General features: G+C 61.4%; 103 protein-coding genes and 3 pseudogenes (2 of these 106 only partly in view). 50 read left to right on the top strand and 56 right to left on the bottom strand.

What is annotated here, in order from left to right; translation table 11 throughout:
• The 5 genes in view from U5A08_RS13525 to U5A08_RS13505 are tightly spaced (at most 12 nt apart) and all read right to left on the bottom strand, a layout consistent with a single transcriptional unit that may run on beyond the window.
• A protein-coding gene (locus tag U5A08_RS13525; RefSeq protein ID WP_321851932.1) for a PAS domain-containing sensor histidine kinase crosses the window boundary here: on the bottom strand, positions 1–1291 show its 5' portion. Its footprint begins 35 nt before the window's first position; 1291 of the gene's 1326 nt are visible here — the first part of the coding sequence; its start codon is at positions 1289–1291; its stop codon lies beyond the left edge, outside the window.
• Between the two features lie 5 nt (positions 1292–1296).
• Positions 1297–1752, bottom strand: a complete 456-nt coding sequence (gene nikR, locus U5A08_RS13520) for a nickel-responsive transcriptional regulator NikR (protein ID WP_253395556.1) — start codon at positions 1750–1752, stop codon at positions 1297–1299.
• Positions 1753–1764: 12 nt separating this feature from the next.
• Positions 1765–3222 (bottom strand): nickel-dependent hydrogenase large subunit, encoded by a 1458-nt coding sequence (locus U5A08_RS13515; protein WP_321851929.1) that lies wholly within the window; start codon positions 3220–3222, stop codon positions 1765–1767.
• 8 nt (positions 3223–3230) lie between these two features.
• A complete protein-coding gene (locus U5A08_RS13510; protein ID WP_253395552.1) occupies positions 3231–4235 on the bottom strand; it encodes an NADH-quinone oxidoreductase subunit B family protein in 1005 nt (334 codons plus the stop codon).
• Entirely contained in the window at positions 4232–5698 is a 1467-nt protein-coding gene (locus U5A08_RS13505) for a sigma-54-dependent transcriptional regulator (protein ID WP_253395550.1), read from the bottom strand. The genes U5A08_RS13510 and U5A08_RS13505 overlap by 4 nt, the downstream gene beginning before the upstream one ends.
• A 224-nt stretch (positions 5699–5922) precedes the next feature.
• Between U5A08_RS13505 and U5A08_RS13500 the strand changes: the two are divergent.
• Positions 5923–6400 (top strand): annotated as a pseudogene (locus U5A08_RS13500) (MCP four helix bundle domain-containing protein); the annotation flags it as partial.
• 14 nt (positions 6401–6414) lie between these two features.
• Here the strand turns inward: U5A08_RS13500 and U5A08_RS13495 are convergent.
• The gene (locus U5A08_RS13495; protein WP_253395546.1) at positions 6415–7893 is read right to left on the bottom strand and encodes an APC family permease; all 1479 of its coding nucleotides are present in this window, start codon (positions 7891–7893) and stop codon (positions 6415–6417) included.
• 87 nt (positions 7894–7980) lie between these two features.
• A complete protein-coding gene (locus U5A08_RS13490; protein WP_253395544.1) occupies positions 7981–9474 on the bottom strand; it encodes an aldehyde dehydrogenase in 1494 nt (497 codons plus the stop codon).
• Positions 9475–9752: 278 nt separating this feature from the next.
• Here U5A08_RS13490 and U5A08_RS13485 point away from each other — a divergent pair, with 278 nt between their 5' ends.
• Together U5A08_RS13485 and U5A08_RS13480 are read left to right on the top strand one after the other, a co-directional pair.
• Positions 9753–10487 carry a FadR/GntR family transcriptional regulator gene (locus tag U5A08_RS13485; RefSeq protein ID WP_253400386.1) on the top strand — a complete coding sequence of 245 codons (735 nt, stop codon included), beginning with the start codon at positions 9753–9755 and terminating at the stop codon, positions 10485–10487.
• A 104-nt stretch (positions 10488–10591) separates the two neighbouring features.
• Entirely contained in the window at positions 10592–11335 is a 744-nt protein-coding gene (locus U5A08_RS13480) for a PDC sensor domain-containing protein (RefSeq protein WP_253395541.1), read from the top strand.
• An 89-nt stretch (positions 11336–11424) separates the two neighbouring features.
• Here the strand turns inward: U5A08_RS13480 and U5A08_RS13475 are convergent, their stop codons facing one another.
• From U5A08_RS13475 to U5A08_RS13460, 4 genes are all read right to left on the bottom strand, one after another.
• Entirely contained in the window at positions 11425–11973 is a 549-nt protein-coding gene (locus tag U5A08_RS13475; protein WP_010563061.1) for a cupin domain-containing protein, read from the bottom strand.
• Positions 11974–12233: 260 nt separating this feature from the next.
• A complete protein-coding gene (locus U5A08_RS13470; protein ID WP_253395539.1) occupies positions 12234–13514 on the bottom strand; it encodes an NAD(P)/FAD-dependent oxidoreductase in 1281 nt (426 codons plus the stop codon).
• A gap of 59 nt (positions 13515–13573) precedes the next feature.
• Positions 13574–15064 carry an aldehyde dehydrogenase gene (locus U5A08_RS13465; protein WP_321851921.1) on the bottom strand — a complete coding sequence of 497 codons (1491 nt, stop codon included), beginning with the start codon at positions 15062–15064 and terminating at the stop codon, positions 13574–13576.
• Positions 15065–15097: 33 nt separating this feature from the next.
• Positions 15098–16474 (bottom strand): glutamine synthetase family protein, encoded by a 1377-nt coding sequence (locus tag U5A08_RS13460; RefSeq protein WP_253395535.1) that lies wholly within the window; start codon positions 16472–16474, stop codon positions 15098–15100.
• Positions 16475–16740: 266 nt separating this feature from the next.
• Between U5A08_RS13460 and U5A08_RS13455 the strand changes: the two genes are divergently transcribed.
• From U5A08_RS13455 to U5A08_RS13430, 6 genes are all read left to right on the top strand, one after another.
• Positions 16741–17502 carry a gamma-glutamyl-gamma-aminobutyrate hydrolase family protein gene (locus U5A08_RS13455; protein WP_253395533.1) on the top strand — a complete coding sequence of 254 codons (762 nt, stop codon included), beginning with the start codon at positions 16741–16743 and terminating at the stop codon, positions 17500–17502.
• Positions 17503–17747: 245 nt separating this feature from the next.
• Positions 17748–18890, top strand: coding sequence for an ABC transporter ATP-binding protein (locus U5A08_RS13450; RefSeq protein WP_253395531.1), 1143 nt, complete (start codon positions 17748–17750; stop codon positions 18888–18890).
• Positions 18891–18934: 44 nt separating this feature from the next.
• Positions 18935–19816 carry an ABC transporter permease subunit gene (locus tag U5A08_RS13445; protein WP_247398319.1) on the top strand — a complete coding sequence of 294 codons (882 nt, stop codon included), beginning with the start codon at positions 18935–18937 and terminating at the stop codon, positions 19814–19816.
• On the top strand, positions 19813–20682 hold the full coding sequence (locus tag U5A08_RS13440; protein ID WP_253395529.1) for an ABC transporter permease subunit: 870 nt from the start codon (positions 19813–19815) through the stop codon (positions 20680–20682). The genes U5A08_RS13445 and U5A08_RS13440 overlap by 4 nt, the downstream gene beginning before the upstream one ends.
• A 63-nt stretch (positions 20683–20745) precedes the next feature.
• Positions 20746–21843, top strand: coding sequence for a polyamine ABC transporter substrate-binding protein (locus U5A08_RS13435; protein ID WP_321851918.1), 1098 nt, complete (start codon positions 20746–20748; stop codon positions 21841–21843).
• Between the two features lie 337 nt (positions 21844–22180).
• Positions 22181–22705: a DUF2867 domain-containing protein gene (locus U5A08_RS13430; RefSeq protein WP_321851917.1), complete on the top strand. Its 525-nt coding sequence runs from the start codon at positions 22181–22183 to the stop codon at positions 22703–22705.
• A gap of 699 nt (positions 22706–23404) precedes the next feature.
• Here the strand turns inward: U5A08_RS13430 and U5A08_RS13425 are convergent.
• The 8 genes from U5A08_RS13425 to U5A08_RS13390 all read right to left on the bottom strand — a co-directional run bounded on the left by U5A08_RS13425 (position 23405) and on the right by U5A08_RS13390 (position 31979).
• A complete protein-coding gene (locus U5A08_RS13425; protein ID WP_321851916.1) occupies positions 23405–23986 on the bottom strand; it encodes a putative natural product biosynthesis protein in 582 nt (193 codons plus the stop codon).
• A 208-nt stretch (positions 23987–24194) separates the two neighbouring features.
• On the bottom strand, positions 24195–24584 hold the full coding sequence (locus U5A08_RS13420; protein ID WP_321851914.1) for a DUF2946 domain-containing protein: 390 nt from the start codon (positions 24582–24584) through the stop codon (positions 24195–24197).
• A gap of 348 nt (positions 24585–24932) precedes the next feature.
• Positions 24933–26057, bottom strand: coding sequence for an NAD(P)/FAD-dependent oxidoreductase (locus U5A08_RS13415; RefSeq protein ID WP_321851912.1), 1125 nt, complete (start codon positions 26055–26057; stop codon positions 24933–24935).
• Positions 26050–27672 carry a methionine--tRNA ligase gene (locus U5A08_RS13410; protein WP_321851910.1) on the bottom strand — a complete coding sequence of 541 codons (1623 nt, stop codon included), beginning with the start codon at positions 27670–27672 and terminating at the stop codon, positions 26050–26052. The genes U5A08_RS13415 and U5A08_RS13410 overlap by 8 nt, the downstream gene beginning before the upstream one ends.
• Positions 27673–27676: 4 nt before the next feature.
• A complete protein-coding gene (locus tag U5A08_RS13405) occupies positions 27677–28801 on the bottom strand; it encodes an NAD(P)/FAD-dependent oxidoreductase (RefSeq protein ID WP_321851908.1) in 1125 nt (374 codons plus the stop codon).
• A complete protein-coding gene (locus U5A08_RS13400) occupies positions 28798–29151 on the bottom strand; it encodes a cupin domain-containing protein (RefSeq protein ID WP_321851906.1) in 354 nt (117 codons plus the stop codon). The genes U5A08_RS13405 and U5A08_RS13400 overlap by 4 nt, the downstream gene beginning before the upstream one ends.
• Positions 29152–29167: 16 nt before the next feature.
• A complete protein-coding gene (locus U5A08_RS13395; RefSeq protein ID WP_321851904.1) occupies positions 29168–30508 on the bottom strand; it encodes a lysine N(6)-hydroxylase/L-ornithine N(5)-oxygenase family protein in 1341 nt (446 codons plus the stop codon).
• A gap of 97 nt (positions 30509–30605) precedes the next feature.
• Positions 30606–31979 carry an MFS transporter gene (locus tag U5A08_RS13390; RefSeq protein ID WP_321851902.1) on the bottom strand — a complete coding sequence of 458 codons (1374 nt, stop codon included), beginning with the start codon at positions 31977–31979 and terminating at the stop codon, positions 30606–30608.
• Positions 31980–32118: 139 nt separating this feature from the next.
• Here U5A08_RS13390 and U5A08_RS13385 point away from each other — a divergent pair, with 139 nt between their 5' ends.
• Complete coding sequence (locus tag U5A08_RS13385; protein ID WP_253395507.1) at positions 32119–32880, top strand: ArsR/SmtB family transcription factor; 762 nt, start codon at positions 32119–32121, stop codon at positions 32878–32880.
• Here the strand turns inward: U5A08_RS13385 and U5A08_RS13380 are convergent.
• The 5 genes from U5A08_RS13380 to U5A08_RS13360 form a co-directional block, all read right to left on the bottom strand.
• Entirely contained in the window at positions 32855–33520 is a 666-nt protein-coding gene (locus U5A08_RS13380; RefSeq protein ID WP_321851901.1) for a glutathione S-transferase family protein, read from the bottom strand. The genes U5A08_RS13385 and U5A08_RS13380 overlap by 26 nt on opposite strands.
• Positions 33517–34986, bottom strand: coding sequence for an FAD/NAD(P)-binding protein (locus U5A08_RS13375; protein ID WP_321851899.1), 1470 nt, complete (start codon positions 34984–34986; stop codon positions 33517–33519). The genes U5A08_RS13380 and U5A08_RS13375 overlap by 4 nt, the downstream gene beginning before the upstream one ends.
• Positions 34983–35417 (bottom strand): nuclear transport factor 2 family protein, encoded by a 435-nt coding sequence (locus U5A08_RS13370; RefSeq protein ID WP_247408599.1) that lies wholly within the window; start codon positions 35415–35417, stop codon positions 34983–34985. The genes U5A08_RS13375 and U5A08_RS13370 overlap by 4 nt, the downstream gene beginning before the upstream one ends.
• A gap of 112 nt (positions 35418–35529) precedes the next feature.
• The gene (locus U5A08_RS13365; protein ID WP_321851896.1) at positions 35530–36072 is read right to left on the bottom strand and encodes an ester cyclase; all 543 of its coding nucleotides are present in this window, start codon (positions 36070–36072) and stop codon (positions 35530–35532) included.
• A gap of 25 nt (positions 36073–36097) precedes the next feature.
• A complete protein-coding gene (locus tag U5A08_RS13360; RefSeq protein WP_253395499.1) occupies positions 36098–37108 on the bottom strand; it encodes a polysaccharide deacetylase family protein in 1011 nt (336 codons plus the stop codon).
• 101 nt (positions 37109–37209) lie between these two features.
• Here U5A08_RS13360 and U5A08_RS13355 point away from each other — a divergent pair, with 101 nt between their 5' ends.
• The 4 genes from U5A08_RS13355 (at position 37210) to U5A08_RS13340 (ending at position 44159) form a co-directional block, all read left to right on the top strand.
• Positions 37210–38106, top strand: a complete 897-nt coding sequence (locus U5A08_RS13355) for a LysR family transcriptional regulator (protein WP_321851894.1) — start codon at positions 37210–37212, stop codon at positions 38104–38106.
• Positions 38107–38310: 204 nt separating this feature from the next.
• Entirely contained in the window at positions 38311–39552 is a 1242-nt protein-coding gene (gene mexE, locus U5A08_RS13350) for a multidrug efflux RND transporter periplasmic adaptor subunit MexE (protein WP_253395495.1), read from the top strand.
• A 15-nt stretch (positions 39553–39567) separates the two neighbouring features.
• On the top strand, positions 39568–42747 hold the full coding sequence (locus tag U5A08_RS13345) for an efflux RND transporter permease subunit (RefSeq protein ID WP_253395493.1): 3180 nt from the start codon (positions 39568–39570) through the stop codon (positions 42745–42747).
• On the top strand, positions 42744–44159 hold the full coding sequence (locus tag U5A08_RS13340) for an efflux transporter outer membrane subunit (protein ID WP_253395491.1): 1416 nt from the start codon (positions 42744–42746) through the stop codon (positions 44157–44159). Before U5A08_RS13345 ends, U5A08_RS13340 begins: the two co-directional genes overlap by 4 nt.
• Before the next feature lie 86 nt (positions 44160–44245).
• Here the strand turns inward: U5A08_RS13340 and U5A08_RS13335 are convergent, their stop codons facing one another.
• The 6 genes from U5A08_RS13335 to U5A08_RS13310 form a co-directional block, all read right to left on the bottom strand.
• Complete coding sequence (locus U5A08_RS13335; RefSeq protein ID WP_253395488.1) at positions 44246–44635, bottom strand: hypothetical protein; 390 nt, start codon at positions 44633–44635, stop codon at positions 44246–44248.
• Between the two features lie 166 nt (positions 44636–44801).
• A complete protein-coding gene (locus U5A08_RS13330) occupies positions 44802–45191 on the bottom strand; it encodes a hypothetical protein (RefSeq protein ID WP_232591700.1) in 390 nt (129 codons plus the stop codon).
• Positions 45181–46128 carry a hypothetical protein gene (locus tag U5A08_RS13325; RefSeq protein ID WP_321851891.1) on the bottom strand — a complete coding sequence of 316 codons (948 nt, stop codon included), beginning with the start codon at positions 46126–46128 and terminating at the stop codon, positions 45181–45183. The genes U5A08_RS13330 and U5A08_RS13325 overlap by 11 nt, the downstream gene beginning before the upstream one ends.
• Positions 46129–46539: 411 nt before the next feature.
• Entirely contained in the window at positions 46540–46884 is a 345-nt protein-coding gene (locus U5A08_RS13320) for a hypothetical protein (RefSeq protein ID WP_321851889.1), read from the bottom strand.
• A gap of 35 nt (positions 46885–46919) precedes the next feature.
• A complete protein-coding gene (locus tag U5A08_RS13315) occupies positions 46920–47297 on the bottom strand; it encodes a hypothetical protein (RefSeq protein ID WP_321851887.1) in 378 nt (125 codons plus the stop codon).
• Positions 47298–47345: 48 nt separating this feature from the next.
• Entirely contained in the window at positions 47346–48233 is an 888-nt protein-coding gene (locus U5A08_RS13310) for a hypothetical protein (RefSeq protein ID WP_321851886.1), read from the bottom strand.
• 430 nt (positions 48234–48663) lie between these two features.
• Between U5A08_RS13310 and U5A08_RS13305 the strand changes: the two genes are divergently transcribed.
• Positions 48664–49191: a hypothetical protein gene (locus tag U5A08_RS13305; RefSeq protein ID WP_253395482.1), complete on the top strand. Its 528-nt coding sequence runs from the start codon at positions 48664–48666 to the stop codon at positions 49189–49191.
• A gap of 31 nt (positions 49192–49222) precedes the next feature.
• On the opposite strand, the gene U5A08_RS13300 is transcribed toward U5A08_RS13305, so the two are convergent.
• Complete coding sequence (locus U5A08_RS13300) at positions 49223–50245, bottom strand: AraC family transcriptional regulator (RefSeq protein ID WP_253395480.1); 1023 nt, start codon at positions 50243–50245, stop codon at positions 49223–49225.
• A gap of 167 nt (positions 50246–50412) precedes the next feature.
• Between U5A08_RS13300 and efeU the strand changes: the two genes are divergently transcribed.
• From efeU to efeO (U5A08_RS13280), 4 genes are read left to right on the top strand one after another with little or no spacing between them, the layout of a single operon-like run.
• The gene (gene efeU, locus U5A08_RS13295) at positions 50413–51258 is read left to right on the top strand and encodes an iron uptake transporter permease EfeU (RefSeq protein ID WP_321851885.1); all 846 of its coding nucleotides are present in this window, start codon (positions 50413–50415) and stop codon (positions 51256–51258) included.
• Between the two features lie 10 nt (positions 51259–51268).
• A complete protein-coding gene (gene efeO, locus U5A08_RS13290) occupies positions 51269–52471 on the top strand; it encodes an iron uptake system protein EfeO (RefSeq protein ID WP_321851884.1) in 1203 nt (400 codons plus the stop codon).
• A gap of 14 nt (positions 52472–52485) precedes the next feature.
• Entirely contained in the window at positions 52486–53790 is a 1305-nt protein-coding gene (gene efeB / locus U5A08_RS13285; RefSeq protein ID WP_253395474.1) for an iron uptake transporter deferrochelatase/peroxidase subunit, read from the top strand.
• Positions 53791–53805: 15 nt separating this feature from the next.
• The gene (gene efeO, locus U5A08_RS13280) at positions 53806–54624 is read left to right on the top strand and encodes an iron uptake system protein EfeO (RefSeq protein ID WP_321851882.1); all 819 of its coding nucleotides are present in this window, start codon (positions 53806–53808) and stop codon (positions 54622–54624) included.
• 5 nt (positions 54625–54629) lie between these two features.
• On the opposite strand, the gene U5A08_RS13275 is transcribed toward efeO (U5A08_RS13280), so the two are convergent.
• Entirely contained in the window at positions 54630–58070 is a 3441-nt protein-coding gene (locus U5A08_RS13275; RefSeq protein WP_321851881.1) for a hypothetical protein, read from the bottom strand.
• Positions 58071–58217: 147 nt separating this feature from the next.
• Positions 58218–59561: a CDP-diacylglycerol--serine O-phosphatidyltransferase gene (gene pssA, locus U5A08_RS13270; RefSeq protein WP_253395470.1), complete on the bottom strand. Its 1344-nt coding sequence runs from the start codon at positions 59559–59561 to the stop codon at positions 58218–58220.
• Positions 59562–59685: 124 nt separating this feature from the next.
• On the opposite strand from pssA, the gene U5A08_RS13265 reads away from it, so the two are divergent.
• Together U5A08_RS13265 and U5A08_RS13260 are read left to right on the top strand one after the other, a co-directional pair.
• A complete protein-coding gene (locus tag U5A08_RS13265) occupies positions 59686–60237 on the top strand; it encodes a TetR/AcrR family transcriptional regulator (protein ID WP_321851878.1) in 552 nt (183 codons plus the stop codon).
• Between the two features lie 53 nt (positions 60238–60290).
• Positions 60291–60770 (top strand): nuclear transport factor 2 family protein, encoded by a 480-nt coding sequence (locus U5A08_RS13260; RefSeq protein ID WP_321851876.1) that lies wholly within the window; start codon positions 60291–60293, stop codon positions 60768–60770.
• A gap of 36 nt (positions 60771–60806) precedes the next feature.
• On the opposite strand, the gene U5A08_RS13255 is transcribed toward U5A08_RS13260, so the two are convergent.
• Complete coding sequence (locus U5A08_RS13255) at positions 60807–61964, bottom strand: PQQ-dependent sugar dehydrogenase (RefSeq protein WP_253395465.1); 1158 nt, start codon at positions 61962–61964, stop codon at positions 60807–60809.
• A 22-nt stretch (positions 61965–61986) separates the two neighbouring features.
• Positions 61987–62304 carry a hypothetical protein gene (locus U5A08_RS13250; protein ID WP_321851874.1) on the bottom strand — a complete coding sequence of 106 codons (318 nt, stop codon included), beginning with the start codon at positions 62302–62304 and terminating at the stop codon, positions 61987–61989.
• 270 nt (positions 62305–62574) lie between these two features.
• On the opposite strand from U5A08_RS13250, the pseudogene ligD reads away from it, so the two are divergent.
• A pseudogene (gene ligD / locus U5A08_RS13245) lies at positions 62575–63585 on the top strand (DNA ligase D); the annotation flags it as partial.
• An 18-nt stretch (positions 63586–63603) separates the two neighbouring features.
• On the opposite strand, the gene lpxO reads toward ligD, so the two are convergent.
• Complete coding sequence (gene lpxO, locus U5A08_RS13240; RefSeq protein ID WP_253395461.1) at positions 63604–64503, bottom strand: lipid A hydroxylase LpxO; 900 nt, start codon at positions 64501–64503, stop codon at positions 63604–63606.
• Positions 64504–64763: 260 nt separating this feature from the next.
• Entirely contained in the window at positions 64764–66107 is a 1344-nt protein-coding gene (locus U5A08_RS13235; protein ID WP_253395458.1) for an LPS O-antigen chain length determinant protein WzzB, read from the bottom strand.
• 375 nt (positions 66108–66482) lie between these two features.
• On the opposite strand from U5A08_RS13235, the gene U5A08_RS13230 reads away from it, so the two are divergent.
• On the top strand, positions 66483–66869 hold the full coding sequence (locus U5A08_RS13230) for a TIGR03067 domain-containing protein (protein WP_321851870.1): 387 nt from the start codon (positions 66483–66485) through the stop codon (positions 66867–66869).
• A gap of 134 nt (positions 66870–67003) precedes the next feature.
• On the opposite strand, the gene U5A08_RS13225 is transcribed toward U5A08_RS13230, so the two are convergent.
• Positions 67004–67816, bottom strand: coding sequence for a class I SAM-dependent methyltransferase (locus U5A08_RS13225; protein WP_253395454.1), 813 nt, complete (start codon positions 67814–67816; stop codon positions 67004–67006).
• Between the two features lie 3 nt (positions 67817–67819).
• Here U5A08_RS13225 and U5A08_RS13220 point away from each other — a divergent pair, with 3 nt between their 5' ends.
• From U5A08_RS13220 to U5A08_RS13205, 4 genes and pseudogenes are all read left to right on the top strand, one after another.
• Positions 67820–68275: an NAD(P)H-dependent oxidoreductase gene (locus U5A08_RS13220; protein WP_321852219.1), complete on the top strand. Its 456-nt coding sequence runs from the start codon at positions 67820–67822 to the stop codon at positions 68273–68275.
• Positions 68276–68304: 29 nt separating this feature from the next.
• Positions 68305–68556: pseudogene (locus tag U5A08_RS13215) on the top strand (site-specific integrase); the annotation flags it as partial.
• Between the two features lie 20 nt (positions 68557–68576).
• Entirely contained in the window at positions 68577–70163 is a 1587-nt protein-coding gene (locus U5A08_RS13210; protein WP_253395450.1) for an ABC-F family ATPase, read from the top strand.
• 163 nt (positions 70164–70326) lie between these two features.
• On the top strand, positions 70327–71502 hold the full coding sequence (locus tag U5A08_RS13205; RefSeq protein WP_321851867.1) for an MFS transporter: 1176 nt from the start codon (positions 70327–70329) through the stop codon (positions 71500–71502).
• On the opposite strand, the gene U5A08_RS13200 is transcribed toward U5A08_RS13205, so the two are convergent.
• On the bottom strand, positions 71496–72533 hold the full coding sequence (locus U5A08_RS13200; protein ID WP_253395446.1) for an alpha/beta hydrolase family protein: 1038 nt from the start codon (positions 72531–72533) through the stop codon (positions 71496–71498). The two genes, U5A08_RS13205 and U5A08_RS13200, sit on opposite strands and share 7 nt — an antisense overlap.
• Positions 72534–72762: 229 nt before the next feature.
• Positions 72763–73374: an FMN-dependent NADH-azoreductase gene (locus U5A08_RS13195; protein WP_321851866.1), complete on the bottom strand. Its 612-nt coding sequence runs from the start codon at positions 73372–73374 to the stop codon at positions 72763–72765.
• A 124-nt stretch (positions 73375–73498) separates the two neighbouring features.
• Between U5A08_RS13195 and U5A08_RS13190 the strand changes: the two genes are divergently transcribed.
• The gene (locus tag U5A08_RS13190) at positions 73499–74407 is read left to right on the top strand and encodes a LysR substrate-binding domain-containing protein (RefSeq protein ID WP_321851865.1); all 909 of its coding nucleotides are present in this window, start codon (positions 73499–73501) and stop codon (positions 74405–74407) included.
• A complete protein-coding gene (locus U5A08_RS13185) occupies positions 74404–74760 on the top strand; it encodes an MmcQ/YjbR family DNA-binding protein (RefSeq protein ID WP_253395440.1) in 357 nt (118 codons plus the stop codon). The genes U5A08_RS13190 and U5A08_RS13185 overlap by 4 nt, the downstream gene beginning before the upstream one ends.
• On the opposite strand, the gene U5A08_RS13180 is transcribed toward U5A08_RS13185, so the two are convergent.
• Both U5A08_RS13180 and U5A08_RS13175 read right to left on the bottom strand, forming a co-directional pair.
• Positions 74749–75132: a DUF1294 domain-containing protein gene (locus U5A08_RS13180; protein ID WP_321851863.1), complete on the bottom strand. Its 384-nt coding sequence runs from the start codon at positions 75130–75132 to the stop codon at positions 74749–74751. The two genes, U5A08_RS13185 and U5A08_RS13180, sit on opposite strands and share 12 nt — an antisense overlap.
• A complete protein-coding gene (locus tag U5A08_RS13175; protein ID WP_321851861.1) occupies positions 75129–75959 on the bottom strand; it encodes an undecaprenyl-diphosphate phosphatase in 831 nt (276 codons plus the stop codon). The genes U5A08_RS13180 and U5A08_RS13175 overlap by 4 nt, the downstream gene beginning before the upstream one ends.
• A 229-nt stretch (positions 75960–76188) precedes the next feature.
• Between U5A08_RS13175 and U5A08_RS13170 the strand changes: the two genes are divergently transcribed.
• From U5A08_RS13170 to U5A08_RS13160, 3 genes are all read left to right on the top strand, one after another.
• Positions 76189–77823, top strand: coding sequence for a methyl-accepting chemotaxis protein (locus U5A08_RS13170; protein WP_253395434.1), 1635 nt, complete (start codon positions 76189–76191; stop codon positions 77821–77823).
• Positions 77824–77991: 168 nt separating this feature from the next.
• A complete protein-coding gene (pnuC, locus tag U5A08_RS13165; protein WP_253395432.1) occupies positions 77992–78558 on the top strand; it encodes a nicotinamide riboside transporter PnuC in 567 nt (188 codons plus the stop codon).
• Positions 78555–79073, top strand: coding sequence for an AAA family ATPase (locus U5A08_RS13160; RefSeq protein ID WP_247396943.1), 519 nt, complete (start codon positions 78555–78557; stop codon positions 79071–79073). Before pnuC ends, U5A08_RS13160 begins: the two co-directional genes overlap by 4 nt.
• A 109-nt stretch (positions 79074–79182) precedes the next feature.
• Here U5A08_RS13160 and ggt read toward each other — a convergent pair whose 3' ends face one another.
• Entirely contained in the window at positions 79183–80913 is a 1731-nt protein-coding gene (ggt, locus tag U5A08_RS13155; RefSeq protein ID WP_321851857.1) for a gamma-glutamyltransferase, read from the bottom strand.
• Between the two features lie 180 nt (positions 80914–81093).
• Here ggt and U5A08_RS13150 point away from each other — a divergent pair, with 180 nt between their 5' ends.
• Entirely contained in the window at positions 81094–82239 is a 1146-nt protein-coding gene (locus U5A08_RS13150; protein WP_321851855.1) for a MalY/PatB family protein, read from the top strand.
• A 54-nt stretch (positions 82240–82293) separates the two neighbouring features.
• On the opposite strand, the gene U5A08_RS13145 is transcribed toward U5A08_RS13150, so the two are convergent.
• The 3 genes from U5A08_RS13145 to U5A08_RS13135 form a co-directional block, all read right to left on the bottom strand.
• Complete coding sequence (locus U5A08_RS13145) at positions 82294–82509, bottom strand: TOBE domain-containing protein (protein ID WP_003173733.1); 216 nt, start codon at positions 82507–82509, stop codon at positions 82294–82296.
• A gap of 168 nt (positions 82510–82677) precedes the next feature.
• A complete protein-coding gene (locus U5A08_RS13140; protein ID WP_321851853.1) occupies positions 82678–83598 on the bottom strand; it encodes a FecR domain-containing protein in 921 nt (306 codons plus the stop codon).
• Positions 83595–84113, bottom strand: a complete 519-nt coding sequence (locus U5A08_RS13135; RefSeq protein ID WP_017847246.1) for a sigma-70 family RNA polymerase sigma factor — start codon at positions 84111–84113, stop codon at positions 83595–83597. Before U5A08_RS13135 ends, U5A08_RS13140 begins: the two co-directional genes overlap by 4 nt.
• A 359-nt stretch (positions 84114–84472) precedes the next feature.
• Here U5A08_RS13135 and U5A08_RS13130 point away from each other — a divergent pair, with 359 nt between their 5' ends.
• The 5 genes from U5A08_RS13130 (at position 84473) to U5A08_RS13110 (ending at position 89560) form a co-directional block, all read left to right on the top strand.
• A complete protein-coding gene (locus U5A08_RS13130; protein WP_253395427.1) occupies positions 84473–85723 on the top strand; it encodes a ribonucleotide-diphosphate reductase subunit beta in 1251 nt (416 codons plus the stop codon).
• Positions 85724–85777: 54 nt separating this feature from the next.
• Entirely contained in the window at positions 85778–86266 is a 489-nt protein-coding gene (locus U5A08_RS13125) for a DUF1289 domain-containing protein (protein ID WP_321851851.1), read from the top strand.
• Between the two features lie 603 nt (positions 86267–86869).
• A complete protein-coding gene (locus U5A08_RS13120) occupies positions 86870–87796 on the top strand; it encodes a class I SAM-dependent methyltransferase (protein ID WP_253395425.1) in 927 nt (308 codons plus the stop codon).
• A gap of 148 nt (positions 87797–87944) precedes the next feature.
• Positions 87945–88661 (top strand): phosphatidylcholine synthase, encoded by a 717-nt coding sequence (gene pcsA / locus U5A08_RS13115; protein ID WP_247406854.1) that lies wholly within the window; start codon positions 87945–87947, stop codon positions 88659–88661.
• A gap of 119 nt (positions 88662–88780) precedes the next feature.
• Positions 88781–89560 (top strand): TSUP family transporter, encoded by a 780-nt coding sequence (locus U5A08_RS13110; protein WP_253395424.1) that lies wholly within the window; start codon positions 88781–88783, stop codon positions 89558–89560.
• Here U5A08_RS13110 and nudC read toward each other — a convergent pair.
• Positions 89528–90361 (bottom strand): NAD(+) diphosphatase, encoded by an 834-nt coding sequence (gene nudC, locus U5A08_RS13105; RefSeq protein ID WP_321851847.1) that lies wholly within the window; start codon positions 90359–90361, stop codon positions 89528–89530. The genes U5A08_RS13110 and nudC overlap by 33 nt on opposite strands.
• Positions 90362–90366: 5 nt before the next feature.
• Positions 90367–91179, bottom strand: coding sequence for a crotonase/enoyl-CoA hydratase family protein (locus U5A08_RS13100; protein ID WP_253395420.1), 813 nt, complete (start codon positions 91177–91179; stop codon positions 90367–90369).
• 204 nt (positions 91180–91383) lie between these two features.
• On the opposite strand from U5A08_RS13100, the gene U5A08_RS13095 reads away from it, so the two are divergent.
• The 3 genes from U5A08_RS13095 (at position 91384) to U5A08_RS13085 (ending at position 93705) form a co-directional block, all read left to right on the top strand.
• Complete coding sequence (locus tag U5A08_RS13095; RefSeq protein WP_253395418.1) at positions 91384–91938, top strand: UPF0149 family protein; 555 nt, start codon at positions 91384–91386, stop codon at positions 91936–91938.
• A gap of 91 nt (positions 91939–92029) precedes the next feature.
• Positions 92030–93286 carry a 3-phosphoshikimate 1-carboxyvinyltransferase gene (aroA, locus tag U5A08_RS13090; protein ID WP_253395416.1) on the top strand — a complete coding sequence of 419 codons (1257 nt, stop codon included), beginning with the start codon at positions 92030–92032 and terminating at the stop codon, positions 93284–93286.
• Between the two features lie 32 nt (positions 93287–93318).
• Entirely contained in the window at positions 93319–93705 is a 387-nt protein-coding gene (locus U5A08_RS13085) for a hypothetical protein (RefSeq protein WP_253395414.1), read from the top strand.
• Between the two features lie 67 nt (positions 93706–93772).
• On the opposite strand, the gene U5A08_RS13080 is transcribed toward U5A08_RS13085, so the two are convergent.
• Positions 93773–94036, bottom strand: coding sequence for a hypothetical protein (locus U5A08_RS13080; protein WP_253395412.1), 264 nt, complete (start codon positions 94034–94036; stop codon positions 93773–93775).
• A 73-nt stretch (positions 94037–94109) separates the two neighbouring features.
• Positions 94110–94709 carry an NAD(P)H-dependent oxidoreductase gene (locus U5A08_RS13075; protein WP_253395410.1) on the bottom strand — a complete coding sequence of 200 codons (600 nt, stop codon included), beginning with the start codon at positions 94707–94709 and terminating at the stop codon, positions 94110–94112.
• A gap of 69 nt (positions 94710–94778) precedes the next feature.
• Between U5A08_RS13075 and U5A08_RS13070 the strand changes: the two genes are divergently transcribed.
• Positions 94779–95390 carry a TetR/AcrR family transcriptional regulator gene (locus tag U5A08_RS13070; protein ID WP_321851843.1) on the top strand — a complete coding sequence of 204 codons (612 nt, stop codon included), beginning with the start codon at positions 94779–94781 and terminating at the stop codon, positions 95388–95390.
• A gap of 10 nt (positions 95391–95400) precedes the next feature.
• Here the strand turns inward: U5A08_RS13070 and U5A08_RS13065 are convergent, their stop codons facing one another.
• Together U5A08_RS13065 and U5A08_RS13060 are read right to left on the bottom strand one after the other, a co-directional pair.
• Complete coding sequence (locus U5A08_RS13065) at positions 95401–96078, bottom strand: GNAT family N-acetyltransferase (protein ID WP_253395406.1); 678 nt, start codon at positions 96076–96078, stop codon at positions 95401–95403.
• Positions 96079–96195: 117 nt separating this feature from the next.
• On the bottom strand, positions 96196–97077 hold the full coding sequence (locus U5A08_RS13060; protein ID WP_321851841.1) for a LysR family transcriptional regulator: 882 nt from the start codon (positions 97075–97077) through the stop codon (positions 96196–96198).
• Between the two features lie 112 nt (positions 97078–97189).
• Here U5A08_RS13060 and U5A08_RS13055 point away from each other — a divergent pair, with 112 nt between their 5' ends.
• From U5A08_RS13055 to U5A08_RS13045, 3 genes are all read left to right on the top strand, one after another.
• Positions 97190–98392: an MFS transporter gene (locus tag U5A08_RS13055; protein ID WP_321851840.1), complete on the top strand. Its 1203-nt coding sequence runs from the start codon at positions 97190–97192 to the stop codon at positions 98390–98392.
• Positions 98393–98585: 193 nt separating this feature from the next.
• Positions 98586–99440 carry a CAP domain-containing protein gene (locus U5A08_RS13050; protein ID WP_253395400.1) on the top strand — a complete coding sequence of 285 codons (855 nt, stop codon included), beginning with the start codon at positions 98586–98588 and terminating at the stop codon, positions 99438–99440.
• A 160-nt stretch (positions 99441–99600) separates the two neighbouring features.
• Positions 99601–101787 (top strand): ATP-binding protein, encoded by a 2187-nt coding sequence (locus tag U5A08_RS13045; protein WP_321851838.1) that lies wholly within the window; start codon positions 99601–99603, stop codon positions 101785–101787.
• 3 nt (positions 101788–101790) lie between these two features.
• Here the strand turns inward: U5A08_RS13045 and U5A08_RS13040 are convergent, their stop codons facing one another.
• From U5A08_RS13040 to U5A08_RS13025, 4 genes are all read right to left on the bottom strand, one after another.
• Positions 101791–102957: a GGDEF domain-containing protein gene (locus tag U5A08_RS13040; protein ID WP_321851837.1), complete on the bottom strand. Its 1167-nt coding sequence runs from the start codon at positions 102955–102957 to the stop codon at positions 101791–101793.
• Positions 102958–103008: 51 nt separating this feature from the next.
• Complete coding sequence (gene glgB, locus U5A08_RS13035) at positions 103009–105246, bottom strand: 1,4-alpha-glucan branching protein GlgB (RefSeq protein WP_321851836.1); 2238 nt, start codon at positions 105244–105246, stop codon at positions 103009–103011.
• Positions 105243–108590 carry a maltose alpha-D-glucosyltransferase gene (treS, locus tag U5A08_RS13030; protein WP_321851835.1) on the bottom strand — a complete coding sequence of 1116 codons (3348 nt, stop codon included), beginning with the start codon at positions 108588–108590 and terminating at the stop codon, positions 105243–105245. The genes glgB and treS overlap by 4 nt, the downstream gene beginning before the upstream one ends.
• Positions 108591–108660: 70 nt before the next feature.
• Positions 108661–110649 (bottom strand): alpha-1,4-glucan--maltose-1-phosphate maltosyltransferase, encoded by a 1989-nt coding sequence (locus U5A08_RS13025; RefSeq protein WP_321851834.1) that lies wholly within the window; start codon positions 110647–110649, stop codon positions 108661–108663.
• A gap of 205 nt (positions 110650–110854) precedes the next feature.
• On the opposite strand from U5A08_RS13025, the gene U5A08_RS13020 reads away from it, so the two are divergent.
• The 5 genes from U5A08_RS13020 to U5A08_RS13000 form a co-directional block, all read left to right on the top strand.
• Positions 110855–111028, top strand: a complete 174-nt coding sequence (locus U5A08_RS13020) for a hypothetical protein (RefSeq protein ID WP_253395386.1) — start codon at positions 110855–110857, stop codon at positions 111026–111028.
• Between the two features lie 13 nt (positions 111029–111041).
• Positions 111042–111281, top strand: coding sequence for a DUF3203 family protein (locus U5A08_RS13015; RefSeq protein WP_253395384.1), 240 nt, complete (start codon positions 111042–111044; stop codon positions 111279–111281).
• Between the two features lie 184 nt (positions 111282–111465).
• Entirely contained in the window at positions 111466–112881 is a 1416-nt protein-coding gene (gene ccoG / locus U5A08_RS13010; RefSeq protein ID WP_321851831.1) for a cytochrome c oxidase accessory protein CcoG, read from the top strand.
• A gap of 94 nt (positions 112882–112975) precedes the next feature.
• Positions 112976–114385, top strand: coding sequence for a GntR family transcriptional regulator MpaR (gene mapR, locus U5A08_RS13005; RefSeq protein WP_253400385.1), 1410 nt, complete (start codon positions 112976–112978; stop codon positions 114383–114385).
• A gap of 154 nt (positions 114386–114539) precedes the next feature.
• A protein-coding gene (locus tag U5A08_RS13000) for a hypothetical protein (protein WP_321851830.1) crosses the window boundary here: on the top strand, positions 114540–114878 show its 5' portion. It continues 39 nt past the right edge of the window; only the first 339 of its 378 coding nucleotides appear in the window; its start codon is at positions 114540–114542; the stop codon falls past the right edge of the window.

The following is a 114878-nucleotide window of genomic DNA, read 5'->3' as shown; positions in this document are numbered from 1 at the left end:
ACTGCGCACCGCCCTCGGGGTGATTGGCAGCCGACATCCGACCGCCGCAGCGCTCGATGATGCCGTAGCTGATCGATAGCCCCAGGCCCGTGCCCTTACCCACGGGCTTGGTGCTGAAGAACGGATCGAACACCTGGCTCAGGTGCTTTTCTGCGATGCCCGCCCCATTGTCGCGTAAACGCAGCGTTACCCACCCCGGCTCCTGGGTCACATCGATCCAGACTGTCGGCAAGGCCTGGTTGGCCGCTTGCGCGGCATCGTAGGCGTTCTGCATCAGGTTCATCAGCACTTGCAGCAGTTGCCCGGCATTACCGCGCACCGGCGGTGTATCAACGGCCTGCCAATGCACCTGCAGATCAGGCGCGACGCCGCGACAAACCCAGTGGATGGCGCGCTCAATGACGTCATTGAGGTCGACCTCGCCCAGCGCTTCACGGTCCACGGCCGAGAAGCGCTTCAGGGCGCTGACGATGTCGGCGGTGCGTTGCGCGCCTTCCATACTGCCCTCGATCAACGACGGCAAATCGCTCAGCAGAGGATCGATGCGCAGCTGTCGGCGCAAGGCTTGAAGGCTGGCTTGCGACTCGCCGTCGTGGACCGCTTGTAAATACTGCTGCAGGCGCTTGCCATAGCTGTCGAGCACATGTGCGTTGGCCAGCACAAAGCTGATCGGGTTGTTCAGTTCGTGGGCGACACCGGCCACCAGGCGCCCCAGCGAGGCCATTTTTTCCGCGTGCAACAGTTGTTGTTGGGTGCGCTTGAGCGCTTCGTGGGCCTCGTGCAGTTGGCGATACGCGTGCTTGAGTTCGCCCAGCGGTCGCCCCACCAGCACATGCCCGATAAAGCGCCCGTTGCCAGCGCTGCGCACGGTGCAACTGACATCCACGGGCACCGGCGCGCCGCTGGCGTCCCTGAAGTTGACCTCCAGCGAGGCGCTGGCGTTGGGATGGCGCAGGCTGGCGAGGGCCTGGCGCAATTGGGTTTCACTGTGCGGGTCGGCCAACAATGCATAGGCCGGGCTGCCGGACAATGACTGCTCATCACAGCCAACCAGCGTGCGCAGCGCGCTGTTGCTCTCTTCAATGCGCCCTTCGGGGTCGCAGGCCAGCAACACGTCAGACATCGACGACAGCAGCCCGGCGATGAACTGTTGCGATTGCTCCAGCTCGACGTTCTTCTCTTCCAGGGCGATTTCGTCTTGCACCAGCTTGGAATAGACCTCGTCCATCCTGGCGATGACTTCGATCCAGGCGTCTTCGTCGAGGCTGCCGGGTGGCGGTTTACGGGCCATGGTCGTCAGCTTTTAGGGTGCAGATGCAGGTGACTGTGGGCCTGCTCGTGGGTCGCATGCGGCTCCACCGGGATCAGGTTCAGCGAGCCATGACGCACGCCGCGTTCGGCGCACACGCGATGGGCGAACTCGCGCACTTCATCGGACGAGCCCTTGAGCATCAGGCTTTCCAGGCAGTTGTCGTGATCCAGATGCACATGCTGACTGGCAATGGTCAGGTGATGATGCGCGTGCTGCAGGTCCATCACCCGTTCGGTCAGGGTGCGCGAATGGTGATCGTAAACGAAGCTCAGGTTGGCCACGCAATGCGGCGCCTGGCCTTGTTCCAGGCGCGCCTGTTCGATATGCCGCCGCAAAATGTCGCGCATGGCCTCGGAACGGTTGTGGTAACCCTGGTCGCGAATCAGTGCGTCCAGCTCCTCAGCGAGGCCACGGTCCAGGGAAATGGTCAGGCGTTCCATGGGATTTCCTTTTCAATGCACCGTGCAAACCATGCACGGGTCAAAAGAGCGAACAATATGTTGCACCGCTACCGGGCTTTTTTCGCCGGGTAACACGGGAGCACCCTGCAAGGCTTGTTCCAATGCACCGGGTTGGCCTTGGGTATCGCGTGGCGAGAAGTTCCAAGTGGTCGGGGCGATGATCTGGTAGCGCGAGATTTTCCCGTGTTCCACCTCCAGCCAATGCCCCAGCGCCCCACGGGCCGCCTCGGTCAGGCCGACTGCACGGCCTTTGTCGGGCAATGCGGCGGCACGGTAATACGGCTCGCCGGGGCGCAGGGCGATCAACCAGCTTTCCATCAGCGGCACCACTTGCGCCAGTTCCAGCAAACGTGCGAGCAGGCGCGTATAAACCGTTGCCGAGCAACGTGCCACGGCATCGCGCAGCAGCGGTTGGCCGGCGATCAACTGACGCGCAATGGCGCCGGTTTCCAGCACCGCGCCGGCCAGGCGCGGGGCTTTGTTCCAGGTATACGCGTCGGTTTTTTCCATCAGCGGCTGGGTTTGCCCATCGGCCGGGTGGCGCGGGCCGCCAGCGTCATCGAGCCAGGCATGCGCGCTGTCTTCGCGGATATCGTCCAGGTTCAGCGGCTGCGCACACTGGGTGACGCCATTCCACAGGCCGCGCGGGAACACGCTCGAGCCATCGGCCCGCGGATACGCCCCGTAGGACAGATACAGCCCCGGCCCCGGCCCCAGATGCTCAAGCCCGGTGTCCAGGGCGATGTGCAGAAATTGGCGGAAATCGCCCTGCCCCGGCGCTTCGGCGTGCCAGGCCCAGAGCTGGTTTTCGCTGGTGAAACCATTGATGCGCTCCAGCGGCGCGGCGAACAGCTCGGTTTCAAGAAACTGCCGAAACTCGCGAACGCGGGTCAGCAGGCGCAGGCGCTCGGCGGCATCAATGGCGCGAGTCGAGCCACCCGGTTGGATCGAGCCGGTGTGCGGCCACTTGCCGCCCAGTGTGCCGATCAAATCCAGCCAGCGTTTGCGCGCGGAAATCGCCAGGCGCTGCTGGCTGCCCTGCAGCGGGGTAAAGCGCGCCACCGCGTCTGGATACCAAGGTCGGTCGGCGTACACCGGGCGCACGAAATCCGGCATGAAAAACAAGTAGAAATGGCTCAAGTGATCGGCGAGGTTTTCGGTGGCGGCCATCAGGTTGAGTGCCAACAGACCGTTGTCCGGCGGCTGTACGCCGGCCAGCCCGGCCAAGGCGCGGGCGGCGGCGATCGATTGCGACACCGAGCAGATGCCGCAGATGCGTGGCGCGTAGGTCAGGGCATCGAGCGGTGCGTGTTGCAGCAGAATTTGCTCGAAGCCACGGTACATGGTGGCGTTGACCCGCGCCGAACGCACGCGGCCCTCTTCCACTTCCAGTTGTACTTCCAGATCGCCTTCAACCCGATTGAACGGGCCGACCACCAAACGTGACATGCAAACTCCTAACGGCGTGGGGTGCGTACCGACGGCGCGATCAGCGGGTGATCGGAAGTCGCATTCTGCTTGACGCGCTTGGGGGTGGCTGATTTGGACAGCGCCGACAGGGCGACGAACCATGCCTTGGGCATGTCGATGGGCAGCCCGATGGGAATGCCCGCCAGTTTCGGCGTGCGCTGAAAGGCGTGCCCCGGTTCTTCGAAGCCCGGGGCGGTGCAGTTGATGCAGGCAAATCCACCACGGGTGCAAGAGCCTTCGCCATTCCATAGGCGGGTATTGCAGTCGCCGTGAGCCTGGGTGCCTTTGCAGCCGAGGTTTTCCATCATGCAGCCCAGGTCCGAGGGTTTTTCCGCACTGGCTTTGTATTCGTAGAACTCATTGCGCGTGCAGCCCTGATGCACCAGTTGATCGGCATAGAAACGCGGACGCCCGAGGATGTCCAGATCGGCCTCCTCGAACAACCCGGCGGCCAGCGCCATCAAGGTATCGGTCACCCAGCCAGGGTGCGTGGGGCAACCGGCCACGTTGATCACCGGCAAGCCGCGCAACGAACGATAGTCGGCGCCCAGCAGACCGCCGCGATGCTCACCGTCAAATTGCAGGCCGCAGGCATCGGTCGGGTTGCTGCCCGCAGCGGTGATGCCGCCGTAGGCCGCACAGGTGCCGATACCCAAGGTGTATTGGGCCACCGCCGCAAGTTTGCGCACCCAGTCGATCATCGGCGCATCGGTCCCGGCCAGCATGTGAAAGCGCCCGGTGCCGTTCGGGCCGCGCAGCAATGAGCCTTCTATGCACAAGGCATCGAGCCGGGTGCGACCTTGCAGGCAGTCATTCAGGATATCCAGCACCTGATCACCGCTTTCAAGGGACAGCGATGGATGCCAGAGCAACTCGATCCCCGCACTGCGCCACATCGCGGAAAAGTCCTGGGTGTCGGCGCACAGCAAGGACATGTTGCAGCCGCCGCAACCGCCCGATTGCAACCACAGCACTCTGAATGGGGTATTCATCGGGCCTCCTCCAGGCCAAGACGGCGCAATTTCTGGCGCAGGCCCACGCGCGACAAGCCCAGTTCACGGGCAGCGTGGGTTTTGTTCCAGCGGTGACGCAGCAGCGATTCCTTGAGTATGGTCGCTTCGATAGCGTCCAGTTGTTCTTGCAACGTGCCCGTGGGTGGCGAGAGACGTATGTCGTTGGTGTTGCGCCCCTGGCCCTGGCCTTGCATGACGCGCCAGGAAAACGAATGCGCACCGATTTGCGCGCCTTCCGACAACGCGGCGGCGCGGTAGATTTCGTTGCGCAACTCGCGAATATTACCGGGCCACGGGTAACCGATCAGGCTCGCCAAGGCGTCGTCGGCAAAGTGCAGGTCTGGCAGGTCCAGCTCCAGGCGGGCATCGTCGAGCAGCTTTTTGGCGATGGGCATCAGGTCGGCGGTGCGCTCGCGCAACGGCGGCAAGCCCAGGCTGACCGTGGACAGCCGGTAATACAGGTCGCTGCGAAAACGTCCGGTGGCGACATCCTGTTCCAGATCGCGATGAGTCGCCGCGATCACCCGCACATCGACCCGTACCGTGCTGGAGGCGCCGACCGGGCGCAGCTCGCCTTCTTGCAAGACGCGCAACAACTTGACCTGAAAGGCCGGCGAGGTGTCGCCGATTTCGTCGAGCAGCAAAGTGCCGCCATTGGCACGCTGGAACAGCCCGATGTGATCCTGATGCGCGCCGGTGAAGGCACCGCGCTTGTGCCCGAACAGCTCGGACTCCAGCAAGGTATCCGGCAGCGCCGCGCAGTTCTCCATGACGAAGGCATTGCTCGCGCGCGGGCTGGCGTAATGGATGGCGCGGGCCAGCAACTCTTTGCCCGTGCCCGATTCGCCCAACAGCAGCACCGACAAATCATAGCGAGCGACCCGTGCGGCCAACTCACAGACGGCATCCAGCGGACCACCGGGGCTGCGCACGATGCGCGAGAAATCGAAGGTGTCGCGCACCCGCTCCAGCGTTTCCCGGCTGCGGCGGCGCAGCGCTGGCGTGCCGGCGCGCAGTTCCAGGTCCAGTCGCTGCATATGGTTTTGCAACGATTGGCTCTCGACCGCATTGCGCACGGTGTTGAGCAGGTTTTCAGGCAGCCAGGGCTTGAGCAGGTACTGATAGATACCGGCCTGATTGACGCCCGCGATGATGTCTTCCGAGTCGGTGTAGCCCGACAGCACGATGCGCACCACCCCCGGCCAGCGCTCGCGCACTTCCTTGAGAAATTCGATACCACTGACATGGGGCATGCGCTGGTCGCAGAGGATCACCGCCACCACATGCTGTTCAAGAAGTTCACGTGCTTGCGCGGCCGACTCGGCCAGCAGCACCTGGAATTCCTGATCGAGTACCCGGCGCAACGATTCGCGCGAACGCAGCTCATCGTCCACTACCAGGATCATGGGCAAGTCGGATTGCGAGTCGAATGGGGAGGTCATTGAGTCAGCGAAAGGCAGATTATTGGTGTTCACTGCAACATTTTGTTGCAGTGAGTCAGGGCGTCGATGGTAGCACGGTGCCAAAAAGCCACGAGGCTTTTCCTATTTGGGAGGCCGCTGCGGGAGCTTTTTGGGGCGCCGTGGCTAGAGGGGCGTCACTGGATCAAATAGACGCATCCATGCGTTCACGGACTACGCGAGTACCGTCGGGACGACGTTACGGAATTGTTAGCAACAACATTGTCTCTATTTACAACACGGCTAATACCGGCGCAAATGCGTTGGCGTATTCCAGAAGCCTGCATGCTGCCCTGCTATATAAGTACGCTAACGCAGATTCGGCTAAATTTGAAGCTGCAGTGCAATCCATGTCCGAGAGCCAGAAGGAAGTTGAGCGACTCTTCAAGGAATATCGCCAAACGCCTCTTGCCAATGACGAGCGCGTGGCGGGTGATCAGTTCGAAAAAGACTGGCCAGCCTACCTGCAGGTGTCAAATAAAGTAATCGCATTGGCGACGGCGGGCAGTGTGCTGCTGAGTGCGCTGGATAAAATGCAGCAAAACCTGCGGACCACGGTAACAGAGATTGGCAGTGCTGCTGACCAATTGGCCTCTGCATCTGAAGATGCTGAACGCTGTCACGGAGGAAAGCTCACGCGGCCTGACGCGGCAGAATGATGAGATTCAGCAAGCGGCAACGGCAGGCCTTGCTGTCAATCAGCGCTTTTTCCAGGCATCAGAAGCTGGGGCCCTGCCCTTTTCATAGGGACGAAACAGGGTCATGTAGAGGGCACCGACGAGGATGACGATGGCACCGACCAGTACGATGCCGTAGTTCACGTACCAAGGCGCATCCGGGGTACGTGGCCAGGACATATTAACGATCGCGAACATGCCGTAGCAGAGGGCCGCGATGTTAACGACCCAACCCCAATGCCCCATGGTGAACTGGCCCTGGGGCCTCCAGCCACGGATACGAGCGTACAGCGCACCGCCGACTATCATCTGGAACGCCAGGTAGATACCGATGGCGGCAAAGCTCACCACCAGCGCAATCGCGTTCTGAAGGTAGAAGCCGACACAGACAATGATCGCCGGCAGCACGCCGCAGACAATCAGGGCTGCGGTCGGGACGTGCGTCGTAGGCGAGAGCTTTTTCAACACATGACTGCCCATCAGCATTTCGTCCCGAGCATAGGCATAGAGCAGACGACTGGCGGATGCCTGCAAACTCAGCACGCAGGAAACGAACGAGACCGTAATCACCGCCATGACTACCCGAGAGCCAACAGGACCGAACGCCGCGCCGAATATCGTCGACATAGGGTCCTTGTCTTGTCCGGAAATAACTGCGGCCATGTCAGGCACCGCCAGGATCAATGCCAACGCCGCAAAGATCGAGGCAGCGCCGCCGATCCAGATAGTCATCCGCATGGCTTTTGGAACCTGGCGGCTAGGATTTGGGGTTTCCTCGGCGACATCGCCGCAGGCTTCAAAACCGTAGTAGAGGAACATCCCCGCCAACGAGGCTGCAAGGAAGGCTGGCCAATAGGCCCCATCGATGGAAATGTCAAACGTGTCGAACAATACGCTCAAGGGCTGATGGCGCTCGAAGATCAGTAGGTATCCACCGATCAACAAAGCCCCGACCAATTCGCAAAGAAAACCAAACATCGCCACCCGAGCCAACAGCTTGGTGCCACTGAGATTCAGGACCGTCGCCGTGGCCGTCAGAAATAGCGCGACCAACGTGTTAGTCACCGGCGATGACTCGAAACCCAGGAGATTGGCGATGTAGGGGCCAGCACCCAGCGCGACCGCGGCAATGGTGACGCAAAGAGAGATGGCATAGATCCACCCGACCATCCACGCCCACTTCTTGCCGACCAGACGACGGGCCCAAGGATAGACGCCACCGGAAATCGGGTATTGAGAGACCACTTCGCAAAAAATCAGACACACCAGCATCTGGCCGAACCCCACCAGCAGGTAGGACCAAAACATCGGTGGCCCGCCGGCGGCCAAGCACAAGCCGAACAAGGTGTAGACCCCGACCACCGGGGACAGATAGGTGAACCCAAGGGCAAAGTTCTGCCACAGACTCATACTACGTTCGAAATTCGAGGTGTACCCAAGCGCACGGAGTTGCTCCGCATCCTGGTCCACAGCCACATTAGGACTGATTGAGCTGTTCATTCCAGCATCCTTCAAAAAGGAATTTGTTTTAGTCGGCGCTTAGCGGACGGCGCAATCCCGCCCGTAGCGCAGTTAACGAGCGTTGCTTCAGAGTTGTATCCAGGTGGCCTTGATCTCGGTGTACTTATCAAAGGCATGCAGGGATTTGTCACGGCCATTACCGGACTGTTTATAGCCGCCGAACGGCGCCATCATGTCGCCGCCATCGTAGAGATTGACCCAAACACTCCCGGCACGAAGTGCGCGGGCCATGTTGTGGGCTCGAGACAGGTCAGCCGTCCAGACGGCTGCTGCCAGCCCGTAAGGGGTATCGTTGGCGATGCGTATCGCATCCTCGGCGTCGTCGAATTCGATGACGGACAGTACGGGACCGAAGATCTCTTCGCGGGCGATTTTCATCGAGTTGCTGACGTTGTCGAACACGGTTGGCTCGACATAACTGCCGCCGCTTTCTACCCGTGCCGCGCGCCCTCCCAGCAGTAGCCGCGCCCCCTCTACCTGACCCTCGTGGATGTACCGCAACACCCCGTCCAGATGACGGCCGTCCACCAGCGCACCAACGTTGGTATCAGGGTCGAGTGGGTGTCCTGGCTTCCAGCCCTTCATGGCCTCGACCACCATTGGCACAAAACGCTCCTTGATTGACGCCTGCACCAGCAAACGTGAACCGGCGGTGCACACCTCGCCCTGGTTGAAGGCGATGGCGGCCGCTGCAGCTTCGGCCGCCACCTGCAGATCGGGGGCATCGGCAAATACAATGTTGGGACTCTTGCCGCCAGCCTCGAGCCAGACCCGCTTCATGTTTGACTCACCCGCGTAAACCAGTAATTGCTTGGCCACTTGGGTAGACCCGGTAAACGCCAAGGTATCAACGTCACCGTGCAAGGCCAACGCCTTGCCCACGGTGTTGCCATAGCCCGGCAGAACATTGAGCACACCCGCAGGCAAACCCGCCTCCAGCGCTAGCTGTGCGATGCGGATAGCCGTCAACGGAGAACGCTCCGAGGGTTTGAGGATCACCGAGTTACCGCTCGCCAGCGCCGGCCCCAACTTCCAGGACGCCATCATCAGGGGAAAATTCCACGGCACGATCGTAACGACCACTCCAACCGGCTCGCGGGTAACCAGCCCGAGCTGATCGACCGAGGTCGCTGCCACCTCATCGTAGATCTTGTCGATTGCCTCACCACACCAGCGAATACTGTCAATCGTCCCCGGCAGGTCAACGGACAGCGCATCGGAAATCGGCTTGCCCATGTCCAACGTTTCCAACAGCGCCAGCTCTTCGGCATGGGCCTGCAGCAATTCGGAAAAACGCACCATCACGGCCTTGCGCATGGCCGGCGCCTGGCGTGACCAGACGCCGGACTCAAACGCCAACCGGGCGCTGGCTACCGCCAAATCGGCATCCACCGCATCGCAACTCGCCACCAGGGCAAGCACACGCCCGTCGATAGGGCTTATGCACTCGAAGGTCGCACCTGAATGGGCTGACACATATTCGCCATTGATAAAGGCTCGCCCTTCGATGCTCAGCGCCCTGGCTCTGGCGTCCCACTCTGATCGGGTCAACTGACTCATGGTTAAAAGTGCTCCTGGGTTCGGATGGATGCGATCTCAACTCGCTTAAACATATGGAACCATATCTTTTAATCCGTGAGAACCCCGGAAAAGCCAATTTAACGGGATTTTTTTGACTTTTTATGCGTTTCAATTCTATGATTCACGCCATAAACGCGCACAAAAACATATTAAATATGAAATAGAATTTTTAAAGAAACACACCTCCGGGTGCGCTTGATGCCACCTCGGACTATTGCCACAGGCGTAAAACGGCGCCGCCCATGAATGAATCAGCCATGAGCCCTACTGCAAGCCTCATACGCCTCAACCAGGAAGGTAAAACGGAGTCTGTTACCCGTCGCCTGATCGAAATGATCGATCTGGGCTTGTTCACAGAAGGCGAACAGCTCCCCAATGAAAGCGTCCTGGCCACACAGCTCGGCGTTGCCACGGTCACACTGCGGGACGCGCTGGCGGTCTTGCGAACACGCGGGGTTATCGAAACCCGGCGCGGACGCAGCGGCGGGAGCTTCATCTGCGCTGCGCCGCAAACCTCAGATCAGTCCCTGTTCGATCAGCTTGGTGAAATCAGCACGCTTGAACTGCGCGACCTCGCCGACGAACACGCGGCCATTTCAGGCGCGGCCGCCCGACTGGCCGCTCAGCGCGCCGGGCCTGAGCAACATGCAAGACTGAGCAGCTTTATCGACGCGCTGACCAACGCTCAAGAGCGACGAGAGCGCCGACGAGCCGACGCCAGGTTCCATATCGAAATAGCCGTGGCAGCGCAGTCTGTGCGTCTGACTCACAGCGAAGCGCGCTTGCAGGCTGAACTTGGAGAGCTGTTATGGCTGCCGTTTGCCGGTCAACCGGATCCACAGACCATCGAACGGGAGCATCGAGCCATCCTGGAAGCCATCATCGCGAACGACGCCAATCTGGCCGGCGCACTGGCAGAAGCACATGTAACACGAGGGCTTCGCCGCCTAAGCAGCCTACGCCTGCAACAAATGGCAGAAGACGGCGCATGAATGGAACGAAACTTGCTGAACTACTCGCTTGCGATGCAGTTCAAGGCCTACACCCCGTCGACTGCAAGCACCGTATTGTCTTCTCTGAGTCATGAGGTAGAGCCATGGCTAACGAAATGTCAGCAAACGAGTTGTCCCAATGCGCCACGTTGATCAACGCTTCCGTTCGTAACGTATTCAAGGGGCTCAACGATATGAGCGCCCAAGTATTGAGCATTTGGGAACGTCTGTGCTGCGAAACGAAGCGCCCCAGCCAAGGCGACCTCGAGCCATTGCTGCCGATAGTCCGGCAAATCCTGCATTCGGAGAGCCTCAAGCTTCATGGTGCCGGTGTTGTCTTCGCGCCTGGTGAGCTGGAAGATCGCGAGATGCATCTGGAGTGGTGGTGCCGCACCCAAAAAGAAGAAATCCAGCCTCTGAGACTGAATTTTAATAGCCGCAGTGACCGCTTTTACGATTACCCGCACATGCCTTGGTACACCCGCCCCCGGCAAACCCGGCAGCCTTCCATAGACGGCCCGTTTGTGGATTTGTACGGCACAGAGCAGTACATCGTTGCCTTCTCGGTGCCTATTTTTTTCGCAGATCGTTTCATTGGTGTAGCGGCTGCCGATATTTCTCTGCATTCCTTGGAACCCTTGCTCGTGCGCAGCCTTATGCGGGTGAGCAACGAGGCGTTGTTACTCAACGCCGAAGGTCGAGTGCTGGCGGCTAACACACCGAGTTGGCTTGCAGGTGACTTGATCCGAGGCAGCCTCAGCCAAGACAACGAACAGGGTCGCGTCCTGAGCCTTATCGACACATCGTCATACTGGAGCGTCGTGGAGCGGCCTATCCCAAGGTTTTGATCAACCCTTCGAAATCGCCTCGGCCAGGGGATTTCGGTTTCCGGATTGTTCGCGCTATTTGCGCGCGGCTCAGGCGTCCAGGCAGCGGCCTAAAAGTTCGCTGGCGTATTCGCGCTGATGATTTCGGCCTCATCCTGCCCGATATTGCGGAACCTGTGGGGCAAGGTGGTGGGGAAGTAATACCCATCCCCTGGGTTCAATATGCTGACCTGGCCATCGACGGTGAGTTCGACGGTGCCACGGGTGACGAGGCCGCACTCCTCCCCTTCGACATGCACGATCGGCTCTTCGCCCGAGCTGGCGCCGGGGGCGTATTGCTCGCGCAGAAAGCGCATCTGCCGGCTGGGGATCGGTGCGCCAACCAGCAGCAGGCGCAGGCCGTCGCGGCCTAGATCGGGCTGTTCGTTGGCGCGGAAGACGTATTGGTGTTCCCGTGGCGGCTGGTCAAAGGTGAAGAAGTCCGCCAGGGACATAGGGATGCTTTCCAGCAGCTTTTTCAGGGAGCTGACGGAGGGACTGACGCGATTCTGTTCGATCAGGGAAATGGTGGCGTTGGTCACGCCGCTACGCCGGGCCAGCTCGCGCTGGGAGAGTTTGTAGCTTTCGCGAACGAGTTTGAGTCGGGTGCCCGTGTCCATAGCTGCCTTATGTAAGGGTGACTGAAGCGGCGTTTATCGGTTGCGATAGCTCTGCAGGAGCCGAGGCGGGTGCGGGCAGGCAATGTTGCGAAGTTCGCCGACTGCCTGGCCCGGATACCTGAAAGGCGGCTATTAAATCACGTTTGTGGGTAGAGCTGTAGCCGCGCTGAATACGCCCGCGCGCAAGAAAAAAAGCAAGCCCGCAGCCACTGCCTAAGACGGCGTGGACTGGGGCTCGCGGCGCTTAAGTACCTGACCGGTCAAATACCGAATCGGTCGCGCAGGGCGTAGTAGGCGGCGCCCATCGCGGTCAGCGGGGCCTGGAAGGTGCGGCCGCCGAACATCGGCATGTGTGGCAGGGAGGCAAAGGCGTCGAAGCGTTCGGCGTCACCGCGGATCACTTCGCTGATCAGCTTGCCCGCCAAATGCGAACAGGTGACGCCGTGGCCGCTATAACCCTGCATGTAGTAAGCGTTCTTTTCGATACGGCCAAATTGCGGCATACGCGACATGGTCAGTAGGAAGTTGCCGGTCCAGCGGTAGTCGATCTTGACGTCTTTCAACTGCGGGAAGGTCTTGAGGATCTTCGGTCGGATCAGTTGTTCGATGTCATCCGGCTCGCGGGCGCCATAGACCACGCCACCGCCGTATAGCAGGCGGTTGTCAGCGGTCAGGCGGTAATAGTCGAGCAGGTAGTTGCAGTCTTCGACGCAGTAATTGTGGGTAATCAGGCTGCGCGCGAGTTTCTCCGACAGCGGCTCAGTGACCACGATCTGCGAGCCGCAGGGCATGCTTTTGCGGGTCACCCTGGGGTCGAGATCTTGCTGCAGGTAGGCGTTGCCGGCGATCAGCAGGTACTTGGCGCGAACCACACCCTTGGCCGTGCGCACCACATTGGGTTCGCCGTAGGTGATTTCCTCGGCCGCCGATTGTTCGAAGATCTTGCCGCCCAGGCCAATAATCGCGCTGGCTTCGCCCAGGGCCAGGTTCAGCGGATGGACGTGACCACCCTGCTTGTCCAGCAGGCCGCCGATGTAATTTTCACAGCCCACTTCGCTGGCCATGTCCTTGGCGTCGAGCAGTTGCAGATTGCGGTTGCCGTAGCGCTCCCAACTGCTTTTCTGTTCGACCAGGCCTTTAAGTTGCTTTTTGTTCAGCGCGGCGAAGATCCCGCCCGGGCGGTAGTCGCATTGGATGTCATAGTGCTGGATGCGCTGGCGAATGATCTCGGCGCCTTCGAACATCATGCTGCCGAGGATTTCGGCGCTCTTTTCGCCGTAGCGCTGCTCGATGACATCCACGTCACGGCTGTAGGAGTTGACCAGTTGCCCGCCGTTGCGCCCGCTGGCACCAAAGCCGACCTTGGCCGCTTCGAGCACGGTGACGCTGTAGCCGGCTTCAGCCAGGAACAGCGCCGACGACAGGCCGGTGTAGCCGGCGCCTATGACACAGACATCGCACTCGACCAACTCTTCAAGCACAGGGAAGTCGCCGGTGTGGTTGCGGGTTGCGGCGTAGTAGCTGTTTACATGGGGTTGCATGGTTAGGACTCCCTGGCGATTGGCCGGCGCGGGCCGGCAATCGCCGTTGTTATTTGGGCTTAGAGCTTGATCCAGGTGGCTTTGAGCTCGGTGTACTTGTCAAAGGCGTGCAGCGACTTGTCGCGACCATTGCCCGACTGTTTAAACCCGCCGAACGGCGCGGTCATGTCGCCACCGTCGTACTGGTTGACCCACACGCTGCCGGCGCGCAGGCCCCGGGCAAAGCGGTGGGCGCGGCTGAGGTTGGCGGTCCACACCGCAGCCGCCAGGCCGAAGATGCTGTCATTGGCGATCGCCAGCGCTTCTTCTTCGGTGTCGAAGCTGATCAGCGACAACACCGGGCCGAAGATTTCTTCGCGGGCGATGGTCATGGCATTGGTCACGCCGTCGAAAATCGTCGGCTCCACGTACTGGCCACCGGTGTCTTGCAGGGCGCGCTGGCCGCCAACCAAGAGTTGGGCGCCCTGCTCCTTGCCGATCTCGATGTAGCGCAGCACATTGTCCAGTTGCCGCTGATCGACCACCGCGCCGACCTTGGTCGCCGGGTCCAGGGGGTGCCCCGGTTTCCAGGCCTGGAGCGCCTCCAGCAGCAGCGCAATGAAGGGCTCGCGGATCGAACGCTGCACCAGCAGCCGCGAACCGGCCACGCAGACTTCGCCCTGGTTGAAGGCAATCCCGGCCGCTGCCGCTACGGCTGCAGCGCGCAGGTCCGGGGCATCGGCGAATACCACGTTGGGGCTCTTGCCACCCGCCTCCAGCCACACCCGTTTCATATTGCTCTGGCCGGAATACACCAGCAGTTGCTTGGCCACCCCGGTGGAACCGGTAAAGGCCAGCACGTCCACATCCATGTGCAGCGCCAGCGCCTTGCCGACGGTGTGGCCGTAGCCCGGCAGCACGTTGAACACGCCTGCAGGAATGCCGGCTTCGAGTGCCAACTGGGCCAGGCGAATGGCGGTCAGCGGCGACTTTTCCGAAGGTTTGAGGATGAACGAGTTACCCGCCGCCAGGGCCGGCGCGAACTTCCAACTGGCCATGATCATCGGGAAGTTCCACGGCACGATGGCCGCGACCACGCCGCAGGGTTCGCGGGTGATCAGGCCCAACTGGTCGTGGGGCGTGGGCGCCACTTCGTCGTAGAGCTTGTCGATGGCCTCGGCGCTCCAGCGGATCGCGTTGGCCGTGGCAGGCACGTCGATGGCCATGGAGTCGCCGATCGGCTTGCCCATGTCCAGGGTTTCCAGAAGTGCCAGCTCTTCCTGGTGCTCGAGGATCAGATCGGCGAAACGGATCAGCACGCGCTTGCGCGCCGCCGGGGCTTGCAGTCGCCAGGTCCCGGACTCGAACGCCCGGCGCGCAGCGAGCACCGCCGCGTCGGCGTCGGCCTCATCGGTGCTGGCGACCTTGGCCAGAAAACGCCCGTCCACCGGGCTGATGCTGTCAAAGGTCTCGCCGCTGGCGGCCCAACGGTACGCGCCATCGATAAAGGCCCGGCCTTCAAGGTTCAGGGACTGGAAGTACTGCTCCCAGTCATTGCGATGCTTGGTCATAGGGTGTGCTCAACGCAAAAAGTGGGAAGGCCGTCAGACCGTGTGCAGGTACCAGTTGTACTCAAGGTCGGAGATCGAATTCTCGAACTCGGCCAGCTCGCTTTCCTTGCACGCCACAAACACGTCGATGTACAGCGGGTCGATGTACCGGGCCATGACGTCGCTGTCGTCCAGCTCACGCAGGGCGTCGCGCAGGTTGTTGGGCAGGCTCTGTTCGTTCTGCTCGTAGGAGTTGCCTTCGACCGGCGCCCCTGGCTCGATCTTGTTGGTCAGACCGTGGTGGATACCGGCCAGTACCGAGGCCATCAGCAGATAAGGGTTGGCATCGGCGCCAGCCACCCGGTGCTCGATACGCACGGCATCCGCCGAACCGGTCGGCACGCGCACGGCGACGGTACGGTTGTCGATGCCCCAGCTCGGCGAGTTCGGCACATAGAACTGCGCGCCGAAGCGGCGGTAGGAGTTGACGTTCGGGCAGAGGAACGCCATCTGCGCCGGCAGGGTTTCGAGCACGCCGCCGATGGCGTGACGCAGGGCGTCGTTGGTCTCGGGGTCGTCGCTGGCGAAGATGTTAGTGCCCGTTTTGTCGAGGATCGAGATGTGCACGTGCAAGCCATTACCGGCCTGGCCCGGGTAGGGCTTGGCCATAAAGGTGGTGTCCATCTCGTGGTCGTAGGCGATGTTTTTCACCAGGCGCTTGAGCAGCACCGCGTAGTCACAGGCTTTGATCGGGTCGCTGACGTGGTGCAGGTTGACCTCGAACTGCGCCGGGGCACTTTCCTTGACGATGGCGTCGGCGGGGATGCCCTGCTCTTTCGCGCCTTCAAGGATGTCTTGCAGGCAATCGACGTATTCGTCGAGGTCATCGATCAGGTAGACCTGGGTCGAATGCGGGCGCTTGCCCGAGATTGGCGAGCGCGGTGCTTGCGGGCGGCCGTTCACGTTGTCCTGGTCGATCAGGTAGAACTCCAGCTCGAACGCGGCGCAAATGGTCAGGCCCAGTTCGTCGAATTTGCTCACCACCTGGCGCAGCACTTCCCGAGGGTCGGCGAAGAACGGCTGGCCTTCGAGTTCATGCATGGTCATCAACAGTTGCGCGGTGGGGCGCTTCTGCCAGGGCTCGATGCACAGGGTGTCGGGGATCGGGTAGCAGATGCGGTCGGAGTCGCCGATATCCAGGCCCAGGCCGGTGCTTTCCACGGTCGAGCCGTTGATGTCCAGGGCGAACAACGACGCCGGGAGGTTGATGCCTTTTTCATACACCTTGTGCAGCGCCGTGCGTTCGATGCGCTTGCCGCGCACCACGCCATTCATGTCTGCAATCAGCAGATCGACGTACAGGACCTCAGGGTGTTTCTTCAGAAAGGCGTTGGCTTCGTTGAGCTGAACGGTACGCAGTGGGACCGACATGATGCACCTATGTGTTAATTATTATGTTCAAATCTGTTTCGTAGCAGCAGTCAATCCGAAAGATAAAGTGAAGTCAATAGCGAAAAGCGCGGGCTATTCGTTAATTATATTGGCACCAGTGAGGCAAACACAGGCCGCACACCAAGCAAACATGCGGATTAGCACCGCGCGGCGTCTATAATTTTTTACATGAAGGTTGTTAATTAAAATCAACATGGATAAGCTCTGGAAAAACTCGTTCCAGCGTGAATTTCGAGGTGATAAAAATGGCACTCAAGCCATTGATCGGTGTTACTGCATGCGTCAAAGAGATTGGCTTGCACCCCTACCATGTCAGCGGCGACAAGTATTTGCGTGCTGTCAGCGTCGCGGCCCTGGGGCTGCCGGTGGTCATCCCTTCCCTGGCGGACCTCTGCGAGATCAAGGATCTGCTGCACTACGTCGACGGCCTGCTGTTTACCGGCTCGCCGTCCAATGTCGAACCCTTCCACTATCAAGGCGCTCCCAGCGCGCCGGGCACCGCCCATGACCCGCAGCGCGACGCCACCACCCTGCCCCTGTTGCGGGCAGCGGTGGCGGCCGGAGTGCCGGTCCTCGGTATCTGCCGCGGCTTCCAGGAAATGAACGTGGCCTTTGGCGGCAGCCTGCACCAGAAGGTGCATGAACTGCCGGGCTTTATGGACCACCGCGAAGCCGACGACCCACGCCTCGACGTCCAGTACGCCCCGGCGCACCCGGTGGCGATCCAGCCCGGCGGCGTGTTCGAGGCCATGGGCCTGGCCGGCGAGATCCAGGTCAACTCGATCCACAGCCAGGGCATCGACCGCCTGGGTGACGGTCTGCGGATCGAAGCCGTGGCCCCGGATGGCCTGATCGAAGCCGTTTCCGTGGAGCACAGCCAGGCGTTTGCCTTTGGCGTGCAGTGGCACCCGGAATGGCAGGTCCTGTCGAACCCGGCTTACCTGAGTATTTTCCAGGCCTTTGGCGATGCCTGCCGGCAACGCGCCGCGCAGCGTCAGCACCGTTAACACAAGGCGGCCCCCACAGGGCCGCCAGTACTCGATTCACCGATTGACACGCCCTGCCCACGCGGCGCGCGCGCCTGTGTGCGCCCGCCGTGCGGCGTGAACGGCAACACCCGAACAACAACAAGCAAGCCCAGGCAGCCAGGATGGCGGCGCCGAATAAACCTGCACCGCATTGATGACGCAGGTTTGCAATCAACCTTATTAAGTCAGGCCGCATTGGCCCGACGACCTGTTGGGAGTTTCACATGGCAAACGCCTCCAGCATTTATCGCAAGGCTCTGGAAGGTCATCAGCAACCGCAAAAGGTGCTGGTGAAGATCGACCGCGTGACCAAGAAGTTCGATGAAACCGTGGCCGTGGACGATGTGTCCCTGGAAATCCACCAGGGCGAGATCTTCGCCCTACTGGGGGGTTCCGGTTCCGGCAAATCCACCCTGCTGCGCATGCTCGCCGGTTTCGAACGGCCCACCGAAGGCCGCATCCTGCTGGACGGCGTGGACATTACCGATATGCCGCCCTATGAGCGGCCGATCAACATGATGTTCCAGTCCTATGCCCTGTTCCCGCACATGACCGTGGCGCAGAACATCGCCTTCGGCCTCAAGCAGGACCGCCTGCCGGCCAGCGAGATCGAGGCGCGGGTCGAGGAAATGCTCAAGCTGGTGCACATGACCCAGTACGCGCGGCGCAAACCCCACCAGCTCTCCGGCGGCCAGCGCCAGCGCGTCGCCCTCGCCCGCTCCCTGGCCAAGCGCCCGAAACTGCTGCTGCTCGATGAGCCCATGGGCGCCCTGGATAAAAAACTGCGCTCGCAGATGCAACTGGAGCTGGTAGAGATCATCGAGCGCGTGGGCGTGACCTGCGTGATGGTGACCCATGACCAGGAAGAGGCCATGACCATGGCCCAGCGCATCGCGATCATGCACTTGGGCTGGATCGCCCAGATCGGTAGCCCGGTGGACATTTACGAAACCCCGGTGAGCCGCCTGGTCTGCGAGTTCATCGGCAACGTCAATATCTTCGAGACCCAGGTGGTCGACGACGCCGAAGGTCACGCGGTGCTCCAGTGCCCGGACCTGGACCGCGACATCTATGTCGGCTACGGCATCGCCACCTCGGTGGAAGACAAGTCGGTGACCTACGCGATCCGCCCGGAAAAACTGCTGGTCACCACCGTAATGCCGACCGGCGAGCACAACTGGTCGAGCGGCAAGGTCCACGACATCGCCTACCTCGGCGGGCACTCGGTGTTCTACGTGGAGCTGCCGAACGGCAAGATCGTCCAGTCGTTCATGGCCAACGCCGAACGCCGTGGCTCCCGGCCGTCCTGGGGTGACACCGTGTATGTGTGGTGGGAAGACGACAGCGGCGTGGTACTGCGGGCATGAGCACATCGACCATGAGCACTTTCAATCAAGCGTTGATCCGTGTGCTGCCCAGCGGTCGCAAGCTGGTGATCGGCATTCCCTTCCTCTGGCTGTTCCTGTTTTTCATGCTGCCGTTCTTCCTGGTGATGAAAATCAGCTTCTCCGAAGCGGCCGTCTCGATTCCGCCCTACTCGGAAATCTACACCTTCGTCGAGCAGAAACTCCAGGTGCTGCTGAACCTGGGTAACTACAGCCTGCTGGCCGCCGACGATTTGTACATCTCGGCCTACCTGGGCTCGCTGAAGATCGCTCTCCTCAGCACGTTGATGTGCCTGCTGATCGGTTTTCCCATGGCCTATGGGATTTCCAAGACCCGCAAGGAAATGCAAAACGTATTGCTGCTGCTGATCATGATGCCGACCTGGACCGCGATCCTGATCCGCGTCTATGCCTGGATGGGCATCCTCAGCAATAACGGCCTGCTCAACGCCTTCCTGATGTGGACCGGCCTGACCTCAAGCCCGATTGAAATCCTCAACACCAACACGGCGGTCTACATCGGCGTGGTCTACGCCTACCTGCCGTTCATGGTGCTGCCGTTGTACGCCAACCTGGTCAAGCACGACCAGAGCCTGCTGGAAGCCGCTTCGGACCTGGGTTCGAGCAACTTCAACAGCTTCTGGAAAATCACCGTGCCGCTGGCCAAGAACGGCATCATCGCCGGGAGCATGCTGGTGTTCATCCCGGTGGTCGGCGAGTTCGTGATCCCGGAACTGCTGGGCGGCCCGGAGACCCTGATGATCGGCCGCGTGCTGTGGCAGGAGTTCTTCAATAACCGCGACTGGCCGGTGGCGTCCGCCCTGGCGGTGGTGATGCTGGCGATCCTGATTATTCCCATCTTGCTGTTCAACCGCAGCCAGGCCAAAGAAATGGAGGCACGGGCATGAAGCGTTTGAGTTTTTCGACCCTGATGCTGGTGCTCGGCTTGTTGTTCATCTACCTGCCGATGCTGATTCTGGTGATCTATTCGTTCAACGCTTCCAAGCTGGTGACGGTCTGGGGCGGCTGGTCGCTCAAGTGGTACCTGGGGCTGTTGGATAACACCCAATTGATGGGCTCGGTGGCGCGCTCCCTGGAGATTGCCTGCTACACCGCCGTGGCCGCCGTGGCGCTGGGCACCCTGGCCGCCTTCGTGCTGACCCGGGTCACCCGTTTCAAGGGCCGGACCCTGTTCGGTGGCCTGGTGACCGCGCCTCTGGTGATGCCGGAAGTGATCACCGGTCTGTCGCTGTTGCTGCTGTTCGTGGCCATGGCGCAGATGATCGGCTGGCCCATGGAGCGTGGCATCGTCACCATCTGGATCGCTCACACCACCTTCTGCGCGGCCTATGTCGCGGTGGTCGTCTCGGCACGCCTGCGGGAGCTGGACCTGTCCATCGAAGAAGCGGCGATGGACCTCGGTGCGCGGCCACTCAAGGTGTTTTTCCTGATCACCATCCCGATGATCGCGCCGTCGTTGGCGGCGGGCGGCATGATGGCGTTCGCCTTGTCCCTGGATGACCTGGTGCTCGCCAGTTTCGTCTCCGGCCCCGGCTCCACCACCCTGCCGATGGAGGTGTTCTCCGCCGTGCGCCTGGGGGTCAAGCCGGAGATCAACGCCGTGGCCAGCCTGATTCTGCTGGCGGTGTCCCTGGTGACCTTTATGGTCTGGTATTTCAGCCGCAAGGCCGAAGTGAACCGCAAGCGGGCGATCCAGGAAGCCATGGACCAGACCGCCAGCGAAGCCTGGCAGCCGCAACCCCAACAGTCGTAACGAACACCGGCGACGGCCTAGGCCGTCGTGTTTTACCCCACAATAAAAAATGGAGTTGGATGCATGAAAAGGTTTGGCAGGACTCTGCTCACACTGTCCCTGTTGGGCGCCATGGCTGGCGGCGCCCAGGCCTCCGACAAGGTACTGCGCGTGTATAACTGGTCGGACTACATCGCCCCCGACACCCTGAAAAAGTTCGAGGCCGAGACGGGCATACACGTCACCTACGACGTATTCGACAGCAATGAAACCCTCGAAGCGCGGCTGCTGGCCGGCAAGTCGGGCTACGACATCGTGGTCCCGTCCAACAGCTTCCTGGCCAAGCAGATCAAGGCCGGGGTCTACCAGCCCCTGGACAAATCCAAACTGACGAACTGGAAGAACCTGAACCCGGTGCTGCTGAAAAATGCCGCCGCCAGCGACCCCGACAACGCGCATGCCTTCCCGTATATGTGGGGTTCGATCGGCATTGGCTACAACCCGGAAAAAGTCCGCCAGGCACTGGGCACCGACGCGCCACTGAACTCCTGGGACCTGCTGTTCAACCCCGAGAACGCGGCGAAGCTCAAGGCCTGCGGCATCAGCTTCCTCGACTCGCCGACCGAAATGCTGCCAGCAGCCCTGCACTACCTGGGCTTTGCGGTGAACTCCCAGGACAAACAACAGATCGCCCAGGCCCAGGAAGTGTTCATGAAGATCCGCCCTTCGGTGGCGTACTTCCATTCCTCCAAGTACATCTCGGACCTGGCCAACGGCAATATCTGCGTGGCCGTGGGTTACTCCGGCGACGTGCTGCAAGCCCGCGCCCGGGCTGAAGAAGCCAACAACGGGGTGAAGATCGACTACAGCATTCCCAAGGAAGGCGCCGGCAGTTTCTACGACATGGTCGCCATCCCCCGGGACGCGAGCAACGTCGACAACGCCTATGCCTTCATGAACTTTCTGATGCGCCCGGATATCATCGCCGAGGTCACCAACAGCATCGGCTACAGCAACGCCAACGCCGCGGCCACGCCCCTGGTGGACGAGGCGATCCGCAACGACCCGGCGTCCTATCCGCCCCAGGACGTGCTCGCGACCCTGTACGCGATCCCCGACCAGCCCATTCCCGTGCAGCGCCTGATGACCCGTGGCTGGACCAAGGTCAAGCTCGGCAACTAACACCTGCGCGCCACCACTCGGCGCGCCCCGCTTCCGTTCCCGTCGCGCCTTACCACCGCGACCTTTGCTGTGAACGGCTTCACCCGGCTCCCTCGGTTGGGGTGAAACCCTTGGCGCCTTCGGGCGCCTTTTTTGCGTTCAGTCGCCGACAAAGCGTCCTGCCACTCTGGGCCTTTCATTGGTGCGCAGCACTGAGCAATTAAAAAACTTGAGGATGCCCTGCACTTTCTGGCCCACTGGATCGTGCGCTCGCATGAAGTGCTAAAGAGCGCGCGGCACCTCGTGGAACCCGAATAAAAACGCGCTACCTACGATTAATGGCCTTCGGACAAACCTTATGAACTCCAGCGTCAGCCGCTGCTCCCTCCCGCCCGACTCAAGCATTGCCCGCCATGCCACCGGCGCCAGTTTCATCGATTGCCAGAGCACCTTGACCGATGACCACGAGCGCAGCGCCTTACGGCATGGGCTGCGGCTGATGGCCCGGACACCGATTTGGATCGACCGATTGATGGCGCTGCGCAACCGACTGGTGCAGGTGTTTGGCCTCAAGGATCTTGGCAGGCTGACACGCATCGATCTCGAGCGTGCAGACGCCGACTATCGACCCGGCGACCGGGTGGGGATTTTCACCCTGGTCTCGCAAACCCCCGACGAGGTTTTGCTGGTCGACCAGGACCGGCACCTGGATGTGTACCTGGCCATCAACCTTATGCCTCTCGACCCGCAAGGCACGCGCCGGGTGGTGCTCTCCACCGTGGTCCAGCCGCACAACTGGCTGGGCCGCCTGTATATGCTGCCGGTGGCGCCGTTCCATCGTTTTATCGCACCGCGCATGCTGGCCATGCTCAATCAGCGCTAGCGTTGCATTTGGCACGGGGCAGTCTCAGCGAGGCACATCGGTCCAGCCGGGAAATCCCTCTTCCAGGTTGCGACTGGTCACCGTGAAAAAGCCGAAAGGCGTTGGCAGCGGCTCGAACACACATTAAAGGAGCGCCAGGAACCTTGCGATTCCCGGCGCTCAGTAACGCGACCAAAACCCTGCCAAGGGAAAATGTCGCGTCGACGCAGAATCTAGCATGCCAATGCGCGCCACCTGACCTGCGACAAACCACCACAGGCAGCGCTTCATTGCACAATGAAAAACCACGCCTTGGCGCTCTCTCCTCCTGACTGTGGCGGGCTGTCGCACTGGGGCTCCTCGTTCAACGGCAACGAGCGCAGCGCCGAACCCCATGAGCCTGGCTCATGAACGCCAAACCGGCCCGCGGGCGAGTGATGACCGGGTTTATCAGGCAAAAAAAAGCCCTCTGGGAAGAGGGCCTGGCAACCGGCACATGAACGGGTTCAAATGCCGCGCCTCGAGCTACCGTGGAAGTGTCTGCCTCCGCTCAAAGCCTGCACACTTTATGAGCGCAGTCTCAGGGCGACAACTGCGACAATCTGGCACATCGCAGGCGCTAATCGACCCGATCCGCAGTGCTGGCGGCGCGCGCGATCAATGCTGATCAGGTGTGGTGCTTTGTCGCATCTCACTGGCGCCCCCTGGGTCAACACCGCGTCAAGGAATCGGCAGCCAGCGGCGAAATCCCACGCCGCCCTTGCCGGTCAACGGGCACCAGGCAAAGTCCCAGGGCACGGGCGGAAACTCCTCCAGATCCGCTTCAAGCCCGGGCACCGGACGAGGCGCCTGCTTCCAATCGAACACCCTTTCCGGCGCGCCCTGCCAAGCCAACACCAGCCCCCGAGCCTGGCTGTCATCGCTATTGATCCAGCGCGCCGCCGCAGCGCACATAAACGACTCGATGTGCTCTTCGTTGATCCGCGCCTGATACTTGGAGCCCAGGAGCCAGCGGCATACGCTCAGGTAATAGGTCCAGTTCAACGGCGGATGATTGCGATAGGCCCAGGTCATGAAGCCGCGAAATATATTCAAGCCATCGGGCGGATCGAGTTTGAGCAAGCCGGGGCACACATCGAACAAGGTGTGCCAGTAAGGCAGCAGTCGGGCATCCAGGTGGACGAAACTGCGCGCATTACCTGGGTAATCCGGAAACGGCAGCAGAAAGTCCGCTTGATTACGCAGACGCGAGGCTTTGCTGACCAACCGCGAAGCCCCCGATGGAACGGCTAGCGCGCACATGGCGACCTCCGGCCGATTGGCGCAGTCGCGAACGTTGCGTGTTTTTTTGCGTAAACGGCCGCAGCCAATCCTGGCAGTAGCCGACGATTGAGGCGTGCCAATACATGAGCCATTGTGTGCTCCTTCCCGTGTCACCTTTAACCGTGGAGCCCCTGCAACGCCTAGCTGACCGGGGTCGACAGGCACAAAGGGGCTTAGACAAACGCGGTCATGCGCAAAGTGCGGGGGAGGCTCTGGGATTGGCCGAGGGCCAGGAATAGCGCGGGGGCGCCTTGCAGCGCTGTTCGCGGTCAGGCCGGCGTACCGACCCGATCCGCAGCATCCAGCTCAGACAAAACAGCAAGGCAATGCCCAAGGTCACGGTCGAGCAGATCGGACAAGCAAAACTCCCGGCCCAGCCACTGGCGGACAGATCGGCGGGATCCGCTTTCGAGGCCGGCGCGGGACTGCCCACAGACGAGCAGAACTGCCCGCCTACGCCATTGAGCGCCAAGCCCATCGTCTGTCCGTGCGCCAAACCGCAGGCGAACACATTGAACAGGACGCAAAAATACAGCGTCCAGGCAATGAGCGAGCGGTCTGAGCGGGTCAGTTTCATGGCGGCGACTTTACCACCGAACAGCCGGTCGATTGAAGCGCAACCAACGTCGCACAAAACGGTTACGCCGCCGCACCGGGTAGCCGCGACAGCATTGGATCAGGCAACTTTCAGGGCATTTACACGGGTAAATCGCGCAACAAAGGCGTTGTCGGCATAGCGCTTCAACGTGCGTGCCACCAGGCAGGTGAATAGCGGTTCGCAGTTATGGACGACAACGTCATGGTCCATCAGCGCAAAGGCAGCCGACGTGCGGTGGGCGAAGAAGAAGTCGGTCGGCGCAGCGTCCAGGCCGGCCTTGTAGGGTTCGAAGATGCGGTCGGTTTTCCAAAGCCTGAGGGCGGCCCTTCAATCGATAAACCGCTGCAGCGCAAACGGCGCCATCGCCGCCGGCATCTCCCCCGTCAACACCCACTGCGCAATCGCCTGCCCAAACAACGGCGCAAATTTGAAGCCATGCCCGCTCAACCCAGCCGCGACCATCAACCCCGGCACGCGCGGGTCCGGGCCGAGCAGCGGATTACCATCCGGCGTGTCGTCGAAGAACGACACGCGGCGCCCAATGGGCTGCGCACCCAGCAGCCGCGTCAAGCGTTGCGCGGCGCGGTCACGGTAGGCCAACACCTGGGTGTCGCTGAAGGTGCCATCGAAAGCATCCGGGTCGATGGGCGTCCCTTCGACGCCGCTCAACGCGCCGATCACGTAGCTGCCGGGGCGATCCGGGCGCAGGTAGAAGCCGGCGTCGCGGTCGCAGTAGCCCGGCATCGGCTGATCCGCACCGCAGACCTCGACGATGCCCACGCATTGCCGTGTGGCATGGATCGGCAGCCGCGCGCGGCATTCGGCGGCCAGTGCGGCGGCCCACGGCCCGGCGGCGTTGATCACATGGCTGCTGGCGATAAACCCGCAGTCGGTCTGGACGCCGATGACGCGGCCGGCCTGGCGGACAATCCGACGCACCGCCCGGCCCTCTTCGATCACCGCGCCCATGGCACTCGCACCGGCGGCAAAGCTGCGTGCAGTCAGGCGCGGGTCGCAGTAACCGGCGTCCGGTTCGTAGACCGCACCCGCCAGGCCATCGGTGGACAGGTCCGGCACCCGTTCGCGCATCTGCTTGGGGCACAGCCATTCAAACGTAGCACCCGCTGCCTGAAGACGCTCGACATTGGCCTGGGTGGCCGCTTGCGCACGCATGGGAATCCCGGTCAGGAACCCCGTGCGCTGGTAACCGCATGCGCCGGGATAGTGCTGCTGCCACTCGCGATAGGCCCGCACACCTCGCGCCGCCAGGTGGCTCAGCGCGGGGTCGGCATAGTAAGCGCGCACGATCCCCGGCGATGCGCCCGACGACCCGCTGGCAATCGCGCCTTTATCCAGCAACCTGACCGACGCACCGGCGCGCGCCAGGTGCCAGGCCGCGCTGGTGCCGGTGGTCCCGGCGCCGATCACGATAACGTCGGCGTATTCATGCATCGCTGGCGGCCCCGGCAAGCACCACGCTGGCCGGCAGGCACGGCGCCAATGCGGCCGGCGAGAGCGGCGCAAAGCGCGGACGCAGAGAGGCCAGCAGCCGTGGCTGCGAGGCCACATAGAGCGCCTGGACCAGCGGCAACCCGTCATGGCCCAGGCGCTGCCACAGGTACTCGGCCAGGCGCGGCATGATCGGCGCGGCCAGGTACGCCAGGCCTTTGAGCCACAGGTAGGCGTGGCCGGGCTGCGTGACGTCCAGGTCGGGGCGTTGCATCCACTGATGCAGCACCGCCCACGCCTCGCGCACCGACACCGCGTTCAACCGGAAGGCCTGCCCCAACCGGGCGACAGCCACCTCCAGGCCCGGCAACAGCGCAGGCTCGATGGACTGCACCCGAGCGTGATCGAGGCCGCCCAGCGCCAGGTCGATACGGCTGTCGAGCGCCCCGGCCAGGTCCACGTTGACCACCTCGACAAACTCCTCCACGGCGAAATTGGTTTCGCCCTGCTCGGGGCTTTCACGGCTCAGGAAGTAACGCACGGCGTCGCTGGTCGCCGGGGTCTTTTCGACGATATCGGCGGCCCACACCACATGCAGTCGGCTGGTGGAAAACTTCGCGCCTTGCAGGTTGTAGAAGTAGTTGGTCAGCACGTAATCAAACGACTGGTGATCCTGCAGCGCATCCATCACCGCGACACTGCCGGCCAACAACAGCACCGCGTTGTCGATGCCAAAACTGACCAGCGTCGTCACCTCGCTGCTGCGCAACATCGCATGGCCGTGCTCGGGGGCGTTCTCCTGGGACCGATCGGCGCAGGTCAGCGCATATTCCCAGCCGGACTCGAACAGAACGCGCGGGTTGCCAAAGCGATCCGGGCTCCAGGCGACGCCCCATTCGCCCGGTGCAGTCAGCCGCACCAGGCCGTTTTCCCGTTCGAGGAAGCGCGCAATCACCTCGATGATCGACGCCGGCGCACCGGAAGCGGCGATGCGTTGCAGCAACTGCTCGGGGTGGGCGACGCTCAGAAACAGGCTTTCGACCTCCACCCAATGCAACGGGCTGTCGCCCATGCGCGGTTGCGGGTCAAGCATGGCTTGCGGGCGAAACAGTGCGCCGCAGGCTTCGCAAAAATAACCGCCCGCCCCTGCTCGGCAATACGGGCATTGCCCCAGCAGCCAGGCCCCCGCCATATAGCGCCGGGTATCCGGGCAATACAGCACGCGTTCGACCACGCTTTGCGTCACCCCGAGCGCCACCAGGCGCTCCACCGTGCGCTGGGCATTGCGCGCATGCTGCCGCGCATACGGGCCTTGCACCAGGTCGAGGAAGTCATCGACCTCGACATCCAGCGCGCGCAGGTCATGGGCGATTTGCGCGTGGTAGTCGCGCACCACGGCTTCGGGCGCACGTTGCTCTTGCAGCGCCTTCCACAACACATAGGAGTCGAAGCCGTCGACTGCCGAGACCACGTCGACACGATGGCCCTGGCTGCGCAGGTAGCGCCCCAACATGTCCATGCGCAAGTACGGCCCGGCGATATGCCCCAGGTGCAGCCTGCCGTTCGGGGTCGGCGGGATGGGCATCAGGAAGAAGGTTTGCGCGGCGATAGCGGTCATCTTTTCAATCCATCGAAACAGTAGAAAGGGTGGGTTTGGCGGTAGCGGGCGCATCGGGCCAATGGGCGACCATCAATTCAAGGGCTTCGCGGGCGATGCCCGGCGCCAGGCGGAAACCGGCGCCGCTGCCGGCGCCGGCAAACACCAGATTTTGCGAGGCGTCGAAGCTCACCTGCGACTCACCGTCGGGGCTGTAGCTGTCGCAGAACACCCGGCCGCCACGACAGCGTGGCACCAGCTCGGGCAGGTAGTGCGCCAGCGTGCGCGTGGCCACTTGCAGATCGTGGCGGTTGATTTCCAGTGCATGTTTGCGCGGCGCAACGTCCCATTCATCGCACCGAAAGCTGAACAACCACTGGTTACGCGCCGCCAACGGCATCAGGTAAGCGTCGGCTTGCGGCAGGAACAGCGCTGCGGCGTTGGCCGGTGGCACGCCGTCGATATGCAGGGCCACCACCTTCTTCACGCGCAGCCCATGGCGCGCGGCAAGCATGCCGAACGGCGACTCGCCGACCCACGGCCCCGTGGCCACCAGGGTGCGCCGGGCGCGCAGCGTGGCGCCGTCAGCCAGGGTGATGCGCGTGCCGCTGCCCAGCGCATCGATCTGCTGCACGCCCACGCCTTCGATGCAGCGCACATGGGCACTGGCCAGGCTGTGGCTGATCAGCAACCGCGCCACCAACGGCGGCTCGTAGCTTTCGGCGGTACCGCCACGCAGCAGGCTTTCGTTCGCGCCAACGTTGAGCGAAGCGCCCAGGCGTGAGCCCAGGTCAGGCACCGACAGATCGGCAGGCTGAACCGGCGCATCGACCAGGGCCTGCTCGATATGCGCGGTAAAGCTGCGCTCGGCCAGCCAGTACACCGGCGCCTGGGTGGTGCGGATGCCCAGGCGATCACGCAGGGCCCGATACAGCTCGGCGCTCTCCCCGGCCAGGCGCCGTTCGCGGGCAGTGCGGCCGGTGGCCAGCAGCACACCCGCCGAATGGGCGGTGGCGCCGTCGCCGATGCGGTAGCGATCGATCAGCAGAATCTGCCAGTGCGGATAGCGTTGCGTCGCATGATGCAAGGCCCAGGCACCGATAATGCCGCCTCCGACAATCACCAGGTCGAAGTGCTGCTCCATGCTCATGCCCACCACACCGAAAACACCTGGACCTGGGTGGTGCCGTTGTTGCGCGCGAAATGCGGCCGCCAGGGCGCGAAATACAGGCTTTCGCCATTTCTGACCGCGTGCCAGGTGCCGTCGTAAAAGACGTCCAGCTCCCCGCCGCTGACAAACCAGATCTCGTTCACGGCGTGCTTGTCTTCGTCGGTCGCGCTGTGTGGGTCGAGGGTGAAACGCGATGACTGGATCGGCGCGTTGGCCAGTTTGCCGGCAAAGTGATGCAGGTACAGGCGTACGCCTGGCTGCGCCACGGGCTCCTCGGTTTCTCGAATCACCGGGGCATTGCCGTTGGGAGCAAGTGTGATGGGGTCCATGACCGGGCTCCTGGGTCTAGTTGGCAAGGGCGGTCAGGCGATCGAAACGCGCATCGCCGACCTCGTCGAATACAGCGTTGGCGCCCCATTGGACGAACGCCTCGGGCTGATCCAGGTCGTACAGGGCTTGCCCGCTGACGCTGTTGATGATGTTCGCGCAGCGCCAAGGGATCAGGCCCAGGTTCGGGTCGGCGATGCCTTTTTGGCTGCGGGCGGCGTTTTGCACGTAGATGGCCGAGCCCTGCGGGCCGTCCCACGCGACGGAATAGTCATCGTTGAACACGTACTCGCCGTTGCACCGGGTAATCCGTGATTCGAGCGCCTCCAGGCACGCCGGCATCTGGTAGGCATAGCCTGTACACAGCACCGCCATGTCGGCACTCAGTTCCTCCTGGACCTGGCTGTGCCCGTGCGCCATCGACAGGCTCCAGTGATGGGGGCGCTGGTGAATCGCGGTCAGCTCACGCCCGGGCAGCAAGCGAATGTGACAGGGGTGCTGCAAGACGTGCTTGAGCTCGTACAGGCGGCGATAAATCGACTGCAACAACGCTTGGGAAATGCCGTCGCTCGCCAGTTTCTGCTCGGCCAGCAACGGTCGGCGCACGGCCTCGGGCTGGGCGAAAAAGTGCTCGCTGTACTGCGGGGTATAGAGTTCGTTGGTAAACGGCGACTCATCCAACGGCGAGAAATTCCAGCGCCGCGAAACCCAGGTCACGCTGGCGGGCAAGGCGGCGGTGTCGGACAGCAGGTGCTGGATGATTTCGGCCCCGGTCTGGCCACCACCGATCACCACCACGCGCTTGTCTTTGAGGCTGCGCTTGCGGGTCATGTAGTGCGAGGAGTGAAACAGCGTATCGCCCAGATGCGCTTGCGCGCACGTCGGGATCGACGGTTGCTGCCCGGTGCCCAGCACCAGGTGGCGCGCCGGCTGCACCCAGGTGTCACCCTTGAGCAGGAACAGGCCGTTATCGAACGTCACCGAGCGCACTTCGCTATTGAAATGCAGATTCGGCAGTTGGCTGCACGCCCAGCGGTAGTACTGGTTGAACTCGCGGCGCAGCACCTGCTCGAAATGCGCGTTGATAAAACTCAGCAGCTGTTTTTTCTGCGCCAGGTAAGCGAGGAATGACAGCGGGTTGGACGGGTCCACCAGGCTGACCAGGTCCTTGAGGTAATGCACCTGCAGCTTGGCCTCGGGCACCATCATCCCCGCATGCCATTGAAATTCGCTGCTGCGCTCGAAGAACGCGGCGGTAATGCTTGCTTTGGGCTGAGCCAGCGCCGCCAGGCTAAGGTTAGCCGGACCGATGCCGATTCCCGCCATATCGACAACTGCAGGTGCAGAACGCAGATTCATGATCATTATCCCTATTGATGATGTTTTTCAGGTGCAGCGACGCCTCGCGAATGTCACGAAAACGTGCCGGGCAATCGCCTCTACAGGTGCAGGTCCATCAACTTTCCACGGGTTGCGCCGCCGGCGCTTTCAACACCAGGGCGGCCATCAGCATGGCGAGCAACGACAAGCCGATGGCGACGCTGACGGCAACGTCGATGGCCTCGCCCAAGGGCTGAATCGAGGTGAGCAAGGCGCCGAAGATCGCCACACCGAAGGCGGAACCGCTTTGCCGGCTGGCATTGAGCGTGCCGGCCGCCACCCCGGCCTTGGCCCGCTCGACCACGCTCATCAGCACGGAAGTGGCGGCCGGGGTAATGATCCCGGCGCCGAATCCCACGGCCGGGTAACACAGCGCGATACGCCAGTACGGCGCATCAGTGGCCAGGGCAAACAGGCCGATAAACCCCAGGGTGTACAGGCCGAACCCCGCACACAGCACGGCGCGGGCGCCATACGCGCGGGTCAGCCGGCCGCAGGTGAAGCTGCCCAGGGTGACCATGGCGGTCAACGGCAGGAAGGCCAGCCCGGTGTCCAGCGGCGACCAGCCACGGTGGGTCTGGAAATACACGCTGAGCAGGAAAAACAGGCCATAGAACACCAGGGCCGACACCAGCGACAGCAGCGTCGCCCCCGAGAACACCGGGTGGCGGAAATACTGCAGCGGCAGCATCGGGTCCTTGTGGCGGCTTTCGGTCACGAAGAACACGCACCAGGCAATACAGGCCACAAACACGCCGGCGTACACCCATTCGGAGTTCCACCCCAGCTTCGCCCCTTCGATCAGCACCGCCACCGAGGTCGCCAGCGCGATAATCGCGGCGACTTGCCCGGTGATGTCCAAGTGGCGGTCAGGCGCCAACGGTGCTGAAGACGGGATGCGCGAGGTCAGCCACACACCGACCAGCGCGATCGGCACGTTGATCAAGAAGATGCTGCGCCAGCCGAACAGCTCGATCAGCACCCCGCCCACCAGCGGCCCGGCCGCCATGGCGATGCCACCGCAGCCGGCCCATACCCCAATCGCGCTGGCGCGTTGGTGGGTCTGCGGGTAAGCGTTATTGATCAACATCAACGAGCACGGCACCAGCAACGCGGCGCCCAGCCCCTGCAAGACCCGCGCACCGACCAATTCCGGCAGATCGGTGGCCAGGCCGCACAAGGCCGAGGCCAGGGCAAACAGGCCGAGGCCGACCGCGTAGATTTTCTTCGCACCGAAACGATCGCCCAACAGGCCGCCCGTCAGCAGCAGGCTGGCGAAGGTCAGGGTGTATGCGTTGATCACCCACTGCAGCCCGGAGATGCCCGAGCCAAAGGTGCGGGAAATCGATTCCACCGCCACATTGACAATCGAGGTGTCGAGGATCACGACCACATAGCTCAGGCTCGTCGCAAGCAGTACTTGGCGTTGGTAGCGGGTGTTGGGGGTCATGACCGCGTGCGTCCGTTGAAAGGGGGCGGCTCGACTATATGCAGCTTTCCGGGATAAACGCTTCGAGCTGTGTCGAAGTGTTTATGTTTATGTCATCCTGAAAATCGACATGACTTGGCACAGCACGGAGTTCGACGGAATGACCCAGCCAAAAATCTCATCCATCGCCTACCTGATCGCCGAGCCCGTGCGCGCAGTGATTCTGATCACCCTGGCAGATGGCAGTTCGATGTCCGCCAGTGCCTTGGCCAATGCCGCAGGCGTGACCCCGCAGACCGCCAGCTCGCACCTGGCGAAACTGCTCGACGGCGGCTTGCTCACCGTCGAGACCAAGGGCCGCAACCGCTTCTATCAATTGGCCGGTCCCGATGTGTCCCATGTGCTGGAAAGCCTGGCGGCGGTCGCGCCGCAAACCAGTTCGTGGCGTAGCCTGCCCAACCGCTCGGCCCATGAGCTGCGTTTTGCCCGTTGCTGCTACGACCACCTGGCCGGCCAGGTCGGTGTAGCGGTGACCCAGGGCATGCTGCAGCAGGGTTTTCTCCTTGAGCGCAACGAGTGCGAATATGTGCTCACCCCGCGCGGCACCGAATGGTTGCAGTCACTCAACCCGCAGGGCGGCGAGCCATGCTTGCACGACCATATGCAGGCTCGCCGTTGCCTGGATTGGACCGAACGCCAACACCACATCGCCGGGCCGCTCGGCACCCACCTGCTGGAGACTTTCTGCCAGCAGGGTTGGCTGCGTCGAACCGTCGGCTCACGTGCGGTGTATGTGACCAGCCCGGGCTGGCGTGCATTCAAGCTGCATTTGGGGATTGAGCATCTGCGTCATCTCGAAGCGCCGCTGCATGCCGTGACCCCGGCCAGGAAAACCCTTATGCCGGCACCCGTTGCGAGCTGAACAGCCGCTCGATTTCGGCGATCCGGCGCTCCTGGGCCGCCCCGCTCTGCTGCCAGGCGGCAAGCGCATTGATCCGCGCGTACCAGGCCGCCACATGGGGATATTCCAGGAACGGCGCCTGGGTGCGCGGGATATGACTCAGCGGGGCCGCCAGGTCGATGTCCGCCAGGCTCAACGCGTCGCCCACCACAAAGCGCCGGGTGCGCAAGTGCCCGTCGAGCACGGCCGTATAGCGGTGGATCGCCTGCAGCGCGTCGGCCACCAGCGTCGGGTTCTCGGCGCGGCCTTTGAGGCGGTCCATGAACCGCTGCTCGATCAGCACCGTCGGCCCACGGCGAAAGTGCTCGGCGGCCCAGAACATCCACTTGAGCGTTTCGTACTTGGCATTGCCTGCGGGCAGTAATGACGAACCGGCCTGTTCGGCCAGGTAAATCATGATCGCCGAGGCTTCGAACAGCACCACGTCGCCGTCGACCAAGGTCGGGATCGTGCCGTTCGGGTTGAGGGCCAGGTACTCCGGCGTGCGGTTCTCGCCACTGAACAGGTCGAGGAACACGAATTCGACCTCAAGCCCCAGGTAAGCGGCGGTGGTCAGTACTCGCCGGGTATTGCTCGAACCTCTGTCGCCATACACTTTCATGCCACTGCCTCGGTTGCGTGTTTGTCGATGAATGAAGGGGCCTCGGCGAGCAGCATCACCACCTCGCGGGCCTGGCGCACCGATTGGTACACCGAATTGACCATCGGCGCCGCCAGGTACGAGGCCACGCCCAGCAGCCAGATGTTTTCCGGTGCCTCGGCGCCGGGCAGGCTGACCTGCAACTGCGGCGACACATAGGGCGGCGTACACGGCGTTGTCGGTGGCACCTGCAGATCAAGGCCGTCACGGGTGGCATGGAAAAACTGCTTATGAAAACCGGTGGCGCACACCACCGCATCCACCGCCTCGATGTGCCCGCGGGCGTCGTGAACCTGCCATTGGCCTTGCCACTCAAGGGTTGTCGGCACCTGCACGGCCAGTTGCAGGCGCCCTTCGTCGATCAGGCGCAGCAATGTGATCGCGGTCTGCAAGGGCACCGCGAAGAGGTAACGCCCGACCGCCTCCCAACAGTTCTGCAGCGCCGCCATGCGCACTGCCGGCGGTGCCGCGCGCAGTTTCACGTCAGCCAGGTCCATGCACTGCACCAACAGGCTCTGCCAGTCCGTCGCGCCCCGTCGGGCCAAGGCGACTTCGCCGCGCAGGCGCTGGGTGGGCTCCACGCTGCGGTCGACTTGTTCGCGCAGCGAGCGACCACTGATCGCCTTGGCCGCCCGCGCAACGATGCGCAGCAAGTGCCAGTACAGCTTGGGGTTCTCCAGGTCCAGCCTTGCGAATCGCGTTTCATCCAGGGCCACCGCACAACGCCGGGGGGTAGCCGTGCGCACGCCGGGCAAACGCCCGGAAGGCGACGCCATCAGCACCTGATGCCCCGCGCCGCAGAGCAGCAACACGCTGTCGACTGCCGATAGACGACTGCCCAATACCAAGACCCGTGACGGTTTACCCAGGCTGTCCAGCCAGGCCTTGGCCGGGTATGGCGTCGAGAAAATGCCCGGCGCACCGACATGCGGGCTGACCAGCGGCGGGATGAACGGCGCGGCACTGCCGGTGCAGACCAGCACGGCACAGGCGCGCAGGTCGCTGCCATCATCCAGCACCAGGCGATAGTCGCTGCGCGCGACCGGCTGGATACGTCGCACCGTTGCGCGCACGACCCGATGCTCGATGCCCCGCGCCTGCGCCACATCGCGGTACTCGGCGTAGCGTTGCTTGAGGTAGCCCGATACCCAGGCCCGTGGCACAAACGCGTCTTCGCCAGCGTCGAGGCCCTGCGTCTGGAGGTAACGCTGAAAGTCGTGCGGGTCATCGTCCAGCACCGACATGGTCTGCACCGAGGTATTGCACAACAGCGAGGCCTCGCTGGCGCTGAAGGCAATCGAGTGCGCCAGCCCCTCGGGATCGATGATGTCGATACGCTGGGCGTTACCTGTGCGCACCAGTTGGATAAACGCCGCGACGCCGGTCACCGCCCCGCCAATGATCGCAACCATCGCACGCGGGTTCACAGCGCTTGCGCCTTCGCCAGTACCGGCGCGAGCAAGCGCACGCCATACCAGCCCCAATACACGCGGTGGCAGGTGATCAAGCCGTTTTCAATCTCCATCATTTCCATCAGGTCGACCTGCTCCCCCGTCGGCGTCTTGCGCGGGTATTCCCACGTCAGGTTGCGGCCGTTGATGAAGGCCTTGTCGCTGCGATACCACTCAGCCAGGTCATTGGGAAAGCGGCGCTTGCTGTCTTCCATGAACCGCTGGATCACCCCTCGGCCCACCAGCACCCCGCTGCCGTGGTCGGGGTAGATCGCCAGCACCAGCGGCGTTTCGAACACCGCCTGTTCGGCATACAACGCCGCTGTAGCCGCCAGGTCGCCGGCACAGACGGTGGCGTGCCAGGCTTCATAGATAGCCAGCAGACCGGGATCGATGGACGAAGTCATGGCGTTTTCCTCGCGTGGCAGCACAACAGCTAATAGAAGCCGCAATTGTAAAGAATTGCCACCCGGCCATGCTTCGACCTGGCCCGAAGTGTCAGGCACGCGGTGCTCGGGATTACAGAGCGCCCAACTGCTGCATCAGCGTCAGGTTGTCTTCAATGTGCCAGTTGGCGGCGATCTTGCCGTTGTCGATCTGATAGATATCGGTGGCGATAAAGTCCACGGGCTGTCCGCCACCCTTGATCTGGCCGAAGGTGCCGGTGAAGTGCCCGCGAAAATGCAGGTGAACCACGACGCGGTCGCCGGCGATGATCATGTGTTCGATCTCACAACGCAGGTCCGGCACCGCTTCACGAAACGCCCGGGAAGCGAGCAACGGGCCTTCGGGGCCTTGTTTACGCCCGGCTGGCGGAGTTTTGTCGACGAAATCCGCAGACAGCGCCTCGCGGGCCAGGCTTTCGTCACCGCTATCCCAGAAGGTGTCATAACGGCGGGCGGCGGTTTCCATGAGCGCCAGTTGCGCAGGCGGGAGGCTCTTGTCCACCACCAGCACACCCGGCTTGACCAGTTCAGTGTTGGCCGCGAGGACGGCGCCGGAAAAGGTCGAGGTCAAGAGTGTGGCGATGAAGCAAACGCGCGCTATAGGTGAGGGTTTCATTGAAAAATCTCCTTGGGTGATGGGCTCAGAGGGTCTCGTTTTCCCGCAGGCTGAGCGGGCTTTTAAGGGTGTACTGCGCGATAGCGTCCTTGCGCATGAACGCCACGCCGGGGTGGCTGTTGGCATAGCGTAAAAACTCATCCCAGACCCGGACCATTTGCGGCGTGCCGCTGATGCGGTCGTGGGCGCTGATCGACATCATGCGGCGCCGGCTGCCGGCCTCTTCGTACAACTGGTCAAAGTCCAGCTTCACCTGTTCCAGGAACTGCGACGGTGAGTAGTTACGGCCTTCGATCAAGACGATGTCGTTGTTGCGCAAGGTGTACGGAACCACCACGAAGTCCTTGCCGTTGACCTGCTCGATAAACGGCTCGTCGCGACTCACATCGTCGATGTGATAGACGTAGCCAAGCTCTTGCAGCAGCGCCAGGGTATTGGGGCCACGGCGCAACCAATTGCAGTTGTAGCCGCTGACTGGCTGGCCGGTGACCTCCTGCACCATGCTCGCGGCCTGGCGCAGGAACGTGCGTTCTTCATCGCGGCTCATGGCAAATTGCGAACTCCAGCGCGGGCCATGGCCCGCCGCCTCGTGACCGCGCGCGACGATCTCCCGGGCCAACTGCGGATGACGCTTCGCCGCATCGCCGATCATGTGGCTGGTGACCTTCACCCCATGTCGATCCCAGAGGTCGAGCATTCTGGGAATGCCTTCGCGGTAGCCATAGGCGAACCAGGTATTGGTGGCCGGGTCGGCGGGCACGCTGTCCGGGAAGTCCACTTTGGGAAACGGGCTGTCGGTGCCCTTCAGCGGTTGCCCGCCGGCTTCGAACTGCATGGAGATCGAGACGACAAGCCGCGTGTCGCCGGGCCAGAAACCACCCCTCGCCTGACGCGCCGCCGCTGGTGCCGCCCCGCCCTGCCCGGTCTGCGCCGCGCTCGCGTTGGCGGTGCTGAGCAGCGATCCGGCGGTCAACACCGCGGCGCCCGCCCCCGCCTGGGCCAGGAAAGTACGCCGTTGCAGGTTCACAGATGACATGACGATAACTCCGTTGAATAAACACGGATGCAACGCTAATCCTTTAGGTTTATTTTGATAATTGAGCTGAAATCAAAAATCACTTTCGGAAAAACCGAACAATGCTGCTGAAGAACCTTGAGCTGTTTTTATTGATCGTCGAGAAAGGTGGGCTGTCTGCCGCCGGCAGAGAGCTGGGGTTATCGCCGGCCTCCGTGTCGGAACGGCTGGCGCAGCTAGAGAGTTTTTATGGCGCCAGCCTACTCAACCGCACGACCCGTGCGATCAACCTCACCGATGAAGGCCGCCTGCTGGTCGACGGCGCACACCGCCTGCTGGCAGAAGCCGATGAGCTGCACAGCAGCATTCGTCTGGGCACCGACCAAATTTGCGGGCCGATCCGCCTCAGTGCCCCGCAAGACTTCGGCCGTCAATACATCGAGCCGATCCTTGCGCAGTTCATGCTGGAGCACCCGCAGGTCAGCATCGACCTCAACCTCAGCGACGGTTATGTCGATCCCGTCAGCCAGGGGATCGACTTCGCCGTGCGCTTCGGCGCGCTGGCCGACAGCACCCTGCATGCCCGCCTGATTGGCGAGAACCGCCGCGTGGTCTGTGCTTCGCCGCTGTACCTGGCACGCCATGGCACCCCGCAACACCCTGAGGACCTGGCCGCGCACGAGTGCCTGGTGATGCGCTTCGGCATCAATATTTCGCGGGAGTGGACGTTCAAGCAACACGGGCAGACCCAACGGATCATGGTGCGTGGCCGCCGCGTGGCGAACGACGGCGCGCTGATCCGCCAATGGTGCCTGGCCGGCCACGGGATTTGCTTGAAGTCGGTGTGGGACGTGCGCGCCGATCTCGACGCTGGCCGCTTGGTCGAGGTGCTTGAGGATTACGACCTGGGCGGGACCGCGCTGAACATCGTGTACCCGTCCACGCGCATTCAGCCCAAACGGGTGAGAATGTTGATAGAACGCATCGTTGCGCGGTTGGCGACTGACAACACCGCGTAGGCATCGCGGCGTTCCTGGCAGCCTGCGCAATACACCTTTGTCATCAAGGATATTGATAGCTGCCTAATGAAACCCGCAGACTAGAGGGCTAATCCCGCGCATATATCATTCCGAATGATAGTTATCTTTGCTTCATTCGATTCGTGACCTAGCACCTCGCCGCGCATGATCCGCCCATCTCAAATACATTGGCGGATGCACCTCATGGAACAGAAACTCAAACACTTGCGCTTGCCCCTGGCGATTCTGGCCGTGGCGGTAATGAGCGCGTGCGGCAAAACCCCGGACCAAGCGGCCGCCATGCCTCCTGCAAAAATCAGCGTGGCCAAGGTGCTTGAGCAACCGGTCAACGAGTGGGACGAATTCACCGGTCGCCTGGAAGCACCGGAAACCGTGCAAATCCGTCCACGGGTGTCCGGCCAGATCGATCAGGTGGCCTTCATCGAAGGCGCCCTCGTGAAGAAAGGCGACCTGCTGTTCCAGATCGACCCGCGCCCGTTCCAGGCCGAGGTGCGCCGCCTCGAAGCCCAACTGCAACAGACCAAAGCCGCCGCCAGCCGCAGCGATAACGAAGCACAACGCGGCGAACGCCTGCGCCAGAGCAATGCGATCTCCGCCGAACTGGCCGACTCGCGCACCACCGCCGCCCAGGAAGCCCGCGCCGCTGTCGCCGGCATCCAGGCGCAGTTGGACCTGGCCAAGCTGAACCTGAGCTTCACCCGTGTCACCGCGCCGATCAGCGGCCGTGTCAGCCGTGCCGAGATCACCGCCGGCAACCTGGTCACCGCCGACGTCACCGCGCTGACCAGCCTGGTCTCCACCGACAAGGTCTACGCCTACTTCGACGCCGATGAGCGCGTGTACCTCAAGTACACCGAACTCGCCCGCCAGGGTCGCCGTGGCGCGACCACCCCGGTGTACCTGGGCCTGTCGAATGAAACCGGCAACCCGCACCTGGGCCAGATGAACTTCGTCGACAACCAGGTCAACCCGGCCACCGGCACCATCCGTGGCCGTGCGGTGTTCGATAACAGCAAAGGCGAATACACCCCGGGCTTGTACGCCCGCCTGAAACTGGTCGGCAGCGGCACCTACTCCGCCGTACTGATCAACGATGAAGCGGTCGGCACCGACCTGGGCAAGAAGTTCGTGCTGGTGATGGAAGGCGACAAGCCGGCCTACCGCTCGGTGGAACTGGGGCCGAAGATCGAAGGTTTGCGCATCGTGCGCAGCGGCCTGAACAAGGACGACACCATTATCGTCAAGGGCCTGCAGCGTGTGCGCCCGGGTGCGCCGGTCGCCCCGGAAACCATCCCGATGGCCAGCAAGGAAACCCTCGCCGCCTTGGCCCAACAACGACAAGCGCTTGAAGCCAGCAACCTGGAGCAAGTGGCGCCGGAAAAAACCGCGCCCAAGCTCGCAGCCGTCGCGACGCCACGCGGTTAAGGGATACGACTCAAGATGAATTTTTCCAAGTTCTTCATTTCGCGGCCGATCTTCGCAGCGGTGCTCTCGCTGTTGATCCTGATCGCCGGCGCGATCTCGCTGTTCCAACTGCCGATCAGCGAATACCCGGAAGTGGTACCGCCGACCGTGGTGGTGCGCGCCAACTTCCCCGGCGCCAACCCCAAAGTCATCGGCGAAACCGTCGCCGCGCCGCTGGAACAGGCGATCACCGGCGTCGAGAACATGCTGTACATGTCCTCGCAGTCGACCGCCGACGGCAAACTGACCCTGACCATCACCTTCGCCCTGGGCACCGACCTGGACAACGCGCAGGTGCAGGTGCAAAACCGTGTGACACGCACGCAACCCAAGCTGCCCGAGGAAGTGACGCGCATCGGTATCACCGTGGACAAGGCCTCCCCCGACCTGACCATGGTGGTGCACTTGACCTCCCCGGATCAGCGCTACGACATGCTCTACCTGTCCAACTACGCCTTGCTCAATATCAAGGATGAGTTGGCGCGCCTGGGCGGTGTGGGTGATGTGCAGCTGTTCGGCATGGGCGACTACTCCCTGCGCGTCTGGCTGGACCCGAACAAGACCGCGTCGCGTAACCTGACCGCCACCGATGTGGTGACCGCGATTCGCGAGCAGAACCGTCAAGTGGCCGCCGGTGCGCTGGGTGCGCCGCCTGCACCGAATGCCACCAGCTTCCAGTTGTCGGTGAACACCCAGGGTCGCCTGGTCACTGAAGAAGAGTTCGAGAACATCATCATTCGCTCCGGCGATAACGGTGAAATCACGCGGCTCAAAGACATTGCGCGGGTCGAGCTGGGTTCGAGCCAATACGCCCTGCGTTCGTTGCTCAACAACCAGCCGGCCGTGGCGATCCCGATCTTCCAACGCCCGGGTTCCAACGCGATCCAGATCTCCAACGAAGTGCGCGACAAGATGGCGGAGCTGAAGAAGAGCTTCCCCGAAGGCATGGACTTCAGCATCGTCTACGACCCGACCATCTTCGTGCGCGGCTCCATCGAAGCGGTGGTGCATACCCTGTTCGAAGCGCTGATCCTCGTGGTGCTGGTGGTGATCCTGTTCCTGCAGACCTGGCGCGCCTCGATCATTCCGCTGGTGGCGGTGCCGGTCTCGCTGATCGGTACGTTTGCGGTGATGCACCTGTTCGGCTTCTCGCTCAACGCGCTGTCATTGTTCGGCCTGGTACTCGCCATCGGCATCGTGGTCGATGACGCCATCGTGGTGGTGGAGAACGTCGAGCGCAACATCGAGTTGGGCCTGGCGCCGTTCCAGGCGACTGAAAAGGCCATGAGCGAAGTGACCGGGCCGATCATCGCCACGGCCTTGGTGCTGTGTGCGGTGTTCATTCCGGCGGCCTTTATCAGCGGCTTGACCGGGCAGTTCTACAAGCAGTTCGCCTTGACCATTGCGATTTCGACGGTGATCTCGGCCTTCAACTCGCTGACCTTGTCCCCTGCCCTGGCCGCCGTGTTGCTGCGCAGCCATGACGCGCCGAAGGATCGCTTCTCCAAGGTGCTCGACAAGCTGTTGGGGGGCTGGTTGTTCCGGCCGTTCAACCGCTTCTTCGAAAAAGCCAGCCATGGCTACGTCGGCACCGTGCGCCGGGTGATTCGCGGCAGCGGCATCGCGCTGTTCCTGTACGCCGGCCTGATGGTGCTGACGTGGTTCGGGTTTGCCCACACTCCGACCGGTTTCGTACCGGCCCAGGACAAGCAATACCTGGTGGCTTTCGCCCAATTGCCGGACGCCGCGAGCCTGGACCGCACCGAAGACGTGATCAAGCGCATGTCCGACATCGCCCTGAAACAGCCGGGCGTGGAAAGCGCCGTGGCCTTCCCGGGCCTGTCGATCAACGGGTTCACCAACAGCCCGAACAGCGGCATCGTGTTCGTGACCCTCAAACCGTTCGACGAGCGTAAAGACCCGAGCATGTCCGCCGGTGCGATTGCCGGTGCGCTGAACGGCAAGTACAGCGACATCCAGGAAGCCTACATGGCGATCTTCCCACCGCCGCCGGTACAGGGCCTGGGCACCATCGGCGGGTTCCGCCTGCAGATCGAAGACCGTGGCAACCTGGGTTACGAAGAACTGTACAAAGAAGTGCAGAACATCATCACCAAGAGCCGCACCACACCGGAACTGTTCGGCCTGTTCACCAGCTACACGGTCAACGTGCCCCAGGTCGATGCCGCCATCGACCGCGAAAAGGCCAAGACCCACGGCGTGGCGATCAGCGACATTTTCGACACCCTGCAGATCTACCTGGGCTCGTTGTATGCCAACGACTTCAACCGCTTCGGCCGCACCTATCAGGTCAACGTGCAGGCGGAACAACAGTTCCGTCTGGATGAAGACCAGATCGGCCAGTTGAAAGTGCGCAACAACAAAGGCGAGATGATCCCGCTGGCGACCTTCATCAAGGTCAGCGACACCTCGGGCCCGGACCGCGTGATGCACTACAACGGCTTCATCACCGCAGAAATCAACGGCAACGCCGCGCCGGGCTACAGCTCCGGCCAGGCCCAGGCCGCGATTGAAAAACTGTTGAAGGATGAACTGCCCAACGGCATGACCTACGAGTGGACCGACCTGACGTATCAGCAAATCCTCTCGGGCAATACCGCGCTGTTTGTGTTCCCGCTCTGTGTGTTGCTGGCGTTCCTGGTACTGGCCGCCCAATACGAAAGCTGGAGCCTGCCGTTGGCGGTGATCCTGATCGTACCGATGACGCTGCTGTCGGCCATCACCGGGGTGATCATCTCGGGCGGCGACAACAACATCTTCACCCAGATCGGCCTGATCGTGCTGGTGGGCCTGGCCTGTAAGAACGCGATTCTGATCGTCGAGTTCGCCAAGGATAAACAGCAGGAAGGCCTCGACCCGCTCGCCGCGGTGCTGGAAGCCTGCCGTCTGCGGCTGCGGCCGATCCTGATGACCTCGTTCGCCTTCATCATGGGTGTGGTGCCTCTGGTGCTGTCCAGCGGTGCCGGTGCCGAGATGCGGCATGCCATGGGCGTGGCGGTGTTCTCCGGGATGATCGGGGTGACCTTCTTCGGTCTGTTGCTGACGCCAGTGTTCTACGTACTGATCCGTCGCTATGTCGAGCGCCAGGACGCGCGCAAAGCGGCCAAAGCCTTGAAGCTGGAGACACAGCAATGAGTGTGAAAGTCTTTCTGCCGAGCTTGCTGGTCCTGGCGCTGAGCGCCTGTGCCGTAGGCCCGGACTACACAACCCAGACCCCGGAGGCGGCCAATATCACGGCTGCCGCCGATGCCAAAAAATACGACCACGGGAAATTCGAAGGCATCTGGTGGCAGCAGTTCGACGACCCGACTCTGAACCAGTTGGTGACCCAGTCGCTGAGCGGTAACCGCGACCTGCGTGTGGCGTTTGCCCGCCTGCGGGCCGCACGGGCGATCCGCGATGACGCCAGCAACGACGCAATGCCGACCATCACCAGCCGCGCCAGCAGTGACCTGGCCAAGGGGCAAATCCCTGGCCAGACCACCCAGCGCGTCAACAGCGAGCGTTATGACCTGGGCCTGGACATGGCCTGGGAGCTGGACCTGTTCGGCCGCATCCAGCGCAACCTGGAAGCCAGCGACGCCGACCAGCAGGCCGCCGAAGCCGACCTGTACCAACTGCAGGTCACGATGATTGCCGAACTGGTGGACGCCTACGGTCAACTGCGCGGCGCGCAACTGCGTGAGCGCATCGCCCTGGACAACCTGAAGAACCAGCAGGAATCGCGGACCATCACCGTCAGCCTGCGTGATGCCGGCGTGGGTGACCAACTCGACGTGGAGCGTGCCGACGCGCGCCTCGCGGCGGTGGAAGCCAGCGTGCCGCAACTGCAGGCCGAACAAGTGCGCGAGCGCAACCGCATCGCCACCCTCCTCGGCCAGCGCCCCGACAAGCTGAGCGTGGACCTGAGCCCGAAAGACTTGCCGGCGATTGCCAAGGCGCTGCCGATCGGCGATCCGGGGCAACTGCTGCAACGGCGCCCGGACATTCTGAGTGCCGAACGCAAACTGGCATCCGCGACCGCACGCATCGGCGTGGCCAAGGCCGACCTGTTCCCCCGGGTCAGCCTCAGCGGCTTCCTCGGCTTCACCGCCGGGCGCGGTTCGCAGATCGGTTCATCGGCAGCGAATGCCTGGGCCCTTGGCCCGAGCATCACCTGGGCCGCGTTTGACCTGGGCAGCGTGCGCGCGCGCCTGCGCGGCGCCGATGCCGAGGCCGATGGCGCACTGGCCAACTACGAGCAGCAAGTGTTGCTCGCGTTGGAAGAATCCGAGAACGCCTTCAGCGACTACGGCAAGCGTCAGCAACGCCTGGTCTCGCTGATCCGCCAAAGCGAATCCAGCCGCGCCGCCGCCGACCTCGCCGCGATCCGCTACCGCGAAGGCACCGTGGACTTCCTCGTGCTGCTCGACGCCCAACGCGAACGCCTGGCCGCCGAAGACTCCCAGGCCCAGGCCGAGGTCGATCTGTATCGCGGGATTGTTGCGATCTACAAGGCGCTGGGTGGCGGTTGGCAGCCGGATACGGTGGTCGCTACGGCCAAGTGATGTAAAGAGCTCCTTTGGTTGGTCGCATCCAGCCAATTTTTAGCCCCGTGGTCCGTTTGGTCATGGGGCTTTTTTTGTGTCGCTGATCAGCGTGTTAGCCATTTATAAAATATGTTGGATATGGCGAACGTCATAAAAAGTACTTCCCCAAGGATCTTTCCCTGAAGCAAGCGCTTGAGACCGCGAGGAAAATCCTGAACTTGCTGCCGATCCACAGTACCGCGCTTTATGTTCCACCACGGCATAACAACCGCTGAGGTGACGGCACACAGCCGAATCATTCTTCCTCGTATCGAATCGCCCCAGAACTGTTTGTTAGAAGTGACAAGGCTGCATTTATTTAAACGATCCTCCATTTCATCCAATCGTCGATACATCAGGAAAATGCCGACTACATTGATGCTAAGGACTACAAACAGAACGCTCACACTAAACCAGAACTTAAGAGGAAGATTGAGCCAGTAGTCAATATTCATAAATTTTCCGTCCTACGTACTCACCGAGTTCACTCCCATAAACGCCCCCAACCGTGCCTGCGGCTCCCCCCGCCAGTGCCAAATGATGTAAAGAGTTCCTTTGGTTGGTCGCACCCAGCCAATGGTTAGCCGCGTGGTCCGTTTGGTCACGGTTTTTTGGACACAGTTACTGATATAGCCACTTATACAAGATGTCAGCGGTGGCGCTAATTAAAAAAAGCACTCCAACAAGCAGGGTTCCCTGAAACAAGCGCTTGAGACCGCGAGGAAAATCCTGAACTTGCTGTCGATCCACTACACCGCGCTTTATGTTCCACCCCGGCATCGCAACCGCCGCAGTGACGGCACACAGTCGAACCATCCTTCCTCGCGCAGAATTGCCCCAGAACCGTTTGTGAAAAATGATAAGGCTGCATTTATTTAAACGCTCCTCCATTTCATCCAACCGTCGATACATCAGAAAAATGCCGACTACATTGATGCTAAGGGCAACAAACAGAACGCTCGCACTAAACCAAAACTTAATAGGAAGATTGAGCCAGTAGTCAATATTCATAAATTTTCTCCCCTACGTACTCACCGAACTCGCTCCCATGAACGCCCCCAACCGCGCCTAAGGTCCCACCCGCGATCAACAGGCAACTCAATGATGCAGGCCCAGTTGTAGGGACCAGTACGACGACACATAATGCTGTCGCCAGAGCCCCACCTGCCACTCCTCCCAAAATCCCTCCTCCTAGCTTGCTCACTTCCACATATTTCGCCTTCCTGCACTGCTCTTCCCTCCCCGTGGAACAGGCTTCCTTGATCTCCAGCCCAGTGGACGCAGCGCTCAAAGCAATCCCCAACGGCGTCCCAGCCTTGAGCACTTTCGCCACCCTGGAAATCCGCGAAATCCTCTCGGCATATCGACTGATCTCCCCGGTATGCAGATAACTCTTGGTGGAAATACCGAGCATTTTCTTGATCGAGCCTTCATTACGCAAACCCGTGCCGTAACGGGCAAACCCGCGCAGTTGTGCTTCCAATTTGGCGAACAGCGTTTGGCGACGCGCCAAAAACTCATCCCGCGCAGCGCCACCGCCTCGGCGCAACGCCTGTTTGTGCAGGGCCTCGATTTCTTCCAGGGTTTTGACGATCGCCTTCAAGTGGCGATTCCAAGCGTCCCCCGCCGTACCGACCCCAAGCGAGGTGTAGCCCAGCAGTTTCTGCAGCAGGTCATAGTTTTGCAAGGCAAAGGCATCTCCCCCTTCGGCCATCACGCTGTGGCGTATACGCCAGGCGGATTGCATCAGCAGATGCTCTTCCGGCTTGCACAACGCCGTGGAGTCATCACCGATGATGACCAACTGCCCCGGCAGTACCACGACGTTTCGGATATGGGTATTGAGCCTGTCGAACTTGGCTTCGGCGTGCTGGCTCAAGCGCAATCTTGCCTTGAGTTCAACTGAGGTTTGTTGCCAATCATTGATGAACGCATAGGGCTGAGACATTAAAAACCTCTCAGCAGCAGTGGGCGAAGGGAGCCGGTTGATGTGGGCGTATTGCTTGCCATACGTGCATTCCTTATTGCATGAAGATGACGTCGCAATCTAATCAAAGGCCCAAGCGCTGTCGCGGATTTACCCGGTGAATTCGCGCATCGTCGATCAACTTGGGAAATGGACTTCCCCTCGCCTACCAATAGCTGTCAGACACTTCCTAATAGCTATTCCAATGGAATAATTTCGTTAAATAATATGACTGCGGCAACGCAACTGACGCGAAATGCCAGCAGCACCAGATGATGTAAAGAGTTTCTTTGGTTGGTCGCATCCAGCCAGTTTTTTGTCCCGCACCCCATTCGATCACGGGGCTTTTTTTGGCTCCTCAACTGAAGAAAAATAGTCCTACTGAACATTGTTTCATTTATGCAGCCAAAAAACGACGCCGCACATAAAGACAACGACGATCACAAAATAGATACCACGAAACAAGTTTTTCAGACTGCGAGGAAACTCCTGGACTTGCTGCCAGTCAATGACACCGCGTTTCAAATTCCATGTTGGCAGTAATACGGCTACAGCAACCGCAGATAACCGCATCATTCTTCCTCGCGGCGAGTCACCCCAAAACTGAGAGTGGAAGGTAACGAGACTGCATTTGTTCAGGAGGCGCTCCATGTAGTCGAGACGTCGATAGGCCAAAAAAGCGCCTATTAGTAAAACGACGCTGATCGATAGCATTAACGCCGCCAGAAACCAAAACATGACGCGAGAACTTAAAAAACAGTAATTACCTAACACTATTTGTAAAGCCAAAAATAGGTACCAAAGGCAAAGAAAACCACACCAACTAAGAGCATTCCCCTGAACAGGTTTTTAAGGCCACGAGGGAACTCCTGAACTTGCTGCCAGTCAATGACGCCGCGCTTAAAATTCCTCTTTGGCTGTAGTACTGCCACTGTAATTGCAGACAACCGCATCATTCTCCCTCGCGCAGAGTTGCCCCAAAAGCGGGAATGAAATACGACGAGACTGCATTTATTCAAAAGCCGCTCCATGTATTCCAGCCGTCGATAGGCCAGGAAAACACCTATTAGTACGACAACGACGACCGAAACACACAAGGCTAATTCAATCCAAAAAATGATGAGCGGATTTAGGAAGTTGTCAATATTCATAGAGTTTTTCACCCACCATTTCCCCACCTCTGCTACCAATAGCACCTCCTACAACCCCCCAGCCGCGCCACCGATTAATAGACAAGCCAGTGAGCCTGGACCGGTTGTTGGTATCAATACGGCAAGACACAAACTTGATCCTATATAACCTCCTAGAGCGCCTCCTCCAACCCCCATCGTGAACTTCCCCACCTCCACATACTTAGCCTTCGTACACTGCTCCTCCCTCCCCGTGGAACAGGCTTCCTTGATCTCCAGCCCAGAGGACGCAGCGCTCAAAGCAATCCCCAACGGCGTCCCAGCCTTGAGCACTTTCGCCACCCTGGAAATACGCGCAATCCTCTCGGCATATCGACTGATCTCCCCGGTATGCAGATAACTCTTGGTGGAAATACCGAGCATTTTCTTGATCGAACCTTCATTCCGCAAACCCGTGCCATAACGGGCGAACCCGCGCAGTTGTGCTTCCAGTTTTTTGAACAGGGTTTGGCGACGTGCCAAAAACTCCTCACGCGCAGCGCCACCGCCTCGGCGCAACGCCTGTTTGTGCAGGGCCTCGATTTCTTCCAGGGTTTTGACGATCGCCTTCAAGTGGCGATTCCAAGCATCCCCCGCCGTGCCGACACCGAGCGACGCGTAGCCCAGCAGTTTCTGGAGCAAATCGTAGTTTTGCAAGGCAAAGGCATCTCCCCCTTCGGCCATCACGCTGTGGCGTATACGCCAGGCGGATTGCATCAGCAGATGCTCTTCCGGCTTGCACAACGCCGTGGAGTCATCACCGATGATGACCAACTGCCCCGGCAGCACCACAACGTTCCGGATATGGGTATTGAGCCTGTCGAACTTGGCTTCGGCGTGCTGGCTCAAGCGCAATCTTGCCTTGAGTTCAACGGAGGTTTGTTGCCAATCATTGATGAACGCATAGGGCTGAGACATTAAAAACCTCTCAGCCGCAGTGGGCGAAGGGAACCGGTTGATGTGAGCCTGTTGCTTGCCATGCATGCATTCCTGATTGAATGAAGATGGCGTCGTAATCTAATTAACGGCTCAAGCGCTGTCGCGGATTTAGCCGGTGGATTTGCACGCGGTAGATCAATTTGGGAAATGGACTACCCCTCGCAAGCTAATCGCTGTCAGACACTTCCTAACAGCTATTTCAACAGACTGTTTTCGTTAAATAACATGACCGAAGCAATGCAACGGACGCGAAGGCCACCAGCGCCTCCTGATGTAAAGATCTCCTTGGATTGGTCGCATCCAGCCAATTTTTAGCCCCACGGCCCTTTCGGTCACGGCACTTTTTTAAAGTAGGTACACGAGTGGCCCGATATAAAAGTGTACGTTTCGACTAATGGAGGATTTCACTATGGCCGTTTTATTGACTGCGGAACAAATGAGGTACACCAAAGCGTCTAACCCGTTCCAGATAAAGAACCCGGAACAGGTTGTCAATAAATTCACGATAACGGAAGAGTCAAAAGCTTCGGACACGTTGAAGCTTCGAAAACAAGAGTCGATTGATGATCTGAAAACATTTTTGAAAGACTACGACATGACATCGATCACCACCAACGAACTAAAAAAAGTCGGCAGACGGCTTTATGAAAACGACGTAATTGATGGCGAGGCGTTTCATATGTTCATATCTGGCCTGGATGCTTTTGATGCCAACGGCCAGCAAGCTGAAACTGACGTAAAATACAATGCAATCGCCTTATTTAACGAAAAGCTGGAAGATTACCTTTCGTTTCTTGAAAGCCATCCCAACGTGAAGCGGTCACAAGGCATCCCCGAATATGTTCAAGGCATGTTCGCAGCCAATCATGCAATCAATGCACTGGCATTTTTTGTTAATTCTTCCCGCAGCGATCTCTCGATAGAGGAGCGTGCCTGAGTTTGGCTCTTTATCCCGCACACCCACTCCATCACAGACGATTTGTCTCGTTCAAAATCAAACTACGATAATGCCCCGGATTCGACCCGACCCATTTACGAAACGCCTTATAAAACGAACTGGCATCGGCAAATCCCAGTCGCGTAGCGATTTCGGCAAAGCTGATCTGCGGTTCGGCCAGCCAGACAATCGCCAACTCTTTGCGCACGCTGTCCTTGAGCCCCTGATACGTTTGCCCCTCTTCCGCCAGGCGGCGGCGCAGGGTCGAGGCGGAGATGCACAGGCGGGCGGCCAGGCCGTCGGTTTCCGGCCAGGTGTCGGGCGGCATCTGGCGCAGGTCGTGCTTGATGCGCGTGGCCAGGCTGTCGGGGTCGCGGTATTTGACCAGGATGTTGGCCGGCGCATGCCCCAGGAAACGCTTGAGTTCTTCGGCACTGCGCTTGATCGGTAGATCGAGGCAATCGGCGGAGAAAATCATGCGGGTGCGCGGCCGGTCAAAACGCAGGTTGTCGGAGAACATCACCCGGTAATCGTCACAAAAATCCGGCTGTGGGCAGCGTAGTTCGATGGCCAGGATCGGTATACGCCGTCCCGCCAGCCAACAGGCGACGCCGTGGACGATCATCCAGTAAGTGAAATAGCTGAACGCCCGGCGCGGATCGGGCTCGGTTTCGAGCAGCACGATTTCTGCCAGGCTTTGCTGGCGCACCAGTTGGGCAGGCAGATGCTCGAACATCAATGACAGGAACGCCAAACCGGTTTCCAGCCCGGCCGCCACCGTCGGTTGGGCCATGGCCACCCGACACAGAAACGCCAGGCTGCCAGACTTGAGCGGGCGCGGGTCCATGCCAAAAAACTCATCGTCCAGGCGCCGCGCCAACAAGCGCCACAGCCGCGCGTAGGTCGTGGCCGAGACACGTGCGCCGGGCTGCAGCAGCAGCTCGGGGGCAATGCCCACCTTGCTCAACGCCTCAATGGTCGCTGCCCCCGGCGCGCAGCTCTGCAACAGCGCTTCGCGCACGAGATGGATGGAGATGGTGTCTTTTTCCGACATGGCTGTAGGGCAATCCAACGGCACAAAAGGTGGCGTGCATCATAAGGGCGCTTGAGCTTTGCCACCACCGTTCAGCCGCCGTTCAGCAAAGGCTAATGTTTCTTGTTTAGCAATGAGTATCATTATGTTACAAATTCGCTTCCTGTCTAGTTACCCTTCGGTGCCGAATGCTTGTTCCCTTTCTCATTATGTTGCGCGAAGGCATTGAAGCCGCACTGATCGTTGGCATCATTGCCAGTTACTTGCAACAAACCGGCCGTGGCCAGTGGATGCCTGCCATGTGGATCGGTGTCTTCCTTGCCGCCGCCCTGGCCCTGTTGGTCGGCGGCGGCCTGGAACTGATGAGTGCCGAATTCCCGCAAAAACAGCAGGAATTGTTTGAAGGCGTGGTCGGCCTGGTCGCCGTGGGCATTCTCAGTTCCATGGTGTTCTGGATGCGCAAGGTCGCGCGGTCGATCAAGCATTCACTGCACGAATCCCTCGACCATGCCCTGGCCGGCTCGCGGCATCAGGTCGCCGCACTGATCCTGATGGTGTTTTTCGCCGTGGCCCGCGAAGGCCTGGAAACCGTGTTCTTCCTGTTGGCGGTGTTCCAGCAGAGTGAAGGCCCCGGCGCCCCGCTGGGTGCCCTGCTCGGCCTGGTGCTGGCAATCATCGTCGGGTTCCTGATCTACAGCGGCAGCATGCGCCTGAACCTCGGCGCGTTTTTCCGCTGGACCGGCCTGTTCATCCTGGTGGTGGCCGCCGGCATCCTCGCCAATTCCGTGCAGGCCCTGCACGAAGCCGGGGTGTGGAACCACCTGCAAAGCGTGCTGTTCGATGTCAGCGCCACGTTGCCGATGGACGGCCCGGTAGGTTCGGTGCTGGCCGGGATGTTCGGCTATCAGGACGCGCCGACCGTCAGCGCCCTGGGTGCCTACCTGATCTACCTGGTGGTGGCCCTGGTGATGTTCTTCCTGCCCGCAGCGCCCGCCAAGCCGGTCGCCGCGCCCTCTTCCGTTTCTCACCCGTAAGGACTGTCTCTTGTCCAACCCAACTCCTCAACCGGCCTCGCCGCCCCGCGCCTTGCGTTGGGCGGTGGCCGGCTCGGTGGTCGCGATGATCGCCGCCGGTGGCCTGTTCTACTACGCCTCGCAGATGGCCGCAGCCAAGCGCCAGACCCATCACGATGAAATCGTTGTGACCATTCATGGCCACGCCTGCGAACCCAACGCGCTGAGCGTTCCAGCCGGGCGCGCGAGCTTTCGCATCATCAACCGCTCCGAGCGCGCGGTGGAATGGGAAATCCTCGACGGCGTGCTGGTGCTCGAAGAGCGCGAAAACATCGCGCCGGGCCTGAGCCAGGTGATCAATGCCAAGCTGTTGCCCGGCGACTATGCAATCACCTGCGGCCTGTTAAGCAACCCGCGCGGCACCCTGCATGTGACACCCACGGCTGAATCCGATGCCCAAGCCAAGGCCAAGCCGTCGATGGTGGCGTTTATCGGTCCGTTGTCGGAATTTCGCGTGTACCTGAGCAGCCAGGCCAGCGCACTGATCAAGGCCGTGACCGCCTTGCAGCAAGCGATCGACGCCGGTGACCTGGCCCAGGCCCAGGCGCTGTACGTGCCGGCCCGCGAGGCTTACCAGCGTCTCGCCGCAGCGTCGCAACGCCTGGCGGAACTGGATAACGCGATCAACGCCCGCGCCGATTATTTCGAAAAGCGTGAGCAGGACCCAGCCTTCAGCGGCTTCCACCGCCTCGAATACAGCCTGTTCCAGCAACGCAGCCTCGATGGCCTGGCGCCGCTGGCGCAGCGCCTGGTGAACGACGTCAGCAATCTCAAGCAGCAGTTGCTGGCGCAGTCGCTGCCACCGGAGCAACTGGTGAGCATCGTGGTGCGCAACCTCAACAGCCTGGCCGACGTGCGCGCCGCCAGTGGTGAAGAAGAACGCTACAGCCATATCGACCTGAACGGTTTCGCCGCCAACCTGGACGCTGCGCGCAAGGTCGTGGACCTGATGCGTCCGCTGCTGAGCAAGTCCGCCGCCGACCTATTGCCGAACATCGACACGGCCCTTGCAGCGTTCGAGACGCAGCTCAATGGTTTGAAAGTCGACGGCCAATTCAGCCGCTACGACAGCGTTACCGCCGATCAGCGCCAGCAGATCGCCGACAAGGCCAAGGCACTGGCCGCCGCACTCGATGGAATCGACCCCGCCCTTGGCCTCTCCGGCCTGCAGTAAAGACGAGCGCACACATGAGTGATTCACACCCGTTAGACCTTCAACGCCGCCGCGTCCTGCTGGGCATGGCCGCCACCGGCGCCGCGATTGCCGGCAGCACCTTGAGCTGCCCGGCCATGGCCGCTGCCGCCGAGCAAGTGACCACCGCACCGCGCAGCGACAAGACCCAGGACCATCACGATTTTTTCGGCAAGCACCAAAGCGGCATCGTCACCCCGCGTCCGGCCTGCGGCATGCTGGTGGCCTTTGATGTCCTGGCCAGTGATCGCGAGGACTTGGAGCGGTTGTTCCGCACCCTCAACGAACGCATCAGCTTCCTGATGACGGGCGGCAGCGTGCCGCAGGTCGACCCGAAACTGCCGCCCACCGATTCGGGCATCCTCGGCCCGGTGGTCACGCCGGATAACCTGACCATCACTGTATCGGTCGGCGAATCGCTGTTCGATGAGCGTTTCGGTCTCAGCGCCGCCAAGCCCAAGCGCCTGATCCGCATGCTCGGTTTTCCCAACGATGCCTTGGAAGCGGCGCAGTGCCACGGCGACCTGAGCCTGCAATTTTGCTCCAACACCCCGGACACCAATATCCACGCCCTGCGCGACATCGTGAAGAACCTGCCCGACCTGCTGCTGGTGCGCTGGAAGCAGGAAGGCAGCGTGCCGCCGCAGGCGCCCGCCCGCCCCGGCGAGCCTGCGCAGAGTGCGCGCAACTTCCTGGGCTTTCGTGACGGTTCAGCCAACCCGAATTCCAACGACGCCAAGACCATGGACCAGATTGTCTGGGTGCAGCCCGGCAGCGACGAGCCGGCCTGGGCCGCCAATGGCAGCTACCAGGCGGTGCGGATCATTCGCAATTTTGTCGAGCGTTGGGACCGCACGCCGCTGCAGGAACAGCAAAGCATCATCGGCCGCGTCAAGCCCACCGGCGCGCCCATGGGTGGCCAGCACGAAGCCCAAGTCCCCGATTACAGCACAGACCCGCAAGGCAAGCTGACCAAGCTCGATGCCCATATCCGCCTGGCCAACCCGCGCACCCCGCAGACCCAGGCCAACCTGATCCTGCGTCGGCCGTTCAACTACTCCAACGGCGTCAACAAAAACGGTCAGTTGGACATGGGGCTGCTGTTTATCTGCTACCAGGCTGACTTGGAGAAAGGTTTTATCAGCGTACAAACCCGGCTCAACGGTGAGCCCCTGGAGGAGTACCTCAAGCCAGTCGGTGGCGGGTATTTCTTCACCTTGCCGGGGGCGACGGGACCGAAGGATTTCATCGGGCGCACGCTACTTGCTGCAACGCACGTTCAACCTCCTGCCAACACTTAAAGCGGAAACCGTCCCATGAAGAAGTCGACTCTCGCGCTGTCGTTGTTAATCACCCTCTCGCCCCTGGCGGCCTTCGCCGCCACGGCGCCGCTGGACCTGGTAGGCCCGGTGTCGGACTACAAGATCTACGTCACCGAGCAAATCGCTGAGCTGGCGACCCAGACCCAGGCGTTCACCGACGCGGTGAAAAAAGGCGACCTGGCCACCGCCAAGCAGCTGTATGCGCCGACCCGCGTACATTATGAGGCCATCGAGCCGATCGCCGAGCTGTTCAGCGACCTCGATGCGGCCATCGATTCGCGTGTCGACGACCACGAAAAAGGCGTGAAGGCCGATGACTTCACCGGTTTTCACCGCATCGAGTACAGCCTGTTCGCCGAGAACACCACCCACGGCCTCGACACCTTGGCCGACGGCCTGAACAACAACGTCAAGGACCTGCAGACGCGCGTGGCCGGCCTGACCTTCCCGCCGGAAAAAGTCGTGGGCGGCGCCGCAGCCCTGCTCGAAGAAGTCGCCGCCACCAAGATCTCCGGCGAGGAAGACCGCTACAGCCACACTGACCTGTATGACTTCCAGGGCAACATCGACGGCGCGAAGAAAATCGTCGATCTGTTCCGCGGCCAGATCGAGAAACAGGACAAGGCCTTCCTGGCCAAGGTCGACAAGAACTTCGCCAGCGTGGATAAGGTCCTGGCCAAGTACAAGACGGCGGACGGCGGCTTCCAGACCTACGACAAGGTCAAGGAAAACGACCGCAAAGCCCTGGTCGGCCCAGTCAACACCCTGGCCGAAGACCTGTCGACCCTGCGCGGCAAACTGGGCTTGAACTGAGCCCTCTAGGTCTCGTTCAACGGTCGGTACCCATCCAACGGCGTACCGATCGGCAAGCCGCTCTCAGGGTTGACTGCGTACCAACGCCCGCCCACCTGTACCGCTCGAACGGGCACAGCATGGTTGTGTCCATTGTGAGCTGCGGCCTGCTGAGAGCCATCGTGGGTCGCTACCGCGCGATCTATTGCCACCTGTACGCCGAAGAATGCGCGCAACTTTTCCTGCGCCGCGAGCATGTTCGCGAACGCCGACACATTGGGCACCCGGCTCAACACGCGAGGCAAGGCGAGCACGCCTTTTGCACTGTTGACCAACAGATCGGCAGCGCCATCTATCGGATTCAAAAACGCGCTGACCACGCTCACGCCCTTTTCCAGCACACGGAAAGCCTTGGCACCAAAGGGCGCGACAGCCTTTGTGGATTTGACCAACGAACGCACCGCCGCGCCCGCGCCGCCTAGAAATGCACCGACCGTATCGATCAACAGACCCCGCGTGCCCTCGATGATATTGCCCTTGGCCAGGTCCACGATGGCCCCGACAAACGGAATCATGCTCAGCAAAATGCTGTCGTTGCGTTGCGACACTTCCCGCTGTTGCTCAAGAGGCAATTGGCCCTGGGCATACTTGAGCACACTGTCGCGGTGATGAATGAAATTGCCCTGCATGATCCGCTCGACAATCGCTTGGCTGCGGGGCGACGCAAAGCTGTTGGGCACCGCCGCCTGGACGCTGCCATCGGCGGACGGGGCGGCGGCCGGCAAGGTGTCACCCAGCTTTTCGATAATGATGCCGGGGGACGATACGTCTGATCGGGGCAAGGCGTCGGAGGTGTAGGCCGTGAAGTCGAACGGTTCCACTGCGCCATTTTGCAACCGAACCGTCGAAGGCGCCCAACGGCCATAGGTACGCTGCGTCTCTTCGAGGGTGCCGCCCAGTGCCAGTTGGTCCGGTAAATCCGTGCGCTTAACGATCAGCATCTTGGCCGGGAACACTTCAAAGTAGCTGATCATCCCGTTGTAGTCACAGCGGATCAGCGTGCCTTTGCGCCCTCGTCGCGCTTCGACTTGCGCAGATGTCTGGTCCAGCGTAGGCACCCCGTCGAGCTGTTCGCGCAGGGCAAACAGCTCGACGGCGCCATACTCCAAGGCCTGGCGGTCCGCCAGCGGCAAGTTGGCGATCAACCGTTTGGTGGTGGTGCCCAAGCCTTGCTTGAGGTTCTCCAGGTAGCTGTCGACTTCGCTCGCCACTTGCCCCGGCAGACTGGGCAAGCGGCTGATCCTGGCGTTCAAGGCGCGCACGTTCTTTACGATGGCAGCTTGTTCGGCGCGACTTGGGCGTGTGTTTGAAAAGGGCGTTCTTGCGGCGCCAGTGCCGCCGGGCGTGCCAGCCTCCAGCAGCATCCAGCGGTCCTTGACCAGATCCCCTGTCATATAGGTCTCGATCAGCGAACGGGTCTTGGGTTCCGAGACCTTCATGTTGCGGCGCTCGTCCGGGTCCGCAATATAGACCTGCAACGCTTGCAACTGGGCCACGCTGAATTCCGGGAACACCTTCTGCAGGTTCGCGACCGCCTGATCCCGGCGGGTCGGCAGCGGCGCCTTGAACGCCAGCAGAGCCTGCAGGAGTTGCTCGCGCTGGGCCTGAAAGGCTTCACTGGCCTGCTGGTAGTGCTGCGGTGTATAGCGACCGTCTGCGGTCTTGGCGTAGATCCCCTGCATCAAGCCCCAGTCCAGCAACACGTCGACACCGTGGTTATCCAGCACTGCCGCCTCGTCCGCAGTGCGCGCATCCAGCCGGGCCAGCGCCATGATTTCTGGGTAACTCATCGCCCGCGAGCTGCCTGCGCCGCCTTGACGTTCGGCAAAGGTCACGCCCAGGCGCAGATCCGCCCATTCGGCAGACCCCATGCGCAACGTGGAGGGAACATCCCGAATCAGAAACTCAGGGGCGGCAGCGGCCAGAAACAGGTGGGCCAACAGGGGCGCGACCTTGGGGTCCAGTGAAGTTTTTTTCCACAGATGCGTCTCGATATCCGTGCGTACCGAGGCCAGCGTCCGCCCATTGTTGGCAGGTTGGTAGATGTCATAACCGGCAATGGTTCCCGGACGCCCTGGTGCGTCGGGATCGATTTGCAGCATGATGGCCGCCAGCACCCACTGCTTGGCTTCGAGCGTCGAGAGTTGATCGCTGCCGGACGCCCCCTGGAACTGGCGATTACGCGCCACCGCCCTGCCCCAGTCCAACGCCACGGGGCTGTTCAGGACCTGTTCGAGGAAGCGATCAGCCTCGGCGCGCAAGGTGCCTGCGCTGTTAAGAGCAAGCACGCCGCGAACATCCAGGACACGCAGCAGGTTCACCGCAGGCTTGTTGCCAGGAGTATCGTCGTCGCTCAACTCCGCCACGAGGCGTTTGTCGGCGTCGGACAAGACTCCAGGGGCCCACTGACGCGCGATCAGTTGTGCGTAATCCCCCAGCGCCGGCGCCGGCGGCAGCGCGGCGTCGAGCCAGCGCAGAAGGTTGCGCACCTCCCGCGCCGTCTTCGGCACCGGCAACCCATGGGACGCCAGCACCTCGCTGATCGCTGCCTGGTCGGCGCCGTCAATCGCCAGCGACGAGGTATGGCTGATCAGCGTTTGCACGCCGGCCAGCAGCACCTCGTCCTCATCGGATAGGTGGCGCACGAGTTCACTCAAACGGTGCGCCAGATGCACACGCTCATCCATGACGTCGATGGCTTTTCTGGCGGTCAGGGTGCGTTGTTCCAGACGCCCTTTTTCCTGCGCCGACAAGGCTGACCCGTCCGCCGTCGAAAGTGCCTGGCGCACCGCTCCCAGTTCATCGGCAGTGTTCGGCGGGGTGACGCCGTACCACTGCAAGACCGCGTTGCGAGACAAGCCTTCGCCCTCGGGATGCACATACGCAAGCCCGTTGCCGGCCACATCCAGGGCGACAGCGGCGGCGCGCAGCCTGGCGCTGATCTGCCACCAGCCGGAGGTGTCGTTCACGGTGAAGATCTTTTGTGTCGCGACGCCGTTGTCGACGACCCAGCCACTGATCGAGTCGGGTTTGACCACCACGGTATCCATGGCCAGCCCTTTGCTCGCGACCCAGGCCCGTACCTCGTCGGTATTGAAGGCACTGCGCAGGGCCTCGAAGCCTGGACGAATCGCGGCGCCATGGGGAATCTGGACGGTCGAGTCCGGCAGCTGACGCAACGCCGAGGTGCTCAACGCAGTGTGTAACTGACGATCGGCATCCGCCGATGTTGCCGGCGCCGGCTGCAAGGTCCACCGCGGCGCCGCGCCGTCAGGTAGATCGGGCGCCGCCGCGCGCCGTTTGCGCACAACCGTGTCGGGGATGGGGCTGCCAATCGGCGTCGGCGCGGCGCTCAGCGCTGGCGGAATTGGTGGATGGGCATGAAGCATTGGGGAGACGTGCGACATTTCTAGTTCCTCTCTACCAGTGATCGGTAAGAGTTCTTGTCCTTAAGAACTGTCGAGAGAAAACATACCCACATAGGCCCGCGCTGCGTGTAGGCGAACTCTCAGGGCTTTGAAGGCAGCAAGAGAGTTCGTTGCGCGATGCCCGTGTTACAGAATGCGATACAGCAACCGCTCAATCCGCACCCGGCTGACGCGACGCAGGAATTTGCCGACCGCTTGCGGGTAATCCACCAGGGTCTGCAACTGCTGATAACCGTCGATGCGCGTGGTGTGCTGGAAAATCTGCGCCAGCTCCGTGCGCCTGGGCTCCAGCCACTCGCTCTTGGGGTCATCGATCAACAAAGCGTTTTCCAGGTCAAGGCGGAACGCGCGCGGGTTGAGGTTGTTGCCGGTCAGCAAGGTATAACGCTGGTCGACCCACATGCCTTTGAGGTGGTAGGTGTTGTCGCCGTCATGCCACAGATGCAGGTTCAACTGGCCGCTGTCGATCATCCGCTGATGGCGCTTGGCGAAGCGGCGCAGGCTGATTTCGTACAGGTACGGCAGGGCCGCGATCACTTTGAACGGCTCGCTGGGCGGGATGTAGAAGTCGTTGGCGGTCTTGTCGCCGACGATGATGTCGATCTTCACCCCGCGCACCAGGGCGCGGTTGATTTCCCGGGTCACGGGCAGCGGCAGGTTGAAGTACGGCGTGCAAATGGTCAGTTGATGCTGGGCGCTGGCGATCAGTTCGAGGATCACCCGGCTCAAGGGGTTGTTCTTACCGACACCGAGCAAGGGGCTGACCGACAGGTGGCCGTTGGGCAACTGGCCGGTCGTGGTGTCGTAGGCGGCGTGCTTGAGGCGACTGCGCAGGTCGCCGATATCATTGCGCAGGCTGCGGGTGGTCGGCGGGTTGGGCAAGTCGAGGCGATGCACCGCCTTGGATGCCATCAACCCGTGCTCCACCAGGTGTTGCATCGAATCCGCCAGCGGTGCGCTGTGGATCAGGTGGTAACGGTCGAAGCGGTACTTGTCGAACTTGTGCAAATACACGTTATTCAGGCTGGCGCCGCTGTACAACACGCTGTCATCGATCACAAAGCCCTTGAGGTGCAATACGCCGAACAGTTCGCGGGTCTGCACCGGCACGCCGTACACCGGCACCTCAGTGGCATGGCTTTGGGTCATGGCCTGGTACCAGGCGCTGTTGCCCGGCTGTTTGCCGGCACCGATCAACCCGCGCTGAGCGCGCAGCCAATCGACCACCACCACGATGTCCAGCTCCGGGCGTGCCGCCTTGGCCGCGTGCAAGGCGTCGTAGATCTCCTGCCCCGCCTCGTCCTGCTGCAAGTACAGCGCGACGATGTAGATACGCCGGGTGGCCTGGGGAATTTTCTCCAGCAGGCAACGGCGAAACGCAGCGGCGCCGGAAAGCACCTCAATCGCCTCGGTGGAGAGTGGGAAACCGCGCAGTTTGGGCAACAGGGAACGTTTGAAGAACGACGGCATAAGGCTCGCAATGGGTCGAATCCGAAGAGGCCCAGAGCTTACACCATGGGGGTGCTCAGGTCTCGTTGCCAGTCAGTGAAAAACTTCGTTGCGAAAGAAGAACGATCGTTCTACTATCCAATACATGAACGATATTACCCGAGACATTATCCTCGACGTCACCGAGAAGCTGATCTATCGCCACGGCATCGCCGCCACGGGCATGGACTTCCTGGTCAAAACCGCCGGTGTTTCCAGAAAAAGCATCTACCGCTATTTCGCCAATAAGGACGAACTGGTGATCGCTGCCCTGCAACGTCGCGACGCGCGCTGGATGCACTGGCTGCGCACCGAGGTGGAACGCTGTGACGACAGCGGCGAGCGCCTGCTCGCACTGTTCAGCGCGCTCAAGGCTTGGTTCGGTTCGGCGGACTTTCGCGGCTGCGCGTTCATCAATACCAGCGGCGAAACCGGCGACCCGCAAGCCCCGGTACGCCTGCTGGCGAAGGCGCATAAACACACACTCTTCGAGTACCTGCTCGAACTGTGTCAAGCCCACGGCACGCCCGAGCCGCAACAGCAGGCCGCGCAACTGCTGATCCTGATCGATGGCGCGATTACCGTGGCCCTGGTGACGGGCGACGCAACCGCGGCGGATACGGCGCAATCCATGGCACGAACGTTATTGGGACTTTAAACCCACAGGCCTCGCACTTTCGATCAACCTTTATTGCTTTAAGGAGCTGCCCAATGTCATCCCCTGCAGAAACACGCCCGCCCCTGCCGCCGTTTACGCGCGAGTCGGCCATCGAAAAAGTCCGCCTGGCCGAAGACGGCTGGAACTCCCGCGACCCGCATCGGGTGTCCCTGGCCTACACCCTGGACACCAAATGGCGCAACCGTGCCGAATTTGCCTACAGCCGTGAACAAGCCAAAGACTTCCTCAGCCGCAAATGGGCCAAGGAGTTGGATTACCGGTTGATCAAGGAGTTGTGGGCGTTCAGCGATAACCGCATCGCGGTGCGCTATGCCTATGAGTGGCACGACGACTCGGGTAACTGGTTCCGTTCCTACGGCAATGAAAACTGGGAGTTCGACGAGCACGGCTTGATGGCCAACCGCTTTGCCTGCATCAACGACATGCCGATCAAGGACAGCGAGCGCAAGTTCCACTGGCCGCTGGGGCGGCGCCCGGATGATCATCCGGGGCTGTCGGAGTTGGGACTCTAGCCTGTAGCCGCAAGCGTGAAGTTTGCGGCTTATTGCTCAATCCTGGTTCAGGCCCACTCGGTACAACACCCCATCATCCTCATCGGTCAATACATACAAAAAGCCATCCGGCCCCTGCCGCACGTCGCGAATCCGCGCATTCAAACCGCCCAGCAAGCGTTCTTCATGGATCGCCTTGTCGCCATCGAACTGCAGGCGAATCAGCTCCTGGCTGGCCAGTGCGCCAATGAACAGATTGTGCTGCCACGCCTTGAAGCGGTCTGCATCGTAGAACGCCATGCCACTGATAGCCGGGGATTTCTCCCACACGTGGTGTGGCGCCACGGTGCCTTCCACCGCCTCGCCTTTGGCCTCGGGGATCGGCATCAGCGAATAGTTGATACCGTGGGTCGCCAAGGGCCAGCCGTAGTTCTTGCCGCGCTCGATGATGTTGATTTCGTCGCCGCCACGCGGCCCGTGCTCGTTTTCCCAGAGCGTACCGCTCCACGGGTTCAGCGCCAGGCCCTGCGGGTTGCGCTGGCCGTAGGACCAGATTTCGGGGCGCACGCCCGGCTGGCCGACAAAGGGGTTGTCATCCGGCACGCGGCCGTCCGGGTAGATCCGCACAACCTTGCCTTGCAGCTTGTCCAGGTCCTGGGCGGTGGGTCGGTCGTTGTTTTCACCCAGGGTGACGAACAGGTAGCCGTCGCGATCAAAGGCCAGACGCGAGCCGAAATGATTGCCGGTGGAGAGCTTGGGCTCCTGGCGCAGGATCACCTTGAAGTCGCGCAAACCGCTCAGGTCATCCGCCAACCGCCCGCGGCCAACCGCGGTGCCGGCCGTGCCGCCCTGACCGCCACCTTCGGCATACGACAGGTACACCAGGCGGTCCTGCTTGAAGTCCGGCGACAGCGCCACATCGAGCAATCCACCCTGGCCCTTGGCCCAGACCTGCGGCACACCGGTCAGCGGCGCAGACAACTTGCCGTCCGGGCTAACGACCCGCAGGTGGCCGGGACGTTCGGTGACGAGAAAGCCTTGTTTGTCCGGCAAAAACGCCACAGCCCACGGGTGATCCAGGCCTTTGGCGATCGGCGTGGCGCTGATACTGCCTTGTTCACTGGGAAATTGCTGGGCCTCGGCGGCATACACCGTCGTCAGCGACAATAAGGTGCTTGCACAACACGCGGCGAGCAGGGTTTTGCGTAGAAACATAAGACGGGGTCCTTACCGGCACTCAAGGCCGGCGATTGCCGTTGGCGTCAACCGTGGGGGCTTTGGTTTCGGTCGCGGGGCGGCTGGGAACAGCCTCGCGTTGCGGATAGCGATTACCGATGCCGCCGTTTTCCAGGGTCGGCGTGCGCGTGGTCGGCCCGGTCTGGATGCCGCGAACTGCCGGCGCATTGGGCTGGGTGCCCTGCATACTGTTGGGATTGGCCCGGTGGATCGGGCTATTGTTGGCGTCATTGCTGCCGGGCAGGTTTTGCGCCTGGGCACTGGCGCAAAGCGCCAGGCCTAGCGCCAACGCTGCAAGATGTCGCACACAGGTGATCATGACAAAGCCTCTTGGGACGAGGAGTACGTGCTTTCGATACCACGCTACGCTTTGGGTTCGGCTTTGGTAACTAAATAGTTTCTCATCAGGTGTAACAGGTTCTGTCTGCGCATCCGCCCGCCGAAACTTTCGCCGAGCCCTGGGCGTCAACGGAACACCGCCTTTACTCAAGACAACATCAGGGTTCTGGTTATGAAGAAGGCCAAAGCAGGCAAGATCGAAAACGCGGAATCGGAACAGTCGCTGCTGATCAAAGAAAAGGACCGGCACGCCCGCCCGGCCAGCGACTACGACATCACCGAAGCCCAGCCCCAAAGCGTGCTCAGCGGTGCCTGCGTGGGGAACGCCAGGCCTACATCCGCGCCGCAAAAGAGCGCCGCGTGCGTCACGCTAGCCGGTGTGCAGATCACCCACCCCGAGCGCATCATCGATCTGGCCAGCGGCACCCGCAAGCTGCAACTGGCGCAGTTTTACCAGAGCATCAGCGAATGGCTGCTGCCCTTCCTGCGTCACCGCCCCGTGTCCTTGCTGAGAGCGCCAGAGGGCATCGACGGCGAACAGTTCTTCCAGAAACACTCGGAGCACCTGGCGATTCCCCATATCAGGCAACTGGACCAGCGCCTGGACCCGGAGCATGCGTGCCTGATGCAAATCGACAGCCTCGCCGCCCTGATCGGTGCGGTGCAGATGGGCACCGTCGAGCTGCACACCTGGGGCGCCACCTCGGACAAGATCGAAACCCCGGACCTGTTCGTCCTTGACCTCGACCCCGATCCGGCCCTGCCGTGGAATGCCATGCTGGAGGCGGCGCAGTTGACCTTGTCGGAGCTCGACGAGTTGGGCCTGCAAGCCTTCGTCAAGACCAGCGGCGGCAAAGGCCTGCACCTGATCATCCCGCTGGCGCGCCGCGATGATTGGGCCACCGTGAAAGCCTTCGCCAAAGCGATCGCCCAGTGCATGACCCAACGCCTGCCGGAACGCTTCACCGCCACCTCAGGGCCGAAGAATCGACAGGGCAAGATCTTCATCGATTACCTGCGTAACGTGCGCGGTGCCAGTACGGTGGCGGCCTATTCGGTGCGCGCACGCCCCGGCCTGCCGGTGTCGGTGCCGGTCAGTCGCGAGGAGTTGACGGGATTGCGCGGCGCCCAGCAGTGGACGGTCGCCAACCTGCAACAGCGGCTGCAGGGTTTGAAGGACGACCCGTGGGCGGGTTATGCCAATCGGCAGAAGCTCAGCAAAAAGATGTGGAACACGTTGGGCGCGACGCCACCGCAGTGAGTCGCGCCGCCTCGAGGTTCAGATCAGGATGAAGATCAGCGCAAACACCGCGAAAATCGCCCATTTTTCCAGGTAGTAGCGCGTGCGGTTACGCTTCTTGAGTTCCTTGCCGCGCAGGCGGATTTTGTACAAGCGGCTAAACGCACGGTTCAGACCGCCGGTCTTGTCGCCCGCGTCGTTCGGCGCGCCTGCGGCCGCCATCACCGTGCGGCTGAACCAGCGGTTGAACGCGGCCGCCCAGCGGTACTTCATTGGCCGCTCGACGTCACAAAACAAAATGATGCGGTTCTTCTGGGTGGCGTTTTCTGCGTAGTGGATATAGGTCTCGTCGAACATCACCGGCTCGCCGTCGCACCAGGAATAGTTCTCGCCGTCCACATTGATGTAGCACCCCGGATCGTTGGGGGTATCCAGGCCCAAGTGGTAGCGATAGGAGCCGGCGTAAGGGTCACGGTGGCGCACCAGCTTGGAGCCCGGCGGCAACTCGGCGAACATCGCGGCCTTGACCGAGCCGATGCTCTGCAGCAACTCGGTGGTGCGCGGGCACAGCTTCATCGCCGAGGGGTGGCTGTCGCCATACCATTTCAGGTAGAAGCGCTTCCAACCCGACTTGAAGAACGAGTTGAAACCGACGTCGTCGTATTGGTCCGAACGCTTGATCGCGCCCGCTTGCATCAGGGTCTGGGCTTCCTGGCGGATTTCTTCCCAATGCTCCTGCAGCGGGCTCAGGTCTGGGAAATCGCTGGGCGAGAGATACGGTCGGTTGGGTAGCTTGGAGAACAAGTAGAGAAAGCAGTTGATGGGCGCCAGGAACGTAGAGTGATCGCTGAGCTGGCGTCTCAGTTTATGCCGCACCCGGCCACGCAGGTGGACATACGCAATAGAGGCAACGTAGAGGAAAACAATAATGAGTTTCAATGGATTTCGTCACAAGTCAGGAGAAAACAGGCTGCTCCTGCGGGCCCACGACGGCCGAGGTTGGATAGCAGCACATGAAATCACAATTCACATAGAGGCGGCACGACCGGCGGATAACCCTTTGGTTCATTGCCATCGCCCGATATTTAGCCACATTTTGTAACTAAAGGTTAACTAAGAATTGTGAAGAGCTGTCCACTGATTGTAATGGGAGGCCGGCACGCGGGCTTGTCATGGGACAAGCCCTCTCGCGTTAAACGTTACAGCAGCGGCTGATCATCCTTGCGCTCACGCCGGGAAAAGCGCCCGTCTTCCAAGCTCGAATAAGGCACGGTTTCGCGTCGGGTCAGCACAAAATGGCGGACCAGTGCGACGAACAAACCGAGGATTAACCCCGCAACCAGGCTCAAGGCGATCACCAGGGCTTTTTTCGGTTTGATCGGGGCCAGTGGCTCTTGGGCGCGGCGGTCGACGGTGACCAACTTGAGGTCGCTCATGTCGATGTTGAGGTTGCGCAAGCGCGCAACTTCTGCACGAAGCGGTTCAACATCCTGCAGGAAGATATCTTCATTCCCACGCTTGCGCAGCACCTCAACCTCACGGTTGACCTCCAGCAGTTGCAACTCCTTGCCGATCTCGGCGACGCGAGGGTTGGTGAAGTCGTCACTGGTCCGCTGTTGTAACGCAACGCGCTCGGCTTCAAGGGCTTCGGTGCCGAGGAAGTAGAGCGGGATCTTCTGGTTGTTGACTTCGGTACGCATCACCTGGCTCGAGCCGCCGCGCGACGCATCCGCCATGGAAGACGGCGTAGTCGGCGTCTTGATCCCCATGGACTTGGCGATGGCAATGGCTTCCGACAATTCCGCCAGGCGGTTGTTACGCTCCATTTTCATTTGCAGGCGCAGGGCACTGAGTTCATCTTGCAACTGGGCGCGCTTGAGTCGGTCATCTTCCAACAACTTGGCGATCTTCGATTCCTTATCGGTATCATAGTTGGCGCGCGCCGCGTCAATCTTGCCTTTGAGTTCATTCAGGCGGTTATTGACGATCACCTTGAGGTCCGCACCGACTTGTGAGCGCTCTGCCGCAATGGCGTAATCGACAAAGCCGTTAAGAATCGCCACACCGTCCACATCGGCCGGGTACTGCAACTCCAGGCGGATATAACTGCTCAACGAGTCTGCCTTCTTCGGGTCCGGCAGAATCAATTTGACCGAGTTGCGGTTGAAGTCTTCAAAACTCTGCTCCAGGCTTTGCCCTGGCGTCTGGAACGCAGTGAACAATTGCTCATGGGATTTAAAAAAGCCCAGTCTCGCCTCATAAGAGTCCAACTGCGCGCCCACCTTCGACAACGCATCGGCCGGTGGCAGTTTGTAGACTTCGGAACGGTTCAACGCATCCAGTTCGTTGATCGCCGCCGGGCGCAAGACACTGCTGACCTCATATGTCCGCGGCGCCAGGAAGGCATAGCCGACTCCGAGCACGCCCGCCAGAACCGTACACCCCACTACCAGTTTTTTTTGCTGCCAAATCGAGTGAAACAGTTCAAGCAGGTCGATTTCATCTGAAGAGCTAGAAGCCGTATGCGGGGAAGTTCGATTCAAAATGAAAGCACCTTAAAAATGATACTAAACGGCCATCACCGCCAAAGACCTAAACAATCCAAGGAACAACGCCCTGAAGCCCACAGAGCAGGCCAACCAATAGCCATCTGACCTCTTAGCCAGACGAAAAATCCCACGCTATTAAAGTTTGTTTCCCTTCATCAAAGCGATCATTGCCACTGGCGTTCATCAAGTAGGAATATTCTTGTCACAAGAGTAGTCAAAAGTTTGTTAAATAGCTGCTGGTACAGGGAAAATTCGAGATAAAAGACTGATAACACGAAGTATCCTACAGATGAACCTGTGCATACCGGGCTTGTTCTGACCATTCGGTCACCCTATTCAGCCGATGTACCTCAACAAAAAGGAATTTGTATGACAGCCATTTCCGATCCGGACTACCACGACCTCCAAGGCACCTGGGAACAGATCTCGCTCGAAGACAGCGGCGAACTCAACCCCGCTGACGCCCATAGCGCCCCCGGCGCGCTCACCACCATTACGGGTGATCGCTTTGAAGTGCTCACCGTTGACGGCGAGCGCCTATTGGCCGGCCGGTTCTTCCTGGACAGCACCACCCGTCCCAAAAGCATCACCTGGATCGATGCCATGGGTGACGACGCGGGCAAGGCACTGCCGGCCAGCTACCGCCTGGAAGGAGACGAATTTGTGTTCATCGCAGCGGATGAAGGCATGCCGCGACCGCGTACTTTCAGTACCGGCCCCGGGCAGACAATGCGCACATTTGTGCGTAGACCCTGAACCCCGCGCCCATCTGAACTTGCGACGGGATTTTCACAGGGCCTTCACTTTCCGGTCTATAGGGTGAAGCCTACCTACTCCAGTGAATCCCTTAGCCCGCCCCCCAGCGGGCTTTTTTTTACGCGAAAGACTCTTCAGGGAAGGCGTTTGGTCGCCGTCAGGGTAAAACACAGCGGCAACTGGGCCGCCTGCCCCTCATACTGGTCATAGAGTTCTTCGCGATTTGAATGCGGGTACTCTTGCAGATGACCGATCTGCAACCCCGCCGCAATCGCTGCGCTGACCACGCTGCCCAGGGTGTGTACAAACCAGTAGGACGTCGGCCCCTCGACAGCGCCCAGCCCTTCATAGACGATCGACTCTTGCAGCACAAAAGGCTCACGCTGGAAGTACGAACTGGCCGGCAGCAGCGGATTGGCCGCCAGTGGGTCGAACACTTCCAGGAACGGGTGGGTTTCGTACATCACCAGGGTGCCGCCGGGCTTCAGCGTTGTGGCGACCTGGCGCATGAACAGCGCTACATCCGGCATCCAGCCCAATACACCGATGGTGACCAGGGCGATATCGAAGCGTGCATGCAGGCGCTCGGGCAGATGGTGGATATCGGTTTCGATGAACTCCGGGCTGTGGGGTGAGAGCGCCGCCAGTTCCTGAGCCTGATCGAGAAAGGCGCGGGATTGGTCCACGCCGACGACCGTGCGCGCGCCCAGGCCGAATAACGACAAGCATTCGCGGCCGTTGTTACAGCACAATTGCACCACGTCCTTGCCGGCAACGCCGACGTCTCGCAGCAAGACGGTGAGGGTCGGGTCCAGGCACGAAAAACCCGGTTCGGCGACCGAGTCGAGCAGCGTCCTCCAGGTATCCGTGGCTTTGTGCAGCCGGGCGGATTCGTCCCAGGCGTCCTTGTTGCTGGCAATCGCCTGTTGGGCTGAGGGCATGTCCATTGCATCTCCAGAGAGTCAGTTACAGCGAGCTACCCTAGCGGGGCCATCAAAATACGGGATCTCACGGACACCCCGCTTACGTTCGTGACAGCCCCCTGGCTACAGGCTTACTTCACCCCCGAAACCCGACATTCGCCTGAAATGAAAGCGGTGTTACGGCTATCCGATGAGCTTGTGGCCGAGTTGCTGGAAACCGATCACGTGGTTATTTCAACGCCAGTCTACAACTATAACGTCCCAGCAGCGCTCAAGGCCTGGGTCGATCATGTGGTACGTAAAGGCCTGACCCTGGGTTTTCATACGACGGCACAAGCACGTCGCGCCTATTCCAGATTTTCAACACTCAGGTTTCAACCGATCAAGCTCACCGTCAAGGGCGGCGATAAACGTTTCCTGAAAGGGTTACGTTGGTTTGCGCCAATCGCTAGTCCGAATCGGTTTGGCCCGCTCGCTCGGTGAGCAGATAAACCGATTGCCCCCCTCCCGCGCGGCAGTGGGTTCCAACACGGAAAGCATTGAACATCCGTCGTCGACTGCCATACAACTGTCGTCACACCTATGCGACAATATGCATTATGTCTGGCATGAACCCCGCCTTCATTTCCCAGCAGCTCGGCCATAGTGTGCAGATGCTGCTCTCGACTTATGCGCGCTGGATCAACTCAAGCTCGGACTGGAGCGAATCGGAAGCGCTCCAGATTGGCCCAAAATTGGTCACAGCTCAAATAAGCGCACCCTAAGCTATTGATAGGTAAAGTAATTGATCTCCACAGCTAACATCACCATGCAGTTCGGCGCCAAGCCGCTCTTCGAGAATGTCTCGGTCAAATTCGGCGCCGGTAACCGTTATGGTTTGATCGGTGCCAACGGTTGCGGCAAGTCGACCTTCATGAAAATCCTCGGTGGCGACCTTGAACCATCCGGCGGCCAGGTCATGCTGGAGCCGAATGTGCGCCTGGGTAAACTGCGCCAGGACCAGTTCGCCTATGAAGAATTCACCGTGCTCGACACCGTGATCATGGGCCACGAAGAGCTGTGGAGGGTCAAGGCCGAGCGCGACCGTATCTACTCGCTGCCGGAAATGAGCGAAGAAGATGGCATGGCCGTGGCCGAGCTGGAAACCGAGTTCGCCGAGATGGACGGCTACACCGCCGAATCCCGCGCCGGTGAACTGCTGCTGGGCCTGGGTATTCCCCTGGAGCAGCACTTCGGCCCGATGAGCGAAGTCTCCCCAGGCTGGAAACTGCGCGTGTTGCTGGCCCAGGCGCTGTTCTCCGACCCTGAAGTGCTGTTGCTCGACGAACCGACCAACCACCTGGACATCAACACCATCCGCTGGCTGGAAAACATCCTGACCCAGCGCTCCAGCCTGATGATCATCATCTCTCACGACCGTCACTTCCTGAACAGCGTGTGCACCCACATGGCTGACCTGGACTACGGCGAGCTGCGCCTGTTCCCGGGCAACTACGACGAATACATGACCGTGGCGACCCAGTCCCGCGAGCAACTGCTGTCGGACAACGCCAAGAAAAAGGCGCAGATCTCCGAATTGCAATCCTTCGTCAGCCGCTTCTCGGCCAACGCCTCGAAAGCCAAGCAGGCCACTTCCCGTGCCAAGGCGATCGACAAGATCCAGCTGGCCGAGGTCAAGCCTTCGAGCCGTGTGAGCCCGTTCATCCGTTTCGAACAAACCAAAAAGCTGCACCGCCAGGCGGTCATCGTCGATCGCATGGCCAAAGGCTTCGACGGCAAGCCGCTGTTCAAGGACTTCAGCTTCCAGGTTGAAGCCGGCGAGCGTGTGGCGATCATCGGCCCGAACGGTATCGGCAAGACCACCCTGCTGCGCACCCTGGTCAACGAACTGACGCCGGATGCCGGCAGCATCAAGTGGACCGACGCGGCCGAGCTGGGCTACTACGCCCAAGACCACGCCCACGACTTCGAAGACGACATGAGCCTGTTCGACTGGATGGGCCAGTGGACGCAGGGCGAGCAAGTGATCCGCGGCACCCTGGGCCGCATGCTGTTTTCCAACGACGAGATCCTCAAGTCGGTCAAGGTCATCTCCGGTGGTGAGCAAGGTCGCATGCTCTTCGGCAAGCTGATCCTGCAAAAGCCGAACGTGCTGATCATGGACGAACCGACCAACCACTTGGACATGGAATCCATCGAAGCGCTGAACCTGGCGTTGGAAAACTACCCGGGCACGCTGATCTTCGTCAGCCACGACCGTGAGTTCGTATCGTCCCTGGCCACCCGCATCATCGAGTTGAGCGCCAGCGGCGTGATCGACTTCAGCGGCACCTATGACGACTACCTGCGCACCCAAGGCGTGGTGTTTTAAGCACAGCGACTAGCGGTTAGCGCCAAGCGGCAAGAAAAAGCCCCGTCCACTGTGATGGGGCTTTTGTATCTGTACGGGTCAGCCGGCTTAATACTTAGCCTGCTTTCTTTTCTCCCAAGCCCTTGCGATGATGCCCTCACCGCCCTCCCGCGAACGAGTGCTCATGCCTGCCGCCGCCCCCAGCTCAGTGTCGATCACCCTGCAGATCGTCTCCATCGTCTTCTATAGCTTCATCGCCTTTCTCTGCATCGGCCTACCGATCGCGGTGATCCCGGGCTATGTGCATGAGCAACTGGGCTTCAGTGCGGTGGTGGCCGGGATGACCATCGGTTCGCAATACCTGGCCACCCTGCTCAGTCGCCCCATGGCCGGGCGCATGTCCGATACCGTGGGCACCAAACGTGCGATCGTGCTGGGCCTGGCGGGCATCCTGGTCAGCGGCGTATTGACGCTGCTTGCCACACTGCTGCAGAGCCTGCCGCTGTTGAGCCTGGGCATCCTGATCGTCGGTCGTTTGTTGCTTGGCGTGGCCCAGGGCCTGATCGGCGTAGGCACCATCAGTTGGTGCATGGGCCAGGTCGGCGCCGAGCACACGGCGCGCTCGATTTCCTGGAACGGCATCGCGTCCTACGGCGCCATCGCGATTGGCGCGCCGCTGGGGGTGGTGATGGTCGCCGAATATGGCTACAACAGCCTCGGCATCGCCCTGTCGGTGCTGGCGGCGTTGGGCTTGGTGCTGATCCGCAATAAACCATCAGTGCCGGTGGTGCGCGGTGAGCGCTTGCCGTTCTGGGCGGTGTTCGGCCGTATCGCACCGTTTGGCGCCAGCCTGTGCCTGGCATCCATCGGCTACGGCACCCTGACCACCTTTATCACCCTGTACTACCTCAATCGCGGCTGGGCAGGCGCGGCCTATTGCCTGACGGTATTTGGCGTGTGTTTCATCGTTTCGCGCCTGGTGTTTATCTCAGCCATCAGCCGCTTTGGCGGCTTCAGGGCAGCGATTGCCTGCATGGTCATCGAGACCCTGGGCCTAACGCTGTTGTGGCTCGCGCCGTCTACCGGCGTGGCGTTGGTCGGTGCAGGGCTGACAGGCTTTGGTTTATCCCTGGTGTACCCGGCGCTGGGCGTGGAAGCGATCAAGCAAGTGCCCAGCAGCAGCCGTGGCGCGGGGTTGAGCGCATACGCGGTGTTTTTCGACCTGGCCCTGGCGATTGCCGGGCCATTGATGGGCGCGGTGGCGTTGAACCTCGGCTACGGCTGGATCTTCTTCTGCGCGGCGCTGCTGTCGCTCACTGCGTTGGGCGTGACCTTGCTGCTCAAACGTCGCGCTTACTGATCCGCCGTTTGCAAGCCGGCACGGGTGGACCGCCCGAGGGTCTGAGTGAAAAAGCGCCCGGCTTCGGAGCTCAGATCGCGGTGAATGCCTTCGCGGTCGACGCCATCGGCATCGGTGCAGATCGCCGGCATCAGCGCCAGTTGAGCGCTGTCGCAGGGCGCCATGAACACGAAATGCCCGGCCCCGGCCAGCAGTTTGAAGTCCGGCGGCTCGGGCAGCTTGCGCGCCAAAGCGGCGGCGTTCTTGTCCACAGCCACCAGTTTGTCGCCGTCACCGCTATAGAGCAGCACCGGCACATGGACGTCGGCCAGGGTGTGGCGGCCGAACATCAAACTCAGCGGCGCCATCAACATCAACGCGTGAACGCGTGGATCGGCTTGTGGCTGCAGGTCATCACGGTCCACCACCAGCTCGCCGTTGGTGGTGCAGGCGTCGCGATCTTCCGGACGTTCCTGGCAATAGCGGCGCAGGCGCGCGAAATCGGGCTTGGCACCCGCCAGGATCAACGCGGTTTCGCCACCGGCCGAATAGCCGATGACACCTACCTGGTCGACGTTGACGAACGGTGACAGCATCGGGTCGCCCAGGGTCGCAGTGATCGCTTCGGAAATCTGGATCGGCCGCCCATACAAGTTGCTCACCGTACCCAGGCGGCTGTGATCCTTGTAGTTGTCGCCGGGATGCAGCACCGCCACCACCACAAAACCCTTGCGCGCCAGGGAGGTCGCCAGGTCATGCAGGGCCAGCGGCGTACCGGTGTTGCCATGGGACAACATCAGCATCGGGAAACGGCCTATAGCGATCTTCGAATCTTCCGTCGCCGCCACATGATACCCACCCACCTGAGTGGTGTGCTCAGGGTCGGTAGACGGATAGAACGCGACGGCCTTCATCGGTTGTAGATCCAGCGGGTCGAGAAAACTCATGCGGTGAAAGCCCACACTCCAATGCGGGTGCGGCGCAGGGGCGGCATGCACTGAAACCAGGCTGCCAAGCAGGGAAAGAACCAAAACAGCACAAAGACGCATCATGAGGATGTCCACCTTTGCTGCGCGATAACCGGCATGTCTATTTAAGATGTCCATGGTTCTGGGTACTCGCACCGAGTGATAAACCCATGCGTGCATAACCTGGGCCAAAGTAAAGACAGCGGGCCAACGAAAAAACTCCGTACTCCGGTCGCGTTCAGGCGAGCAGAATACAGAGTTTAGGCGCCCGGCTTCAGATTGAAACCGAGCAACAACGAAATTTACACAAGCCTTACGCGGCGGCGAACAATTGTTCGTTGATGACAACGTTGGCGTCGCTCAGGGACTTGCTACGGAACTCATCGCCATACGCCAGGCCGTGGGCGCGGACGAATTCGATGTCGGTGATACCGAGGAAGCCCAGCATCACTTTCAAGTATTCCTCGTGGGCCACGCCCGTTGCCTGGCCAACATGCAAGCCGCCGGACGTGGAGACGATGATGACTTTCTTGTTGCCGCACAGGCCTTCCGGCCCGGCTTCGGTGTAGCGGAAGGTCTGGCCGGCCACTGCAATGCGGTCGATCCAGGCTTTGAGCTGGGACGGGATGGTGAAGTTGTACATCGGCGCGGCCAGCACCACGGCGTCGGCGGCGAGGAATTCAGCCAGGGTCGACGCACTGAGGTCGGCTTCGCGCTGCTGCGCGGCGTCGCGCAATTCGGCTGGCGTGCCCAATGCAGCCAAGGTGGCGCCAGAGAAGTGGTTGATGCCTTCGTTGGCCAGGTCACGGTAAGTCACTTCCACACCCCGCTCGGCCGCTTGCCAGGCCTTGACCACGCCGGCACTGAGCTGGCGCGAGGCCGAGTTGTCGCCGAGGATGCTGGAATCGATATGCAACAGTTTCATGGGGAAGCTCCAAATAGGATCAGCGGTGCGGATTAGATGGTGTTAATCCTACGCATGAAACTAATAGCCGATAAGGTAGTTGAAATGCGATAGTTCGTCCTACTGACAGGACAATAGGCCGACCATGCAAGACCTCAATGACCTCTACTATTTCGCCAAAGTCGTGGAAGCCGGCGGCTTCGCGGCGGCCGGTCGCCTACTGGGGATTCCCAAATCGCGGCTGTCGCGACGGATCGCCGAGCTGGAAGCACGCCTTGGCGCGCGCCTGCTGCAGCGCACCACCCGGCAACTGACCCTGACCGCCGTCGGCGAGCGTTATCTGCGCCATTGCCAGGCGATGCTGCTGGAAGCGGAAATGGCCGATGAGGCGGTCGCCAGCATGTCCAGCGAACCCCGTGGGCGGCTGCGGGTGAGCTGCCCGGTGGGCTTGGCCCAGAACATCCTGCCGGAGCTAGTCGCCGGTTTTCTCGCTGCCCACCCCCTGGTCCAGATGGAAATGACCCTGGTCAACCGTCGGGTCGACCTGGTGGCCGAGGGCATTGACGTGGCGTTGCGCGTGCGCGAGCTCGGCGACGAAGACCCGCTGCTGGTCACCAAGCGCCTGCGCCAGGCCCAGACGCTGCTGGTCGCCAGCCCGGACCTCATGCGTGGCCGACAGGTCGACAACCTCGACGACCTCAAGCAATTGCCGGTGCTCGGCGCCCTGGAAGCCGACCGCATGGTCCACCTGCGCCTGCTCGACCCCCAAGGCAGCGCCGAAGACCTGGTGATGGAAGCCCGCCTGGGCATTGATGACTTCATCGTGCGCAAAGCCAGCGCACTCAAGGGCCTGGGCTTTACCGTGCTGCCGATGATGTATTGCGAAGAAGAACTGGCCAGCGGCCAACTGGTGCAACTGCTGCCGCAATGGTCGCTGCCGGGGGGCTGGTTGCAGGCCGTGTACCCGCATCGCCGTGGCGTGCTGCCGGCGATTCGCGCGTGGATCGATTACCTGGAAGAAGGCTTTAATAGCTGTGGAGACCGCCTGTTATGAACATGACCGAAGAACACGTCGCGCACTTCTGCCTGAGCCTGCCCGGCGCGCGGGAGGACTACAAATGGGGTGGCGTGCGGGTGTTTTCGATTGCCGGCAACAAGATGTTCGCCGTGCAGAATCTACGGGGCGACTCGTTGGCGTTCAAGGTCGACAAGGAACTGTTCCTGGGCCATGTGGACCGCCCGGGCATCCACCCGGCGCCGTACCTGGCGCGCGCGCAGTGGATCATCATGAACACGCCCTACCCGTTGGGCGCCGAGGAATTGCGTGGCCTGTTGCAGCGCTCCCACCAGTTGGTGGTGAGCAAATTGCCCAAGCGCACGCAGATCGGGTTGTTGCTAGAGGACTGACCACAGCGTGCCGCTGAGGAACATCTGGTCAAGCCAGAACACCTGGTGCAACAGCACGATCACCCAGAACAGCACCTGATAAGACACCTTGCGCGTCTTGTGCCGGAACACCTGCTGGGCAATCAGCGCCCCCGGCCATCCGCCCGCCAGCTCGACGGCGTGCAGGATGTTTTCCGGGATGCGCCGAGCATCGGTGCGCGCCTTGCGCTTGTCGCTCCAGTACAGGAAAAACGCGATCACGCTGACCACGCCATAGGCCACCAGCGGCATCACGGTCTCGCCGCGATGCCACACCAATACCGAGCCCAATAATGGCGCCGCGCACAACAGCGCAAAGATCAGCGCCTTCAGGCGTGGGTGCTGAATCATCATGCCTTGGCCGCAGACCAATCGATCCAGCCGAACTGCCAGGTCGCCAGGATCAGCAAGCCGAATGCAATCCGATACCAGGCAAACGCTGCGTAGCTATGGTTGGCGATGAACTTGAGCAGGCCCTTGACCGCAATCATCGCGAAGATGAACGAGGTAACAAACCCGAGGGCGAACACTGGCAGGTCCGCCGGCTGGAACAGGTCGCGGTACTTATAGCCCGAGTACACCGCCGCACCGACCATGGTCGGCATGGCCAGGAAGAACGAAAACTCGGTGGCGGTCTTGCGCGACAGGCCGAACAGCAGGCCGCCGATGATGGTCGAGCCCGAGCGCGAGGTGCCCGGAATCATCGCCAGGCACTGGGCAAAGCCAACCTTGAGCGCGTCCTTCCAGGTGATCTCATCGACGGTTTCGGCATGCACTTCATGCTGGCGACGCTCCGCCCACAACATCACGATGCCGCCCAACACCAATGCAGTGGCGACGGTGATCGGGTTGAACAGATAGTGGTGAATCAGGTCGGCGAAAATCACCCCTAGCACCACGGCCGGCAGGAACGCGATCAGCAGGTTGACGGTAAAGCGCTGCGCATTGCGCTGGGTCGGCAAGCCGGTGACCACGTCGAGGATCTTGCGCCGAAACTCCCAGACCACCGCCAGAATCGCGCCGAGCTGAATGATGATGTTGAACGCCATGGCGCGTTCGCCGCCAAAGTCGAGCAAGTCGGCGACGATAATCTGGTGGCCGGTACTGGAGATCGGCAGAAATTCAGTCAGCCCTTCTACCACGCCGAGTATCAACGCCTGTGCGGCGGTCCACAAATCCATACTTCCCCCAAAGGTCTTGCTCTACGACAAGCCTCGTTAGTCTTTTTAATGGTTCACTGACGATGAGCACGCTAAAGGCCCGGTGTTGATATTCAACGCCGGTCTGCAAAAATTCCGTGAAAAATCAGGCAGCACTCAGGTTTTTCGATTTCAGGCCGAAAGCCTATCAGACAAGGCGTAAAAGTCGATGCAACGCCGAGAATTATAAAAAGCACGGAGTGACAGGACGATGAACAGTTTGCGCAATATGTCGATCAGCCGCCGTCTTTGGTTGATCCTAGTAGTCGCCGTGCTGATGCTGTTGACCCTGGGTTTGCTGATGCTCCAGCAGATCCATGGCGACCTCTATCAAGCCAAACGCCTGCAGACCCAGCACGTCGTAGAGACCGCCAGTGGAATCCTGACGTTTTATCACAGCCTCGAAACCAGCGGCGCCATGACCCGTGAAGCGGCACAGAAACAAGCGCTGAGCGCGGTGCGCGGCCTGCGCTATAACCGTAATGAGTATTTCTGGATCAACGACCTGACGCCGGTGATGATCATGCACCCGGCCAACCCCAAGCTCGATGGTCAGAACCTCTCGTCGATTCGCGACCCGAACGGCTTTGCGATATTCAACGAGTTCGTGAGCCTGGCCAAGGCCAAGGGTGCCGGCAACATCAATTACAGCTGGCCGAAGCCGGGTGCTGAAGCGCCGGTGAAAAAAACCTCGTATATCCAGCTGTTCGAGCCATGGGGCTGGATCATCGGCTCCGGCGTGTATGTGGATGACGTGCAAGCCGAATTCAACGTGCAAGTGTGGAAAGCCTCAGGTATCGGCCTGGGCATCGCCGTGGTCATGGCCCTGCTGGTCTCGTTGATTGTGCGCAGCATCGTGCGCCCGCTGCAGGCGGCCGTGAGCGCCATGGCCAATATCGCCAGCGGCGAGAGCGACCTGACTCGCAGCCTCGACACCCATGGCCGCGACGAAGTCACCCAACTGTCCCAGCACTTCAACAACTTCACCGCCAAGCTGCGCCAGGTCGTCGGTCAGTTGCAGATGTGCGCCAATGCGCTGGGTCAGTCGTCCACGGAGATGGGCAATAACGCCAGCCAGGCCCATGACCGCAGCCAGCAACAATCGCAGCAGATGGAACTGGTGGCCACCGCGATCAATGAAGTCACCTACGGCGTGCAGGACGTGGCCAAGAACGCCGAGCACGCCGCCAGCGAAATGCGCGATGCCCAGGCCCAGGCCGAGCAAGGCCAAGTGAACATCGACAGCAGCTTGCAGCAGATCAACCAACTGTCCACCACCATCAGCCAGGCCGTGGAAGTGATTCGTACCCTGTCGAGCGAAAGCACGCAGATTGGTGGCGTGCTCGAAGTGATCCGCTCCATTGCCGACCAGACCAACCTGCTCGCCCTCAACGCCGCCATCGAAGCCGCGCGTGCCGGTGAGCAAGGGCGCGGGTTTGCGGTGGTGGCGGACGAAGTGCGGCTGCTGGCCCAACGCACGCAGAAATCCACCGCTGAAATCCAGGCCATGATCGAGCGCCTGCAAGGTCACTCGGAAGCGGCGGTCAAGGTCATCAGCGACAGTCACAGCGCTTCGCAACTGACCATCGAACAGGCCGGCCAGGCCGGTGCCAGCCTCACCGCCATCGGCCAGGCCCTGCTCAATCTCAATGGCCTGAACGCCTCGATCGCCAGCGCCACTCTGCAACAGGCCCACGTGGTCGAGGACATCAACCAGAACGTGACCCAGGCCGCCGGGTTATCCCACAGCACCGCAGTCGCGGCGGAACAGTCCAGCGTGGCCAGCGCGCACTTGCGCGGGTTGAGCGAGCAACTCGACGGCCTGCTGCGTCAGTTCAAGATCTAGCGCTGCTCAACATGTGGGAGGGGGCTTGCCCCCGATAACGGTGGGTCAGCTGCAAATATGCTGACTGATACACCGTTATCGGGGGCAAGCCCCCTCCCACATTTGCCTTCCTGCGTTTTGAAGATTGGTTACAATCCCCGCCCTCTCCCTCTCTCCCAAGGAACCGCCATGTCCGGGCTTGAACTGTTCGCCGCCGCGCTGGGGGTGATCGCTGTCTGGCTGACGGTCAAACAAAACCCCTGGTGCTGGCCCATCGGCCTGGTCATGGTGTTGCTCTACACCTGGGTGTTCTACGACGTGAAACTCTATTCCGACATGCTGTTGCAGGTGGTCTATGCCGCCCTGCAAGTCTACGGCTGGTGGCAGTGGACCCGACGCGCCGGGGACATCAAGCCAGGGCGCCAAGTCACCAGCCTGGGCTGGCCCGCGATCATGACCAGCCTGGCTATCGGCGCAGTCGGCAGCCTGCTGCTCGGCGCCGCCATGGCCCACTGGACCGACGCGGCCCAACCCTGGCTCGACGCAGCCCTCACCGGCTTCAGCCTGGTGGCACAGATGTGGATGGCGCAAAAGCGCGTGCAGTGCTGGCCATTGTGGATTGCCGTGGATGTGATTTTCGTCGGGCTGTTCCTCTACAAAGGTCTCTACCTCACCGCCGCACTCTACGCGCTGTTCACCCTGATCGCCGTGCAAGGCTGGCGTGAATGGCGCGCCGATCCGGCGTTGCGCGCATGAAGGTGGTGGTATTGGCCGGCCCCGAATCCAGCGGCAAAAGCTGGCTGGCCGCGCAGTTGCAAGCGCACTTTGGCGGGCTGATGGTAGGCGAATACGTGCGGCACTTCATCGACCACCATCAGCGTGACACCACGCTGGCCGACATCCCGGCCATCGCCCGTGGTCAACTGGCCTGGGAAGATGCCGCCCGCGCCGAGCGCCCTGCGCTGCTGATCCTCGACACGCACCTGCTGACCAACAAACTCTGGAGCCAGACCCTGTTCGGCGACTACCCGACGTGGCTTGACGATGAACTGCTGGCCCGCCACTACGACTTGCACCTGTTGCTGTCCCCCGAAGACGTGGAATGGACGGCCGACGGCCAGCGTTGCCAACCGGAATTGGCGGATCGTCGGGCGTTTTTCCAGGGCAGCCAGGATTGGATGCAGCAGCATCAACAGGCCGTGGTGGTGATCAGGGGAAATTGGGAAGAGCGCCGCGTCAAAGCCTTCGCGGCCGTCAAACAGATACTGTAGGAGCGAGCTTGCTCGCGAAAAACGCAAGAACACCGCGTTAATCCAGAACGCCCGCGTTATCGTTGACGCTCTTCGCGAGCAAGCTCGCTCCTACAGTGAGTTGCGGCGCTTAGTAGCCCAGCGACAGGCCGGTATTGCGACGCGGGTCATTCGCCCCGTAGAAACGGTTATTACCAACCGGCTTGCCACCCAATGACGGTGCGCCCACCAGGATCGCCGCCAAGTGGTTGGCATCCTGTGGCCCGGCAAACTTGTGGCCCCAGCTTTCGAGGATTTTCTGGGTATCCGGGCTGACCGCGAAGGTCTCGAGGTTGGTGGTGTCCGGCATCCACTGCTGGTGGAAGCGCGGCGCGTCGACGGCCTCCTGGATGTTCATCTTGTAATCGATGACGTTGAGAATGGTCAGCAAGGTCGCCGTAATAATGCGACTGCCGCCCGGCGTGCCGACCACCATCACCGCCTTGCCATCCTTGGTCACGATGGTCGGGCTCATCGACGACAGCGGCGCCTTGCCCGGTGCGATGGCGTTGGCGTTGGCTTCACCCTGGACCAGCCCGTACATGTTCGGCACGCCGACCTTGACGGTGAAGTCGTCCATTTCATCGTTGAGGATCACCCCGGTTTTGCTCGCCATCACCCCGGCACCGAACCAGTCGTTGAGGGTGTAGGTCACCGAGACCGCGTTGCCCCACTTGTCGACGATGGAATAGTGCGTGGTGTTGTTGCCTTCATGGGGTGCTACACCCGGCTTGATCGCCTGGGAGTCGCCAGCCTTGTTCGGTTCGATCGCGTCACGCAGTTTCGTTGCGTAGTTTTTGTCCAGCAGGTGTTCGATCGGATTCTTGACGAAGTCCGGATCGCCGAGGTAGCTGTTGCGGTCCACATACGCGTGGCGCATGGCTTCGATCTGGTAGTGCAGGCCCTGGGCCGAGTGGTAGCCCAGGTCCGCCATCGGGTAGCCTTCGAGGATGTTCATGATCTGGCAGATCACCACGCCACCGGAGCTCGGCGGTGGTGCCGAGACCACGTGGTAGCCACGGTAGTCGCACTCGATCGGCGCCAGTTCGCGGGTCTTGTATTTGTCGAGGTCGGCCTGGGTGATGATGCCTTTGCCGGCCTGGCTGGAATCCACCAGTGCCTTGGCAACCCAACCTTTATAGAAACCGTCACTGCCCTTGGCCGAGATTTCCTTGAGGGTCTTGGCCAGGTCTTTCTGCACCAGCTTCTGGCCGACCTGCAGCGGCTGGCCGTTGTGCAGGAAGATTGCGCGCAGGTCCTTGTCTTTTTCGAACTCGCCGGTGGCGGTGTGCAGCAGGTCGATATCGCCCTGCTCCAGCGCGAAGCCGTTTTCCGCCAGCTTGATCGCCGGAGCAATCACCTGGGCGCGCTTGAGGGTGCCGTATTTGCTCAGGGCCAGCTCCATGCCGGACACGGTGCCAGGGACGCCGACGGCCAGGTGGCCCTTGGCGCTCAGGCCTTCGACGACGTTGCCGGCCTTGTCCAGGTACATGTCGGCGGTGGCGGCCAGCGGGGCTTTTTCGCGGAAGTCGAGGAAGGTCTTGCGCCCGTCGGCCAGTTGCACGGTCATGAAACCGCCGCCGCCCAGGTTACCCGCCGCCGGGTACACCACCGCCAGCGCATAGCCCACGGCCACGGCGGCATCCACCGCGTTGCCGCCGGCCTTGAGTACATCCACACCGACATGCGTGGCCAAATGCTGGGCCGTTACCACCATGCCATTTTCACCGGCCACCGGGGCCTGGGAGGCGGCTTGCACACCGCTGACCGTCAACACCAGGGCGGTGGCAATCAAAGTACGGCTGAAGGGTTGATATTTCATCCTTGGCTACTCGGGTTATTGAGATGCACCAAAATAGCCCGACTTGGGTGCAATCCCCAGCGCAGTGGCGTTTTTATGACAGAACCTGTCGGTCACGGAACGATTCAGCGCTGGCCTCGACGGCCAATGGCGCTAGAATCGGCGCCATTCTTCACCTGACTCTCCGACACGAGCCTCCCCATGAGTTTTGATTTCGACACGATCCACCCACGCCTCGGCACCGGCAGTACCAAGTGGAGCCGTTACCCGCAAGACGTGTTGCCGATGTGGATCGCCGACATGGACATCGCCGCGCCACCCGCCGTGCTTCAGGCCCTGCACCAACGCCTCGACCAGCAGATTCTCGGCTACAGCGTGGCCGGCCCGGACGTGCGCGAGGCCATCGTCGCCGACCTGTGGGCCAAGTACGCCTGGCGTGTGCAGCCGGACGAGTTGCTGTTCCTGCCGGGCGTAGAACCCGGTTTCAACATGGCGCTGCATGCCTTTGTGCAGCCCGGCCAACCGGTGGTGCTGCAAACCCCCAACTATCGCCCGATTCGCCTGGCGCCCGGCAACTGGAACCTGCCGCGCATCGAAGTGCCGTTCGAGCTGATCAACGCTGAGTACATCACGCCAATGCCGCTGCTGCGCCAGGCGCTGACAGGGGCCGGCGCATTGTTGCTGAGCAACCCGCATAACCCGATGGGCAAAGTCTTCCCCCGCGAAGAACTGCTGGCCGTGGCCAACGCCTGCCTGGAACAGGGCGCGCTGATCATCAGCGATGAAATCCACGCCGAGTTGTGCTTCGACGGTCGTCGCCATATCCCCACCGCCAGCCTCAGCCCGGAAATCGCGCAGCGCACCATCACCCTGATGTCCGCGAGCAAGGCCTACAACGTAGCCGGCTTGAAGACCTGTTTTGCCGTGGTGCAAAACGCCGAAGTGCGCGAGCGCTTCAACCAGGCGCGCTGCGGCATGGTCGACAGCGTCAGCCCCCTGGGCCTGGAAGCCACCCGCGCGGCCTACAGCCAGTGCAGCGAATGGCTCGAGGCGTTGGTGCAGTACCTGCAAGCCAACCGCGACTACCTGCTCGACGCGGTAAAAAGCCGCCTGCCCGGCGTGGTCATGCACGCGCCCCAAGGCACCTTTCTGGCGTGGCTGGATTGCAGCGCCCTGGGCCTGGACGACCCGCAGCAGTTCTTCCTTGAACAGGCCAAGGTCGGTCTGAGCGCGGGGATTGAATTCGGCGATGACAGCCAGCAGTTCGTGCGCCTGAACTTCGGCTGCCCGCGGGCGTTGCTGGAAGAGGGTCTGCAGCGGATGGAACGTGCGCTGCGCCAGCGCTAGGGCGCGGCCTCGGCAGAATGCATGTGGGAGCGGCGCTCCCACATCAAGTCGGTGTCACAGTTTGGCGATCGATACTTCGGTGGACTTCACAAACGCAATCACTTCGCTGCCGACTTTCAATTCCAGGTCACGCACCGAACGGGTGGTGATCACCGAGGTGACGATGCCGGACGCAGTTTGCACGTCGATTTCGGACACCACTTCCCCCAGCAGAATTTCTTTGATCACGCCCTTGAACTGGTTGCGCACGTTGATCGCTTTAATAGTCATGTCGGCTTTCCTTCTGGCTGTTGGGTCAATCCGCACGAATGCGCAGGCACTCAAAATGCGCCGCCCCAGCAGACATTAAAAGGAATATATAAGCATTTATTTAGACGATACAGATATATAAAAGCACTGGCCTTGCCGATCCTGGAAGGTGTGGTACGTACATCCGATCTAGGCCGGCGCTTTATCCAACGTCACCCAATACCGCGTCCGCGCCTGCACTTCGAGCCCCAGGCTCGAAGCCAGCAGCTTGAGGATGCGGTCGGTGTCATCCAGGCGAAAACTGCCCGTCACCCGCAACGTCTCCAGGTTCGGCGCCCAGCGCAACACGCCTGGACGATAGCGCGCCAGCTCGCGCAGAAAGTCCCCCAGCGCCTGGTTCTGTGCGGTCAGCACACCGTCGCGCCAGCCCAGTTGCAGCACATCGAACGGCACCCACGCGCCGAGCCCGCCGGCGCTCAATGGCGCTTGCTGGCCACCCTGCAACGTCGCCAGTTGCCCGTTCACGTCGCGCACCTGCACACGGCCCTTGAGCACCGACACCCGGCAGCCGGCGGCCAGTTGGCGCACGCACACCTCGGCCTGACTGACCAATACTTCGCCGTAGCGCGTGCGTAGCGTCATCGCGTGTGCGCCCGGCACGTTCAGCGCCAGTTCGCCGTCCACCAGCGTGATGCGCCGTTGCGCCGGGTCCATATCCACGGCCGTGGCGGTATTCAGTTGTAGGCTGCCGCCCTCGGCCAACGGCAGGCGTCTGCGCTCGCCGGTGGCGGTGTGCAGGTCGGCGCGCCAACTATCGATAGACAACTGGCGGCTGATCAACCAGGCCGCCGGCACCAGCGCCGCCACGCCCAACGCCCGCTTGAGCAACGCCCGCCGCCCCGCTTGCGGGCGGTCGAGACTGGCCATCGCCAACGCCTGGGGCAACTCGCTGAAACGCTGGCGCAGGGCTTGGGCTTTCTGCCAGGTGTGTTCGTGTTGCGGATGACTGTCGCGCCAATGCTGCAACGCCGCGTGATCGCAGTCAGTGGCCGCCCCCGATTCCAGCAGCGCAAGCCATTGGGCGGCTGCGCGCGCAACCTCACGGCTCACAGGTCCACCAGCAGGCAATGTTCATAGGCTTGCGCCATGTAACGCTTGACCGTGCGTTCCGACACCTCAAGCCGCTCGGCAATCTCTCGATAGCCCAGGCCCTCCAGCTGACTCCAGAGAAACGCCCGGCGCACCAGTGCAGGCAAGCCGTCGAGCAATTCATCCAGGGCTTGCAGGGTTTCCAACACCAGCCAGCGCTGCTCGGGAGATGGCACGCAGGCTGGCGGCAGGTTGCCAAGAGCCGTCAGATAAGCCTGCTCAAGGCTGCGTCGCTGATGAAAATTGACCAGCAGGCGCTTGCCCACCGTCACCAGGTAGGCCCGCGGTTCCTGCATCTGCGCGAGCGGCTGGGCGCTGGCGAGCACCCGCACGAAAGTGTCCTGGCTCAGGTCAGCCGCGTCCCAGGCATTGCCCAGGCGCCGCCGCAGCCAGCTTTCCAGCCAACTGCGATGGTCGCGATACAGGCTCGACAACGTCGGTTCGGCGGCGTGCGAAGGGACAACAGCATCATTCATGGCAAGCAACCTGCGCAGCGCGATTGAGTCTCAAATGAGATTAATTCTAATTAATATCGCGACGAGACACCATGATCTTTTCAACTGGGTGTTTATGCGGCCAACGAAAGCCAGCGAACCCAGGCGTTGTTACCAAAGGCACGCCTGGCAGCGACCTAAAACCGCACACGTTGTCCGTTGACCATGCTGATCACACCCCATATAGTGTGCCCACACCAACAAACAACCACTACATAGTGTGCGAACTCGTAAAGCGCTGACCACACTATGCGCAGTATTTCAATGCCTTGAAGCCTGCAAATCACCTATTTTTAGACGGGGTCACACGCCGTCAGCACAGACCAGGAAGGAGTATTTCAATGCTGAGTTGGGATGAAGTCGACAACGAAGACACCGGTGCAGCGGTGATCAGAGGCGCCAACGCCGGCCACGCCACCGAAGCCAACATGGACCGCCTCGACGGTGCTGGCGCCGCCGCTGCCATCGAAGCCCGCGCCGTCACCGCCAACGACTCCGCCGCGATCATCCGCGCCAAGGCCGCTCTCGACAAACTCGACATCGCCGAAGGCCTCGCCGAGCTCGAAGGCGCCTCCGCCCGTGTCGCCGTTGACGAAAAGCGCATGATCAACTGCCGCGCCGACCTCAACCAACTCGTGCCCTTCAAGTACGACTGGGCCTGGCAGAAATACCTCGACGGCTGCGCCAACCACTGGATGCCGCAAGAGGTCAACATGACCGCCGACATCGCCCTGTGGAAAGACCCCGATGGCCTGACCGACGACGAACGCCGCATCGTCATGCGCAACCTCGGCTTCTTCTCCACCGCCGACTCGCTGGTCGCCAACAACCTGGTCCTGGCCGTGTACCGCCTGATCACCAACCCGGAGTGCCGCCAGTACATCCTGCGCCAGGCCTTCGAAGAAGCGATCCACACCCACGCCTACCAGTACTGCATCGAATCGCTGGCGATGGATGAAGGCGAGATCTTCAACATGTACCACGAGATCCCATCGGTCGCAAAAAAAGCCGCCTGGGGCCTGAAATACACGCGCTCGATCTCCGATCCGAAGTTCGAAACCGGCACCGTCGACACCGACAAGGAACTGCTGCGCAACCTGGTCGCCTACTACTGCGTACTGGAAGGCATCTTCTTCTATTGCGGCTTCACCCAGATCCTGTCCATGGGCCGCCGCAACAAAATGACCGGCGTGGCCGAGCAGTTCCAGTACATCCTGCGCGATGAGTCGATGCACCTGAACTTCGGGATCGACGTGATCAACCAGATCAAAATCGAAAACCCACACCTGTGGGACGCCGAGATGAAGGAAGAAGCGACCCAGATGATCCTGCAAGGGACGCAACTGGAGATCGAATACGCACGCGACACCATGCCACGCGGTGTACTCGGCATGAATGCGGCGATGATGGAGGACTACCTCAAGTTCATCGCTAACCGTCGTCTGTCGCAGATTGGCTTGAAGGAAGAGTATCCAGGGACGACCAACCCGTTCCCGTGGATGAGCGAGATTATGGATTTGAAGAAAGAGAAGAACTTCTTCGAGACCCGTGTGATCGAGTATCAGACCGGCGGTGCGTTGAGCTGGGATTGATTGAAAAAACGGCCCCTTCAGGGGCCGTGTTGTTTCACCTGCCGATGTTTTTTTATGCCCAATCAAACCATCAAGACCCCCTGCGTCGGCCTGTGCTCCACCGTTTACGGTGACTTGGTCTGCCGCGGGTGCAAGCGTTATCACCATGAAGTCATCCAGTGGAATGGCTACAACGCCGAGGAAAAGCACGCCGTGTGGTTGCGCCTTGAGCAACTGCTGGTGCAGGTGATGGCCTCCAAGCTGGACGTGTTCGACCCACAGCGCCTGCGCCAGCAACTGGAAAGCCGCAAGATTCGCTTTATGCCGCACCAGTCGCCGTATTGCTGGGCCTACCAGTTGATTGCCCGGGGTGCGCGGGTGATTTCCAAGCTGGATGCGTATGGCCTGGTGCTGCTGCCGGAGTTTCGCGAGCACAGCCTGGCGGATTTGCGCGATGGGATTGACCGCGAGTTTTTCCTGCTGTCCGAGGCGCATTACCAGCGGTATATCGCCCCCGTGTTCTTGAAAGAGGCCTTTGGGCCAGCCCTGATCGCCACGCTCTAAAACACACCACAAACCTAAAATGTGGGAGGGGCTTGCCCCCGATAGCAATCTGTCAGCTATCAATTAGTTGGCTGATCCACCGCAATCGGGGGCAAGCCCCCTCCCACACTCTTGACCGCGCTCGGCTTCCAGGATCAGGTCGGCTATATGGCCGTGCCCAAGAGCAGAATGAGCCCTATCTGGTCCACGGAGATCCAAATGTGGGAGGGGGCTTGCCCCCTCCCACATTTAGACTCAGGAAGCTGCGCGATCCGCCTGTAAGCCATAGCGCTCAATAGCCTGCTGGCATACCTGCCGATCCAGACCGCCCTGCTCCGCCAACGCCGTCGGTGCCGCCATTCGTCCTGCTCGACTTGATCACCAGCGAGCTGATCGGTTGTGGTGTGATTCACTGCACTCGCAAAACCATTCATGGGCACCTCCAGGCTTTTTTTCAGTTTATGTCGATGGCTGAGGGTTTTTTGCCTGATGTAAGGCGCGACAAAGCGTATTTTGAGCATGAATCACTGCCAATCAGACGTTTCCCTGCACGTTGCGCTCCACCCCCCCGAAACCCCGCCATTGTGTTTAAAATGCCGCCCGCTCAATGAACGACGCTCAACGATGAACCCAGACGCCCTCGCCACACTGCACGCCCACCTGCTGACCGCCCTGGCCAACGCACCGACTGAAACCCGGCGCCTGTTCCACGGGCGCGGCCGTTGCTGGCCGGGCCTAGAGCAACTGACCGTGGACTGGTTGCAGGGCGTGGTGCTGGTCGCGCTGTTCAAGGAACCGGAAGCAACGCAACTGGAAGCGCTGAAACAGCTGCTGGTTCAGTTCGAATGGGCGCAGTACGGCGCCCACACGGTCGCCCTGCAACACCGCTACCTGCCGCAAAGCACCACCGAGTGGCTGGTGGGCGACGCCATCGATGAGCTGACTATTACCGAAGGTGGCCTGCGCTACCTGATCGACCTCGGTAAAAAACAGAACAGCGGGCTGTTTCTCGACATGCGCTACGGCCGCAACTGGGTGCGCGAACAGGCCAACGGGCTGCGGGTACTCAACCTGTTCGCCTACACCTGTGGTTTTTCCGTGGCGGCCATCGAAGGCGGCGCCGAGCATGTGGTGAACCTGGACATGGCCCGCGGTGCCCTGAGCCGCGGTCGCGACAACCATCGCCTGAATGGTCATGATCTGAGCAGCGTGACCTTTCTTGGCCATGATTTGTTCAAGTCCTGGGCCAAGGTCATCCACAACGGCCCTTATGATCTGGTGATCATCGATCCGCCGTCCTTCCAGAAAGGCAGTTTCCTGCTGACCAAGGATTACCAGCGCGTGCTGCGCCGCCTGCCGGAGTTGCTCACGCCACAAGGCACGGTGCTGGCGTGCATGAATGACCCGGCGTTTGGCGAGGACTTCCTGATCGACGGCGTCACCCGCGAAGCACCGGGCCTGCGCTTTGTCGAACGGCTGGAAAACCCGCCGGAATTCCCGGATATCGATCGGCAAAGTGGCTTGAAAGCCTTGGTATTCCGCCAGGGCTGATGCCGAAACGTCCCACGCTTGCTACGCTAAGCAATTACCGGGGTGGTGAACCTTATCCCCCCCTTCCCGGTCGATACCTGCATTCCCTGGCCAGACTCGACGCTGTCACAGCGTCGGCTGCCCCGTTTCACCCTTTGGAGAACCGCCCGTGATATCGACCCTGCATGTAGCCAGACTGAAAGCCTGGGGCGCCCACGGCTTTACTGCCACCGGTGTGGTATTGGCCTTCCTCGCCACACTGGCGCTGCTGGAAAACTCGCCCAAGGCGTGCCTGCTGTGGCTGGGCCTGGCGTTGGTGGTCGATGGCGTCGACGGTTCCCTGGCCCGCCGCGTGAATGTCAGCACGGTGCTGCCTAGCTTTGACGGCTCGGTGCTGGACCTGGTGATCGATTACCTGACCTACGTGTTTATTCCGGCACTGTTTATCTACCGCTATATCGACCTGCCGGACTTTACCCACCTGTTCACGGTGTCGGTGATTTTGGTGTCGTCGCTGTTCTGTTTCTGCAACGTGAACATGAAAAGCAAGGACAACTACTTCGTCGGCTTCCCCGCCGCCTGGAACGTGGTTGCCCTCTGCGTGTATATCATCCAGCCCGCCGCGTGGGTGACGTTGCTGACGGTGATTGGCCTGGCGCTGCTGACCGTGACGCCGATGAAGTTCCTGCACCCGTTCCGGGTCAAGCGCTTCATGCCGATCAACATCGCGGTGACCACGATCTGGTTACTGTGCAGCTTTTTGATGGTGGTGGATTACCCGAACACCAACCCGTGGACGTTTGGGTTGTGGTCGCTGATGTCGGCGTACTTCCTCGGGATCTGCATCTGGCGCACCGCGCTGGAGTGGCTGGGCACCCACAAATAGCCAGGCCGGCACTGTTTGAATGTGGGAGCAAGCCCCCTCCCACATTTGGAGCTGCGTACATCAGGCAGGTAAGATGGCGGCCTCTCGCATAGCGCCCTGCCAACTATAAGCCCTGCCAAATGCCCTTCGAACTCAGCGTAGACCTCACCACCCTCGGCATCCTGGCCGTCGTCGCGTTCATCGCCGGCTTCATCGACGCCATCGCCGGCGGTGGCGGCTTGCTCACCACCCCGGCCCTGCTCACGGCCGGCATGCCGCCCCACCTGGTGCTGGGCACCAACAAACTCAGCTCCACCTTCGGCTCAGCCACCGCCAGCTTCACGTTCTACCGGCGCAAGCTGTTCCACCCGCGTCAGTGGGTACATGCCATCGTCGGTACGTTTGTCGGCGCCCTGGCCGGCGCCATCGTCGCCCACTACCTGCCCGCCGAAACCCTGAACAAGATGCTCCCGGTGATCGTCTTCGGTTGTGGCCTGTATTTGTTGTTCGGCGGTACGCCCAAGGCGCCGCTGGAGGGCGACGCTCCGATCAAGAAGAAATGGCAAGCCACCCAAGGCTTCGGCCTGGGCTTCTACGATGGCGTAGCCGGCCCCGGCACTGGCGCGTTCTGGACGGTGAGCACGATGCTGCTGCACCCCATCGATCTGGTCAAAGCCAGCGGCGTGGCGCGCAGCATGAACTTCGTCAGCAACGCGGCGGCGCTGTCGGTGTTTATCATCAACGGCTCGGTGGACTGGATCGTCGGGCTGGCCATGGGCGTTTCGGTGATGGGCGGCGCGTTCTTTGGCGCACGCAGCGCAATCAGCGGCGGCGCCAAGTTCATTCGCCCGGTGTTTATCACCGTGGTCCTCGGCCTGACGGTGCGCCTAGCCTGGCAACACTGGTTCAGCGTGGCCTAAGCGGCGGGCCACGTAGAGGTCGATCAGGTAACGCGCAATCGAGCGTGACGCCGGCAACGGCGGCAGGTCGTGGATGTTGAACCACTGCGCGTCCTCGATCTCATCGGCCTGGGGCACGATATCGCCACCGGCGTACTCGGCATGGAAACCCAGCATCATCGAATGCGGAAACGGCCAGCACTGGCTGCCCATGTACTGGATATTCCTGACCTCTACCTGCACTTCTTCGCGCACCTCGCGGATCAGGCAGTCTTCGGCCGATTCGCCCGGCTCGGCAAACCCCGCCAGCGTGCTGTAGACCCCGGGGACAAAGCGCGGCGAACGCGCCAGCAGGACCTCATCGCCACGGGTCACCAGCACAATCATGCTCGGCGAGATGCGCGGGTAGCTGCGCAGGTCACAGGCCTCGCAGAACATCGCCCGCTCCCGGGGCACCTGGACCATGGCCTGGCCGCAACTGCCACAAAAACGATGCTCCCGCGCCCAGGTGCCGATCTGCGCGGCGTAGCCCAGCACTTTGTACACGGTGTGATCACCTTGCAGCAGAAAACCGCGCAGGCCTTGCCAACTGCAACCAGGCACGGCGCTGGCGGCGTTGAGTTCCAGCAGGTACACCGGCTCGCCGTCGAGATGGCCAATGCCGTGTTCGGCGAACACCGACAGGTCCTGGCGCTTGAGCCATTCGCGCGGGAACAGCGGGCCGTTGGCGTCGTGTAAAAAGCCCTCGCGGCTACGGGCGACGGCCCAGCCGCCGGGGGTGTCGTTGTCCAGCAGTGTGGTGGTAATCCAGCCTGGGGTCATGTCAGTCAATCCACGAATTCGGGTTTCTGCTTGCTCATATGGGCCGCGATGGCCACGCGCAGGTCGTTGGATTGCAACATAGCCGCGTTCCAGGTGGCAACGTATTCCAAACCATCATTGACTGTATGGTCACGCATGTAGCTGATCATGGCCTTGGTGCCGGTCACGGCAATCGGCGACTTGGCGGCGATTTCCTGGGCGATTTCCAGTACCCCGGCCAACAGGCTTTCCTGATCGGGGTACACGCGATTGACCAGGCCGATGCTGCGCGCTTGCTCGGCGCCGAACTGGCGGCCGGTGTAGGCCAGCTCGCGCAGCATGCCATCGCCGATGATGCGCGGCAGGCGCTGCAGGGTGCCGACGTCGGCGGCCATGCCGATGTCGACTTCCTTGATGGAAAACTGCGCGTCCTCGGCGGCGTAGCGCATGTCGCAAGCGCTGATCAGGTCGATGGCGCCGCCGATGCAGTAGCCCTGGATCGCCGCCAGCACCGGCTTGCGGCAGTTGTCGACGGCGTTGAACGAGGCTTGCAGTTCGAGGATCTTGCGCCGCAGCAAGCGCGCGTTGCGGCCCACGTCCTTACCGAAATCGTTGGCCACCGAGGCCAGCATCATCAGGTCGATGCCGGACGAGAAATGCTTGCCGGCACCGCTGAGTACCACGGCACGCACGGCGTCGGTGTCGTCGACCCACTGGAAGATATCGATGATCTCGGTCCAGAACGCCGCGTTCATCGCGTTGATCTTCTCCGGGCGGTTGATCTGCACATGGGCAACGCTGCCAATGAGCTCGACGACGAAGGCTTGGTATTCGGACATGGCAGTGATCCCTGACTGGAGAGTGATAAGGCCCGAACTATAACAAGGGTGAGCAACGGCGCATCAGCCAAAAACGGGACTGGCAACAATCCTCCACGACGTGGTGCCAGCCTTGAAAACGCTGGATAAAAACCGCTTCAGGCGCCATCCTTCGCGCTTTAAGCCGCTGCCGCAGCGGCGCTCGACGTTTAAAGGATACGCCCCATGCTCACCCAACCTCTGGCCCCCGCCGATTTCGACCTGATCGAAGAAACCCTGCTCAAGTACGGTGACGACCACTCGGTGCTGAACCTCGCCGAACTCGACGGCTACTTCTGCGCACTGGTGTCCAGCCCGGCACAAGTGGATATCGCCGAGTGGTTCCCGGCCATCTGGGGTGGGCAGAACCCGCAGTGGGAAAGTGCCGAGGAGGCCAAACAGTTCCTCGAACTGTGCGTTCGCCATATGAACAGCCGTGCCGCGCAACTGGCCACCGATGCCGAGGGTTTCCGGGCGCGCTTCGACGACACCGAACATCAGGGCCAGACCCTGACCCTCGCTGAAGAATGGTGCTTTGGCTATATCCGTGGCGCCGCGATCGGCAACTGGCCTGAACTGCCCGTCGAACAGGCCGCACAGTTGGAGAAAATCTCCTGGTGCGCCGAACAGGACAACTTCGAATTGCCAGCAGACCTCGACGTGCAGGCGCATCAGCAGCGCGTCAGCGAAATCGAACCGGCGGCGCGCGCGCTGCATGATTACTGGCTCGCCAAGCGCTAAGCCTCGACAAGCCTGGCGTATATGCCCGATTATTCGGGTCCGCCCGTCGGCCACTCCGTACCACCTTGCCTTGAATCAGGAGCCTTGTACCTTGAGTTCGCAGAAAACCGTGACCGTTACACCGCCCAACTTCCCCCTCAATGGCAAGGTCGCGCCCCCCGGCTCCAAATCCATTACCAACCGCGCCCTGTTGCTCGCGGCCCTGGCCAAGGGCACCAGCCGCCTCAGCGGCGCGTTGAAGAGCGATGACACCCGGCATATGTCGGTGGCCCTGCGCCAGATGGGCGTAACCATCGATGAGCCGGACGACACCACCTTCGTGGTCACGGGCCAAGGCAAGCTGCAATTGCCCGCGCAGCCGTTGTTCCTCGGCAACGCCGGCACCGCGATGCGTTTCCTCACTGCCGCCGTGGCCACTGTGCAAGGCACCGTGGTGCTGGACGGCGACGAGTACATGCGCAAACGCCCGATCGGCCCGCTGCTCGCCACCCTCGGCCAGAACGGCATCCAAGTCGACAGCCCGACCGGTTGCCCGCCAGTCACCGTGCATGGCACGGGCAAGGTCCAGGCCAAGCGCTTTGAAATCGACGGCGGTTTGTCCAGCCAATACGTATCGGCCTTGCTGATGCTCGCGGCCTGCGGTGAAGCGCCGATTGAAGTGGCGCTGACCGGCAAGGACATCGGCGCCCGCGGCTATGTGGACCTGACCCTTGATTGCATGCGTGCATTCGGCGCACAGGTCGACGTGGTCGACGACACCACTTGGCGCGTCGCCCCAAGCGGCTACACCGCCCATGACTACCTGATCGAACCGGACGCCTCCGCCGCCACCTACCTGTGGGCGGCTGAAGTGCTGACCGGCGGCCACATCGATATCGGCGTCGCCGCACAACACTTCACCCAGCCGGACGCCAAGGCCCAGGCAGTGATCGCGCAGTTCCCGAACATGCAAGCCACGGTGGTGGGTTCGCAAATGCAGGACGCGATCCCGACGCTCGCCGTACTGGCCGCGTTCAACAGCACCCCGGTGCGCTTCACCGAACTGGCCAACCTGCGCGTCAAGGAATGCGACCGCGTGCAGGCACTGCACGACGGCCTCAACCAGATCCGCCCAGGCCTGGCCCGCATCGAAGGCGATGACCTGCTGGTGGCCAGCGATCCGGCATTGGCAGGCACGGCGAGCAATGCCCTGATTGACACCCACGCCGACCACCGCATCGCCATGTGCTTCGCGTTGGCCGGCCTGAAAGTCTCGGGCATCCGCATTCAGGACCCGGACTGCGTGGCCAAGACCTATCCTGACTACTGGAAGGCACTGGGCAGCCTGGGTGTTGCCCTGACCTACTGAGTCCACGGCGTCGAGATGGGGAGGGCTTGATCATGACCATTCGCCAACCCTGCCCACCCGGCGCCTGTGTCTGTGACCGCGAACAACTGCTGCAAACCCCAGGGGCCGACCTGCGCATCCTCAACCTGACGCGCCAGGAAGAAAAACGTCTGATCGAACGCCTCGAAGACCTGCAAAGCCTGCAGGACCTGGAGCGCCTGCAACAGCGGATGTATGCGCTGTTGGGTATCCGCGTGCATGTCGCGCCGGGGCACACCGAGGTCAAGAGCATGCGCGGGATTCAAATCGTCATCGACGAACTGCCCGGCCTGTGCCGCAAGACCCGACAATCGATCCCGGCGGCGATTCGCCGGGGCCTGGAGAAACGGCCGGAGATTGCCTACCGGCTGCTGGATGCACATGACCTGCTTGGACTCTAGTCGGTCCTTTCAGCGCATCGGCACCAAGCTGCTGCTCCAGGCCTGACGCGAGCCGCAAGTAACGTAGTTACCAGACGAAATTATCGCCACCTTTCACGCCATGCCCATTCAGCACGTCTTGGTAAGTCAGCGTGGGATATTTGTTAAGCCTGTCCATTTGCTCGGAGTTCAAACGTTGAACTTCGTCAGGCGATATATTTGGAAACTGACTGTTGTGGTTCGCATTGTTTTGCAGCTCTTGTCTCACTTGATCTACCGTGGGTTTTCCCTTGGATGTGTCAATGGTAGGAGCAAGCAGTGCGGAACCCGGTACAGCAGAAATTGAAGTCATTATCAAATCTCCAGTGATTATGAACGCCTTGATTGGTCGTCCAACGGTTTCTGGTTCCCTGCTCGCAGCTGAATCATCCGGCGACCGTCTCGGTTTCGAACAGCCTCTGGCCCACCGCCTTGGCGTGATCCAGATGCGCCTGCGCCTCGCCGCTTTCCGAGTCCAGCAGCAACGCTGACGTCAGCACCTGCGCGCCGCAGTAATCGAAGATCCCGTAGTCGATCTGCGTGTGCATGGCCTTGGCATAGCCATGGCGCTCAAACGCGCTTTGATCGGCAGCACCGAGGGCCAGCAGGTGAACCTGCAAGTGCCGCAGTTTCTTCACCACCGGAGTGTCAGGGCCGTAGTCGATCGCCCAGCCGTTGACGAACACGCGGTCGATCCAGCCCTTGAGCAGGCCCGGCAGCGACCACCAGTAAATGGGGAACACCAATACCAGGGCGTCGGCGCGGTCGATGCGGGCTTGCTCGGCGAGGACGTCGGCCGGAGGTGCAGCGCGGGTACGGTGTACGCGCTGGTCGGCAGCGGTATAGCGCGGGTCGAAGCCTTCGGCGGCGAGGTCGGCGATTTCGAACGTATGGCCGGACGCGCTCAGCCCGGCGGCGACTTGCGCGGCCAGGCTGTGGGTGAGGGATTGCGGGTCGTGATGAGCTACAACGATCAGTGCGTGCATGACAGTGACTCTCATTGGGGTTATGCTGGGATTAAGTTACCTTTGGTAAGTTACTTTTGGTATATAAGCATGTCAAGCAGTGAATCCCCTGCCCCGCGTCGCCGTCTGTCGCGTGAAGATCGTCTGCGTCAATTGTTGGACGTGGCCTGGCAACTGGTGCGTGAAGAAGGCACCGAAGCCCTGACCCTCGGCCACCTGGCGGAACGCGCGGGCGTGACCAAGCCGGTGGTCTATGACCATTTCGTTACCCGTGCCGGGTTGCTGGCGGCGCTGTATGAGGATTTCGATGGGCGCCAGAACCAGGTGTTTGCCGACGCGATCGAAGCCAGCAGCCCGACCCTGGAGAGTCGGGCGTGGGTGATCGCCTCGTCCTATGTCGACTGCGTGTTACTGCAAGGTCGGGAAATTCCGGGGGTCATTGCAGCGCTGAGCAGTTCGCCGGAGTTGGAAACCCTCAAGCGCAAGTACGAAGCGATCTTTCTCGATAAGTGCCGCGATGCACTGGCCCCGTTTAGCCCCGGCGGTAGCGTGTCCCAGGCCGGGCTGCGGGCCATGCTGGGGGCAGCGGAAGCCTTGTCCCACGCGGCGGCCAGCGGTGAGCTCAGCCGTGAAGAGGCGCAGCAGGAGTTGTTGGCGACCATTCTGGCGATGGTCAATCGTGGGGCACGCAGCGCCAGGTGAAAGGCTTTTTTCAGCCTCGCCCCTGCACAAACAGCCGGACCTTATGCGTCAGTTGATCCAGGTGCCGGTCGCGTTGCTTCTCGGCATCCACCATGGCGCGTTTGCCGTGCTTTTGCAGCAGGTAGGTATGAATCTGCCGCACTTCCAATGAGTTATAGATGGAGGCCACGTCCAGCACGCCCATCAAGCCATCGGTGGCGTAGTCGCGGGTGTTCATCAGCACCTGCGTGCCGCGGGCGCCGCGCACCTGAAAGCCCATCGCCGCGAAGGCCGGGACTTTTTCCACGGCACACGCCAATTCGGCGTGAGGGTAACGCGCCAGCACGTCCTGCATCATTCCCCGCGCCACACCCTGGCGCCTGAAGCCTGCCTGCACGGCCATGAACGCCACACCACAGGCTTCAGGATCGTCCTTGACCGGCAAGTACAGCAAAAAACCAATGACGTGTTCCGGGTCTTGCGCAGACGTCGCAACGATCAGTTCGACCGCGATCCCCTTCGACCCGTCCAGCGCCTGCAGGTACAAATGCACCTCAAAGCCGATGGCATATTGGTAAATGTTGTAGAGCAGGTTACTCGGCGGCAAAGCGACGCTGCTGATGTCGGTGAGGTTGTCCACCACCATCTGCAGGATCTGGCTGTTGATCGGCTCGGGGCACGGCGTGGTGTAGCGGGTAAGGCTGAACATGCAAATTCCTGGGGTTTCGCGTCAAGACAGGCGCGATTGTACCTGTTGCAGCAGGTTCGGGATCGATAGGCTGGCATCCACCCGCGCCGGCTGCACCGCTCAGATAGATCCGCACCGTCATCGTCCACACACCTCGCGCAAACACCCGCGCAACCAACGATGGGCCTGGTCGGCGTCCAACCGTGGGTGCCAGAGCATCGCCACGGTAAACGCGGGCAACGCCACCGGCAGCGCAAAACAGAACAGGTCGCGCCGGTCTGGGGTATAGCGTTCGGGCACCGAGGCAATCAGGTCGGTGTTGCGGGCCAGGGCGATGGCGGTGGAAAAACTGGCGACGATGCTGCCGATCTGCCGCGTCAGGCCTTGGGCTTCGAGAGCGTCGTCGATCTGGCCACGGTCCTGGCCGCGGCGGGACACGTAGATGTGTCGGCCCTCGGCAAAGCGTGCAGCGCTGACGTCGCCCTGGCTCAGGGGATGGTCGCTGCGCACCACGCCCATCAGGCGATCGCGAAACAGCGCCTGGGTCAGCACTTCGGGGCTGGCCGTGGGGTCGACCACGCCGATGTCCAGGTCGACGCTGCCTTCGCGCAGCAACGCAGTGTCTTTGTCGGTCTTACTGACGAAACGCAGGCGCACACCGGGGGCGTCCTTGGCAATACGGTCGAGCAGCGCCGGGCCGAAGCGTTCGACGAATTCATCGCTGGTGCGCAGGGTGAAGGTACGCAGCACCTGGGCCATCGCCAGAGCTTGCACCGGGCGCAGCACGGCCTGGGCGTCCTGCACCAACCGACTGACCTGTTTGCGCAACTCCAACGCCCGTGGCGTCGGCACCAGGCCACGGCCAGCGCGGACCAGCAACGGGTCGCCGGTGGTGTCACGCAAGCGCGCCAGCGCCCGGCTCATGGCCGAAGGGCTCAACCGCAAGCGCTTGGCCGCGCGCGCGACGCTGCCTTCGGCGAGTAATACATCCAGAGTGATCAGCAAATTGAGGTCGGGCATCAGCGCTCCATATCAGGCGTCACATGCAGGTATTTAGTGCAATTCATGCGCCTTCCGCCATGTTAGGCGACACCGTAGATTTGTGACAGTTGCGTTCATTCAAGGAATCTCCATGCACACCTCCTCACGCGGCGGTCTTGTCAGCCTGTCCCTGTCCATGTTGCTGGCTGCCCTTGGTACCAGCATCGCCAATGTCGGCCTGCCCAGCCTCACGCAGGCATTCAATGCGTCCTTTCACGCAACGCAATGGGTGGTGCTGGCCTACCTGCTGGCGATCACGGCGGTCATTGTCAGTGCGGGGCGCTTGGGCGATCGGCTGGGGCGACGGCGGCTGTTGATTGCCGGGTTGCTGCTGTTTGCGTTGGCCTGTGGGTTATGCGGTGCCGCGCCTTCTCTGCCTTGGCTGATTGCAGCGCGCACCCTGCAAGGCCTGGGTGCAGCGATCATGATGGCGATGACATTGGCGATGGTGGGCGACACCGTCACCCGAGCGCGTACCGCACGCGTGATGGGTTTGCTCGGCACGATGTCGGCCGTCGGCACCGCCATGGGCCCCGGCGTGGGCGGCCTGTTGCTCAGTGCGTGGGGCTGGCGGGCGCTGTTTCTGGTGGGTGCGCCTCTGGGGTTGCTGGCGGCCGCCCTCGCCTGTCGTTACTTACCCGTCGATCAGCCACCTGTACCGTTAGCCACTGGCGCCCGCTTTTGGCGGTCATTGCAGTCGGCATCATTGCGCGCCGGCCTGGCGATGAGCGCGTTGGTGTCTGCGGTCATCATGGCCACCTTTGTGGTCGGGCCGTTCTACTTGTCCCATGGATTGGATCTCGATCCGGCCTCGATGGGCCTGGCAATGGCCGTCGGCCCCGGTGTGGCGGCGGTCACTGGCATTCCCGCAGGGCGCCTGACTGAACGGTTCGGCAGCCAACCCGCGACGCTCATGGGGCTGGCCGTCATGGCCAGCGGCGCCCTGTCGCTGTGCCTGACATCCGGGCTGGTCACTTACCTTGGCTCACTGATCACGCTGACGGCGGGCTACAGCCTGTTCCAGGCCGCCAACAACACGGCGGTGATGAGCGCGGTCGATGCAGCACACCGAGGCACGGTCTCGGGCTTGTTGAACCTGTCACGCAACCTTGGCCTGATTTTCGGAGCGTCGGTATTGGGCGCGATGTTCGCCTGGACAACCCCCGACCTCACCCATGCCACGCCTCAATCCGTGGCTGATGGCCTGCACGCCACCTTTGCCCTGGCATTAGGTTTGATCCTGCTAGCCACCGCCCTGGCATGGCAGCGACAGCACCGGCGTCGGCCGACGTGAACCGAACATCGTCGGCCATGGCGCGGTAATCATCCTCGCCCTATCCGCGCGGCAGTGGGTGGCCTTCGCCTTGTGCGACCAGGGCCGTAAACATTCGCCATTCATGAACTGAGGAAAAAAGTTCGGACCAACGGGTGCATGGACGCACCTACATCGCGCATCATGGGCGCTTTCAAGCTCAAGGGTAACGTCCATGCGCGTGCTGTCATTGATGATGAGTCTGACGACGCTGGCCGCCAGCCTGGTGTACTGCGCCAGCGCGATGGCGAATGAAGAAAGTCAGTTGGTGCAACAGATCAACACTTACCGCAGCCAGGTACAACGCTGCGGCGACCAGGGTTCTCAGGAACTGCCTCCGCTGGCCAGCGATACGCGCCTGGTGCTGCCGGCCAGCAATGTCGGCGACTTGCAGCAGGCCTTGGCCCGGGCGGCGTACCCGATGGTCAACGTGCAGGCAATCAGCCTGTCCGGCCCCAAGGATGCCCTGGCCGCCATGAAAGCCGTGCGCGAGAGTTTCTGCCGCGTGGTGCTGGACCCGCAATTCGTCGACATCGGCGTGAGCAACAGCGGCCAGGACTGGCGCATCGTGCTCGCCCGCCCGCTGTTGTCCAGCGGCCTGGGCGATTGGCAGACCGAAGGCAAGCAACTGCTGAACCTGATCAACGCCGCCCGTACACAACCGCGCCAGTGCGGCGCGCAGGCGTTCACCGCGACCACGCCACTGTCGTGGAACGACACCTTGGCCAGTGCCGCCAACAGCCACACACGCAACATGGCCAATGGCAATTTCTTCGACCATCTGGACCACGACGGCCGCACCCCGGGCGACCGTGCCGATCTGGCCGGGTACAGCGCGAAGAACATCGGCGAAAACATCGCGGCCGGCCTCGACACCCCGCGCAAAGTGGTGGACGGCTGGCTCGCCAGCCCCGGCCATTGCGCCAACCTGATGAACCCGCAATTCCGTGAATTGGGCGCCGCCTATGCCATGGACCCGAAGAGCGATGCCGGCATTTATTGGACGGGGGTCTTCGGCACACAACAATAAGTGGACACCGGCGATGATATCTATCCAGATGGACGGAGCATCAAAATGCCATCTCATGGATAATTGCGCTGAACTGGCAGCAATCATTCCGGTCTGTAGCTTGTTAGCGTGACCGCTTCAGGTATCCAAAACAGACCGTGGCAAACAAGGTGTTCACCCGATGATGAATTGGCTGCAAAGCAGCAGCGACATGGCCGAGCGGGTACGCCAGCACGATTGGGCCAATACCCCCCTGGGGCCGCTGGAACACTGGCCGGATGTGCTCAAGACCACCGTGGCGCTGTGCTTTGCCTCAAGTTTCCCCCAGGCCATCGTGTGGGGGCCTCAACTGACGACCCTCTATAACGACGCGTTCATTCCGATCCTGGGGAATAAACCCTACGCCTTGGGACGTCCGTTCAGCGAGATCTGGAGCGAGGTATGGGACGACATCAGCCCCATCGCCAATGCGGCCTTCCAGGGCCATGCGACCTACATCGAAAACTTCCCCCTGATGATCGAACGTGGCGCAGCGCCGGAACAGGCGTACTTCACGTTCTGCTATAGCCCGATCCGCGACCCGCAGGGCCAGGTCGTCGGTATGCTCGATACCGTGACCGAAAGCACCGCCACGGTGTTCCTTTCGCGCCGCCTTGCCGTGCTGGATACCATCAGCAGCGCGGTGGCCAACGCCGTCGATGCCGAAACCATCATGACCGCCACCACCCGCCTGCTGGCGCAGCATCTGCAGGTGTCCATCTGCGCTTACGCCGATATGGACGCCGATGAAGACGGCTTTACCATCCGTGACAACTGGACGGCCCCAGGTGCCCCCAACATCGTCGGCCACTACAGTCTGCAAGACTTCGGGCAAACCGCAGTCAACTGCCTGCTGGCCGGTGAGCCGTTGGTGATCGGCAATAACCTGCTCGAACTGCCCACGCAAGAAGCCATGACGTTCCAAGCCCTGGGCGCCACCGCCACGATCTGCATGCCGCTGATCAAAAACGCTCGCCTCACCGCCCTGATGACAGTTCACAGCAAAACGCAGCGAACCTGGTCGCCGTATGACCTGGCACTGTTGGCTGAAGTCACCGAACGGTCCTGGGCACACATCGAACGGGTGCGCGCCAACGCCGCCGTGCGCGAGGGGTTGGCGGCCTTTACCGAATTGAACGCCACCCTCGAACAGCGCGTGGAGGAACGCACCACTGCGCTGGCCCAGGCCGAAGCGGCACTGCGTCAATCGCAGAAACTCGAAGCCATCGGCCAATTGACCGGCGGCGTGGCCCATGATTTCAACAACCTGCTGACCATCATTCGTTCGTCGGTGGATTTTTTGCGCCAACCCGGGCTGTCCGAAGAGCGGCGCCAACGCTACATGTGCGCGGTGTCCGACACCGTCGAGCGCGCCAGCAAGCTGACCAGCCAGTTACTCGCATTCGCACGCCGCCAACCGCTGAACCCGGAAGTCTTCGATGTGACGCAGCGGGTCAAAAACATTGGCGAGATGCTCGACAGTGTCACCGGCGCACGCATTCAGGTGCAGGTCCAGTTGCCCGAGCGGCCGTGCCACGTGCGGGTCGACTCAAGCCAGTTCGAAACTGCGCTGATCAATATCGCGCTCAACGCCCGCGATGCCATGGACGGCCAGGGCACCCTGACCCTGCGCGTCGCCACGGTGGACGCGCTGCCGCGCATCCGTGGCGATGCCGAAGCTCGCCAGCCGTTTGTCACGGTGGTCCTGGCCGACACCGGCAGCGGTATTCCGGCTGAGACGTTCGAACGCATTTTCGAGCCCTTCTTCACCACCAAGGCCATGGGCAAAGGCACGGGCCTGGGGTTGTCGCAGGTGTTCGGCTTCGCCAAGCAGTCCGGCGGCAACGTCGACGTGGCCAGCCGTCTTGGCCAGGGCACGGTGTTTACCCTGTACCTGCCCGAGGTTGAACCGCAGGCCCCCCGTTGCGAGCCCTGCCCCAGGGACCAGGCACCTGTCCATGACACGACCCTGCACAACATCCTGATCGTGGAAGACAACCTGGAGGTAGGCCGTTTCGCCAACCAGATTCTCCAGGACCTCGGTTACCAGACCACCTGGGCGACCGATGCCGAACAGGCACTGGCGCTGGTCGGTCCGGACGCCACGGGGTTCGATGCGATTTTCTCGGACGTGGTGATGCCGGGCATGACGGGCGTGGCGATGGCCAAGGTTCTACGCCAACGTCGCGCCGACCTGCCGGTGGTGCTCACTTCAGGCTACAGCGAAGAACTGGCGGAAAGCGGCTACGAGGGGTTCGAGTTCCTGGCCAAGCCCTACTCCGCCGACCAGGTGGCGCGGGCGCTGGCGAAGGCCTTGTTGAGGGACTGAGCCCTACTCCGCCACGGCCACTTGATTGCGGCCAAGGGCCTTGGCGCGATAGAGCGCCTTGTCGGCGCTATTCATCAGCGCGTGCAGGTCCTCATCCCGAGTATAAGTCGACGCCACACCGAGGCTCGCAGTCAGGCCCTGTACAGGGTCGAACACCATACCGGAGATAGCCTTGATCAGTTCCTCAGCGATACTCCGAGCGGTTTCCAGCGACGTATTGGGCAGCAATACCGCAAACTCCTCGCCCCCCAGACGGCCATACACATCGGCCTGGCGAAACGACGCGCAGATCACTCCGCCGATCTGCCGCAACACCTGGTCACCGGCCTGATGACCGTAGGTATCGTTGATTTGCTTGAAGTGATCCATGTCCATCATCAACGCGCACAGCGGTTGCTGGTTGAGACGACACTGGGTGTACAACAACTGCGCATGCTCGAAAAACGCACGGCGGTTCATCAGCCCGGTGAGTTCATCGGTCTGTGCGGCGTGCGTTGAAATAGTGTGGGCGCGTTCCATTTGCCGGGTCAGGCGGAAGGCTTTTTCCAGGGCGTCGGATAACTTGCGCGTGGCGCTGACCACAAACGAAGAAAACACCAGCACCGAAATCGCCACCCCGACCTGCATCGATGACGGCTGAAACAACAGCCACAGCGTACACGGCAGCAGCACCAGGCCCATGGACACCATCGTCATGTAACGATAGGCCGAATAGCACGACACAGCGCTGACAGACATGCCCACGGTAAACAATATCACCAGCACTTGGGACATCCGGTCATCACTGGGCATCACCGCAAAGGCACCGGCGCCCCAGATGCTGGCAGACAGCATCAAGGTGGTCCAGTAACGGCGCTCCCAGCGTTCCGGCGTGCGTTCGCTGTTGGGGCTGCGAAACCACTCCAGGAACATTTTCACCCGCAGCAGCGATGATGCCCCCAGCAGCACCAGCCATACCTGCATGACCTGGTGGTCAAAACGGTCCCAGCACAGCCAGCAGAGCATCGCCGCCGCAAAAAAACTGCCGAGGATGGCGGCAAATGACTGACGAAACAACTGATGCAAACGGTCAGTTCGCACCTGCGCCTCTATAGCGCAATCCTGGTCTTGCTTATGCCCAAGGCCATTCATGAAATCCGCCTGATTCGACTGCCGCGACAAAGGCGCCATTGTGGCACCCTGCCACTAGCGCGGACAATAGAATCCAGCTCCTTAGCGCGCTTAACTGTCTTGGGGACGCAAAATCAGCACGCCCAATGGCGGCAAATTCAACGACAGCGACACCGGCTGCCCATGACGCGGCTCATCTTCGGTGAACACCCCGCCGCCATTGCCGTAGTTGGAACCGGCATACGTGTCCGCATCACTGTTGATCACCTCGCTCCAACGCCCGGCAAACGGCACGCCGACCGTGTAGGCTTCACGGGGCACCGGCGTGAAGTTGGCCACCACCAGCACTGGGCGGCCGTCCTTGCTCCAGCGCAGCCAGGCATAGACGCTGTTGATCGCATCGTCGCCGATCAGCCACTGGAAACCCTGGGGCGCGTCGTCCTGCTCATACAGCGCCGGCTCCTCGCGGTACAGGCGATTCAAGTCACCGACCAGCTTCTGTACCCCACGGTGTTCGGGGTATTGCAGCAGGTACCAGTCCAGTTGCTGGTCGTGGTTCCACTCGCGCCATTGGCCGAACTCGCAGCCCATGAACAGCAGCTTCTTGCCCGGGTGCATCCACATGAAACTCAGGTAGGCACGCAGGTTGGCGAATTTCTGCCAGCGGTCGCCGGGCATCTTGTCGATCAGCGAGTGCTTGCCATGGACCACTTCATCGTGGGAGATCGGCAGGATGAAGCGCTCGGACCAGGCATACACCAGGCCGAAACTCAGTTCATTGTGATGGTGCGCGCGGTACACCGGGTCTTGCTGGATGTAATGCAGGGAATCGTGCATCCAGCCCATGTTCCACTTGTAGTTGAAGCCCAGGCCACCCTGTTGGGTCGGCTGGCTGACGCCCGGCCAGGCCGTGGACTCTTCGGCGATCACCAGTGCGCCAGGCGCTTCCAGGGCGACCACATCGTTCAAGTGCCGCAGGAAGTCGATGGCTTCCAGGTTCTCGCGGCCGCCATAGCGGTTGGGCACCCATTCGCCGGCCTTGCGCGAATAATCGCGGTACAGCATCGAGGCCACGGCATCCACGCGCAGGCCATCGACGTGGAAGTGTTTGAGCCAATGCAGCGCCGAGGCCAGCATAAAGCCATGCACTTCGGTGCGGCCCAGGTTGTAGATCAACGTGTCCCAATCCTGGTGGAAGCCTTCCAGCGGGTTGGCGTATTCGTACAACGCCGTGCCATCGAATTGCGCGAGGCCGTGGGTATCGGTGGGAAAATGCGCCGGCACCCAGTCGAGGATCACGCCAATGTCGGCCTGGTGACAGGCATTGACGAACTCGGCGAACTCTTGCGGCGAACCGAAGCGCGCAGTCGGCGCGAACTGGGACAACGCTTGATAGCCCCAGGAGCCGCCGAACGGGTGTTCCATGATCGGCATCAGCTCGATATGGGTGAACCCCAGTTGCTGCACATACGGAATCAGCCGCTCGGTCAGTTCGCGCCAGCCGTACTGGCGCGAAACCTCACCGGCCTCGTCCAGTTCGCACTGCCAGGAGCCGACGTGCAATTCATAAATCGACAGCGGCGCGGTGGACTTCTGCTTTTCGGTGCGCGCCTGCATCCACGCGTGGTCCTGCCAGTCGACCTGCAGCGGCGCAGCGACTTTCGACGCGGTGTCGGGTGGCATCTGGGTGGCCAGGGCCATCGGGTCGGCCTTGAGCGGCAAGATGCCGTTGGCGCCGAGGATTTCGTACTTGTAGGCCGCGCCCGGTTGCAGGCGCGGGATAAAGATCTCCCACACGCCGGATGGATGCCGCAGGCGCATCGGGTGGCGCCGGCCATCCCAGATATTGAAGTCGCCCACCACCGAAACACGCCGGGCGTTCGGCGCCCATACGGCGAAGCGCACGCCCTGCACGCCATCGACCGTGGTCACCTGGGCACCCAGGCAGTTGCTGAGGTCGCGGTGATTGCCTTCGGCAAACAGGTACAGGTCCATTTCCCCCAGCAGCAGTTGCTGGAAGCTGTAAGGGTCTTCGGTGATCTGTTCGCCACCGGCCCATTGGATCTTCAACACGTAGGCCTGGCGACTGCTGAAATGCCCGATAAACAAGCCCGGCACCGAGGTCGCGTCGAGGCTGCCGATCGGCTCGCCGCCGTCGCGACTCAGCACCTGGACGCTCAAGGCCTCCGGCAGGAACGCACGGATAAACTGGCCGCCGTGCTCATCATCATGTGGCCCGAGAACCGAGAACGGATCATGGTGCTCGGCGCGCACCAGCGCTTCGACGTCCTTGGACGCCGGCATTGCAGTCAGTTTTGGCTGCAGCGGTTCTTTATTTGTAAAGCTCATGACGTCTCCCCACCGCGTACAGATTTCGATCCAGGTATGAACCCGCTCAGCAAACCGTGTAAACCCTGCAAGGGCACCGGCAGCCAGGTCGGGCGGTTTTCCGCTTCATAGGCCACTTCGTACGCGGCCTTCTCCAGGCTGAACAACGTCAGCGCTGCGTCTTGGCCTTTGGCATCCTGCCAGTCATGCGCCAGTGTAGCCGTCGTCGCGTGATAAACCTTGATAAATGCCAGACGCGCCTCACTTAGGTAGCGCTCGGTCACACGCTGGCGTGCGGCGTGCGCCGCGGGTGATTGGTCCACGCCCTGCACATTCAAGGCCATGGCCGCCGCGTAATCAAAGGAGCGCAGCACACCGCTGACGTCTTTATACGGGCTGTGCTTGCCGCGCCGTTCGTGCAGCGGCCGCGCCGGCTCTCCTTCAAAGTCGATCAGGTAGGCGTCGCCTTTCACCACCAGCACCTGGCCGAGGTGCAAATCACCATGCACGCGAATACGCAGCCCGCCCAACGTGGCGTTCGCCAATGCCTGAACATGACTGGCGATGGCTTTTTTCTGATCCAGCAATTCACTGACCCGCGCCTGATCGGCCGGGTTCAAATGGCTTTGATGCAGTTTGAGCAATTGCAGGGCGCGCTCGATCTGCGCGCCGACATCCTTGGCCCAGGCCTGGGCATCCTTGGCCGTGGTGACTTCGGGATTGAAATCCTGGTTGGCCGTTGACGCCGCCAACACGCCGTGCATTTCACCCAGGCGCTGCCCGAGCAAACCGGCGAAGTCCGCCAGCTCGCCCAAGGCGTTGTAGTGCTGCTCCTGTTCGGAGATGGCTTCGGCCAGTTCGTCGCGTATGGCGCGTTCCAGGTTGTTCTGGGTCCAGCCCCAGGCGTCGCCCTGGTTGCTCAGGTAGCCCTGGGCAATCATCAACAGGTTGTCCTGACCTTCGGCGTCACGCCGAATCATCGAACCGAGCAACGGCGAAATGTTCCGGTAACCGGCTGCGGTCAGATAGGCACTCATCTCCAGTTCCGGGTGTACCCCGGCGCTGACTTTACGGATCAGCTTGAGCACCAGGCTCTCGCCCACCACCACCGAGCTGTTGGACTGCTCGGCGGCCAGGTAACGCACTGCCGATTCATCGCTCAGTTGCAGGTTGGCCAGGTGCGGCGTGGCTTCAAAGCGCAACTCGCCTTGGCTGGTGGTCAATACTGTACCCACCTGCAAGGCCTGGATCACTGCACGGATGAAGTGTTCCAGGCTGAACGCATCGGTCACCAACCCGACCTGACGCACGCGTCGCACACGGGCCAGGGCCAGTTGTTGCGGCAAGGCGCTGGTGAACTGGTCTTCGCCGAGGAAGCCGAACGGCAGTTGATAGCGGCTGACCTGGCCACCGGCACTCACCTCGATTTCGCTGAGCAGCACCGGGTGCTGCGGGTCGCCGAACCGTACCCCATAGGCAATATGCACGCTGTCGATGGCCGTGTCCTTGCCGGCGAACCAGCGGCGCTTGGGCAGCCAACTCGGCAGCGACGTGTGCTCCAGGGCGGTGCGACACGGTTCGTCGAGCAGCTCTTCCATGCGTTTTTTCAATACCAGGGTGGTGAAGTCCGGCATGCTTTGCACCGGTTCCACATGCCAGCTGGGCATCTGGTTTTCCGCCGCCAGCACAAACCAATAGAAGCCATACGGCGCCAGGGTCAGCAGGAAATTCAACTGACCAATGGGCGGGAACGCATTACCGCCGAGCATCTCCACCGGCACCATGCCGGCGAAGGCCGAGAGGTCCAACTCGGCCGCCTGGGCGCTGCGCGAAACGTTGGCCACGCACAGGATGATTTCAGTGCGGCCATCGTCCCCGGTGAATTCACGGGTATAGGCGAGGATGCGCCGGTTGCTCGGCGAGAGCATCTTCAAGCTGCCCCGGCCAAACGCCTTGGACTGCTTGCGCACCGCGAGCATGCGCCGGGTCCAGTTCAGCAGCGAATGCGGGTCCTGGGCCTGGGTTTCGACGTTGACCGACTGGTAGCCGTATTGCGCGTCCATGATCGGCGGCAGCACCAGGCTGGCCGGGTCTGCGCGGGAGAAGCCGCCGTTGCGGTCGATGGACCACTGCATCGGCGTGCGCACGCCGTCGCGGTCGCCGAGGTAGATGTTGTCGCCCATGCCGATTTCATCGCCGTAATACAGGGTCGGCGTGCCGGGCATCGATAGCAGCAGGCTGTTGAGCAGCTCGACGCGACGGCGGTCACGCTCCATCAACGGCGCCAGGCGCCGACGAATGCCCAGGTTGATGCGCGCGCGACGGTCGGCGGCGTAGTAGTTCCACAGGTAGTCGCGCTCTTTGTCGGTGACCATTTCCAGGGTCAGTTCATCGTGGTTGCGCAGGAAGATCGCCCATTGGCAATTGGCCGGGATTTCCGGGGTCTGGCGCAGGATGTCGGTGATCGGAAAACGGTCTTCCTGGGCCAGCGCCATGTACATGCGCGGCATCAGCGGAAAGTGAAAGGCCATATGGCACTCATCGCCGTCGTCGCCCTTTTTGTCGCCGAAGTACAACTGCGTGTCTTCCGGCCACTGGTTGGCTTCGGCCAGCAGCATGCGGTCGGGGTAGTGGGCGTCGATTTCGGCGCGGATCTGCTTGAGGACGTCGTGGGTCTCTGGCAGGTTTTCGTTGTTGGTGCCGTCGCGCTCGATCAGGTAAGGGATCGCGTCCAGGCGCAGGCCGTCGATGCCCATGTCCAGCCAGTAGCGCATCACCGACAGCACGGCTTTCATCACTTGCGGGTTGTCGAAGTTGAGGTCGGGCTGGTGCGAATAGAAACGGTGCCAGAAGTACTGGCCAGCGACCGGGTCCCAGGTCCAGTTGGACTTCTCGGTATCGAGAAAGATGATGCGCGTACCGTCGTACTTCTGGTCGTCATCGGACCACACATAAAAGTCCCGCGCCGCCGAACCGGGCTTGGCCTTGCGCGCCCGCTGAAACCACGGGTGCTGGTCGGAGGTGTGGTTGATCACCAGCTCGGTGATCACCCGCAGCCCGCGTTTATGGGCTTCGGCGATAAAGCGCCGAGCGTCGGCCATGGTCCCGTAGTCGCTGTGGACGCCACGGTACTCGGCGATGTCATAGCCGTCGTCGCGACGTGGCGAGGGGTAGAACGGCAAGAGCCAGATGGTGTTCACACCGAGGTCGGCGATGTAGTCGAGTTTGGCGATCAGCCCGGGAAAGTCACCGATGCCGTCATTGTTGGAGTCGAAATAGGATTTGACGTGAACCTGATAAATCACTGCGTCTTTGTACCACAGCGGGTCTTTGATAAAGGTGGCAGCCTTGGGTTTCTTCGCCATTGGAAACTCCTGAAAACTCGAGAATGCTTGCAGACTGAACCGGCTCGATGTGCAAGGAGCCCTACTACGCTTAGTACGTGGTGATGCGCCAGATCCCGAACGGCATCTGCGGCTCCAGCCGCATCCATTGGGTCTTGCCGTACCAGGTCCAGCGATGGCCGTTCATCAGATCTTCGCCCTGGGTGTGGGCGTCGTCCGGCAGGCCCAGCTCCCACAGCGGTAATTCGAATTGCGCCTCCTGGGCATTGAACGGGTCGAGGTTGACCGCCACCAGGATGAAATTGCTGCCGTCTTCGCTGCGCTTGCCGAAGTACAGGATGTTCTCGTTCCAGGCGTTGTAGAGCTTGAGCCCCAGATGGGTGTGCAACGCCGGGTTTTGCCGACGGATGCGGTTGAGTTGGGCGATCTCGGCGATGATGTTGCCGGGCGCGGTGAAGTCCCGTGGACGGATCTCGTATTTCTCCGAGTCCAGGTACTCTTCCTTGCCCGGCACCGGCGCGGCTTCGCACAGCTCAAAACCCGAATACATGCCCCACAAGCCTGAACCCATGGTCGCCAGCGCGGCGCGGATCAAAAAACCCGGGCGCCCGGATTGATGCAGGAACGCGGGGTTGATGTCCGGGGTGTTGACGAAGAAGTTCGGCCGGTAGCACTCGCGCCATGGCGACTCGTTCAATTGCGCCAAGTACTCGCCCAGCTCGGCCTTGGTGTTGCGCCAGGTGAAATAGGTGTAGCTCTGGGAGTAACCGACCTTGCCCAAGCGCGCCATCATTGCCGGCGTGGTGAACGCTTCGGCGAGGAAGATCACCTCCGGGTACTTGGACCGCACGTCGCTGATCAGCCATTGCCAGAATGGCAGCGGCTTGGTGTGAGGGTTATCGACGCGGAATGTCTTCACGCCCTCCTCGACCCAAGCGATCACCACGTCACGCAGCTCGGTCCACAGGCTGGGGATCGCATCGGCGGCGTAGAAATCGACGTTGACAATGTCCTGGTACTTTTTCGGCGGGTTTTCCGCGTATTTGATCGTGCCGTCCGGGCGCCAGTTGAACCAGCCCGGGTGCTGCTTGAGCCATGGGTGGTCCTGGGAGCACTGAATGGCGAAGTCCAGAGCGACTTCCAGGCCATGGTCGGCGGCAGCCTTGACCAGGCGCCGAAAATCGTCGCGGCTGCCCAGTTGCGGGTGAATCGCGTCGTGGCCGCCCTCCTCGCTGCCGATTGCGTAGGGGCTGCCCGGATCGTCCAGGCCGGCACTCAAGGCATTGTTCTTGCCTTTGCGGTGGCGGCGGCCGATGGGGTGGATCGGCGGGAAGTACAGCACGTCAAACCCCATGTCATGGATCATCGACAAGCGCGAATGCACGTCGAGGAATGTACCGTGACGCGCTGGATGATCGGTGATAGAGCGCGGAAACAGCTCGTACCAACTGGCGAACTGCGCACGCTCGCGCTCCACATCGATCGGGTACACGGGACTGATGCTCAAATAGGCGCGGTGGTCAGCCCGGGTCATCAGGTACGCACTGTCTTCGTGCAGGAACAGCGCAACCTGCTCGGTTTCCAGCAGGCCGGAGAGCTCGTGGTGCAAGCGCATCAGGCGCTCGCGCAGCTCATTGTCACTGCGCTCGGCGGCCAGCAGCACCAGGCTGCGGCCTTCCTGCAACTCAAGGCTGACCGGCACGCCGGCCTCGTGTTTCTTACGCAGTTCGTAGCAAAAGCTGGCAAAGGTATCGAGCCAGGCTTCGATGCAATATTCATGGGGCCCTTGGACGGTGACAGTAAATGCGCCCTCCCAGCCGTCGTTGCCGATATCGGCCATGACCTCGCTGTGCCAGCTCTCATCGTGCAGGGCGCGCCAGCGGATCAGTACCGCGAGCTTGTCGTGGCCATCGGCGAACACCTTGCTGGTGACGTTGATGCGCTGGCCGACCACGGCCTTGACGGCAAATTCGCCGCCGTCGATCACCGGCGTGGTGCTTTCAATCGCGATGCGAGGCAGCAACAACGCCTGGGACAGCGGCAGTATGTAATCGTTTGGAGTCAGTGTTTCAGCAGTCATCGAGCATCTTCCCCTTACGCCCTGTGGACGCTCTTTGCTTGATCCGAATTCTGATACGACACCGCTCTCCCTGAGCAGGGCCACATAAGGTCCGAGCCCGGGTCCGGGTGAAAAGTTCAGGTGGATGTGCCGCCATCGACGGGGGGAATCAATTCCCCCAGGCAATTGTCCACCGATAGAGCAAAGCACAAAGGAGGCCACACCGATGAATATCCCGATTCCCGCGCAAACGCCCGATCCGAATATCGACAAGCCGACCCTGCCGCCCACCGAACCGGACCCGGCTGCGCCTCCTGAGGAGGAACCGCCGCAAGACCCGCCCGTGCGGGTGGAGGAACCCTCAGCCCAATGCTATCCCCTCACCATCACCAGACGATGACAAGGAGTTCACCATGCCTGTACGTATCGAAAACCAGATCTGCTACTTCACGGTCGATGACAACGGCCAGGAACAAAGCCTGCCCGCGTCCCAAGTCACCGTCAGTACCGACAGCGAAAAATCCATGTCTTTCGTGGCGTTGAACGACGACCGGATCTACATCACCGAGGTCGAGGCCGATGCACTGACCGTCGCCGGCGCCAAGGATGGGCGCAAACACCTGAAGGCCAGCGACAGTGATTCGGTGATTTGATTGATCTGTGTCAGCACACGCTGAACCGAGCTGCGCCCCAGGCGCCACGGGGTGCAGCACATTGTCGCAGTGGCGCTTTGGCAGCACATCTGATCCGCTTTTTATCGCCACACCTGAGTCTGTTATGCAAACAGCACGGCGAGCATAGTTCGTCGGCCTGATGGAGGCTGATGAGCGAACGACCATGAGCGAAATAATCCCCGTCCGAACCGTGGAAATCCACGAGCCTGCACACCCGAAGAAGGTGAAGGCCCAATCCAGCGACAACCTGATCCATACCCGTAGCTTTACCGGCCTGTTCCGCACCTTGCGCGTCGCCGGTGCAGGCTTTCTGTTCCTGGCGTTTTTCGGCACCGTGTGGCTGAACTGGGGCGGTCGCCAGGCCGTACTGTGGGACTTGGCCGAAAGCAAGTTCCACATTTTCGGTGCGACCTTCTGGCCGCAGGACTTCATCCTGCTGTCGGCGCTGCTGATCATCTGTGCCTTCGGCCTGTTTGCGATCACCGTGTTCGCCGGCCGGGTGTGGTGCGGTTACACCTGCCCGCAAAGCTCGTTTACCTGGCTGTTCATGTGGTGTGAAAAAGTCACCGAAGGCGAACGCAACCAGCGCATCAAGCTGCAAGCGGCGCCCTGGAGCCTGAACAAACTGACGCGGCGCTCGGCCAAACATACGCTGTGGTTGGGTATCAGCGTGCTGACCGGGCTGACCTTTGTCGGTTACTTCACGCCCATACGCCCGCTGGCCGCCGAACTGCTGACCTGGCAACTGGGTGGCGTGAGCCTGTTCTGGGTGGTGTTTTTCACCGCCGCCACTTACATCAACGCCGGCTGGATGCGCGAAGCGGTGTGCATGCACATGTGCCCATATGCGCGGTTCCAGAGCGTGATGTTCGACAAGGACACCCTGACCATCTCCTACGATGCAGCCCGTGGCGAACACCGCGGCCCGCGCAAGCGTGAGGCCAAACCGGCGGACGTCGGCCTCGGCGACTGCATCGATTGCCAATTGTGCGTGCAAGTGTGCCCCACCGGCATCGATATCCGCGACGGCCTGCAAATGGAATGCATCGGCTGCGCGGCGTGCATCGATGCCTGCGATTCGATCATGGACAAAATGGGCTACGCTCGCGGCCTGGTGAGCTATACCAGCGAACATCAACTGCAAGGCGGCAAGACCCACCTGCTCAGGCCACGCCTGATCGGCTACAGTGCGGTGCTGCTGGTGATGATCGCCGCGCTGGTCGTGGCGCTGGTGCAAAGGCCGATGGTGTCGCTGGACGTGACCAAGGACCGCGGCATGTTCCGCGAGAACAGCCAGGGCCAGATCGAAAACATCTACAGCCTCAAGGTCATCAACAAGACCCAGCAACGCCAGGATTACCGCCTGGAGCTGGTGGATGCCGAGGGCTTCCAGTTGCAAGGCAAGACCCAGATCAGCCTGGCACCGGGGGAAATCAGCGATGTACCGGTGTCGGTGGCCTTACTGGCGGACAAGCCGGCGAGCAGTTCGCAGACCCTGCGCTTCAAGGTCACGGACGTCGACGAACCGTGGGTCTATAGCGCTGCCGACAGCCGCTTCGTGGCGCCGTTGAACCGCTGAGGGTTCGCCTGCATAAAAGATAAAATGTGGCCGCTGGCTTGCCGGCTGCCACATTTCGCCCTGCGTACATCCTGAGAAGAATAATTTGGCCACCCTGAAACGCTACGAAAAATTCGCCGACGACATTGCAGAACTGATCCGCTCCGGCGTGCTCGGCCCTGGCCAGCGAGTGCCCTCGGTGCGCTATGCCAGCCAGACCTACGGCGTCAGTCCGTCCACGGTGTTCCAGGCGTATTACTTGCTGGAGCGCCGCGGCCTGATCCGGGCGCGGCCGCGTTCCGGCTATTTCGTCAACACCCACGCGCCCAGCCCGTTTTCCGAGCCGGTGGTGAGTGAACATGTGCATGAGTCCACCGAAGTCGATGTGAGCGAATTGGTGTTCTCGGTCCTCGACTCCATCAAAGACCCGAATACCGTGCCGTTCGGTTCGGCCTTCCCCAGCCCGATGCTGTTCCCGCTGCCGCGCCTGGCCCGCTCCCTGGCCAGCGCCGGCCGTGAAATGGACCCGCGCCTGGTGGTGACCGACATGTCGCCGGGCAACCCGCAACTGCGCCGGCAGATTGCCCTGCGGTACATGGTCGGCGGCCTGATGCTGCCGATGGAGGAGCTGCTGATCACCAACGGCGCCCTCGAAGCGTTGAACCTGTGCCTGCAGGCCGTCACCGAGCCGGGCGATCTGGTGGCCATTGAAGCGCCGGCGTTTTATGCCTGCCTGCAAGTACTGGAACGCCTGAAACTCAAAGCGGTGGAAATTCCCGTGCATCCGCGCGATGGCATCGACCTCAACGCCTTGGCGCAAAGCCTGGAGCGCTACCCGATCAAAGCCTGCTGGACCATGACCAGCTTTCAGAACCCCATCGGCGCGACGCTGCCGGAAGCGAAGAAACAGGCACTGGTGGAACTGCTGCGCCGCCATCAGGTGCCGTTGATCGAGGACGACGTCTACGCAGAGTTGTACTACGGACAACAGGCGCCGAAACCCGCCAAGGCCTTCGACACCGAGGGCCTGGTGATGCACTGCGGCTCCTTCGCCAAGAGCCTGGCACCGGGCTATCGCATTGGCTGGGTGGCGGCCGGGCGCTATGCGCAAAAGGTCGAGCGCCTGAAGCTGATGACCTCGCTATGCCCATCGATGCCCGCTCAGGCTGCGATTGCCGACTACCTGCAACACGGCGGCTATGACCGGCACTTGCGCAAGTTGCGCTATGCCCTGGAAGAACAGCAAAGCGCGATGCTCGCGGCCATTGCGCGGTATTTTCCGGCGCAGACGCGGGTCAGCCAGCCGGCCGGCGGGTACTTCCTCTGGCTGGAACTGCCGGAACAGACGGACTCGCTCAAGTTGTTCCAGATGGCGTTGGCCCAGGGCATCAGCATCGCACCGGGGCCGATTTTCTCGGCGACCCAGCGTTTCAGGAACTGTATCCGCTTGAACTACGGCAGCCCGTGGTCCGAGGCCTCGGAAAAAGCGATGGAGACCTTGGGACGGATTGTGCGGTCGTTTTGAACCGGAACCAGACGGCCGAACGAACCACATAGGGAGCGCCTTTCCTGGTTCGAATCGGAGATTCCTTATGCACGTTGCTTTACCCGCAGGGCTTACACCCTTGCCCGTTCCACCCAACTACATGCGAGCGGCCGAACAACAACAGGTCCGCACAATGCGCGGTCCGACAGGCCGACCGGCCGGCGACCATCGTTCGGCAGAGCAAATCATCGAACAGAGCCCGGTCATGAGGCGCTTCCTGCAGGGCCGCGACAGTTACGCGATCGCTGATGACCTTAAGCAGCAGATCGGTGACTGGACCCCCTCCAACGCAGCCGCGGATGCGCGTGCTGACGCGGCCTACAACATGGAAAAAGTGCTGCGGTTTCTCGATAACCTTGACGACCGCACCTTGAATGGCAGCCATGCCCGCAACGGGCGTATCGATGGGTTCTTCAACGACGGCTACAGCACCCTGGATAACTCCGAAGCCAGCCTGCTCAAGGCGTTCTCG

This window comes from Pseudomonas paraveronii, from assembly GCF_963681955.1.
Classification (GTDB): Bacteria; Pseudomonadota; Gammaproteobacteria; order Pseudomonadales; family Pseudomonadaceae; genus Aquipseudomonas; species Aquipseudomonas paraveronii.
This window is presented reverse-complemented; position numbering and strand designations above follow the sequence as displayed.

Coding starts and splice junctions, on each gene's coding strand:
- nikR (WP_253395556.1), bottom strand. CDS start 1,752: ATGGAACGCCTGACCATTTCCCTGGACCGTGGCCTCGCTGAGGAGCTG.
- U5A08_RS13515 (WP_321851929.1), bottom strand. CDS start 3,222: ATGTCACGTTTGGTGGTCGGCCCGTTCAATCGGGTTGAAGGCGATCTG.
- U5A08_RS13510 (WP_253395552.1), bottom strand. CDS start 4,235: ATGAATACCCCATTCAGAGTGCTGTGGTTGCAATCGGGCGGTTGCGGC.
- U5A08_RS13505 (WP_253395550.1), bottom strand. CDS start 5,698: ATGACCTCCCCATTCGACTCGCAATCCGACTTGCCCATGATCCTGGTA.
- U5A08_RS13495 (WP_253395546.1), bottom strand. CDS start 7,893: ATGAACAGCTCAATCAGTCCTAATGTGGCTGTGGACCAGGATGCGGAG.
- U5A08_RS13490 (WP_253395544.1), bottom strand. CDS start 9,474: ATGAGTCAGTTGACCCGATCAGAGTGGGACGCCAGAGCCAGGGCGCTG.
- U5A08_RS13485 (WP_253400386.1), top strand. CDS start 9,753: ATGAGCCCTACTGCAAGCCTCATACGCCTCAACCAGGAAGGTAAAACG.
- U5A08_RS13480 (WP_253395541.1), top strand. CDS start 10,592: ATGGCTAACGAAATGTCAGCAAACGAGTTGTCCCAATGCGCCACGTTG.
- U5A08_RS13475 (WP_010563061.1), bottom strand. CDS start 11,973: ATGGACACGGGCACCCGACTCAAACTCGTTCGCGAAAGCTACAAACTC.
- U5A08_RS13470 (WP_253395539.1), bottom strand. CDS start 13,514: ATGCAACCCCATGTAAACAGCTACTACGCCGCAACCCGCAACCACACC.
- U5A08_RS13465 (WP_321851921.1), bottom strand. CDS start 15,064: ATGACCAAGCATCGCAATGACTGGGAGCAGTACTTCCAGTCCCTGAAC.
- U5A08_RS13460 (WP_253395535.1), bottom strand. CDS start 16,474: ATGTCGGTCCCACTGCGTACCGTTCAGCTCAACGAAGCCAACGCCTTT.
- U5A08_RS13455 (WP_253395533.1), top strand. CDS start 16,741: ATGGCACTCAAGCCATTGATCGGTGTTACTGCATGCGTCAAAGAGATT.
- U5A08_RS13450 (WP_253395531.1), top strand. CDS start 17,748: ATGGCAAACGCCTCCAGCATTTATCGCAAGGCTCTGGAAGGTCATCAG.
- U5A08_RS13440 (WP_253395529.1), top strand. CDS start 19,813: ATGAAGCGTTTGAGTTTTTCGACCCTGATGCTGGTGCTCGGCTTGTTG.
- U5A08_RS13435 (WP_321851918.1), top strand. CDS start 20,746: ATGAAAAGGTTTGGCAGGACTCTGCTCACACTGTCCCTGTTGGGCGCC.
- U5A08_RS13430 (WP_321851917.1), top strand. CDS start 22,181: ATGAACTCCAGCGTCAGCCGCTGCTCCCTCCCGCCCGACTCAAGCATT.
- U5A08_RS13425 (WP_321851916.1), bottom strand. CDS start 23,986: ATGTGCGCGCTAGCCGTTCCATCGGGGGCTTCGCGGTTGGTCAGCAAA.
- U5A08_RS13420 (WP_321851914.1), bottom strand. CDS start 24,584: ATGAAACTGACCCGCTCAGACCGCTCGCTCATTGCCTGGACGCTGTAT.
- U5A08_RS13415 (WP_321851912.1), bottom strand. CDS start 26,057: ATGCATGAATACGCCGACGTTATCGTGATCGGCGCCGGGACCACCGGC.
- U5A08_RS13410 (WP_321851910.1), bottom strand. CDS start 27,672: ATGACCGCTATCGCCGCGCAAACCTTCTTCCTGATGCCCATCCCGCCG.
- U5A08_RS13405 (WP_321851908.1), bottom strand. CDS start 28,801: ATGAGCATGGAGCAGCACTTCGACCTGGTGATTGTCGGAGGCGGCATT.
- U5A08_RS13400 (WP_321851906.1), bottom strand. CDS start 29,151: ATGGACCCCATCACACTTGCTCCCAACGGCAATGCCCCGGTGATTCGA.
- U5A08_RS13395 (WP_321851904.1), bottom strand. CDS start 30,508: ATGAATCTGCGTTCTGCACCTGCAGTTGTCGATATGGCGGGAATCGGC.
- U5A08_RS13390 (WP_321851902.1), bottom strand. CDS start 31,979: ATGACCCCCAACACCCGCTACCAACGCCAAGTACTGCTTGCGACGAGC.
- U5A08_RS13385 (WP_253395507.1), top strand. CDS start 32,119: ATGACCCAGCCAAAAATCTCATCCATCGCCTACCTGATCGCCGAGCCC.
- U5A08_RS13380 (WP_321851901.1), bottom strand. CDS start 33,520: ATGAAAGTGTATGGCGACAGAGGTTCGAGCAATACCCGGCGAGTACTG.
- U5A08_RS13370 (WP_247408599.1), bottom strand. CDS start 35,417: ATGACTTCGTCCATCGATCCCGGTCTGCTGGCTATCTATGAAGCCTGG.
- U5A08_RS13365 (WP_321851896.1), bottom strand. CDS start 36,072: ATGAAACCCTCACCTATAGCGCGCGTTTGCTTCATCGCCACACTCTTG.
- U5A08_RS13360 (WP_253395499.1), bottom strand. CDS start 37,108: ATGTCATCTGTGAACCTGCAACGGCGTACTTTCCTGGCCCAGGCGGGG.
- U5A08_RS13355 (WP_321851894.1), top strand. CDS start 37,210: ATGCTGCTGAAGAACCTTGAGCTGTTTTTATTGATCGTCGAGAAAGGT.
- mexE (WP_253395495.1), top strand. CDS start 38,311: ATGGAACAGAAACTCAAACACTTGCGCTTGCCCCTGGCGATTCTGGCC.
- U5A08_RS13345 (WP_253395493.1), top strand. CDS start 39,568: ATGAATTTTTCCAAGTTCTTCATTTCGCGGCCGATCTTCGCAGCGGTG.
- U5A08_RS13340 (WP_253395491.1), top strand. CDS start 42,744: ATGAGTGTGAAAGTCTTTCTGCCGAGCTTGCTGGTCCTGGCGCTGAGC.
- U5A08_RS13335 (WP_253395488.1), bottom strand. CDS start 44,635: ATGAATATTGACTACTGGCTCAATCTTCCTCTTAAGTTCTGGTTTAGT.
- U5A08_RS13330 (WP_232591700.1), bottom strand. CDS start 45,191: ATGAATATTGACTACTGGCTCAATCTTCCTATTAAGTTTTGGTTTAGT.
- U5A08_RS13325 (WP_321851891.1), bottom strand. CDS start 46,128: ATGTCTCAGCCCTATGCGTTCATCAATGATTGGCAACAAACCTCAGTT.
- U5A08_RS13320 (WP_321851889.1), bottom strand. CDS start 46,884: ATGTTTTGGTTTCTGGCGGCGTTAATGCTATCGATCAGCGTCGTTTTA.
- U5A08_RS13315 (WP_321851887.1), bottom strand. CDS start 47,297: ATGAATATTGACAACTTCCTAAATCCGCTCATCATTTTTTGGATTGAA.
- U5A08_RS13310 (WP_321851886.1), bottom strand. CDS start 48,233: ATGTCTCAGCCCTATGCGTTCATCAATGATTGGCAACAAACCTCCGTT.
- U5A08_RS13305 (WP_253395482.1), top strand. CDS start 48,664: ATGGCCGTTTTATTGACTGCGGAACAAATGAGGTACACCAAAGCGTCT.
- U5A08_RS13300 (WP_253395480.1), bottom strand. CDS start 50,245: ATGTCGGAAAAAGACACCATCTCCATCCATCTCGTGCGCGAAGCGCTG.
- efeU (WP_321851885.1), top strand. CDS start 50,413: ATGCTTGTTCCCTTTCTCATTATGTTGCGCGAAGGCATTGAAGCCGCA.
- efeB (WP_253395474.1), top strand. CDS start 52,486: ATGAGTGATTCACACCCGTTAGACCTTCAACGCCGCCGCGTCCTGCTG.
- efeO (WP_321851882.1), top strand. CDS start 53,806: ATGAAGAAGTCGACTCTCGCGCTGTCGTTGTTAATCACCCTCTCGCCC.
- U5A08_RS13275 (WP_321851881.1), bottom strand. CDS start 58,070: ATGTCGCACGTCTCCCCAATGCTTCATGCCCATCCACCAATTCCGCCA.
- pssA (WP_253395470.1), bottom strand. CDS start 59,561: ATGCCGTCGTTCTTCAAACGTTCCCTGTTGCCCAAACTGCGCGGTTTC.
- U5A08_RS13265 (WP_321851878.1), top strand. CDS start 59,686: ATGAACGATATTACCCGAGACATTATCCTCGACGTCACCGAGAAGCTG.
- U5A08_RS13260 (WP_321851876.1), top strand. CDS start 60,291: ATGTCATCCCCTGCAGAAACACGCCCGCCCCTGCCGCCGTTTACGCGC.
- U5A08_RS13255 (WP_253395465.1), bottom strand. CDS start 61,964: ATGTTTCTACGCAAAACCCTGCTCGCCGCGTGTTGTGCAAGCACCTTA.
- U5A08_RS13250 (WP_321851874.1), bottom strand. CDS start 62,304: ATGATCACCTGTGTGCGACATCTTGCAGCGTTGGCGCTAGGCCTGGCG.
- U5A08_RS13230 (WP_321851870.1), top strand. CDS start 66,483: ATGACAGCCATTTCCGATCCGGACTACCACGACCTCCAAGGCACCTGG.
- U5A08_RS13225 (WP_253395454.1), bottom strand. CDS start 67,816: ATGGACATGCCCTCAGCCCAACAGGCGATTGCCAGCAACAAGGACGCC.
- U5A08_RS13205 (WP_321851867.1), top strand. CDS start 70,327: ATGCCTGCCGCCGCCCCCAGCTCAGTGTCGATCACCCTGCAGATCGTC.
- U5A08_RS13200 (WP_253395446.1), bottom strand. CDS start 72,533: ATGATGCGTCTTTGTGCTGTTTTGGTTCTTTCCCTGCTTGGCAGCCTG.
- U5A08_RS13195 (WP_321851866.1), bottom strand. CDS start 73,374: ATGAAACTGTTGCATATCGATTCCAGCATCCTCGGCGACAACTCGGCC.
- U5A08_RS13190 (WP_321851865.1), top strand. CDS start 73,499: ATGCAAGACCTCAATGACCTCTACTATTTCGCCAAAGTCGTGGAAGCC.
- U5A08_RS13185 (WP_253395440.1), top strand. CDS start 74,404: ATGAACATGACCGAAGAACACGTCGCGCACTTCTGCCTGAGCCTGCCC.
- U5A08_RS13180 (WP_321851863.1), bottom strand. CDS start 75,132: ATGATGATTCAGCACCCACGCCTGAAGGCGCTGATCTTTGCGCTGTTG.
- U5A08_RS13175 (WP_321851861.1), bottom strand. CDS start 75,959: ATGGATTTGTGGACCGCCGCACAGGCGTTGATACTCGGCGTGGTAGAA.
- U5A08_RS13170 (WP_253395434.1), top strand. CDS start 76,189: ATGAACAGTTTGCGCAATATGTCGATCAGCCGCCGTCTTTGGTTGATC.
- pnuC (WP_253395432.1), top strand. CDS start 77,992: ATGTCCGGGCTTGAACTGTTCGCCGCCGCGCTGGGGGTGATCGCTGTC.
- U5A08_RS13160 (WP_247396943.1), top strand. CDS start 78,555: ATGAAGGTGGTGGTATTGGCCGGCCCCGAATCCAGCGGCAAAAGCTGG.
- ggt (WP_321851857.1), bottom strand. CDS start 80,913: ATGAAATATCAACCCTTCAGCCGTACTTTGATTGCCACCGCCCTGGTG.
- U5A08_RS13150 (WP_321851855.1), top strand. CDS start 81,094: ATGAGTTTTGATTTCGACACGATCCACCCACGCCTCGGCACCGGCAGT.
- U5A08_RS13145 (WP_003173733.1), bottom strand. CDS start 82,509: ATGACTATTAAAGCGATCAACGTGCGCAACCAGTTCAAGGGCGTGATC.
- U5A08_RS13135 (WP_017847246.1), bottom strand. CDS start 84,113: ATGAATGATGCTGTTGTCCCTTCGCACGCCGCCGAACCGACGTTGTCG.
- U5A08_RS13130 (WP_253395427.1), top strand. CDS start 84,473: ATGCTGAGTTGGGATGAAGTCGACAACGAAGACACCGGTGCAGCGGTG.
- U5A08_RS13125 (WP_321851851.1), top strand. CDS start 85,778: ATGCCCAATCAAACCATCAAGACCCCCTGCGTCGGCCTGTGCTCCACC.
- U5A08_RS13120 (WP_253395425.1), top strand. CDS start 86,870: ATGAACCCAGACGCCCTCGCCACACTGCACGCCCACCTGCTGACCGCC.
- U5A08_RS13110 (WP_253395424.1), top strand. CDS start 88,781: ATGCCCTTCGAACTCAGCGTAGACCTCACCACCCTCGGCATCCTGGCC.
- nudC (WP_321851847.1), bottom strand. CDS start 90,361: ATGACCCCAGGCTGGATTACCACCACACTGCTGGACAACGACACCCCC.
- U5A08_RS13100 (WP_253395420.1), bottom strand. CDS start 91,179: ATGTCCGAATACCAAGCCTTCGTCGTCGAGCTCATTGGCAGCGTTGCC.
- U5A08_RS13095 (WP_253395418.1), top strand. CDS start 91,384: ATGCTCACCCAACCTCTGGCCCCCGCCGATTTCGACCTGATCGAAGAA.
- U5A08_RS13085 (WP_253395414.1), top strand. CDS start 93,319: ATGACCATTCGCCAACCCTGCCCACCCGGCGCCTGTGTCTGTGACCGC.
- U5A08_RS13080 (WP_253395412.1), bottom strand. CDS start 94,036: ATGACTTCAATTTCTGCTGTACCGGGTTCCGCACTGCTTGCTCCTACC.
- U5A08_RS13075 (WP_253395410.1), bottom strand. CDS start 94,709: ATGCACGCACTGATCGTTGTAGCTCATCACGACCCGCAATCCCTCACC.
- U5A08_RS13070 (WP_321851843.1), top strand. CDS start 94,779: ATGTCAAGCAGTGAATCCCCTGCCCCGCGTCGCCGTCTGTCGCGTGAA.
- U5A08_RS13065 (WP_253395406.1), bottom strand. CDS start 96,078: ATGTTCAGCCTTACCCGCTACACCACGCCGTGCCCCGAGCCGATCAAC.
- U5A08_RS13060 (WP_321851841.1), bottom strand. CDS start 97,077: ATGCCCGACCTCAATTTGCTGATCACTCTGGATGTATTACTCGCCGAA.
- U5A08_RS13055 (WP_321851840.1), top strand. CDS start 97,190: ATGCACACCTCCTCACGCGGCGGTCTTGTCAGCCTGTCCCTGTCCATG.
- U5A08_RS13050 (WP_253395400.1), top strand. CDS start 98,586: ATGCGCGTGCTGTCATTGATGATGAGTCTGACGACGCTGGCCGCCAGC.
- U5A08_RS13045 (WP_321851838.1), top strand. CDS start 99,601: ATGATGAATTGGCTGCAAAGCAGCAGCGACATGGCCGAGCGGGTACGC.
- U5A08_RS13040 (WP_321851837.1), bottom strand. CDS start 102,957: ATGGCGCCTTTGTCGCGGCAGTCGAATCAGGCGGATTTCATGAATGGC.
- glgB (WP_321851836.1), bottom strand. CDS start 105,246: ATGAGCTTTACAAATAAAGAACCGCTGCAGCCAAAACTGACTGCAATG.
- treS (WP_321851835.1), bottom strand. CDS start 108,590: ATGGCGAAGAAACCCAAGGCTGCCACCTTTATCAAAGACCCGCTGTGG.
- U5A08_RS13025 (WP_321851834.1), bottom strand. CDS start 110,649: ATGACTGCTGAAACACTGACTCCAAACGATTACATACTGCCGCTGTCC.
- U5A08_RS13020 (WP_253395386.1), top strand. CDS start 110,855: ATGAATATCCCGATTCCCGCGCAAACGCCCGATCCGAATATCGACAAG.
- U5A08_RS13015 (WP_253395384.1), top strand. CDS start 111,042: ATGCCTGTACGTATCGAAAACCAGATCTGCTACTTCACGGTCGATGAC.
- ccoG (WP_321851831.1), top strand. CDS start 111,466: ATGAGCGAAATAATCCCCGTCCGAACCGTGGAAATCCACGAGCCTGCA.